Annotated in this window: 85 protein-coding genes, 1 other RNA gene and 3 pseudogenes (1 of these 89 cut by a window edge); 34 read left to right on the forward strand and 55 right to left on the reverse strand. The window is 59.0% G+C overall.

Annotated elements, in window-relative coordinates; genetic code table 11:
- The 6 genes and pseudogenes from ccoP (KGB21_RS01370) to KGB21_RS01395 form a co-directional block, all read left to right on the forward strand.
- A protein-coding gene (gene ccoP, locus KGB21_RS01370; protein WP_034147917.1) for a cytochrome-c oxidase, cbb3-type subunit III crosses the window boundary here: on the forward strand, window positions 1-763 show its 3' portion. 191 nt of this gene lie to the left of the window's left edge; only the last 763 of its 954 coding nucleotides appear in the window; its start codon lies beyond the left edge, outside the window; the stop codon is at window positions 761-763.
- 482 nt (window positions 764-1,245) lie between these two features.
- On the forward strand, window positions 1,246-2,688 hold the full coding sequence (ccoN, locus tag KGB21_RS01375; RefSeq protein WP_034147918.1) for a cytochrome-c oxidase, cbb3-type subunit I: 1,443 nt from the start codon (window positions 1,246-1,248) through the stop codon (window positions 2,686-2,688).
- Window positions 2,688-3,296: a cytochrome-c oxidase, cbb3-type subunit II gene (gene ccoO / locus KGB21_RS01380; RefSeq protein WP_034147919.1), complete on the forward strand. Its 609-nt coding sequence runs from the start codon at window positions 2,688-2,690 to the stop codon at window positions 3,294-3,296. The genes ccoN and ccoO overlap by 1 nt, the downstream gene beginning before the upstream one ends.
- Before the next feature lie 5 nt (window positions 3,297-3,301).
- The gene (locus KGB21_RS01385) at window positions 3,302-3,487 is read left to right on the forward strand and encodes a CcoQ/FixQ family Cbb3-type cytochrome c oxidase assembly chaperone (RefSeq protein ID WP_003175465.1); all 186 of its coding nucleotides are present in this window, start codon (window positions 3,302-3,304) and stop codon (window positions 3,485-3,487) included.
- Entirely contained in the window at window positions 3,484-4,467 is a 984-nt protein-coding gene (ccoP, locus tag KGB21_RS01390; RefSeq protein ID WP_223503211.1) for a cytochrome-c oxidase, cbb3-type subunit III, read from the forward strand. The genes KGB21_RS01385 and ccoP (KGB21_RS01390) overlap by 4 nt, the downstream gene beginning before the upstream one ends.
- Window positions 4,468-4,814: 347 nt before the next feature.
- Window positions 4,815-6,329, forward strand: a pseudogene (locus tag KGB21_RS01395) (inositol phosphate phosphatase SopB).
- A gap of 95 nt (window positions 6,330-6,424) precedes the next feature.
- Here KGB21_RS01395 and KGB21_RS01400 read toward each other — a convergent pair.
- Window positions 6,425-7,429 carry a metallophosphoesterase family protein gene (locus tag KGB21_RS01400; protein WP_223503213.1) on the reverse strand — a complete coding sequence of 335 codons (1,005 nt, stop codon included), beginning with the start codon at window positions 7,427-7,429 and terminating at the stop codon, window positions 6,425-6,427.
- A gap of 199 nt (window positions 7,430-7,628) precedes the next feature.
- Here KGB21_RS01400 and KGB21_RS01405 point away from each other — a divergent pair, with 199 nt between their 5' ends.
- The 11 genes from KGB21_RS01405 (at window position 7,629) to KGB21_RS01455 (ending at window position 18,249) form a co-directional block, all read left to right on the forward strand.
- On the forward strand, window positions 7,629-8,630 hold the full coding sequence (locus KGB21_RS01405) for a metallophosphoesterase family protein (RefSeq protein WP_223503215.1): 1,002 nt from the start codon (window positions 7,629-7,631) through the stop codon (window positions 8,628-8,630).
- A 188-nt stretch (window positions 8,631-8,818) separates the two neighbouring features.
- Window positions 8,819-9,073 (forward strand): type II toxin-antitoxin system Phd/YefM family antitoxin, encoded by a 255-nt coding sequence (locus KGB21_RS01410; RefSeq protein WP_034148014.1) that lies wholly within the window; start codon window positions 8,819-8,821, stop codon window positions 9,071-9,073.
- A complete protein-coding gene (locus KGB21_RS01415; protein WP_034147921.1) occupies window positions 9,073-9,483 on the forward strand; it encodes a type II toxin-antitoxin system VapC family toxin in 411 nt (136 codons plus the stop codon). Before KGB21_RS01410 ends, KGB21_RS01415 begins: the two co-directional genes overlap by 1 nt.
- A gap of 205 nt (window positions 9,484-9,688) precedes the next feature.
- A complete protein-coding gene (gene ccoG, locus KGB21_RS01420) occupies window positions 9,689-11,104 on the forward strand; it encodes a cytochrome c oxidase accessory protein CcoG (protein WP_223503217.1) in 1,416 nt (471 codons plus the stop codon).
- An 11-nt stretch (window positions 11,105-11,115) separates the two neighbouring features.
- Window positions 11,116-11,655 carry a FixH family protein gene (locus KGB21_RS01425; protein WP_034147923.1) on the forward strand — a complete coding sequence of 180 codons (540 nt, stop codon included), beginning with the start codon at window positions 11,116-11,118 and terminating at the stop codon, window positions 11,653-11,655.
- A 174-nt stretch (window positions 11,656-11,829) separates the two neighbouring features.
- On the forward strand, window positions 11,830-14,280 hold the full coding sequence (locus tag KGB21_RS01430; RefSeq protein WP_223503219.1) for a heavy metal translocating P-type ATPase: 2,451 nt from the start codon (window positions 11,830-11,832) through the stop codon (window positions 14,278-14,280).
- 22 nt (window positions 14,281-14,302) lie between these two features.
- Window positions 14,303-14,521 (forward strand): cbb3-type cytochrome oxidase assembly protein CcoS, encoded by a 219-nt coding sequence (ccoS, locus tag KGB21_RS01435; protein WP_223503221.1) that lies wholly within the window; start codon window positions 14,303-14,305, stop codon window positions 14,519-14,521.
- Window positions 14,514-15,197 (forward strand): sulfite exporter TauE/SafE family protein, encoded by a 684-nt coding sequence (locus KGB21_RS01440; protein WP_034147926.1) that lies wholly within the window; start codon window positions 14,514-14,516, stop codon window positions 15,195-15,197. Before ccoS ends, KGB21_RS01440 begins: the two co-directional genes overlap by 8 nt.
- Window positions 15,198-15,412: 215 nt before the next feature.
- On the forward strand, window positions 15,413-16,795 hold the full coding sequence (gene hemN, locus KGB21_RS01445) for an oxygen-independent coproporphyrinogen III oxidase (protein ID WP_223503286.1): 1,383 nt from the start codon (window positions 15,413-15,415) through the stop codon (window positions 16,793-16,795).
- Between the two features lie 91 nt (window positions 16,796-16,886).
- On the forward strand, window positions 16,887-17,621 hold the full coding sequence (gene fnr / locus KGB21_RS01450; protein WP_034147927.1) for a fumarate/nitrate reduction transcriptional regulator Fnr: 735 nt from the start codon (window positions 16,887-16,889) through the stop codon (window positions 17,619-17,621).
- A 79-nt stretch (window positions 17,622-17,700) separates the two neighbouring features.
- Complete coding sequence (locus KGB21_RS01455) at window positions 17,701-18,249, forward strand: adenine phosphoribosyltransferase (protein ID WP_027921719.1); 549 nt, start codon at window positions 17,701-17,703, stop codon at window positions 18,247-18,249.
- A gap of 134 nt (window positions 18,250-18,383) precedes the next feature.
- Here KGB21_RS01455 and KGB21_RS01460 read toward each other — a convergent pair whose 3' ends face one another.
- The 5 genes from KGB21_RS01460 to dnaX all read right to left on the reverse strand — a co-directional run bounded on the left by KGB21_RS01460 (window position 18,384) and on the right by dnaX (window position 24,270).
- Complete coding sequence (locus KGB21_RS01460; protein ID WP_034147928.1) at window positions 18,384-19,532, reverse strand: acyl-CoA dehydrogenase family protein; 1,149 nt, start codon at window positions 19,530-19,532, stop codon at window positions 18,384-18,386.
- A gap of 273 nt (window positions 19,533-19,805) precedes the next feature.
- The gene (gene recR / locus KGB21_RS01465; RefSeq protein ID WP_034147929.1) at window positions 19,806-20,408 is read right to left on the reverse strand and encodes a recombination mediator RecR; all 603 of its coding nucleotides are present in this window, start codon (window positions 20,406-20,408) and stop codon (window positions 19,806-19,808) included.
- Window positions 20,409-20,487: 79 nt separating this feature from the next.
- Window positions 20,488-21,522, reverse strand: a complete 1,035-nt coding sequence (locus tag KGB21_RS01470; RefSeq protein WP_223503223.1) for an NADP-dependent oxidoreductase — start codon at window positions 21,520-21,522, stop codon at window positions 20,488-20,490.
- Window positions 21,523-21,779: 257 nt separating this feature from the next.
- Window positions 21,780-22,118 carry a YbaB/EbfC family nucleoid-associated protein gene (locus KGB21_RS01475; RefSeq protein WP_008028561.1) on the reverse strand — a complete coding sequence of 113 codons (339 nt, stop codon included), beginning with the start codon at window positions 22,116-22,118 and terminating at the stop codon, window positions 21,780-21,782.
- A gap of 67 nt (window positions 22,119-22,185) precedes the next feature.
- Window positions 22,186-24,270, reverse strand: coding sequence for a DNA polymerase III subunit gamma/tau (gene dnaX, locus KGB21_RS01480; RefSeq protein ID WP_223503225.1), 2,085 nt, complete (start codon window positions 24,268-24,270; stop codon window positions 22,186-22,188).
- A 134-nt stretch (window positions 24,271-24,404) separates the two neighbouring features.
- Between dnaX and KGB21_RS01485 the strand changes: the two genes are divergently transcribed.
- Entirely contained in the window at window positions 24,405-25,145 is a 741-nt protein-coding gene (locus tag KGB21_RS01485) for a substrate-binding periplasmic protein (protein ID WP_223503227.1), read from the forward strand.
- A 197-nt stretch (window positions 25,146-25,342) separates the two neighbouring features.
- Here KGB21_RS01485 and ffs read toward each other — a convergent pair.
- From ffs to KGB21_RS01515, 6 genes are all read right to left on the reverse strand, one after another.
- Window positions 25,343-25,439: signal recognition particle sRNA small type (ffs, locus tag KGB21_RS01490), an RNA gene on the reverse strand.
- Window positions 25,440-25,586: 147 nt separating this feature from the next.
- Window positions 25,587-26,753: a putative zinc-binding metallopeptidase gene (locus KGB21_RS01495; RefSeq protein ID WP_223503229.1), complete on the reverse strand. Its 1,167-nt coding sequence runs from the start codon at window positions 26,751-26,753 to the stop codon at window positions 25,587-25,589.
- Between the two features lie 231 nt (window positions 26,754-26,984).
- Complete coding sequence (ligA, locus tag KGB21_RS01500) at window positions 26,985-29,342, reverse strand: NAD-dependent DNA ligase LigA (RefSeq protein ID WP_223503231.1); 2,358 nt, start codon at window positions 29,340-29,342, stop codon at window positions 26,985-26,987.
- Window positions 29,343-29,562: 220 nt separating this feature from the next.
- Window positions 29,563-30,417: a cell division protein ZipA gene (gene zipA, locus KGB21_RS01505; protein WP_034147943.1), complete on the reverse strand. Its 855-nt coding sequence runs from the start codon at window positions 30,415-30,417 to the stop codon at window positions 29,563-29,565.
- Between the two features lie 258 nt (window positions 30,418-30,675).
- Window positions 30,676-34,164, reverse strand: a complete 3,489-nt coding sequence (smc, locus tag KGB21_RS01510) for a chromosome segregation protein SMC (protein ID WP_223503233.1) — start codon at window positions 34,162-34,164, stop codon at window positions 30,676-30,678.
- 2 nt (window positions 34,165-34,166) lie between these two features.
- A complete protein-coding gene (locus tag KGB21_RS01515) occupies window positions 34,167-34,826 on the reverse strand; it encodes a GntR family transcriptional regulator (protein ID WP_034147945.1) in 660 nt (219 codons plus the stop codon).
- Between the two features lie 266 nt (window positions 34,827-35,092).
- Here KGB21_RS01515 and xdhA point away from each other — a divergent pair, with 266 nt between their 5' ends.
- The 4 genes from xdhA to guaD all read left to right on the forward strand — a co-directional run bounded on the left by xdhA (window position 35,093) and on the right by guaD (window position 41,240).
- The gene (gene xdhA, locus KGB21_RS01520) at window positions 35,093-36,547 is read left to right on the forward strand and encodes a xanthine dehydrogenase small subunit (protein ID WP_034147946.1); all 1,455 of its coding nucleotides are present in this window, start codon (window positions 35,093-35,095) and stop codon (window positions 36,545-36,547) included.
- The gene (gene xdhB / locus KGB21_RS01525) at window positions 36,540-38,939 is read left to right on the forward strand and encodes a xanthine dehydrogenase molybdopterin binding subunit (RefSeq protein ID WP_223503235.1); all 2,400 of its coding nucleotides are present in this window, start codon (window positions 36,540-36,542) and stop codon (window positions 38,937-38,939) included. The genes xdhA and xdhB overlap by 8 nt, the downstream gene beginning before the upstream one ends.
- Before the next feature lie 142 nt (window positions 38,940-39,081).
- Window positions 39,082-39,927 (forward strand): xanthine dehydrogenase accessory protein XdhC, encoded by an 846-nt coding sequence (gene xdhC, locus KGB21_RS01530; RefSeq protein WP_223503237.1) that lies wholly within the window; start codon window positions 39,082-39,084, stop codon window positions 39,925-39,927.
- An 8-nt stretch (window positions 39,928-39,935) separates the two neighbouring features.
- Window positions 39,936-41,240, forward strand: a complete 1,305-nt coding sequence (gene guaD / locus KGB21_RS01535) for a guanine deaminase (protein ID WP_034148018.1) — start codon at window positions 39,936-39,938, stop codon at window positions 41,238-41,240.
- 108 nt (window positions 41,241-41,348) lie between these two features.
- Here the strand turns inward: guaD and KGB21_RS01540 are convergent, their stop codons facing one another.
- Window positions 41,349-42,113: a GntR family transcriptional regulator gene (locus KGB21_RS01540; RefSeq protein WP_034147949.1), complete on the reverse strand. Its 765-nt coding sequence runs from the start codon at window positions 42,111-42,113 to the stop codon at window positions 41,349-41,351.
- A 344-nt stretch (window positions 42,114-42,457) separates the two neighbouring features.
- Between KGB21_RS01540 and KGB21_RS01545 the strand changes: the two genes are divergently transcribed.
- On the forward strand, window positions 42,458-43,648 hold the full coding sequence (locus tag KGB21_RS01545) for a benzoate/H(+) symporter BenE family transporter (protein WP_034147950.1): 1,191 nt from the start codon (window positions 42,458-42,460) through the stop codon (window positions 43,646-43,648).
- Window positions 43,649-43,785: 137 nt separating this feature from the next.
- On the opposite strand, the gene KGB21_RS01550 is transcribed toward KGB21_RS01545, so the two are convergent.
- Entirely contained in the window at window positions 43,786-44,130 is a 345-nt protein-coding gene (locus KGB21_RS01550; protein ID WP_007896965.1) for a YggL family protein, read from the reverse strand.
- A 233-nt stretch (window positions 44,131-44,363) separates the two neighbouring features.
- Between KGB21_RS01550 and dacB the strand changes: the two genes are divergently transcribed.
- A complete protein-coding gene (dacB, locus tag KGB21_RS01555; RefSeq protein WP_034147951.1) occupies window positions 44,364-45,824 on the forward strand; it encodes a D-alanyl-D-alanine carboxypeptidase/D-alanyl-D-alanine-endopeptidase in 1,461 nt (486 codons plus the stop codon).
- Window positions 45,825-46,004: 180 nt separating this feature from the next.
- Here dacB and KGB21_RS01560 read toward each other — a convergent pair whose 3' ends face one another.
- Together KGB21_RS01560 and rlmKL are read right to left on the reverse strand one after the other, a co-directional pair.
- The gene (locus KGB21_RS01560) at window positions 46,005-48,404 is read right to left on the reverse strand and encodes a diguanylate cyclase (RefSeq protein ID WP_223503239.1); all 2,400 of its coding nucleotides are present in this window, start codon (window positions 48,402-48,404) and stop codon (window positions 46,005-46,007) included.
- A 142-nt stretch (window positions 48,405-48,546) separates the two neighbouring features.
- The gene (gene rlmKL, locus KGB21_RS01565) at window positions 48,547-50,817 is read right to left on the reverse strand and encodes a bifunctional 23S rRNA (guanine(2069)-N(7))-methyltransferase RlmK/23S rRNA (guanine(2445)-N(2))-methyltransferase RlmL (RefSeq protein ID WP_223503241.1); all 2,271 of its coding nucleotides are present in this window, start codon (window positions 50,815-50,817) and stop codon (window positions 48,547-48,549) included.
- Between the two features lie 531 nt (window positions 50,818-51,348).
- Here rlmKL and rmf point away from each other — a divergent pair.
- Window positions 51,349-51,564, forward strand: coding sequence for a ribosome modulation factor (rmf, locus tag KGB21_RS01570; RefSeq protein ID WP_003223300.1), 216 nt, complete (start codon window positions 51,349-51,351; stop codon window positions 51,562-51,564).
- Between the two features lie 294 nt (window positions 51,565-51,858).
- On the opposite strand, the gene KGB21_RS01575 is transcribed toward rmf, so the two are convergent.
- Window positions 51,859-52,878: a quinone-dependent dihydroorotate dehydrogenase gene (locus KGB21_RS01575; RefSeq protein ID WP_223503243.1), complete on the reverse strand. Its 1,020-nt coding sequence runs from the start codon at window positions 52,876-52,878 to the stop codon at window positions 51,859-51,861.
- A 319-nt stretch (window positions 52,879-53,197) separates the two neighbouring features.
- On the opposite strand from KGB21_RS01575, the gene KGB21_RS01580 reads away from it, so the two are divergent.
- Complete coding sequence (locus KGB21_RS01580; RefSeq protein ID WP_223503244.1) at window positions 53,198-54,652, forward strand: hypothetical protein; 1,455 nt, start codon at window positions 53,198-53,200, stop codon at window positions 54,650-54,652.
- A gap of 15 nt (window positions 54,653-54,667) precedes the next feature.
- Here the strand turns inward: KGB21_RS01580 and KGB21_RS01585 are convergent, their stop codons facing one another.
- From KGB21_RS01585 to KGB21_RS01725, 29 genes and pseudogenes are all read right to left on the reverse strand, one after another.
- A complete protein-coding gene (locus KGB21_RS01585; protein ID WP_223503246.1) occupies window positions 54,668-55,099 on the reverse strand; it encodes a hypothetical protein in 432 nt (143 codons plus the stop codon).
- Window positions 55,089-55,787, reverse strand: coding sequence for an oxygen-regulated invasion protein OrgB (locus KGB21_RS01590; RefSeq protein ID WP_223503248.1), 699 nt, complete (start codon window positions 55,785-55,787; stop codon window positions 55,089-55,091). The genes KGB21_RS01585 and KGB21_RS01590 overlap by 11 nt, the downstream gene beginning before the upstream one ends.
- Window positions 55,759-56,325, reverse strand: coding sequence for a secretion system protein (locus KGB21_RS01595; protein WP_223503249.1), 567 nt, complete (start codon window positions 56,323-56,325; stop codon window positions 55,759-55,761). The genes KGB21_RS01590 and KGB21_RS01595 overlap by 29 nt, the downstream gene beginning before the upstream one ends.
- Window positions 56,312-57,034 (reverse strand): EscJ/YscJ/HrcJ family type III secretion inner membrane ring protein, encoded by a 723-nt coding sequence (locus KGB21_RS01600; protein ID WP_034147958.1) that lies wholly within the window; start codon window positions 57,032-57,034, stop codon window positions 56,312-56,314. Before KGB21_RS01600 ends, KGB21_RS01595 begins: the two co-directional genes overlap by 14 nt.
- Entirely contained in the window at window positions 57,031-57,339 is a 309-nt protein-coding gene (gene sctI / locus KGB21_RS01605; RefSeq protein ID WP_034147959.1) for a type III secretion system inner rod subunit SctI, read from the reverse strand. Before sctI ends, KGB21_RS01600 begins: the two co-directional genes overlap by 4 nt.
- Window positions 57,340-57,395: 56 nt before the next feature.
- Window positions 57,396-57,656 (reverse strand): type III secretion system needle filament subunit SctF, encoded by a 261-nt coding sequence (gene sctF, locus KGB21_RS01610; protein ID WP_034147960.1) that lies wholly within the window; start codon window positions 57,654-57,656, stop codon window positions 57,396-57,398.
- Between the two features lie 10 nt (window positions 57,657-57,666).
- Window positions 57,667-58,839 (reverse strand): PrgH/EprH family type III secretion apparatus protein, encoded by a 1,173-nt coding sequence (locus KGB21_RS01615; RefSeq protein ID WP_223503251.1) that lies wholly within the window; start codon window positions 58,837-58,839, stop codon window positions 57,667-57,669.
- 129 nt (window positions 58,840-58,968) lie between these two features.
- A complete protein-coding gene (locus KGB21_RS01620) occupies window positions 58,969-59,421 on the reverse strand; it encodes a transglycosylase SLT domain-containing protein (RefSeq protein ID WP_223503253.1) in 453 nt (150 codons plus the stop codon).
- 64 nt (window positions 59,422-59,485) lie between these two features.
- Entirely contained in the window at window positions 59,486-59,647 is a 162-nt protein-coding gene (locus KGB21_RS29490; RefSeq protein ID WP_223503288.1) for a PTPA-CTERM sorting domain-containing protein, read from the reverse strand.
- Between the two features lie 844 nt (window positions 59,648-60,491).
- A pseudogene (locus tag KGB21_RS29495) lies at window positions 60,492-60,737 on the reverse strand (winged helix-turn-helix domain-containing protein); the annotation flags it as partial.
- Window positions 60,738-61,026: 289 nt separating this feature from the next.
- Window positions 61,027-62,253 (reverse strand): methyltransferase domain-containing protein, encoded by a 1,227-nt coding sequence (locus KGB21_RS01635; protein ID WP_223503255.1) that lies wholly within the window; start codon window positions 62,251-62,253, stop codon window positions 61,027-61,029.
- Window positions 62,254-62,329: 76 nt separating this feature from the next.
- Complete coding sequence (locus KGB21_RS01640; RefSeq protein ID WP_317846698.1) at window positions 62,330-62,572, reverse strand: acyl carrier protein; 243 nt, start codon at window positions 62,570-62,572, stop codon at window positions 62,330-62,332.
- A gap of 104 nt (window positions 62,573-62,676) precedes the next feature.
- On the reverse strand, window positions 62,677-63,762 hold the full coding sequence (locus KGB21_RS01645; protein ID WP_223503257.1) for an IpaD/SipD/SspD family type III secretion system needle tip protein: 1,086 nt from the start codon (window positions 63,760-63,762) through the stop codon (window positions 62,677-62,679).
- Between the two features lie 13 nt (window positions 63,763-63,775).
- Entirely contained in the window at window positions 63,776-64,870 is a 1,095-nt protein-coding gene (locus KGB21_RS01650) for a cell invasion protein (RefSeq protein WP_223503259.1), read from the reverse strand.
- Between the two features lie 26 nt (window positions 64,871-64,896).
- Window positions 64,897-66,666 carry a type III secretion system translocon subunit SctE gene (sctE, locus tag KGB21_RS01655; RefSeq protein WP_223503260.1) on the reverse strand — a complete coding sequence of 590 codons (1,770 nt, stop codon included), beginning with the start codon at window positions 66,664-66,666 and terminating at the stop codon, window positions 64,897-64,899.
- Window positions 66,659-67,150 (reverse strand): type III secretion system translocator chaperone SicA, encoded by a 492-nt coding sequence (gene sicA / locus KGB21_RS01660; protein WP_223503262.1) that lies wholly within the window; start codon window positions 67,148-67,150, stop codon window positions 66,659-66,661. The genes sctE and sicA overlap by 8 nt, the downstream gene beginning before the upstream one ends.
- A 120-nt stretch (window positions 67,151-67,270) precedes the next feature.
- Entirely contained in the window at window positions 67,271-68,305 is a 1,035-nt protein-coding gene (locus KGB21_RS01665; RefSeq protein WP_034147966.1) for an EscU/YscU/HrcU family type III secretion system export apparatus switch protein, read from the reverse strand.
- Complete coding sequence (gene sctT, locus KGB21_RS01670) at window positions 68,280-69,086, reverse strand: type III secretion system export apparatus subunit SctT (protein WP_223503292.1); 807 nt, start codon at window positions 69,084-69,086, stop codon at window positions 68,280-68,282. Before sctT ends, KGB21_RS01665 begins: the two co-directional genes overlap by 26 nt.
- A gap of 4 nt (window positions 69,087-69,090) precedes the next feature.
- Window positions 69,091-69,345, reverse strand: coding sequence for an EscS/YscS/HrcS family type III secretion system export apparatus protein (locus KGB21_RS01675; RefSeq protein ID WP_020795892.1), 255 nt, complete (start codon window positions 69,343-69,345; stop codon window positions 69,091-69,093).
- 9 nt (window positions 69,346-69,354) lie between these two features.
- A complete protein-coding gene (locus KGB21_RS01680) occupies window positions 69,355-70,023 on the reverse strand; it encodes an EscR/YscR/HrcR family type III secretion system export apparatus protein (RefSeq protein WP_223503264.1) in 669 nt (222 codons plus the stop codon).
- Window positions 70,020-70,952 (reverse strand): FliM/FliN family flagellar motor switch protein, encoded by a 933-nt coding sequence (locus KGB21_RS01685; RefSeq protein WP_223503266.1) that lies wholly within the window; start codon window positions 70,950-70,952, stop codon window positions 70,020-70,022. Before KGB21_RS01685 ends, KGB21_RS01680 begins: the two co-directional genes overlap by 4 nt.
- On the reverse strand, window positions 70,949-71,908 hold the full coding sequence (locus KGB21_RS01690) for an invasion protein (RefSeq protein ID WP_223503268.1): 960 nt from the start codon (window positions 71,906-71,908) through the stop codon (window positions 70,949-70,951). The genes KGB21_RS01685 and KGB21_RS01690 overlap by 4 nt, the downstream gene beginning before the upstream one ends.
- Window positions 71,905-72,360 (reverse strand): type III secretion protein, encoded by a 456-nt coding sequence (locus KGB21_RS01695; protein ID WP_223503270.1) that lies wholly within the window; start codon window positions 72,358-72,360, stop codon window positions 71,905-71,907. The genes KGB21_RS01690 and KGB21_RS01695 overlap by 4 nt, the downstream gene beginning before the upstream one ends.
- The gene (gene sctN / locus KGB21_RS01700; protein WP_223503294.1) at window positions 72,344-73,630 is read right to left on the reverse strand and encodes a type III secretion system ATPase SctN; all 1,287 of its coding nucleotides are present in this window, start codon (window positions 73,628-73,630) and stop codon (window positions 72,344-72,346) included. Before sctN ends, KGB21_RS01695 begins: the two co-directional genes overlap by 17 nt.
- Window positions 73,627-74,034, reverse strand: a complete 408-nt coding sequence (locus KGB21_RS01705; protein WP_034147973.1) for an invasion protein B family — start codon at window positions 74,032-74,034, stop codon at window positions 73,627-73,629. Before KGB21_RS01705 ends, sctN begins: the two co-directional genes overlap by 4 nt.
- A gap of 13 nt (window positions 74,035-74,047) precedes the next feature.
- Entirely contained in the window at window positions 74,048-76,099 is a 2,052-nt protein-coding gene (locus KGB21_RS01710; protein ID WP_034147974.1) for an EscV/YscV/HrcV family type III secretion system export apparatus protein, read from the reverse strand.
- Between the two features lie 6 nt (window positions 76,100-76,105).
- Entirely contained in the window at window positions 76,106-77,227 is a 1,122-nt protein-coding gene (gene sctW / locus KGB21_RS01715; RefSeq protein WP_223503272.1) for a type III secretion system gatekeeper subunit SctW, read from the reverse strand.
- Window positions 77,224-78,876, reverse strand: coding sequence for a type III secretion system outer membrane ring subunit SctC (gene sctC, locus KGB21_RS01720; protein ID WP_223503274.1), 1,653 nt, complete (start codon window positions 78,874-78,876; stop codon window positions 77,224-77,226). The genes sctW and sctC overlap by 4 nt, the downstream gene beginning before the upstream one ends.
- 4 nt (window positions 78,877-78,880) lie before the next feature.
- Window positions 78,881-79,615 carry a helix-turn-helix domain-containing protein gene (locus KGB21_RS01725; protein ID WP_034147977.1) on the reverse strand — a complete coding sequence of 245 codons (735 nt, stop codon included), beginning with the start codon at window positions 79,613-79,615 and terminating at the stop codon, window positions 78,881-78,883.
- Between the two features lie 223 nt (window positions 79,616-79,838).
- Here KGB21_RS01725 and KGB21_RS01730 point away from each other — a divergent pair, with 223 nt between their 5' ends.
- The 7 genes and pseudogenes from KGB21_RS01730 (at window position 79,839) to cobA (ending at window position 90,087) form a co-directional block, all read left to right on the forward strand.
- Window positions 79,839-81,050, forward strand: a complete 1,212-nt coding sequence (locus KGB21_RS01730) for a CmpA/NrtA family ABC transporter substrate-binding protein (protein WP_034147978.1) — start codon at window positions 79,839-79,841, stop codon at window positions 81,048-81,050.
- Between the two features lie 15 nt (window positions 81,051-81,065).
- On the forward strand, window positions 81,066-81,641 hold the full coding sequence (locus KGB21_RS01735; RefSeq protein ID WP_008056396.1) for an ANTAR domain-containing response regulator: 576 nt from the start codon (window positions 81,066-81,068) through the stop codon (window positions 81,639-81,641).
- A gap of 378 nt (window positions 81,642-82,019) precedes the next feature.
- A complete protein-coding gene (locus tag KGB21_RS01740) occupies window positions 82,020-83,231 on the forward strand; it encodes a nitrate/nitrite transporter (RefSeq protein WP_034147979.1) in 1,212 nt (403 codons plus the stop codon).
- A 7-nt stretch (window positions 83,232-83,238) separates the two neighbouring features.
- The gene (locus KGB21_RS01745) at window positions 83,239-84,906 is read left to right on the forward strand and encodes a bifunctional protein-serine/threonine kinase/phosphatase (protein ID WP_223503276.1); all 1,668 of its coding nucleotides are present in this window, start codon (window positions 83,239-83,241) and stop codon (window positions 84,904-84,906) included.
- 426 nt (window positions 84,907-85,332) lie between these two features.
- Window positions 85,333-86,568 (forward strand): annotated as a pseudogene (locus KGB21_RS01750) (NAD(P)/FAD-dependent oxidoreductase); the annotation flags it as partial.
- Window positions 86,569-86,588: 20 nt separating this feature from the next.
- The gene (locus KGB21_RS01755; RefSeq protein WP_223503278.1) at window positions 86,589-89,306 is read left to right on the forward strand and encodes a nitrate reductase; all 2,718 of its coding nucleotides are present in this window, start codon (window positions 86,589-86,591) and stop codon (window positions 89,304-89,306) included.
- A 10-nt stretch (window positions 89,307-89,316) separates the two neighbouring features.
- Window positions 89,317-90,087 carry a uroporphyrinogen-III C-methyltransferase gene (cobA, locus tag KGB21_RS01760; RefSeq protein WP_034147982.1) on the forward strand — a complete coding sequence of 257 codons (771 nt, stop codon included), beginning with the start codon at window positions 89,317-89,319 and terminating at the stop codon, window positions 90,085-90,087.
- A 115-nt stretch (window positions 90,088-90,202) separates the two neighbouring features.
- Here the strand turns inward: cobA and KGB21_RS01765 are convergent, their stop codons facing one another.
- The 8 genes from KGB21_RS01765 to ppsA form a co-directional block, all read right to left on the reverse strand.
- On the reverse strand, window positions 90,203-91,234 hold the full coding sequence (locus KGB21_RS01765; RefSeq protein ID WP_034147983.1) for an OmpA family protein: 1,032 nt from the start codon (window positions 91,232-91,234) through the stop codon (window positions 90,203-90,205).
- 107 nt (window positions 91,235-91,341) lie between these two features.
- Entirely contained in the window at window positions 91,342-91,932 is a 591-nt protein-coding gene (gene sigX / locus KGB21_RS01770; protein ID WP_075949123.1) for an RNA polymerase sigma factor SigX, read from the reverse strand.
- 91 nt (window positions 91,933-92,023) lie between these two features.
- Window positions 92,024-92,848, reverse strand: a complete 825-nt coding sequence (locus KGB21_RS01775) for a mechanosensitive ion channel family protein (RefSeq protein ID WP_034147984.1) — start codon at window positions 92,846-92,848, stop codon at window positions 92,024-92,026.
- A 2-nt stretch (window positions 92,849-92,850) separates the two neighbouring features.
- Window positions 92,851-93,099, reverse strand: coding sequence for a hypothetical protein (locus KGB21_RS01780; protein ID WP_034147985.1), 249 nt, complete (start codon window positions 93,097-93,099; stop codon window positions 92,851-92,853).
- Between the two features lie 63 nt (window positions 93,100-93,162).
- Entirely contained in the window at window positions 93,163-94,158 is a 996-nt protein-coding gene (locus tag KGB21_RS01785; protein ID WP_034147986.1) for a zinc transporter ZntB, read from the reverse strand.
- A 20-nt stretch (window positions 94,159-94,178) separates the two neighbouring features.
- Complete coding sequence (gene rraA / locus KGB21_RS01790) at window positions 94,179-94,670, reverse strand: ribonuclease E activity regulator RraA (protein WP_008061717.1); 492 nt, start codon at window positions 94,668-94,670, stop codon at window positions 94,179-94,181.
- A gap of 137 nt (window positions 94,671-94,807) precedes the next feature.
- Window positions 94,808-95,797 carry an alpha/beta fold hydrolase gene (locus KGB21_RS01795; RefSeq protein ID WP_223503279.1) on the reverse strand — a complete coding sequence of 330 codons (990 nt, stop codon included), beginning with the start codon at window positions 95,795-95,797 and terminating at the stop codon, window positions 94,808-94,810.
- 194 nt (window positions 95,798-95,991) lie between these two features.
- A complete protein-coding gene (ppsA, locus tag KGB21_RS01800; RefSeq protein ID WP_034147988.1) occupies window positions 95,992-98,367 on the reverse strand; it encodes a phosphoenolpyruvate synthase in 2,376 nt (791 codons plus the stop codon).
- A gap of 174 nt (window positions 98,368-98,541) precedes the next feature.
- On the opposite strand from ppsA, the gene KGB21_RS01805 reads away from it, so the two are divergent.
- Window positions 98,542-99,360: a pyruvate, water dikinase regulatory protein gene (locus tag KGB21_RS01805; protein ID WP_008048584.1), complete on the forward strand. Its 819-nt coding sequence runs from the start codon at window positions 98,542-98,544 to the stop codon at window positions 99,358-99,360.
- A 107-nt stretch (window positions 99,361-99,467) separates the two neighbouring features.
- Here the strand turns inward: KGB21_RS01805 and prpD are convergent, their stop codons facing one another.
- Window positions 99,468-100,952 carry a 2-methylcitrate dehydratase gene (gene prpD, locus KGB21_RS01810; protein WP_223503281.1) on the reverse strand — a complete coding sequence of 495 codons (1,485 nt, stop codon included), beginning with the start codon at window positions 100,950-100,952 and terminating at the stop codon, window positions 99,468-99,470.
- Window positions 100,953-101,077 lie beyond the last annotated feature (125 nt).

Here is a 101,077-nt window from a genome sequence, read left to right on the forward strand (position 1 = left end):
CACCCTGGTGTTTGCCGTCGGCTACTTGATCCTTTATCCGGGCCTGGGCAACTGGAAAGGCATCCTGCCCGGTTACACCAACGGTTGGACCGGCGTGCACGAATGGGAAAAGGAGATGGACAAGGCTGATGCCAAGTTCGGACCGATTTTCGCCAAATTCGCTGCAATGCCGGTGGAAGAAGTGGCCAAGGACCCGCAAGCGTTGAAAATGGGCGGTCGCCTGTTTGCCTCCAATTGCTCGGTGTGCCACGGCTCGGATGCCAAGGGCGCGTTCGGCTTCCCCAACCTGGCGGACAGCGACTGGCGCTGGGGCGGCCATGCCGAAACCATCAAGACCACCATCATGGGCGGGCGTATGGCGGCGATGCCGGCCTGGGGCGAAATCCTCGGCGACGCCGGCGTGAAGAACGTCGCGGCCTATGTGCGCCATGAACTGGCCGGCCTGCCACTGCCTGCCGACAGCGATGCCGACCTGCAAGCCGGCCAACAAGCGTTCAGCACGACCTGCACTGCTTGTCACGGGGCAAACGGCCAGGGCACTGAAGCCATGGGCGCGCCGAACCTGACGCACCCGGCCGGTTTTATCTACGGTACAAGCCTGGCGCAACTGCAACAAACCATCCGCCATGGTCGCCAGGGGCATATGCCGGCGCAGAACGAACTGCTCGGCAACGATAAGGTTCAGCTGCTGGCCGCTTATGTGTACAGTCTGTCGCACTCTGCCGGCGCCGAGCGTTTGCAGGCCGAAAGCAAAGGCAAATAAATCTTGAGCGCTCTACTGCCGCACTCTCCGGAATGCGGCAGTTCCCTGCCCCTTTGCGACCCATTGTCGCACCCTCCTTCAGTCTTCCTTTCGGATCGCCAGATTCGGGTCTAAGCTTCCCCCGATGCGGACTGGCCAGTGCTGGTTCCAGGTCGACCCTGAACGATGTGTTCGACGAATCTGCCCGATGACAAGCCGCAAAGGCTGGTAGATACCGGCTGTCGCGCCAATTGCCTTCGGTCACTCATTCGTTGCGTTTGAACACACCCTGTTACACCCGACCTGACCCCCTCGCTTGATCTCTCCGCCGGGACGATTTGTCCATGGGTAATTTTACCCTTACGCGGCGCATGGAAAGGCCGCAGAATCAGCATTTGAAAGCATTGACCCAGGTCATGGCGCGTTGCAATGACCCCCCGCTTTCTACATACTTGCGGCCGATTTTTAATCCTAATAAAACACCCAAACCGTGGAACCTTAGAATGAGCACAGCAATCAGTCCGACTGCTTATAACTATAAGGTAGTCCGCCAGTTCGCCATCATGACGGTGGTCTGGGGGATCCTTGGCATGGGGCTCGGTGTCTTCATCGCCTCGCAACTGGTCTGGCCGGAATTGAATTTCGGTCTGCCCTGGACGAGCTTTGGACGCTTGCGCCCGTTGCACACCAACCTGGTGATTTTCGCCTTCGGTGGATGTGCACTGTTTGCCACTTCTTATTACGTCGTGCAGCGAACCTGCCAAACGCGACTGATTTCCGACAGCCTTGCGGCCTTCACCTTCTGGGGTTGGCAAGCGGTGATTGTCGGCGCCATCGTTACCTTGCCGCTGGGTTACACCACCACCAAGGAATACGCTGAGCTCGAATGGCCGATCGCTATTCTGCTGGCCATTGTCTGGGTCACCTACGGCCTGGTGTTCTTCGGCACCATCGTCAAGCGCAAAACCAAGCACATCTATGTGGGCAACTGGTTCTACGGTGCCTTCATCGTCGTGACCGCGATGCTGCACATCGTCAACCACGCTTCCCTGCCGGTGAACTTATTCAAGTCCTACTCGGCCTACTCGGGTGCGACGGACGCGATGATCCAGTGGTGGTACGGCCACAACGCCGTAGGTTTCTTCCTGACCACCGGCTTCCTGGGCATGATGTACTACTTCGTGCCGAAACAGGCCGAGCGTCCGATCTACTCCTATCGTCTGTCGATCGTGCACTTCTGGGCGCTGATCACCCTGTACATCTGGGCCGGTCCGCACCACTTGCACTACACCGCACTGCCGGACTGGGCCCAGTCCCTGGGCATGGCGATGTCGATCATCCTGCTGGCTCCGAGCTGGGGCGGCATGATCAACGGCATGATGACCCTGTCGGGCGCCTGGCATAAGCTGCGCACCGACCCGATCCTGCGCTTCCTGGTCGTGTCCCTGGCGTTCTACGGCATGTCCACCTTCGAAGGCCCGATGATGGCCATCAAGACCGTGAACTCGCTGTCTCACTACACCGACTGGACCATCGGCCACGTACACGCCGGCGCGCTTGGCTGGGTGGCGATGATCTCGATCGGCGCGATCTACCACATGATCCCGAAACTGTTCGGTCGTGCGCAGATGCACAGCATCGGCCTGATCAACGCGCACTTCTGGCTCGCGACCATCGGTACCGTTCTGTACATCGCTTCGATGTGGGTCAACGGCATCACCCAGGGTCTGATGTGGCGTGCCATCAACGATGACGGCACCCTCACCTACTCGTTCGTCGAAGCGCTGCAAGCCAGCCACCCGGGCTTTATCGTTCGCGCCCTGGGCGGTGCATTCTTCGCCGCCGGCATGCTGTTCATGGCCTACAACGTATTCCGTACCGTACGCGCCTCGAACCCGGTAGAAGCCAAAGCCGCCGAACAGATCGCTGTAGTTGGAGCTCACTGATGAAGCATGAAGCAGTCGAGAAGAACATTGGCCTGCTGGCCTTCTTCATGGTTATCGCCGTCAGCGTCGGCGGCCTGACCCAGATCGTTCCGCTGTTTTTCCAGGACGTTACCAACAAGCCGGTCGAAGGCATGAAGCCTCGCTCCGCCCTTGAACTGGAAGGCCGCGACATCTACATCGCCAACGGATGCGTCAGCTGCCACTCGCAGATGATCCGCCCGTTCCGTGCTGAAACCGAACGCTACGGCCACTACTCGGTCGCCGGTGAAAGCGTCTGGGACCACCCGTTCCTGTGGGGTTCCAAGCGTACCGGTCCGGACCTGGCCCGTGTCGGCGGTCGTTACTCCGATGACTGGCAGCGTGCGCACTTGTACAACCCGCGCAACGTAGTGCCCGAGTCGAAAATGCCGGCCTACCCGTTCCTCGTGGAAAACAAGCTCGACGGCAAAGACACCGCCAAGAAAATGGAAGTCTTGCGCACGCTCGGCGTCCCTTACACCGACGAAGACATCGCCGGCGCCAAGGATGCTGTGAAGGGCAAAACAGAAATGGACGCGCTGGTGGCCTATCTGCAAGGCCTGGGCACCATCATCAAAAGCAAACGGTGATCTAGATGGATATCGGGATGATTCGTGGCCTGGGCACTGTTGTCGTGATGGTGGCCTTCATCGGTTTGGCGTTGTGGGTATTCAGCCCCAAGCGCAAGTCGGAGTTTGAAGACGCAACCTTGCTGCCTTTCGCGGATGATCCCGAAGCCATCAAGCACGTCGAGCAAGCTTCTAGGAGTAACAAAGAATGACTACATTCTGGAGTCTGTACGTCACAGTCCTCAGTCTCGGTACGATCTTTTCCCTGACCTGGCTGTTGCTGTCGACCCGCAAGGGCCAGCGCAGCGAAGCCACCGAAGAGACGGTTGGGCACTCCTTCGACGGGATCGAGGAGTACGACAACCCGCTGCCGAAATGGTGGTTCATGCTGTTCGTGGGCACCATCATTTTCGCCCTGGGTTACCTGGTGCTGTACCCGGGCCTGGGCAACTGGAAAGGCCTGCTGCCAGGTTACAACTACCTGGATAACGAAAAGCAGACCGCGTTCGCCAACGGCCAGACCGGCTGGACCGGCGTTCACGAGTGGGAAAAGGAAATGGCCCGTTCGGACGCCAAGTTCGGCCCGATCTTCGCCAAGTTCGCTTCCATGCCGATCGAAGAAGTCGCCAAGGACCCGCAAGCCCTGAAGATGGGTGGACGCCTGTTCGCCTCCAACTGCTCGGTTTGCCACGGTTCCGACGCCAAAGGCGCTTATGGCTTCCCTAACCTGACCGACGCCGACTGGCGCTGGGGCGGCGAAGCGGAAACCATCAAGACCACCATCATGGGCGGCCGTCACGCGGTCATGCCGGCGTGGGCTGAAGTGATCGGCGAGCAAGGCGTGGCGGACGTTGCTGCATTCGTCCTGACCAACCTCGATGGCCGCAAGCTGCCGGAAGGCACCAAGGCTGACCCGGTTGCCGGGCAAAAACTGTTCGCCGCCAACTGCGTGGCTTGCCACGGCCCGGATGGTAAAGGCACACCAGCGATGGGCGCCCCTAACCTGACTCACCCGGCCGCGTTCATCTACGGTTCAAGCTTCGCGCAACTGCAGCAGACCATCCGTTACGGCCGTCAGGGCCAGATGCCTGCGCAAGAAGCCATGCAGGGCAACGACAAGGTTCACCTGCTGGCCGCTTACGTATACAGCTTGTCTCACGGTGAGAAAGCTCCGGCGGCGGACGCCCAGTAAGGCAAACGCTTGATGCAATAAAAAACGGCTCCGTCATTCGACGGGGCCGTTTTTGTTTAGCCCTACGGGACATCGATTGTTACGACCTCATTGCCGCCGGGATCAGTTGCAATGATAGGTTTCTACAAGCTGTCCAGATAAAAAGCTCATACCCTGCTCGTCATTCACTCATATTCAAACAAGAGGCAAGGATGCCCTTCTCGATTACGACAACGCATCACGTGACCACCCCGCGCCCTGGGGAAGTATCTTGTGGCCGCGTTGCAACCGCAATCAAGCATTGCGGTAATGTGCCACTGACGCTGGCTAAGGCTCCGATCAACGTCAAGAGTTTGCCTGGCGATGAAATGACGTTGCAGTCCAGGTTGGCAAAGCCTTCTTCGACGTCCCCGCTTTCTATTCAAACCTTGTTCGTACTTCAAAAATACAATGTGGAAGCGGCAGCGCTCGCACTCAGCCAACAGGGCAAAGACACAACGGTACTCAAACATATTTCTGACCAGCTGGAAGCCTCTTCCTTCAAAGACAACAGAGCGGCAACCAAGGCTGAACTGAAGGCGACCGAGCGTCTGGACAAGGACATGATTGCGTTCATCGCAAGCCACTTGCAGCGGCCGGGGATAACTTCCAAAACGGTGATGCGGGAGGCAAAGACGGCGTTTATCAGCGCCAGGCAAGCGGTGCTAAACGGCAAAGCATGGAACAAGGTGGAAACCGGTTTCCAACACAATACCCAACACTATGCCTGCACGATGACGCCTGCGGCGCAGATGAAGCTGGGTGACAAGGATATTTTTCCGGTTTCCTACCGTGGCTGTGGCGTTACTTCGAAATCCACCCGCGAGATTACACACGCCACCAATTTGTGGACGTCGGAAATCCGGGCGCAGGGGCACGACGGTCAGGAACAAACACTTTTCAAGGGCGTCCGTCACGGCACTCTATCGCCCTTTGGGCTGGAGGAAAGAAGTGAGCAGCGGCGCTTAGGCGCGCAGTCGCGGGCGCTCGAGGTGGTGACTGCATCGCTGTTTGCGCGTCCCGACTTACTACAGTTGGCGCTAGCGGGGGATGTGATCCCGCTGCAGCTGGTATCAACATCGCTGTTGACCGGCGGGCTATGTGGGGAAGGTGAAATGCTGAACGATCAAATAAGGGCGTGGCGGGAGCTTTGTCAGACGCGGCCGTTGGTCTTGCCCCTGATTACGGGTGATGACAAGCAATGCGATGTCCGCGTCAACCTGGAGGTCGCGGCATTTAATTTTGGAGTCAATGAATTTGCGCTTAAGTTTCCCGTCGGCAGCACACAATCTGATGGTTACAACGTCACTGCATTTCGAAAACTACTTGGGTGTGATCTGAGGCGTTCTGCCGCGCCGGGGGGCTGGGTGGGAGAGTATTTGCAACGCGATCCGAGTCCCATGAACGCCAATCGAGTGGAGTTGCTGAGCCGCCAGTTGAAGGATATCTGGGCTGCCAAGACATATAACCGTGACGGTGGCGAACCTTACAAAGCAGCGCAGCGTGTAGCGATGCTGGCGTTCGAAATTGGCGCAGTGCCTTGCTGGAACTGCAAGAGCGGCAAGGATAGAACCGGCATGCTGGATGTTGAGTTGAAACGCGAGGCGGTAGCTTTGCATCAAAACAGCGAGCTTGCTCCCGGAAGTCCGCTGACAGATGACCACCAGCGACTGCTGCAGCAAGCACTGCTCTATGGCGGTAACTTCGAGGTGCAAACTTAAAATACCGGGGCGCCGGGTAACAAAGTGATGATAGACGTGCCAGTCTTTGGTCTGTCGTACCGATCACGCATAGGCGATGACGAGGTCTGGAAACAGGTGAAAGGCCTTTCTCGACTGGTCTGAATTCCTGGGAGCAGAATCCTGTGCTTAGCGGCATGCGGATGACAACGAAAAAGGCTCTGTCACCTGACAGGGCCTTTTTACGCATTGAAAAAAGGTCATCGAACAGCGAGGCTGGCGATTTCCCGACGATTCGGCCAATTATTGCCATTAACCTGGTGCACCTTCAGCGTCTTGCGATCCAGAGCAATGTCAGCAATCAGGTAAGTCTGATTGGAAGCACCGCCACTGAGAAACACCGGCACGTCACCGAAGTAGTCGCGGCGGTTCCAACCCTGGTAAAGACCCGGCTCCGTGTGAAAATGACCGGCAAATATCGCACTGACCTTGTATCGCTCGATCATTGCCCTGAAGCGGGCTATCTGCTCGTCACTACCCTTCCATCGCTCGGGCTTGTGCATGTTCAAAATGATGATTTTGCCCTGGCTATGCGCACGCCGCAGATCGCGTTCCAGCCAGTCCAGCGCGTCGGCAATTTCGAATGCGATCCTGTTCAACGGGAAACCTGAAGAAAAATTTACCGAGTAAGTCGGTTCATTATTCAATTGAATGAGATGAACATCGCCCACCGTTTTAGAGTAAGCAAGACTGCCATAAAAGATCTTCACCCCACCCTCGATGCGCGCGAACAGATCCATGTCAACTTCCCCCCAATACCGTTCCTTCAACTCCATGATGCTGCCGGCCGCACAATTGTTTTCCGGAAACTTGCAATCATCTATATTATTTTCGTAATCATGATTACCCAATCCGTAGTCATAAACCCCTTCCAGTTTTTCCTCAAAGACCGACCTCATGTAAGAGCGCTCAGCACCGTGACCAAAAGCGGTAATATCTCCGTTAATCATGACCGGTACTTGTATCGCACCACCGTTGAGCTTTCTGAAACTGGCAATATCCGAGTACTGGGCCTCAATTAGCTCTTCAGCACGCTTATCGCCCGGATCAGGCAGGCCGGCGTCAGTCAGATCACTCCAGGGGTATTGGGGGTCTGACACGAACACCAGATAGCGTGGCGCGTCTACAGAAGCTGCAGCATAGAGCGGATTGAAAAACACGAACAATACGATGACGGCAAGTTTACTTCCTTCAAATAACTTCATAGACATCCATTTCCTTTTGATAATCTTCAACCAAACCAATACACCACCCCAAGAAAACACACAATCAACAAAAAATCACGACACACATTTAATTAAAATTACAAATAAGCATTTGCACACAAAGACCGGAAAACATAACTTCACCACGCAGAAGCTTTTCACAACACCACATTGAAACAAACCATTGGAATGGATTCCCATGAAACTATTAAGTCATCTCAAACTGTGTGCCGGCATGATATTCGCCGGCAGTCTACCCGCCATGTATGCCGTCGCGGTTGAACCATCACCCACTCACCTTGTATTTGCCTCAGACCCGAAATTCCCCTCAAGTGAAAAATCCGATAGTCGCGAAGATGAGTCCGCCGCCGACACAGAAACGCGTTCACGGTGGTTGATCGATGCGCAGTACTCCAGCATTGCTGATTTCAGGACGCAGTCGGGTGGAGCCGCTGCGGTTCCCGTCATGATCAATGGCAACCTGACCGCCTTCGGCCGAGACAGCGAACGCTCTTACATCAAGGCCGTCCTGCAAAACAAACTCGGCAATGTCTATGACTATGGCCTGGGCAATCATGACTACGACTTCAACGTCGCGACCTGCTCCGATTGCGCGGCGGGAAGCGTCGATGACCTCAAGAACCGATACTGGGGAAAAGTGCCGAACATGGACCTCGCTGCCAGGGCGTCAGGCTTCACGAAAACCTGGTACGGAAGCCTGGCGTACTCCAGGGATTTTGGCGATGTCCACCTGATCCAGCTGAATAATGAACCGACGTATGAGGCCAACTTTTCCACCCAATCCGTTTTCAGTACCACTGCGTACGAGATCACCTCATCTCTGGACTGGCTGGAACGCGACCTGAAACAAGCGCGTACCCAGGGGAAAATTATCTTGCTGAACCTGCATCAGCCGTTCAAATGGTCGGTCAACGAAAGTGAAATCATGCGTTTCAAAACGATGATTGAAGACTACGGTGTGACCGCCGTCTTTTCCGCCAATGCGCATAAACAAAGCGGAATGTACCCTTCCAGCAACTACATCTATGGCGACACTCCATTATTCATGAGCGGTTCGGCAGCATTGCAGAGCTGGTTGTACGCCAGCTTTTCTGCCGATAGAAAGCAGCTGACCGTCAATGTCATTGACGGTAACGATTGGCGCAATCCTGTTGCTTTACACACGATCCCGGTCAAATAGGCCTCCAACGACGCCAGCGGGATAATCGCGGGCGTCGTCGATTTCAGATATCAGCTTCGCCAACGAATGTTTCCCAAGCCGGGTCAGTCCGCAGCGACCGATGGTCGAATGTTCCGGTTACGAGGTTGCGAGACTTAAAATCAGGTAGTAACGTTGCTACATACGTGTATTCAGGAGGGTCACACATGATGGCCATCACCACCATTTCCAGCCGTGAATTCAACCAGGACACAAGTGGTGCCAAAAAAGCCACGCGTCAGGGGCCGGTTTTTATCACCGACCGAGGTAAACCGGCCCATGTGCTGCTAAGCATTGAGGAGTACCAAAAACTCACGGGCACCAACGCCGACATCGTCGAACTACTGGTCATGCCAGAAGCGGCAGATATCGAGTTCGAAACCGAGCGTGCCGTGATCACTCATCGCCCTGTGGATTTGTCTTGATGTACCTACTCGACACCAACGTGATTTCCGAACTCCGCAAACCCCAGGCTGACGCAAACGTCGTCGCCTGGGCCAAAAGCATCATCGCTCCACGCATGTTCATTTCAGCCATTACCTTGAAGGAACTGGAGACAGGGGTGCTACGCATGGAGCGCCGCGACCCCGTTCAGGGCAAAGTGTTGCGCACCTGGCTCAAGCGTCATGTCCTTCCGGCGTTCGATGCCCGTATCCTGCCGATCGATGCTGCCGTGGCCCTTCGCTGTGCCGGCTTGCACGTTCCAGATCGCGCAAACGAAGCCGATGCGTTGATTGCAGCGACAGCGCTGGTTCATGGTTTGACGGTGGTCACCCGTAACGTCGACGATTTTCAATCCAGTGGCGTGCCGCTGATTAACCCATGGGCCGATTGAGCGTCACCCCTCAGAAAAGCGTCCATAATTCACAAGTCAATTGATACAAGTCATTACACCATCGGTTAATTTCTCCCAACGTGACCAAAGGTCGCACCCTTGGGCTAGAGCGACAGGCGTATCATTGCGCCACTGCTACGCCCCTTTTTGACCGCGGTCGGCACGTACTGACCGAGGCATTTTTCCACTGCCGTGGGATGCAATGATGAGCAACCAGATTCCGGTACACGACGTCACTCCACCCAGCAAGAACGCGAACAACAGCGTCGACCTCTACGCCTCACGAGAAAAGATCTACACCCGCGCCTTCACCGGAATCTTCCGCAATCTACGGATGATGGGTGGCGCCTTTTTGTTTCTGTTGTATTTCGGCACGGTGTGGTTGAACTGGGCAGGCCATCAGGCCGTCTGGTGGAACCTGCCGGAGCGTAAGTTCTTTATTTTCGGTGCGACCTTCTGGCCGCAGGATTTCATTCTGCTCTCAGGCATCCTGATCATCAGCGCCTTCGGCCTGTTCTTCATTACCGTGTACGCCGGTCGGGTGTGGTGCGGTTACACCTGCCCGCAGAGTGTGTGGACCTGGATCTTCATGTGGTGCGAAAAGGTCACCGAAGGCGACCGCAACCAGCGCATCAAGCTCGACAAGGCGCCGATGAGCGCCAACAAGTTCCTGCGTAAATTCAGCAAGCACCTGATGTGGCTGTTGATCGGTTTCGTGACCGGCATGACCTTTGTCGGCTACTTCTCGCCAATTCGTGAACTCACCATCGACTTCTTCACCGGTGAAGCAGATGGCTGGTCGTATTTCTGGGTCGGCTTCTTCACCCTCGCCACCTACGGCAACGCCGGTTGGCTGCGCGAGCAAGTGTGCATTTACATGTGTCCGTATGCGCGCTTCCAGAGCGTGATGTTCGACAAGGACACGCTGATCGTTTCCTACGACCCACGCCGCGGCGAAAGCCGAGGCCCGCGTAAAAAAGGCATCGACTACAAGGCCGAGGGCCTGGGCGATTGCATCGACTGCACGATGTGCGTCCAGGTTTGCCCGACCGGTATCGACATCCGCGACGGCCTGCAAATCGAATGCATCGGTTGCGCCGCCTGCATCGATGCCTGCGACGCCATCATGGACAAGATGGAATACCCGCGCGGCTTGATCAGCTACACCACCGAGCACAACCTGTCCGGGCAGAAAACCCATAAACTGCGACCGCGCCTGATCGGCTATGCCGTGGTGCTGCTGGCGATGATCAGTTTGCTGGTGGCCGCGTTTTTCATGCGTTCGCTGGTCGGGTTCGATGTCAGCAAGGACCGCGTGCTGTACCGCGAGAACGCCGAGGGCCGGATCGAAAACGTCTACAGCCTGAAGATCATGAACAAGGACCAGCGCGACCACACTTACCTGCTGGAAGCCGCCGGCCTGCCGGACCTCAAGCTGCAAGGCCGACGGGAAATCAAGGTCGCGGCCGGCGACATCGTCAGCCAGCCGGTCGAACTGTCCGTGGCCCCGGAACAATTGCCATCGAGCACCAACGAGGTGAAATTCATCCTCAAGGATGCCGACGACGCCAGCATTCACGTTGAAGCCAAGAGCCGGTTCATCGGCCCACAAAATCGTTGAGAGAAGTGAACATGCCCGCAGCAAACGCCGCAAGTCCCTGGTACAAGCACCTATGGCCGTGGATCATTATCGGGATCCTGGCCTGCTCGGTGACTTTGACCTTGTCCATGGTGACCATCGCGGTGAAAAACCCGGACAACCTGGTCAACGACAACTACTACGAGGCTGGCAAAGGCATCAACCGCTCCCTCGACCGTGAACTGCTGGCGCAAACCCTGTTGATGCGCGCCAGTGTCCATCTGGACGACATGACCGGCGAAGTCGACCTGCGCCTGAGCGGCAACAGCCAACCGCAAACCCTGGAACTGAACCTGATCTCGCCGACCCAGCCGGAGAAGGATCGCAAAATCACTCTCGCCCGTAGCGAAACCGAACAGGGGCGCTACATCGGCCAGTTGAGCGACAAAATCGAAGGTCGGCGCTTTATCGAATTGCTCGGGACTCAGGACGAGCATATCTGGCGCATGTTCGAAGAAGAAATGGTCAGCCATGACAAAGACCTGCTGCTCGGCGATGAACCGCTGCAGGGCGCGGAAGATCTGAAGAAGTAATAACCTGCGAATGCGATCAAATGTGGCGAGGGAGCTTGCTCCCGCTGGGTCGCGAAGCGCGCCCAAAACCTGCAAACCGGTCCTTTCAGTCTCAGCGAGTTCGCCGACTTGCGACTGCTGCGCAGTCGAGCGGGAGCAAGCTCCCTCGCCACAATGGTTTTCATGGCAACACACATGACCACTCCACTCTCCTGCTACCACTGCGCCCTGCCCGTCCCGGCCGGCAGCCGCTTCACCGCTGCCGTCCTCGGGGCCACCCGCGAGTTCTGCTGCCCGGGTTGCCAGGCCGTGGCCGAAGCGATAGTCGCCGGCGGTTTGGAAAGTTACTACCAGCATCGCAGCGAATCGTCAGCCAACCCCGAAGCGTTGCCGGTGCAGTTGGTCGATGAAATGGCGCTGTACGACCGCGCCGACGTGCAACAACCCTTCGTCCGCCACGACGGCGAACTCGCCGAAACCACACTGTTGATGGAGGGCATCAGTTGCGCCGCGTGCGGCTGGCTGATCGAGAAACACCTGCGTGCCTTGCCGGCAGTGGCCGAAGCACGGCTGAACCTGTCCAATCATCGCCTGCACGTGCGTTGGGCCGATGCGCAACTGCCGCTGAGCCGCGTCCTCAGCGAACTGCGCCACATCGGCTATGCCGCCCACCCCTATCAAACCGACCGCGCCAGCGAACAACTGGCCAGCGAAAACCGCCTGGCCCTACGCCAGCTCGGCGTGGCCGGGTTGCTGTGGTTCCAGGCAATGATGGCGACCATGGCCACCTGGCCGGAATTCAACATCGACCTCAGCCCCGAACTGCACACGATCCTGCGCTGGGTCGCGCTGTTCCTCACCACGCCGATCGTGTTCTACAGCTGCGCGCCGTTCTTCAAGGGCGCCATGCGCGATCTGCGCACCCGCCACCTGACCATGGACGTCTCGGTGTCGCTGGCCATTGGCAGTGCCTACATTGCCGGGATCTGGACCTCGATCACCGGGGTCGGTGAGCTGTATTTCGACGCCGTTGGCATGTTCGCGCTGTTCCTGCTGGCCGGGCGTTACTTGGAGCGCCGCGCCCGCGAACGCACCGCCGCCGCCACCGCACAACTGGTCAATCTGTTACCCGCTTCGTGCCTGCGCCTGAGTGCTGATGGTCAGAGCGAACGAATCCTGCTCAGCGAATTGCACGTCGGCGATCAAGTGCTCGTGCATCCGGGCGCCATCCTCCCGGCGGACGGAAAAATCCTCGACGGCCAATCGAGCATCGACGAGTCGCTGCTGACCGGCGAGTATCTGCCGCAACCACGCACCCCGGGCGACCCCGTCACCGCCGGCACCCTGAACGTTGAAGGCGCGCTGACCGTCGAGGTCATGGCCCTCGGTCAGGACACCCGGCTTTCAGCCATCGTCCGTTTGCTGGATCGCGCCCAGGCCGAAAAACCACGACTGGCAGAAATCGCCGACCGCGCCGCGCAATGGTTCCTGCTGCTGTCGCTGGTCGCCGCCGCCGCCATCGGTCTGCTCTGGTGGGAACTGGATTCGTCGCGAGCCTTCTGGATTGTGCTGGCAATGCTCGTCGCGACCTGTCCGTGCGCTTTGTCCCTGGCCACACCGACCGCCCTTACCGCCGCCACCGGCACCCTGCACAAACTCGGCCTGCTGCTGACTCGCGGCCATGTGCTGGAAGGCCTGAACCAGATCGACACGGTGATTTTCGACAAGACCGGCACGCTCACCGAAGGCCGCCTCGCTCTGCGCTCGATCCGCCCCCTCGGCGCCCTGAACAGCGATCAATGCCTGAGCCTCGCCGCCGCCCTGGAGAATCGCTCCGAACACCCAATTGCTCGCGCTTTTGGCCGCGCACCATTGGCCGCTGAAGAAGTGCACAGCACGCCGGGGCTTGGCCTCGAAGGGTTGGTTGGCGAACAGCGCTTGCGCATCGGGCAACCGGGTTTTGTCTGCGAACTCAGTGGCGCCGCCATGCCATCAATGCCGGATGAAGCCGGGCAATGGCTGCTGCTCGGCGATCGCCAAGGGCCACTGGCGTGGTTCGTTCTCGACGACCGCCTGCGCGCCGACGCCCCTGCCCTGCTGGCGGCCTGCAAGGCGCGCGGCTGGCGCACGTTGTTACTGTCCGGCGACAGCTCGCCGATGGTTGCCAGTGTTGCGGCCGAACTCGGCATTGACGAAGCCCGTGGCGGTTTACGCCCGGACGACAAGTTGCAAGTGCTGCAACAGCTGCACAAGGAAGGTCGCAAGGTGCTGATGCTCGGTGACGGGGTCAACGATGTGCCGGTGCTGGCCGCCGCCGACATCAGCGTGGCCATGGGTTCGGCCACCGACCTGGCGAAAACCAGCGCCGATGCGGTGCTGCTGTCCAATCGCCTCGACGCCCTGGTGCAAGCCTTCAGCCTGGCCCGGCGCACGCGCCGCGTAATCATCGAGAACCTGCTATGGGCCGGGCTGTACAATGGCCTCATGTTGCCGTTCGCCGCTCTCGGCTGGATCACCCCGGTATGGGCCGCGGTCGGCATGTCCATCAGTTCGTTGACCGTGGTGCTGAACGCGCTGCGCCTGACTCGCCTGCCGAGCGCGCCTATCGCCAGCACCACGCCAGAAACCCGCCCGCTGCCGGCCTGAGCCGCGCGGGCATGGAGTCCAGATGCCAGCTCTCTACGTGATGATCCCGGCCGCGCTGCTGATCGTGGCCATCGCCATCTTCATCTTCTTCTGGGCCGTCGACAGCGGTCAGTACGATGACCTCGACGGCCCGGCCCACAGCATCCTGTTCGACGACCAGGACCCGAACCACACCGCGGCAGTCGACGAAGCCAGCGGCCATCCGCCCAAACCCGACGACAAGGCGCCGCCCGATGTTTGAATTGGCGCCACTGTTGGTGTCTGCGGTGATTCTCGGTCTGCTCGGTGGCGGCCATTGCCTGGGCATGTGCGGCGGCTTGATGGGCGCGCTGACCCTGGCGATTCCCAAGGAACAACGTAGCCGGCGCTTTCGCCTTTTGCTGGCCTACAACCTCGGGCGAATTCTCAGCTATGCCACCGCTGGACTGTTGATCGGCCTGGCGGGCTGGGCGGTCGCCAACAGCCCGGCGGCGATGTTCATGCGAGTCCTCGCCGGATTGCTGCTGATCGCCATGGGCCTGTACCTGGCCGGTTGGTGGAGCGGTTTGACGCGCATCGAAAGCCTCGGTCGCGGGCTGTGGCGGCATATCCAGCCGATCGCCAACAAACTGCTGCCCGTGTCGAGTGTTCCGCGTGCGCTGTTGTTGGGTGGGCTTTGGGGCTGGTTGCCGTGTGGTCTGGTTTACAGCACGTTGTTGTGGTCGGCCAGTCAGGGCAATGCACTGGACAGTGCGTTGTTGATGTTGGCGTTTGGGTTGGGCACGTGGCCGGTGTTACTCGCAACGGGTCTTGCGGCTGAGCGGGTGACGGCAGTTTTGCGTAGGCGTAGCGTGCGCATGGCGGGTGGATTGCTGGTGATGTTGTTTGGAATCTGGACTTTGCCGGGGCCGCATCAGCATTGGTTGATGGGCCACTGAACTGTGGCGAGGGAGCTTGCTCCCGCTGGGGCGCGAAGCGGCCCCCTGCCCTTCAAAAAAGCAGGGGCCTGCTACGCAGTCCAGCGGGAGCAAGCTCCCTCGCCACAAAATCCGATCACGACCACCTTTTACCCTTGACGCAAATCAAGATGCCCCAACAGCGCGCCCCCTAGACTGGCCGACACTGCCAGCCTATCCGGGGGAACGCCCGCATGATGCTCGACGCCATTCGTTGGGACACCGATCTGATCCGCCGTTATGACCTGGCGGGACCGCGCTACACCTCCTATCCGACCGCCGTGCAATTCAACAGCCAGGTCGGCACCTTCGACCTGTTCCACGCCCTGCGCGACAGCCGCAAGGCCCTGCGCCCATTGTCGCTGTATGTGCACGTGCCGTTCTGCGCGAACATTTGCTACTACTGCGCCTGCAACAAAGTCATCACCAAGGATCGCGGCCGCGCCCAGCCTTATTTGCAGCGCCTGGAACAGGAAATCCAGTTGATCGCCTGCCATCTCGACCCGACGCAGAAAGTCGAGCAACTGCACTTTGGCGGCGGCACGCCAACATTTCTCAGCCACGACGAACTGCGTCAGTTGATGGCGCACCTGCGCAAACACTTCAACTTGCTGGACGACGATTCTGGCGACTACGGCATCGAAATCGACCCACGCGAAGCCGACTGGTCGACCATGGGCCTACTGCGCGAACTGGGTTTCAATCGGGTCAGCATCGGCCTGCAAGACCTCGATCCAGCGGTGCAGCGCGCGGTCAACCGCCTGCAAAGCCTGGAAGAAACCCGCGCGGTGATCGACGCCGCGCGCACCCTGCAATTTCGCTCGATCAACATCGACCTGATCTACGGCTTACCGAAACAGACCCCGGAGAATTTCGCCCGCACCGTCGATGAAGTCATCCGCCTGCAACCGGACCGGCTCTCGGTGTTCAACTACGCGCACCTGCCAGAACGCTTCATGCCGCAGCGGCGGATCAACAGCGACGAACTGCCGACACCGGCGCAAAAACTGGAAATGCTGCAGCGCACCATCGAACAACTGACCGCCGCCGGTTACCGCTACATCGGCATGGACCACTTCGCCTTGCCGGACGATGAACTGGCGATTGCCCAGGAAGAATCGACCCTGCAACGTAATTTCCAGGGCTACACCACTCACGGGCATTGCGATTTGATCGGCCTGGGCGTGTCGGCGATCAGTCAGATCGGTGACTTGTACTGCCAGAACAGCAGCGACCTCAATCAATACCAGAGCACGCTGGCCACGGCGCAACTGGCCACCAGCCGTGGCCTGCTGTGCAACGCGGATGATCGTCTGCGGCGTGCGGTGATTCAGCAGCTGATCTGCAATTTCAGCCTGGAATTCGCCCTGATCGAACACGCGTTCAATATCGATTTCCAAGGCTATTTCGGCGAACTTTGGCCGCAATTGCAGGGCATGGCCAAGGATGGCCTGATCGAACTGGATGGCGAAAAAATCACTGTGCTGCCAGCGGGACGCTTGTTGGTGCGATCGGTATGCATGGTGTTTGATGCGTACCTGGAGCAACACAGTCGCCAACGGTTCTCCCGAGTGATCTAGACTTGCGGCAAATCCGCCGTGCGCTGGCCTCAATGTCCTCTGGTGGGTTACCCTTACGTCTTATGTGTGTTTTCCCACAAGGATTGAAGAAATGTCCGAGCCAGTAAAATTGCGCGCTCATACTCAGGCCCATTGCAAGGATTGCAGCCTGGCCCCACTGTGTTTGCCACTTTCGCTGAACCTGGAAGACATGGATGCGCTGGACGACATCGTCAAACGTGGACGCCCGCTGAAAAAAGGCGAATTCCTGTTCCGCCAGGGCGACACGTTCGATTCCGTTTACGCAGTACGCTCCGGCGCCCTGAAAACATTCAACCTGAGCGATGCTGGCGAAGAGCAATTGACCGGTTTCCACCTGCCGAGTGAACTGGTCGGCCTGTCGGGCATGGACACTGAAAAACATCCAGTGTCGGCGCAAGCGCTGGAAACCACGTCGGTCTGCGAAATTCCTTTCGAACGCCTCGACGAACTGGCCCTGCAATTACCGCAGTTGCGCCGTCAATTGATGCGGGTGATGAGCCGTGAGATTCGTGATGATCAACAGATGATGTTGCTGCTGTCGAAAAAAACCGCCGACGAGCGCATTGCCACCTTCCTGGTCAACCTGTCGGCACGCTTCCGCGCCCGAGGCTTCTCGGCCAATCAGTTTCGCCTGAGCATGTCGCGCAACGAAATCGGCAACTACCTGGGCCTGGCGGTGGAAACCGTATCGCGGGTGTTCACGCGCTTCCAACAGAACGAACTGATCGCTGCCGAGGGCAAGGAAATCCGTATCCTCGACCCGATTCAGCTCTGCGCCCTGGCCGGTGGCTCGCTAGAAGTCTGATTCGGACGAGCGCGGCTGAGCGAAACGGTTCAGCCGCCGTTATACTGTGTCGTTTGCAGCCTGCCAGGACACCTCGACGATGGTCTTCGATTCCTTCGACATCAAATCCCTCATTCGCCCCGTGATCGACTTCCCGAAACCGGGCGTGATTTTTCGCGACATCACCCCGCTCTTCCAGTCGCCCACGGCCCTGCGCCTGGTGATGGACAGCTTTGCCCATCGTTACGTCGAAGCTGACTTCACCCACATCGGCGCCATGGATGCCCGTGGCTTCCTGATTGGCTCGGTGCTCGCCTATCAGTTGAACAAGCCACTGGTGTTGTTCCGCAAGCAAGGCAAGCTGCCGGCCGACGTCCTGGCCGAGGGCTATGCGACTGAATACGGCGAAGCCTTTCTCGAAGTCCACGCCGACAGCCTGTGCGAAGGCGACTCGGTGGTGATGTTTGATGACCTGATCGCTACAGGTGGCACCTTGATTGCGGCAGCGAACCTGATTCGGCGCATGGGCGCGCGGGTTCATGAAGCGGCGGCGATTATTGATTTGCCGGAGCTGGGTGGTTCGCAGCGTCTGGAAGATATGGGGATTCCGACTTTTTGCCTGACGCAGTTTGCCCTTACCGATAAGTAAGAGGCGGCTGTACTGACGCCATCGCTGGCAAGCCAGCTCCCACAGGGTTCTTTGCCATGCTCAGGATTTTTGCACGGCTCAGATACCTGTGGGAGCTGGCTTGCCAGCGATGGCGTCATTCGCCGCACCACCAACTACAGCCCCATCTGCTTGCTGATGATCTCGTTCATCACTTCCCGAGTCCCGCCACCGATCGAAAGAATCCGGTTATCCCGATACAACCGCTCCACCAGACTCTCACGCATGTAACCCATCCCGCCCAATATCTGCACCGCATCGTTAGTAATCCGGTCAGCCGTGTCAGTGGCAAAATTCTTGGCCATGGAAATCTCCTTGATCACACTCTGCCCCACCGCCATTTTCGCCGCTTGCCGATAGGTAAATTCCCTTGAGACTTCCAGCTCGGTAGCCATCTCGGCGAGGCGATGCTTGATCACCTGGAACTTGCCGATGGGTTTGCCGAAGGCTTCACGCTCCCGCGCCCATTTCAGGCTTTCCTCCAGCGCCAGCTGTGCGGTCATGTTGGCCATCAGCGCCAAAGCCAGGCGTTCGCTCTGGAAGTTACCCATGATGCAGGCGAACCCCATGTTTTCGCTGCCAATCAGATTGCCTACAGGCACACGGCAATTATCGAAGAACAATTCGGCGGTGTCCGACGCCCACCAACCCATTTTCTTCAGTTGCCGTCCCACGGTGAAACCGGGCGTGCCCTTCTCGATCATTAACAGGCTGATGCCGGCGAAACCCGGCTCGCCGGTACGCACCGCGACGGTGTAGAAATCCGCGCGTACGCCACTGGTGATAAAGGTTTTACTGCCGCTGACCCGGTAAACATCACCGTCACGCACGGCGCGGGTTTGCAGGTTGGCGACGTCGGAACCACCGCCGGGTTCGGTAACGGCCAAGGCACTGATTTTCTCACCGGACAACACCTGTGGCACAACCCGATCTCGGACGTCCGGCCTGGCCCATTTGAGAATCGGCGGCAAGCCGATATCCAGCGACCCCAGCCCCGCCACCAGGCCTCCAGAGCCACAGCGCATCAACTCTTCGCTGGCAGCGACCTTGGCGAACAGATCGCCTTCGTGGCTGCCACCGTATTGCTCCGGGTAGCCGATGCCGAGGATTCCCGCCGCACCGGCCTTGAGGTAGAGCTCGCGGGGAAAGCTTTCAGCTTCTTCCCACTGATCAATGTCCGGAAGAATCTCGCGCTCGACGAAACGTCTGACGCTGTCGCGGACCAATTGGTGGCTGGGATCGAAGTATTCCTGAAAGGCAGGCATCGGCGAACTCCACTGAAGGGTTCAGCGACGTTAACCGAGCGCTTGCTTGGTTTTCAACAGGATTGTTTGAATCAGGGGGATCGAGGTGTCTGCATCGCCAGCAAGCCGGCTCCTACAGATCGCAGGCTTGGTGGCGATGGCGTCTGTGCAGACGCCACGATTACTTGGTTTTACAAGAGAGAGATTGAATATCAAAAGATCGCAGCCTTCGGCAGCTCCTACAGAAAAACACCTATCCCTGTAGGAGCTGCCGAAGGCTGCGATCTTTTGCTGTTACAGCGAAATCGGCTTACGCCCCGCAAACGAATGCGCCAACGTCCCGCCATCGACCAACTCCAGCTCGCCGCCCAACGGCACGCCATGGGCGATGCGCGAAGCGATCAGGCCTTTGCTGCTGAGCAATTGGGCGATGTAGTGCGCGGTGGCTTCGCCTTCCACGGTCGGGTTGGTGGCGAGAATGACTTCAGCAAAGGTGCCCGCCTCTTCGATCCGCGCCATCAATTGCGGGATGCCGATCGCTTCCGGCCCCAGCCCGTCGAGCGGCGACAAGTGGCCTTTGAGCACGAAGTACCGCCCGCGGAACCCGGTCTGCTCCACGGCGTAGACATCCATCGGCCCTTCCACCACACACAGCAACGTGTCGTCGCGCCGGGTATCGGCGCATTGCGGGCAGAGGTCATCTTCGGTCAGCGTGCGGCACAAACGGCAGTGACCGACCCCATCCATGGCCTGGCTTAGGGCCTGCGCCAGTCGCGAGCCGCCGCTGCGATCACGCTCGAGCAACTGCAACGCCATGCGCTGGGCGGTTTTCTGACCCACGCCTGGCAAAACGCGCAGGGCATCGATCAGTTGGCGAATCAAAGGGCTGAAGCTCATGGGGAAAAAGTCCGACAAAACAACGAGACGCGGTTTATACCCGCGCCTCTGATTAGCGTCAAATAGCAGCGTCGATTAGTCAGTCCCGGGCGACCCGAATCACCAGTTTGCCGAAGTTGCGTCCTTCCAGCAGACCAATGAATGCTTCGGGCGCGTTCTCCAGGCCATCGACCACGTCTTCGCGGAACTTAACCTTGCCATCACGCACCCACGGCGCCATGGCGCTGACGAATTCCGGCTGACGGTCACCATAGTCGTCAAACACGATGAAGCCCTGAATCCGCACACGTTTGGTCAGCAGAGTGCGTTGCAATTGCGGCAGGCGATCCGGCCCACTCGGCGCTTCGGTTGCGTTGTAGGACGCAATCAGGCCACACAGCGGAATACGTGCCTTGGGATTGAGCAACGGCAGCACGCCATCGAATACCTTGCCGCCGACGTTTTCGAAATAGATGTCGATGCCTTTGGGGCACGCCTTGGCCAGTTCATCGGCGAAGTCCGGGCTCTTGTGGTCGACGCAGGCATCGAAGCCCAGCTCTTCGATCACATAACGGCACTTGTCCGCACCACCGGCCACGCCTACCACGCGCAGGCCCTTGATCTTCGCCACTTGCCCGACCACCGAACCCACTGCGCCGGATGCTGCGGCGACCACCAGGGTCTCGCCGGACTTCGGCTGGCCGATGTCCATCAAGCCCATGTACGCGGTCATGCCCGGCATGCCGAGCACGCCCAAGGCCATTGACGGGCTCGGCAGGCCCGACGGCACCGGGATGATGCTGCGACCGTCATTGATGCTGTGGCTCTGCCAGCCAGTCGAGCCGACCACCAGGTCACCTTCCTGAAACTTGGGATGCAACGAGCGTTCGACCCGGCTGACAGCGCCACCGGTCATCACCCCGCCGATTTCCACTGGGGCCGCGTAGGACGGCGCGTCACTCATGCGCCCGCGCATGTAGGGGTCCAGCGACAGAAAAAGGGTCTTGAGCAACACCTGACCGTCGGCCAGTTCGGGCAGCGCCACGCGTTCCAGGCGGAAATTCTCCGGCGTCGGTGCGCCTACCGGACGGGAGGCCAGGACGATGCGTTGGTTGAGGGTCATGGGGTCGGACATGTCAGCGTCTCCTTGAATGGGTGAATTCGGGGATATAGGGAGCAGACCTTTGTGGCGATTTCGCGTTCGATGTTTCTACCATACGACCGAGTGGACTTCATCGCGAGCAGGCTCGCTCCGCACTGGAATGCGTTCAACTGTGCGAGCCTGCTCGCGAAGGCGGCCTGACAGTCATCACATTACCGATAGCCAGAAACAAAAATGCCAGGCGCGATGCCTGGCATTTTTTTGTAGCTCATCTGCCGCCTGAAGGCGAATCAGAATGGCAGTTTCATACCCGGTGGCAGTTGCATGCCAGCGGTCATGCCGGACATTTTGTCCTGGCTGTTGGCTTCGATCTTGCGAACGGCATCGTTCACCGCTGCCGCGAACACCGCTTCGAGCATTTCCTTGTCGTCTTCGCTCAGGCCTTCGACCAGGCTTGGGTCGATGGTCACGCGCTTGACGTCATGACGACCGGTCATCACCACGGTGACCATGTCGCCACCGGCCTTACCGGTGACTTCGGCGTTGGCCAGCTCTTCCTGCATCTTGGCCATTTTTTCCTGCATCTGCTGTGCCTGCTTCATCAGGCCGGCCATGCCACCTTTCATCATGGGAATCACCTCAAAAGTACTTGGATAAAAACAGCGCACGGCCCTTACGACCGAACGCCTTCAGTTATTAGCCCTGACTGGCCAGGGCTTCGACAGGTTCAATAGTATCGTTACGGATCACCGCACCGAACTGCTGCATCATTTGCTGGATGAACGGATCACCGTGGATCGATTCCTCAGCCTCGCGCTGACGGTCGGCACGACGACGGGACGCCGCCTGCGCCGGGGTTTCCTGCTCGGGCTTGATCAGCTCCATGCTCAGGGTCAGCGTGCGCCCGTGAAACTGGTTCAACGCATCGTTGAGACGACGTTGCTGGGTCGCGTTGAACAAGGCGCTGTGGGCCGGGTCCAGGTGCAACAGCCAGTTGTCGCCATCCACGGCGATCAGCGTGCAGTTGGCGGCGATGCTGCCGGTCATGCCGGAAATCGGCAGTTTCGGGAACAGCTCCAGCCATTGCAGGGCCAGACCGGTTGCCGGCGCTGCTGCGGGCTCAGGCTCGGGTTCTGGCGCCGGCTCAGCGGCGTGCTCGCTGGCCAGTTCGTCGAGGTAACTGTAGGCCGAATCGATGTCCGGCTCGATGTAGTCTTCGTCCAGCGGCGGCTCGTCGTCCAGGTCCATGCCTGGCGTGGCGGCATCGACCTCGGCCACGGACGGTTCCGGGATTGGTGCAGCGGCCCATTCCGGCGCGTCCGGCACCACGCTGTCCGGCGTCGGCAACGGCATCGGCGGTAATTCGGGTTGTTCGCTGGTGGTTTCCAGTACCGGCTCGACCGCCGGCTGTTGAACAGGCGCAGGCTCGACCGGGTCATTCCACGGCAGGTCGACAACCTCCTCGACCACGACCGCCTCGACCACAGGCTCAGGCTCAGGCTCAGGTACGACGACCGGCGCAACAGGCTCAGGCTCGGCAACCACTGCCTCCGCAACCGGCGCAGGAACCACGGGTGTAACTGCCGCAGCGACTACCGGCGCAACAACTCGCACGGCAGCCACTGAATTTGCGGAATCAACTGTGGCCTGGCTGATCCCCACTGGCTTTAGCGGTTGCCTCGGGGCATCCGCAGTATCGGCGGGCCGGAAGGCGAGCATCCGCAGCAGGACCATTTCGAAGCCACCGCGCGGGTCCGGTGCCAGTGGCAAATCGCGGCGACCGATCAGGCCCATCTGGTAATAGAACTGCACGTCTTCAGCCGGCAAGGCCTGGGCCAGTGCCAGCACCCGGTCACGATCGCCGTGGCCGTTGTCGACGCCTTCAGGCAAGGCCTGGGCGATGGCGACACGATGCAGCACGTTGAGAATTTCCGAGAGCACGCCGTTCCAGTCCGGGCCTTGTTCGGCCAGATGACGAACGGCTTCGAGCAACCCCTTGGCATCGCCTTCGATCAGCGCATGCAGAACGTCATAGACCTGTCCGTGATCGAGGGTGCCAAGCATCGCCCGCACGTCGGCGGCCATGACTTTGCCTTCACCGAAGGCAATTGCCTGGTCGGTCAGGCTCATAGCGTCGCGCATCGATCCGTCGGCGGCGCGGCCCAGCAACCACAGTGCATCGTCTTCGAACGGCACGTTCTCGACGCCCAGCACGTGGGTCAAATGCTCGACCACCCGCTCCGGGGTCATGTTCTTCAGGGAGAACTGCAGGCACCGCGAGAGAATCGTTGCAGGAAGTTTCTGCGGGTCGGTGGTGGCCAGGATGAACTTGACGTAGGGTGGCGGCTCTTCAAGGGTTTTCAGCAGCGCATTGAAGGAATGGCTGGAGAGCATGTGCACTTCGTCGATCAGGTAGACCTTGAAGCGGCCACGGCTTGGCGCGTATTGCACGTTATCGAGCAGCTCGCGGGTGTCTTCAACCTTGGTGCGGCTGGCGGCGTCAATCTCGATCAGGTCGACGAAGCGGCCCTCATCGATCTCACGGCACACCGAGCACTCGCCACAGGGCGTCGAAGTGATACCTGTTTCACAGTTCAGGCATTTGGCGATGATCCGCGCGATGGTGGTCTTGCCGACCCCGCGGGTACCGGTGAACAGGTACGCGTGGTGCAGCCGCTGGCTGTCCAAGGCATTGATCAGAGCCTTGAGCACATGGGTCTGGCCGACCATTTCGCGGAACGAGCGCGGACGCCATTTACGTGCAAGAACCTGATAACTCATCGAAAACCATCACCACTGGAAAGCAGAAGCGGCTAATGCTAGCGGAGCAAGGCCAAAATTGCATCCGGTGGACTCGTCTAATCTGGCTAAGCTGCGTTTTGGGGGCTTTTTGTTTCATCGATAACGGAGCGTTTATGCGGCTGGCCTTGGGGGCATTGCTGTTGATCAGCCTGGATGGCGTGGCCGCTGACGCGCCGTTGCGCTTCGTGGTGCCCGACAGTTGGGCGATGCCGATGGTGCAACTTGAGCGTGGCCGACCGACTCAAGGCATCCTCTACGACGTAATGCTCAGCCTCGCGACCCAGGTCGGCGTGCCCGCTGAATTTCACGTATTGCCTCGCGGACGCGTGCAAAACGCCATGGAGCACGGCGAGGTCGATGTGCGCTGTTATGCCGCGCAGTCATGGATGCCGAACCAGTCTGGCGACTACATCTGGAGCATCCCGCTCTGGACGCAACCCGATTTGCTGATCAGCCGCCCTGCCGCGCCCGCCACGGTGATACCGGCGAAACTGTCACACCAGTCCATCGGCACCGTGCTCGGCTATAGCTACCCGACCCTTCAACCGCTGTTCGATGCCAACGAGCTCCATCGCGACGACGCCCGCAATCAGGAACAGGTCCTGGAAAAACTCCACGCCGGGCGCAATCGCTATGCCGTCAGCAATCAATGGACCCTGGACTGGTTCAATCAGCGCCTGTTGCCGGAGCAGCAATTGCAACGTGTGGCAGTGTTGCAGGAGCAGCGCGTCGGTTGCTATGTGCGCAATGACCCCAAGGTGCCGGTGCAACGGATTCTGCGGACCTTGCTGCGGATGAAGATGTCCGGGGAGATCGACGACATCATTCAGCTCTATATTGGCGGCAAGTCTTAGCCCAGCGCCGGGCATAAGACTGGTTTGGGGGCCGCTTCGCGACCCTGCGGGAGCAAGCTCCCTCGCCACGGGGTGGCCTTCTCCGCTTTTTTGGAGACGACAAAAAACCGCCCAGGACGATTAATCCATGGCAGTGCAATAAAAGTATTTTTAATCAGATAACGCGACAGAGGAATCGCGGTGCGTTATGGAGGCAACCCCACCAGCCACACCCCGGCACACAATGTTCCCGCTGTGGCTGCTGCCTTCCGGCTCTGACCAGGTTCACGGGTAATCGTTGCGGGGGGACCGATGGGGTCACCATAACGACGCTCACCTTACGGCGAGCCGCGCCATTGTACCTATCTGAGACGAACTTACAACCGTTCGGGCGGATTAAAAAATATGAGGCGCGTCAAGGACATGCGGGATACCGAAAAAGATCGCAGCCTTCGGCAGCTCCTACAGGTCTTTTACCACCTCATCCGCCCTGCCGCCCTCGCGCTGAATCACCAGGTGAATGAAATGCAGCTTGGCGATCACCGCTGGCGGCAACACGAAGGGATAGAAATCCGGCTGCCCCATGCTGCGTGACAGCTCATTGAGCATGCCAGCCAATTCGATCCACGCGTTGACGAATGACAGAAACGCCGCGCCGCCCGGATGCTGCGGATCGTAAAGCGTGCTCGACGGGAACGGTTGATAGTCGAAATCCATTTCCCGGGCACTCATGCCAAATCCGAGCGCGGTGTCCACCGCGTCCATCATGTGCAGGTAGTGAGCCCAGGTTTCCGCCCAGTCTTCCCAAGGGTGCATGGTCGCGTAGGCGCTGACGTAATGCTGCTGCCAGTCAAGCGGTGCGCCTTGCTGATAATGCCGCTCAAGAGCCTCGGCGTAGCTCTCACGCTCATCGCCGAACAAGCCGCGAAACGGTTCCAGCCAATCACTGTTGGCGATCAACCGGTCCCAGTAGTAATGCCCTACCTCATGACGAAAATGCCCAAGCAGCGTGCGATAGGGTTCGCGCATCTGCACTCGCACTTGTTCGCGATGGGCGTCGTCGGCCTCTTTGATGTCGAGGGTGATCAAGCCGTTGGCGTGGCCGGTAGTGGGTGCCTTGCCTTCGAGATCGACGCCGATGACATCGAAGGCCAGGCCCGCGTCTTCATCGACGGTTTTCGGGATGACCTGCAATCCGAGGCTGACCAACTGCGCGACCAGACGCCGCTTGGCGGTTTCCACCTTGCGCCAGCGATCGTGGTTTTGCGCAATCGACAAATCGGGAATGGTGCGATTCAGGCTACAGGCGATGCACAGCGCATCATGATCGTTGGCGGGCAGCAGCCAATTGCAGGCGGCCGGGGAATCGAGGTTGGCGCAGCGGCGCAATTCACCATATTCAGGATCGACGTCGAGCAGCCAGGTATCGGGTTGCGCGCCCGGTTGCAGCGAGGACAAGCGACTCTGCTCCGGTTGATAACCCAACGCTGCCGAACAGGCCAGGCACTGACTGTTGCTGAAGAACAGCGACTGCCCGCAACGGCAGGACCAGACTTTGCTGTTGCGCGAAATTTCGCCCATGAAAGGGGCGGCGATGCGCGAGCTGAGCTGCTCAAAGAAACGGTACATGGCGATCTCTCCCTGGGGCTTGCCAAGACTAGATCATCGCTTCGCCGTGATCGTTCCGTTTTGTAGATGACACTCGTGACGCAGAACCCTTTGTGGCGAGGGAGCTTGCTCCCGCTCGGCGGCGCAGCGGTCGCAAAACCAGAACATGCGGCGTGCCTGGTAAATGCGGTGATTGGATGGGGCTGCTTCGCAGCCCAGCGGGAGCAAGCTCCTTCGCCACAGGGAATTGCGTCAGGCTTCGATGCCGTGCTCTTTCAGGAACAGCACAAACGCCTCTTCATCCAGCACCTTCAGCCCCAGCTCATTGGCCTTGGTCAACTTCGAACCCGCACCCGGGCCTGCCACCACGCAATGGGTCTTGGCCGAAACCGAGCCCGCTACCTTGGCGCCAAGACTCTCGAGTTTGTCCTTGGCCACATCGCGACTCATCAACTCCAGCGAACCGGTCAGCACCCAAGTCTGACCAGCCAACGGCAAGCCTTCGACGACTTTCTTCTCGCTCTGCCAGTGCATCCCGAAATCAGCCAGTTGCTTTTCCGCCGCTTCAGCAAGCAGCCGGTTTTCCTCGACCGCGAAAAACTCGCGAACCGCATTGGCCTGTTTCTCCGGCAGCGCCTGGCGCATGTCCAGCCAATCGGCGCCAATCACGCCTTGCAACGTACCGAACCTGTCCGCGAGTTTCTGCGCCCCGCCCGGCCCGACCGAAGGAATGTGCAGCTTGTCGAGGAAACCGCCCAGCGTGGTACTGGCGGCGAACTCGGCACCCAACTCACCCTGATCCTGAATCTGCAAGCCGTGCTTGAGCAGATCGGCGATCACCTGTTGGTTATGCGCATCTTCAAAGAAGCTGTGAATCTCGTGCGCCACTTCCAGCCCGACATCCGGCAAGTACGTCAGCACTTGCGGCAAAGCCTGCTGCACCCGCTCCAGCGAACCCAGGGAGCGTGCGAGGACCTTGGCCGTCTCTTCGCCGACGTCCGGAATCCCGAGGGCGTAAATGAAGCGCGCCAACCCCGGCTTCTTGCTGTCTTCGATGGCGCTGAGCAATTTCTTGCTCGACAGCTCGGCAAAGCCTTCGAGATCGACGATGTCCTCGAACTTCAAGGCATACAGATCGGCAGGCGAATTGACCAACCCTTCATCCACCAGTTGCTCGACACTTTTGTCGCCGAGTCCTTCGATGTCCATGGCCCGGCGGGAAACGAAGTGAATAATCGCTTGCTTGAGCTGCGCACCGCAGGCCAGTCGACCGACACAGCGATACACCGCACCTTCGCTGACTGTCTCGCGACCTTTGCTGCGCTTGACCAGTTGCGTGCGCTCGACGTGAGAGCCACAGACCGGGCACTGCTCCGGGATCTGCACCGGACGTGCATTGTCCGGGCGACGTTCAAGCACCACTTGCACCACTTGCGGAATCACGTCGCCGGCGCGGCGGATGATCACCGTGTCGCCAATCATCAGCCCCAGACGTGCCACTTCGTCCATGTTGTGCAACGTCGCGTTGGCCACGGTGACACCCGCCACCTTGACCGGTTTCAGACGCGCCACTGGCGTGACAGCACCGGTGCGGCCGACCTGGAACTCCACGTCGAGCAACTCGGTAAGTTCTTCCATGGCCGGGAATTTATGGGCGATGGCCCAGCGCGGTTCGCGGGCGCGGAAACCCAGTTCACGCTGGGAGGCAATGCTGTTGACCTTGAACACCACGCCGTCGATTTCATAGGCCAGCCCGTTACGGCGTTCACCGATGTCGCGGTAGTAATCCAGGCACTCGTCGATGCCGTGAGCCAGTTTCAATTCGTGGCTGATTGGCATGCCCCAGGCCTGGAGCTGCTTGAGGTTGCCGATATGGGTATCAGCGATATCCGCAGAAATCTGGCCGATGCCGTAGCAGCAGAACTCCAGCGGCCGATTGGCGGTGATCTTCGAATCCAGCTGCCGCAAGCTGCCCGCCGCCGCGTTGCGCGGGTTGGCGAACGTCTTGCCGCCGACTTCCAGTTGCGAGGCGTTGAGCCGCTCGAAACCGGCCTTGGACATGAACACTTCGCCGCGTACTTCCAGGGTTGCCGGCCAGCCCGTGCCGTGCAGCTTGAGTGGAATGTTGCGCACGGTGCGCACGTTGACGCTGATGTCCTCGCCGGTGGTGCCGTCGCCGCGCGTGGCGCCGCGCACCAGTACACCGTCCTGATACAGCAGGCTCACGGCCAGGCCGTCGAGTTTGGGTTCGCAGCTGTATTCCACGGCCGCGCCGCCACCGAACAGATCGCCGGCGGGCAGATCCAGCCCTTCGGTTACGCGACGGTCGAATTCACGCATGTCGGTTTCTTCAAAGGCGTTACCGAGGCTGAGCATCGGCACTTCGTGGCGCACCTGCGTGAACGCCGACAGCGCCGCGCTGCCCACTCGCTGGGTTGGCGAGTCGCTGGTGATCAGCTCGGGATTGGCGGCTTCGAGCGCCTTGAGCTCGTTGAACAACCGATCGTATTCAGCGTCGGGAATACTCGGCTCGTCCATCACGTGATAGCGATAGTTGTGCTGATCGATCTCGGCACGCAGCTCTAGAATGCGGTTTTTGGCGGCAGTCATGGGTGTTCTCTCATAAAGCAAAAGAGCAGCCGAGGCTGCTCAATTTTTTAAATCACAGTAGCTCAAGGCTATGGACATTGTGGCGAGGGAGCTTGCTCCCGCTCGGCGGCGTAGCCGTCGTAAATCCTGCAACCTCGTCGTACCTGGCACAACGAGGCGGATGGCCTTGGGGCCGCTTCGCGACCCAGCGGGAGCAAGCTCCCTCGCCACAAAAGCGACTTTAGCGCTTCTGGGTCAACGCGCGGCGTTCGAACTCGACGATGCGCTGGCGGTAATGCTCGATCGTTTGCGCGGTCAGCACGCTGCGCTGGTCGTCCTTCAGTTCGCCGTTCAGCTCCTGTGACAGCTTGCGCGCCGCAGCGACCATCACGTCGAACGCTTGCTTCGGATGACGCGGACCTGGCAGACCGAGGAAGAAACTCACCGCCGGGGTGCTGAAGTGGTCGATGTCGTCCAGGTCGAAAACGCCAGGTTTGACCGCGTTAGCCATCGAGAACAGCACTTCGCCGTTACCCGCCATGCTTTCGTGACGGTGGAAGATGTCCATTTCGCCAAAACGCAGACCGCTTTCCAGAATATTCTGCAACAGCGCCGGGCCTTTGAAGCCGGCGGCGTCACGACAGATCACGCTGATGACCAGCACTTCTTCCGCTTGGGGCTGCTCTTTGTCACTAACCGACGGCGAAGCCTTGGTGTCTTCCGGGAAATCCTCGTCACGGCTGCTGAAGCTCGGGCCGCCATCCAGGTCCAGGCTGAGGTTCATGTCGCCCTGCGAAGGTTCGCCATGACCGCGCTTGCCGCGCTTGGAACCCGACTCACGGGCTTCACGGGCAGGCATGCTCACAGACGGCAGATCATGCTCGTCCAGTTGCGGTTCCTTGTGGTTATCCAGCACGCGGGGCGGGCCCAACAGCTCGGCGCTGGTGTCCTCGTCCGGCAGGTTGGACAGATTTCTATCAAGACGGAACTTCAGTTTTCCCTTGCCGCCGCGCATACGGCGCCAGCCATCGAAAAGAATACCGGCAATGACAATAATGCCGATGACGATCAGCCACTCGCGCAGACCGATTTCCATGTAATCCCGTGCCTCTATAAAAAATGCTGAAAAATAAGGGGTTTACAACCTGTAAACCGCTTTAAAACGTGGCGCCAACTCTATGTTCTGACAGGCGTTTTGCCCACGTATACGAAAAATTGACATTAAACTAGCACGACCAAAGGCAACTTTACACCGTCTGTCACAAAGGCTTGAGCGATTATGTCGATTTGCCAGCAAGTCAGGGCAGGTTAAAAAGTCTTACAACTAAAAAATACCCGCCTTACAAGCGCCGACTCAGGCATCCACCATCGCCATCGCCTCCTCGACATCCACCGCCACCAGACGCGAACATCCCGGTTCGTGCATCGTCACCCCCATCAGTTGATCGGCCATTTCCATGGCGATCTTGTTGTGGGTGATATAGATGAACTGCACCGACTGCGACATCTCCTTGACCAGCCTCGCGTAGCGTCCAACGTTAGCGTCATCCAGTGGCGCGTCAACCTCATCGAGCATGCAGAACGGTGCCGGATTCAGCTTGAAGATCGCAAAAACCAGAGCCAACGCAGTCAGGGCTTTTTCGCCACCGGAGAGCAAATGGATGGTGCTGTTCTTCTTGCCGGGCGGCTGCGCCATGATTGTCACCCCTGTATCGAGTAGATCTTCGCCCGTCAGTTCCAAATACGCGCGTCCTCCACCGAAAACTTTTGGGAAAAGCGCCTGTAAACCGCCATTGATCTGATCAAAGGTATCTTTGAAACGGTTGCGGGTTTCCTTGTCGATCTTGCGAATCACGTTCTCCAGCGTGTCGAGTGCTTCCACCAGATCGTCGTTCTGCGCATCCAGATAACGTTTACGCTCGGATTGTTGCTGGTATTCGTCGATGGCCGCGAGGTTGATCGCACCGAGGCGCTGAATCCGCGCGGCAATGCGTTCAAGTTCTTCCTCAGCAGCCTTCTCGCTGGCCTCGGCGGTCAGCGTGGCGAGCACGCCGTGCAGGTCGTAACCGTCCTCGAGCAACTGATCCTGCAACGCCTTGCGCCGCACGGTCAGGGCTTGCCATTCCATGCGTTGCTGTTCGAGTTGGCTGCGGATCAACTGGGATTGCTGTTCGGCCTGGGTGCGACGTTTCTCGGCCTCGCGCAGTTCGCGGTCGGCGTCTTCGAGGGCGATCTGCGCGGTCTTGAGTTCTTCGTCGACGGTCATGCGCTTGTCGAGCAACTCTTCAAGTTTCAGGCGCAGCTCTTCCAGCGGTGCCTCGCCCTCCTCCAGATTAAGGCTCAACTGCTCGCGCTTTTCGGTCAGGCGTTCGGACTGCATTTCCAGACGTTCCAGCGCCTGTCGCGTCGAATCGTGCTGAGCCTTGAGCGAACCCAGTCGCACCGCCAATTGATGCGCGTGATCCTTGTGTTGCCGGGCCTCCTGCCGCACCCGGTCCAAGCGCTCGCGCAAGCTGTCACGCTGGGCCAGCAGCAGCTCGCGCTGCTCGGTGTCCAGCGCCATGCTGTCGAGGGCTTCCTGCAATTGCAGGCGCGCCTCGCCGATGTTTTCGTGCTCCAGCGCGCGTTGCTCGCCCAGTTCTTCAATCTCTTCATCAAGACGCGTGCGGCGCAAGGTCAACTGCTCGGCTTTGGCTTTGCCGGCCGAAAGTTGAGCTTTCAATTCACCTTGTTGGCGCGCTTCGTCTTGCAGCAAACGACGCAAATGTTCGCGGCCGTTTTCCTGCTGACGCTGTTGCGCCCGCAGGTTTTGCAATTCGGTTTCCAGGGTTTCGACGGTCGCTTCGCGCTCTTCACGCTCAAGGCCCAGTTTCTGGATTTCCTGACCACGGGCGAGCATGCCGCTTTCCGCTTCGCTGGCGCGACGCACGCGCAGGAAGTGCCGGCCGACCCAATAGCCGTCGCGACTGATCAGGCTCTGGCCGACAGTCAATTGACCGCGCAAAGCCAAGGCCTGTTCGAGGCTGTCGACCGGTTTGACTTGCCCCAGCCATGGGGACAGATCGATCTGCGCCTCGACTTTGTCCAGCAAGCTGCCGGGCACACGTACGCCATCGGTAGCCGGGCTGAGCAAGCGCAGATCGCCTTGGGTAAACCCGGACAAATCGAAATCGTTGAAATCATCCACCAGCACCGCTTGCAGGTCGGCGCCAAGCACGGTTTCCACCGCCAGCTCCCAACCGGCTTCAACCTTCAGGCCTTCAGCCAGACGCGGGCGATCCGCCAGATGCTGGTCGCGCAGCCATTCGGCGGTGCCAGTGCCCGGATCGAGCGCAGCTTGTTGCAGGGCTTCCAGCGAAGCCAGGCGACCATTGAGACGCTGCAAATCACCCTGAGCCTGCTGTTGCGCCGACAGCGCGTGTTGCAGTTGCTGGCGCAGTTGCTCGAGTTTTTCGACCTGAGCTTGTTCGCTGGTCTGCAAATCCTCGAGGGTTGCCTCGGATTCAGCGAGTTGCTCGCTGAGCTCCATGATCGCTGCGTCTTCCGGGTCCGCCGAAAGCAAGGCGCGCTCTTCGCCAAGACGTTTCTGCCGGTCAGCCAGACGCTCCAGGCTGGTTTCCAGTTGCTGGATCCGCGATTGCTGGACTTCAGCCTGACGCCGCGGTTCGGCGGCGGTCAGGTTGAACGTGTCCCACTGCTCCTGCCAGCCGTGCATGGTGGTTTCGGATTCTTCCAGCGCGGCGGCGGCTTCTTCGGCGGCGGCGCTGGTGACTTCCTGCTCTGGCGTGAGCATGTCCAGCTCTTCGCCGAGGGTCAGCAATAGCGTGCGGTCATGGCCCAGGTGCGATTCGGTTTCCAGGCGCGCACGCTCGGCTTCTTTCAGGTCGTCCTGCAACTGACGCAAACGCTGCTGGCCGTGCTGGATGCTCTGCTCGACCCGAGCGATGTCGCCGCCGACCGAATAGAAGCGCCCTTGCACCAGATTGAAGCGTTCGGAGAGGTCGTGGTGCCCGTCACGCAAGCGTTCGATGCTCGCATCGGCGTTACGCTGCTCGGCGACCAGCGCTTCGAAACTGATTTCCTGGGTGCCGATGATCGCTTCGCGCTGGCCGACCTGTTCGTTCAGATCCTGCCAGCGCAGTGCCGAAAGTTGCGCCTTGAGCTGACGTTCTTCGCCTTTGTATTCCTGATACTTCTTCGCGGCCTCGGCCTGGCGGTGCAAGCGTTCGAGCTGGCGTTCCAGCTCTTCACGCAGGTCAGTCAGGCGGGCGAGGTTTTCGTGGGTGCGGCGAATACGGTTTTCGGTCTCGCGCCGGCGCTCCTTGTACTTGGAAATCCCCGCCGCTTCTTCGATGAAATTGCGCAGATCCTCAGGCTTGGACTCGATCAGCTTGGAGATCATGCCCTGCTCGATGATCGAGTAGCTGCGCGGGCCGAGGCCGGTGCCGAGGAAGATATCGGTGATGTCGCGACGACGGCATTTGGTGCCGTTGAGGTAGTAAGTGGTCTGGCTGTCGCGGGTCACTTTGCGGCGAATGGAGATTTCCGCGTAGGCGGCATATTCGCCGAGCAGTGTTCCGTCGGAGTTATCGAACACCAGTTCGATGCTCGCCTGGCTCACCGGTTTGCGGCTGGTCGAGCCGTTGAAGATGACGTCGGTCATCGACTCGCCACGCAGGTTCTTGGCGGAGCTTTCGCCCATTACCCAACGCACGGCGTCGATGATGTTCGACTTGCCGCAACCATTGGGCCCGACCACCGCCGCCATGTTACTGGGGAAGTTCACCGTGGTCGGATCGACGAAGGACTTGAACCCCGCCAGCTTGATGCACTTAAGCCGCAAGATCAGGCGTCCGTCAGGGCGGAGATCACCAGATCGCAGCTGCGCTGGCCGTAAGCGGTCAGCACTTCGCGGATCTGTGCAAAGTCACGGGCAATCACGGCGGCGAGCAAGCGCTCGAACAGTTCCAGATACTCGCTCATCGAGGCCTTGCGCTGATCCAGGGCAAGGAAATACGCGCGGCTCATGGCCGGCTGCAGATTTTCGACGGTTTCCTGCAAGTACGGGTTGTTGGCGAACGGATACGTGGCGCGCATCACATTGAAGCTGTCGTCGACGAAGGTATGAATGTCCTGGCGCTCGAAACTGGCTGTCAGGCGCTGCTGAATCTGCACGAACGGCGCCAGGTCGGCCTGGACTTTCCAGCCATTGGCCACGGCATTGGCGAGCAGGATGTACATCTCGCTCATCAGCGTGCACAGGCTCTGCACCTTGTGCGCGGTGAGCTCGGTCACATGGGCGCCACGTCGCGGCAGGATCGCGATCAGGTGGCGACGTTCAAGAATGAGCAACGCCTCGCGGACCGAGCCGCGACTGACATTGAGGGCCAGCGTGACCTTCTGTTCCTGGATGCGCTCCCCGGGCTTCATTTCGCCGCGAATGATGCGTTCGGCGAGGTGGTGAGCGATTTGCTCGGCGAGGCTGTCCGGCGCCTTGAACGTCATGGTTGTCCTTCAAACTCTTCGATTTGCACAAGCGGCGCAGTGTAGCGCAATTGATACGTCATGGCGGAGTGCCCGCCGGGTGGTTTTTGGCACGATTCAAGCAAAAAGCAGGCTAGCCCACGAGGGTCAATACTGAAGAAACCAGTGGTTAATCGACAAAATGGGCTTTCCTGACCTTTAAGTCAGAAAATCATTGACCGAAAAGTCAGACCTGCTAAATTCGGTTCATATCGGTTAACAACAATAATGAGTCTGCGAGGCCTTCCGTGATCCAGTTTTTACTAAACCAGGAACTCCGTAGCGAGCACGCCCTGGACCCGAACCTGACCGTGCTCAACTATTTGCGCGACCATGTGGGCAAACCCGGTACCAAAGAAGGCTGCGCCAGCGGTGACTGCGGCGCGTGCACCGTGGTGGTCGGCGAATTGCAGACCGATGAGGATGGCCGCGAACACATTCGCTATCGCAGCCTCAACTCGTGCCTGACGTTCGTTTCGTCCTTGCACGGCAAACAGCTCATCAGCGTTGAAGACCTCAAGCACAAAGGTGAGCTGCACAGCGTGCAGAAAGCCATGGTCGAGTGCCACGGTTCGCAATGCGGCTTTTGCACCCCCGGTTTCGTGATGTCGCTGTTCGCGCTGCAAAAGAACAGTGACGAGCCCGATTCCCATAAAGCCCACGAAGCGCTCGCCGGCAACCTCTGCCGTTGCACTGGCTATCGGCCAATTCTGGAAGCGGCCCAACAATCTTGCTGCGGCAAGCAGCCCGATCAGTTCGACGCCCGAGAAGCCGAGACCATCGCCCGCCTGAAAGCCATCGCACCCACCGACATCGGCGAACTCAACAGCGGCGACAAACGCTGTCTGGTGCCGCTGACCGTGGCCGATCTGGCCGATCTCTACGACGCTTACCCACAAGCCCGCCTGCTCGCCGGTGGCACCGACCTGGCGCTGGAAGTCACGCAGTTCCACCGCACCCTGCCGGTGATGATCTACGTCGGCAACGTCGCCGAAATGAAACGTATCGAACGCTTCGACGACCGCCTGGAAATCGGTGCCGCCACCGCCCTCTCCGATTGCTACGAAGCGCTGAAGGCCGAGTACCCGGACTTCGGCGAATTGCTGCAGCGCTTCGCTTCCTTGCAAATCCGCAACCAGGGCACCCTGGGCGGCAACATCGGCAACGCTTCGCCGATCGGTGACTCGCCACCGCTGCTGATTGCCTTGGGCGCGCAGATCGTCCTGTGCAAGGGCGAAACCCGCCGGACGATGGCGCTGGAAGATTACTTCATCGATTACCGCGTCACCGCACGTCAGGAAAGCGAGTTCATCGAGAAGATCATCGTGCCCCGCGCCAGCGCCGAACAGCTGTTCCGCGCCTACAAGGTTTCCAAGCGTCTGGACGATGACATCTCTGCTGTCTGCGCCGCCTTCAACATCCGTCTGGAAAACGGTGTGATCGCCGACGCCCGCGTTGCCTTCGGCGGTATGGCGGCCATTCCGAAACGTGCCAACGCCTGCGAAACCGTATTGCGCAATGCGCCGTTCAACAGCGCCACGCTCGAACGCGCCTGCGCCGCACTGGCCGAAGATTTCACGCCGCTGTCGGACTTCCGCGCCAGCAAGGAATATCGCCTGCTCAGCGCGCAGAACCTGCTGCGCAAATACTTCATCGAACTGCAAACACCGCACATCGAGACCCGGGTGACCGCTTATGTCTAATCATCACGCCGCAGAGAAGACCCAGGCCGAACTGGCGGAACTGTTCGCCAAGGACCTGACCACCGGTGTCGGCCGCAGCGTCAAGCACGACAGCGCCGCCAAGCATGTGTCCGGTGAAGCGCAGTACATCGACGATCGCCTGGAATTTCCGAATCAGCTGCACGTCTATGCACGCCTGTCTGACCGCGCCCACGCGAAAATCATCAGCATCGACACCCAGCCCTGCTACGCCTTCGAAGGCGTACGCATCGCCATTACCCACGAAGACGTACCGGGCCTGAAAGACATCGGCCCGTTGCTGCCGGGCGATCCGTTGCTGGCGATCGACACCGTGGAATTCGTCGGCCAACCGGTGATCGCCGTCGCCGCGAAAGACCTGGAAACCGCGCGCAAAGCAGCGATGGCCGCGATCATCGAATACGAAGATCTGGAGCCAGTGCTGGACGTGGTCGAAGCCCTGCGCAAACGCCATTTCGTGCTCGATAGCCACACCCATCAGCGCGGCGATTCGGCGACTGCCCTGGCCACTGCTGAACATCGCATCCAGGGCACGCTGCACATCGGCGGTCAGGAACACTTCTATCTGGAAACCCAGATCTCGTCGGTGATGCCCACCGAAGACGGCGGCATGATCGTCTATTGCTCGACCCAGAACCCAACCGAAGTGCAGAAGCTGGTGGCGGAAGTGCTGGACGTGTCGATGAACAAGATCGTCGTCGACATGCGTCGCATGGGCGGTGGTTTCGGCGGCAAGGAAACTCAAGCCGCGAGCCCGGCATGTTTGTGCGCGGTGATCGCGCACCTGACCGGCCAGCCGACCAAGATGCGTCTGCCGCGCGTCGAAGACATGTTGATGACCGGCAAGCGTCACCCGTTCTATGTCGAGTATGACGTCGGCTTCGACAGCACCGGTCGCCTGCACGGGATTGCTTTGGAACTGGCCGGCAACTGCGGTTGCTCGCCGGACTTGTCGGCGTCGATTGTCGACCGCGCGATGTTCCACTCGGACAACTCGTACTACCTGGGCGACGCGACCATCAACGGTCACCGCTGCAAGACCAACACCGCGTCGAATACTGCTTACCGTGGTTTCGGCGGCCCGCAAGGTATGGTCGCCATCGAAGAAGTAATGGACGCCATCGCCCGCCATCTGGCCCTCGATCCGCTGGCGGTGCGCAAGGCCAACTATTACGGCAAGACCGAACGCAACGTCACCCATTACTACCAGACCGTCGAGCACAACATGCTCGAGGAAATGACCGCCGAACTGGAAGAAAGCAGCCAGTACGCCGAACGTCGCGAAGCGATCCGCCGCTACAACGCCAACAGCCCGATCCTGAAAAAAGGCCTGGCGCTGACCCCGGTGAAATTCGGTATTTCCTTCACCGCCAGCTTCCTCAACCAGGCCGGTGCGCTGGTGCATGTCTACACCGACGGCAGCATCCACCTGAACCACGGCGGCACCGAAATGGGCCAGGGCCTGAACACCAAAGTCGCGCAGGTCGTGGCCGAAGTGTTCCAGGTGGAAATGGACCGCGTACAGATCACCGCGACCAACACCGACAAGGTGCCGAACACCTCGCCAACCGCTGCTTCCAGTGGTGCCGACCTCAACGGCAAAGCCGCGCAGAACGCCGCTGAAATCATCAAGCAACGCCTGGTGGAATTCGCCGCGCGGCAATACAGGGTCAGCGAAGAAGACGTGGAATTCCACAACGGCCACGTGCGGGTTCGCGACCACATCCTGACCTTCGAAGCGCTGATCCAGCAGGCGTACTTCGCCCAGGTTTCGCTATCGAGCACCGGGTTCTACAAGACCCCGAAAATCTACTACGACCGCAGTCAGGCTCGCGGCCGTCCGTTCTACTACTTCGCTTTCGGCGCGGCGTGCTGTGAAGTGCTGGTCGACACCCTGACGGGCGAATACAAAATGCTGCGCACCGACATCCTCCATGACGTCGGCGCTTCGCTGAACCCGGCCATCGACATCGGTCAGGTCGAGGGCGGCTTCATCCAGGGCATGGGTTGGCTGACCATGGAAGAACTGGTGTGGAACAACAAAGGCAAGTTGATGACCAATGGCCCGGCCAGCTACAAGATCCCGGCCGTGGCGGACATGCCCCTGGACCTGCGGGTGAAGCTGGTGGAAAACCGCAAGAATCCGGAAGACACGGTGTTCCACTCCAAGGCTGTGGGCGAGCCGCCGTTCATGCTCGGCATCGCCGCGTGGTGCGCGATCAAGGACGCCGTGGCGAGTTTGGGCGACTACAAGCATCAACCGAAAATCGACGCACCGGCGACCCCGGAGCGGGTGTTGTGGGGTTGTGAGCAGATGCGCCAGTTGACGGTGGCGAAGGCTGTCGAGGCTGAAACCGAGTTGGCTCCGCTCTAAGGACCGAGGTGCGGCCATCGCTGGCAAGCCAGCTCCCACAGGATTTGTGTGAATCCAAATTCTGTGGGCACCACAAAGCACTGTGGGAGCTGGCTTGCCAGCGATGAGGCCCGAACTGACAACAGAGATGTTGAGGTGAAACATGTACAACTGGATCGACGCCCTCGCCGACCTGCAGAACCGGGGTGAACCCTGCGTGTTGGTGACCATCATCGAAGAGCTCGGCTCGACGCCGCGCAATGCCGGTTCGAAGATGGTCATCAGCGCCCGCCAGGCCTTCGACACCATCGGTGGCGGGCACCTGGAATACAAAGCCATGCAGATCGCCCGCGACATGCTCGCCAGCGGCAAGCAGGATACGCATCTGGAACGCTTCAGCCTCGGCGCCAGCCTGGGCCAGTGCTGCGGCGGCGCGACCGTTTTGCTGTTCGAACCGATGGGCCAGGTGCAAGCGCAAATCGCCGTGTTCGGCGCCGGTCACGTCGGCCGCGCACTGGTACCGCTGCTCGCCAGCCTGCCGTGCCGGGTGCGCTGGATCGACTCGCGGGATGACGAATTCCCTGAGCAGATCCCCCACGGCGTGCGCAAGATCGTCAGCGAAGAACCGGTCGATGAAATCGACGACCTGCCCGCCGGCAGCTACTGCATCGTCATGACCCACAACCACCAGCTCGACCTCGAACTCACTGCCGCGCTCCTCAAACGCAACGACTTCGCCTACTTCGGCCTGATCGGTTCGAAGACCAAACGGGTGAAGTTCGAACATCGCCTGCGTGATCGCGGTTTCGACAGCAGCGTGGTGCAGCGCATGCGCTGCCCGATGGGCATCGGCGAAGTCAAAGGCAAGTTGCCTGTGGAAATCGCCATCTCCATCGCCGGCGAGATCATCGCCACCTATAACGCGAATTTCGGCCAGCAGACTGTCAGCGCCGGATCATCGATTGCCAAACTGCTGCCTGCTTCACGCCGCAGCCAAGCCTCTAATTGAGAATGACCATGCCTTTGACTCGCAAAGCCTACCGCGCCGCCATTCTGCACAGCATCGCCGACCCCGCCGAAGTCGGGATCGAAGCCTCCTTCGAGTATTTCGAGGACGGCCTGCTGGTGATCGATAACGGCAAGATCAGCGCCCTCGGTCACGCCTCTGAATTGCTGCCAACCCTGCCGGCCGACATCGAAATCACCCATTACCAGGATGCGCTGATCACTCCTGGTTTCATCGACACCCACATCCACCTGCCGCAAACCGGCATGGTCGGTGCGTACGGCGAACAACTGCTGGATTGGCTCAACACCTACACCTTCCCGTGCGAAAGCCAATTCGCCGACAAGGCCCACGCCGATGAAGTCGCGGACATTTTCATCAAGGAACTGCTGCGCAACGGCACCACCACCGCGCTGGTATTCGGCAGCGTGCATCCGCAATCGGTGAACTCGTTCTTCGAAGCCGCTGAACAGCTCGACCTGCGGATGATCGCCGGCAAGGTGATGATGGACCGTAACGCCCCCGACTACCTGACCGACACCGCGGAATCGAGCTACGTCGAAAGCAAGGCGCTGATCGAGCGCTGGCACGGCAAGGGTCGCCTGCACTACGCCGTCACCCCGCGCTTCGCACCGACCAGCACCCCGGAACAGCTGACCCTCGCCGGCCAGTTGCTCAGCGAATTCCCTGACCTTTACATGCAGACCCACATCAGCGAAAACCTCAAGGAAATCGAGTGGGTCAAGGAGCTGTTCCCGGAGCGCAAAGGCTACCTGGACGTTTACGATCACTATCAGCTGCTGGGCGAGCGCTCGGTGTTTGCCCACGGCGTGCACCTGTGCGACGACGAGTGCGCACGCCTAGCGGAAACCGGCTCGGCGATCGCCTTCTGCCCGACGTCGAACTTCTTCCTCGGCAGCGGCCTGTTCAACCTGCCGATGGCCGAGAAGCACAAACTGAATGTCGGTATTGGCACCGACGTCGGTGGCGGCACCAGTTTCTCACTGCTGCAAACGTTGAACGAAGCGTACAAGGTCATGCAGCTGCAAGGTGCGCGCCTGAGCCCGTTCAAGTCGCTGTACCTGGCAACCCTCGGCGGCGCTCGTGCGCTGCGTCTGGAAGACAAGATCGGCAACCTGCAACCGGGCAGCGATGCGGACTTCCTGGTGCTGGACTACAACGCCACGCCGTTGCTGGGTTATCGCTTGAAGCAGGCGAATAACATTGCCGAGACGTTGTTTGTGTTGATGACGCTGGGGGATGACCGGACTGTGCAGCAGACCTATGCGGCGGGAAATCTGGTGCATCAGCGCTGAGTTTTTTCCGGGCATAAAAAATCCCCCATCGCTTTTCAGCCTGGGGGATTTTTATTGCCTGTCAGTCCGCCATCGCTGGCAAGCCAGCGATAAACACACCTCGGTCTGTCAGAGTTTCGCGGCCGACCGCCCTGGCTTCTTGGTCTGCAACAGATGCGAAAACACCGCATGCAAATCATCCGACGCACTTTCTTCGTCGAGGTTGAGTTTGCTGTCGATGTGATCCATGTGGTGCATCATCAGGTTCACCGCCAGTTCAGCGTCGCGCTTTTCAATGGCGTCGATCAACTGGGTATGCTCGTCGTACGAGCAATGGGAACGGTTGCCGCTTTCGTACTGGGCGATGATCAGCGAAGTCTGCGACACCAGGCTGCGCTGGAAGCTGATCAACGGCGCGTTTTTCGCCGCTTCGGCCAGTTTCAGGTGGAATTCACCCGACAGACGGATACCCGCACCGCGATCGCCACGGGAAAAGCTGTCGCGTTCGTCGTTGACCATCTGCCGCAATTCGGCGATTTGCTCGGCGGTGGCGTGCTGAACCGCCAATTCAGTGATTGCGCGTTCTACCAGACGCCGGGCCATGAACACCTGGCGCGCCTCTTCGACGCTCGGGCTGGCCACGACTGCACCACGGTTCGGACGCAGCAGAACCACGCTTTCATGGGCCAGGCGCGACAGCGCGCGGCGAATGATGGTGCGGCTGACCCCGAAAATTTCCCCCAGCGCTTCTTCGCTCAACTTGGTGCCGGGCGCCAGACGCTGTTCGAGGATCGCCTCGAAGATATGCGCGTAGACAATATCGTCCTGAGTACCGCTGCGGCCGGCTTTGCCTGCTCGCGGTTGTTTCTTGAGGGGCTGCAACTGTTCGTTCATGGGCACTCGAGTCGGGAGAACTGCGGCGAATTGACCGTGACTGTAATACGGCACAGTGGGTCGCTGGCAAGTATCGCGTAAAAAACATGGCGATTGTACACAATGCTTAGTGGCAACACGACTGTACGGCTGTTTGTCACTTCCGCTGTATCGCAACGATCCATTACGTTTGAGTTTAGGCTTGATCGCAGAATCCGCCGCGCTTGAAACCCTATAGGAGCCGGCTTGCTGGCGATTCAGCCTTGAGGCTTGCGCAGACTTAAGGGCGCTATCGCCAGCAAGCCGGCTCCTACAGAGGGTTGCGGCGTTGCGAACATCTTCACCCGTATAAGGAACGCCCCGTCATGAACGACGCCACGCACACCCAGTTGCGCCCATTGGCCGACACTTCGCCTTCGGCCATCGTCGCCGGCTTCATCGCGATGATGACCGGCTACACCAGTTCCCTGGTGCTGATGTTCCAGGCCGGGCAAGCAGCGGGGCTGACCAGCGGGCAGATTTCGTCGTGGATCTGGGCGATTTCCATCGGCATGGCGGTGTGTTCCATTGGCCTGTCGCTGCGCTATCGCACGCCGATCACCATTGCCTGGTCGACCCCCGGTGCCGCGCTGCTGATCACCAGCCTCGGTGGGGTGAGTTATGGCGAAGCCATTGGTGCATATATTACTTGCGCGGTGCTGGTGACCATTTGCGGGCTGACCGGCAGCTTCGAACGCCTGGTGAAAAAGATCCCGGCATCGTTGGCAGCCGCATTGCTGGCGGGGATTCTGTTCAAGATCGGCAGCGAGATCTTCGTTGCCGCCCAGCACCGCACCGCGCTGGTGCTGGGCATGTTCTTCACCTATCTGGTAGTCAAACGCCTCTCCCCCCGCTATGCGGTGCTAGGCGCGTTATTGATTGGCACGGCGCTGTCCGGATTCATGGGCCTGCTGGACTTCAGCGGTTTTCATCTGGAAGTGGCAACGCCCGTCTGGACCACCCCGCACTTCTCCCTGGCGGCGACCATCAGCATCGGCATTCCGCTGTTCGTGGTGGCGATGACCTCGCAAAACATGCCCGGTATCGCCGTGCTGCGCGCCGACGGTTACAACGTGCCGGCCTCGCCGCTGATCACCACCACCGGCATCGCCTCGCTGTTGCTGGCGCCGTTTGGCTCCCACGGGATCAACCTGGCGGCCATCAGCGCAGCCATCTGCACCGGGCCGCATGCCCACGAGGATCGCAACAAGCGCTACACGGCGGCTGTCTGGTGCGGGATTTTCTACGGGATCGCCGGGGTGTTCGGCGCGACGTTGGCGGCATTGTTTGCGGCGTTGCCTAAAGAGTTGGTGCTGTCGATTGCCGCGCTGGCGTTGTTCGGCTCGATCATCAATGGCTTGAGCATTGCCATGAGCGAAGCGAAAGAGCGGGAAGCGGCGCTGATCACCTTCATGGTCACGGCGTCGGGGCTGACGCTGTTTTCCATCGGTTCGGCGTTCTGGGGGATTGTGGCGGGGGTTTTGACGCTGGTGATTTTGAATTGGCGTAAGGTCTGAAAAGCATCGCCAGCAAGCCGGCTCCTACGAGGTTCACGCAGGCCCTGTAGGGGCTGCCGAAGGCTCGGGCCGCGTTCGGACGATCTTTTGATCTTCCAAAAAAAACGGCGACCTTAAGGTCGCCGTTTTTCATGACATCAAGCTACCGGATTGATCGGCTTTTCCGGGTACCAGACGTCGATCAGCGGGCTGACAGTCGCTTCGGTCAGTTCGCTGCGGCCTTTGAGCCAGGCTTCAACCGCTGCACGCTGCTCTTCGGACACCGAGCCACGCTTCTGCAGGCAAACCAGACCGAAGTCGTCGCCGCCAACATAGCCCAGACCGTTGGCTTCCATGGCTTCTTTGAGGAACGCGTCGAGGAAAGCATCAATGGCTTCATCAGCCAAATCTTCTTTGAAATCCAGGTTCAGCTCGAAACCCAGCTCTTGAAATTCATCGACGCACAGTTTTTTGCGCAGACGCTGGGAACGGTTAGTCGCCATTGGAACAATCCTCATAAGTAATAACGGGCGGCACTTTAGCAGTTTAAGCCGCCGATTGCCCGTCTCTGAACGGCGCCACGCCTACCGTCGGTAAAAAAATAGCGGATTAGTGGGCCAAGGCAAGGCACAAGCCGCGACACCTTGGGGCATAATGCCGACACTTTCATGACCACTGAGGGAATTTATCTTCATGCCCTCGTTTTTTTCCCCTCGGCTGTAGGGTTTTATTTCAGATGATCAAATCGTTGCGTCCATTGCTGCTGGCCGGCCTTCTTCTTCCCCTGGCCCTCCCCGTTTCCGCTGAACCGATCAACACCGCGTTATCGCCCAACGTTGAAAAAGCCCTCAAAGCCAGCAAGTTGCAGGACAACGCCCTGTCGCTGGTGATGATCCCGCTGAACGGCCCCGGCACCCCGACCATTTTCAACGCCGACGTGTCGGTCAACCCGGCGTCGACCATGAAACTGGTCACCACCTACGCGGCCCTGGAAATGCTCGGCCCGAACCACCAGTGGAAAACCGAGTTCTATACCGACGGCACCCTCAGCGGCGGCATCCTCAACGGTAACCTTTACCTCAAGGGCGGCGGCGATCCGAAGCTGAACATGGAAAAACTCTGGCTGTTGATGCGCGACCTGCGCGCCAATGGCGTGACCCAGGTCACCGGCGATCTGGTGCTGGACAAGAACTTCTTCGTGCAGCCGCAACTGCCCGAATTCAACGACGACGGCAACGACGAGAACAAACCGTTCCTGGTCAAACCCGATGCCCTGCTGGTCAACCTCAAGGCCCTGCGCTTTGTTGCGCGCAATGACTCGGGCAAAGTCCTGGTCTCGGTAGAGCCGCCGATCGCCAGCATTCGCATCGACAATCAGGTCAAGGCGCTCAATTCCAAGCAATGCACCGGCGGCGTGCGCTACAACCCGGTGCCGCAGGCCGATGGCAGCGTGACCGTCACGGTCGGCGGTCAGTTGGGTGAAGGTTGCAGCTCGCAGACTTACCTGTCGCTGCTCGACCACGCGACCTACACCGCTGGCGCCGTGCGCGCGATCTGGAAGGAACTGGGTGGCAGCATCCAGGGCAAGGACGTCCTGGCGCCAACGCCTAAAGACGCCAAGGTGCTGGCGCGGGCATTCTCGCCGGACCTTGCGGAAATCATCCGCGACATCAACAAATACAGTAACAACACCATGGCCCAGCAGTTGTTCCTGAGCCTGGGCCAGAAATACCGCACCGATGCCGACGGCGACGACGCCAAGGCCGCCCAGCGCGTAGTGCGTCAGTGGCTGGCGAAGAAAGGCATCACCGCACCGCACCTGGTGATGGAGAACGGCTCCGGCCTGTCCCGCGCCGAACGCGTCAGCGCCCGGGAGATGGCGTCGATGCTGCAAGCCGCGTGGCGCAGCCCTTACGCCGCCGAGTACATCAGTTCCATGCCGATTGCCGGCACCGACGGCACCATGCGCAAACGCCTGAAGACCACGGCCATGCGCGGTGAAGCCCACGTCAAGACCGGCACCCTGAACACCGTGCGCGCGATTGCCGGGTTCAGCCGCGATATCAATGGCAACACCTGGGCGGTGGTGGCGATCCTCAACGACAAGGCACCGTTTGGCGCGTCGTCGGTACTGGATCAGGTGCTGCTGGATCTGTATCGCCAGCCGAAACTGCCGCAGACCGCTTCGGTTCTTTAACGCCAGAAAATCAAAAGATCGCAGCCTCGTTGCACTCGACAGCTCCTACAGGCGTACACGATGCGTCCTCTGTAGGAGCCGGCTTGCTGGCGATGACGGTGTGTCAGGCACCATCAATGTTGAATGATGTGCCGCCATCGCCAGCAAGCCGGCTCCTACGGATTTCGTGTGTGGGCCGGATCAAATCGCTTCACCCTGAACCCGATCCCTGCCGCCCTGCTTCGCCGCGTAAACCCCCGAATCTGCCCGCAGCAGCAATGCATCCACGCCCTCGTCGACGCGCCAACTGGCAATCCCGAAACTCGCCGTCACCACCCCGACTTCATCAATCGGTGCGCTGCGCAGGCTTTGCCACAATTCCACGGCCAACCCATGGGCCTGTTCGCCGCCGATGTCCGGGCAAAGCACCATGAACTCTTCGCCGCCCAAACGGCAGAACACATCCGTGCGGCGCAACCGCTGGCCGATTCGTTCACAGACCGCCTGCAACACCCGGTCGCCGACCGCGTGGCCGTACTGGTCATTGATGCGCTTGAAATGGTCGATGTCGAGCATGATCACCGACAGCTCGCCACCACCGCGCTCGACCCGAGCCATCTCGACGGTCAGACGCTCCTGGAAATAACGGCGGTTGTGGATGCCCGTCAGGGCGTCGGTAATCGAAAGCGCCCGCAGTTCCTCTTCCACCCGCTTCATATCGGAAATGTCCGAGATGTAGCCATGCCAGAGCACACCGCCGCCGGGCAATTCCTCCGGGGTCGCTTCGCCGCGCACCCAACGCAAACCACGCTGGGGCAGTTGCACGCGGTATTCCTCGCGCCATGGGCTGATGGTGTCCGCCGAGGCGCGGATCGAAGCTCGGACGCGGGTGGTGTCCTGGGGATGAATCCGCGTGAAGATCGCTTCGGCATCGAGTAAAAGCACGTCCGGTTCGAGCTCGTAGATCTCACGGATACCGTCACTGGCGTAAATCACGCTGAAGCGACCGTCGAATTCCATCTTGAACTGATAGATGCCGCCGGGCACGTGGGCGCTGAGTTTCTTCAACAACAAGTCCCGCGCGGCCAACGCCTCGTGCACGCGCTTGCGTTCGGTGATGTCGATGCAAATTGCCAGATGCCCGACCCACAGGCCTTGCTCGTCAAGGACCGGGGTTGCAAGCATGTTGACCGTCAAATGGCTGCCATCACCCCGCACCAGCGTCCACTCCCGAGCCTCATGACCATTCTCCTCGCCGCCTTCGACCAGCATCGCGTGGCACGCTGGAATCGGTTTGCCGTAACGCGCACTCAATTCCGCCGAACGAGCCATGAGCTCCCGGGGCAGGTGCAGGTTTTCCAGGGTCATGTGGCCCACCACCTCGGTCGCCTTGTAACCGAGCATCTGCTCGGCGCCGGCATTGAAGGTGCTGATCACTCCGCGCAAGTCCGTGGCAATGATCGCCACCTGAGTCGCGGCATTCAGAACGCCGCGCAGCTGGCCGTGGGTGCCACGCAATTCTTGTTCGCGGGCGCGCAGTTCCTCGGTGCGCTGATCGACCATCCTCAGCGCCCGTTGCCGCTGACTGACCAGCACGTAGAGCAAGGCACTGAGCAACAGGCTGAGCAAACCACCGAGCACCACCATCGTGGTCACTGATGAATGATTGGCCTTCAGGAAAGCCTCGCTAGGCTGGATATCGACTTGGTAATCATGATCGGCCAGGCGTAGCAGCCGGGTTGCGGACAAGTCACTGAGGGCCGGTGTGTTCGGCGATTCAAACAGAACCTCGTGCTGGTCGCCTGTGGATAAGTCGAGGATGCGTACCGTGAGGTAGTCACGGCCCGCCTCCGGCAAACCATCCGCCAGCAACTGGCGCATGCTGATCACCGCCATGACATAGCCAAACGGTTTACGGCTCGGGTCCTCCGGGCTATCGCGCAGCATGACCGGCGCGACAAGCAGCACCCCCCGCGCATACGCCGGCTCGATGCTGACCAGGTGCATCGGTTGTGACACCGCCATGCCGCGCAGCTCATCGGCGCGTTCCAGGGTCGTTCGTCGCAGCGGCTGCGCCAGCAAGTCGTAACCGAGCGGTGCGCCAAGTTTGCTTTGGGTCTGGCTGTACAGCACCGCCACGTATTCATCCCGTTCAGCGGCCAATTGCAGTTGGCCGTCGGCATTGAGTTCACGCAGGGTGAAACCGTTCAGCCCCTCCTCACGCGCACGCTGCTCGAACGCCGCGCGATCGCCATGACTTACCCGTTCAGCAAAGGAATAGGCCTGGGTCCGGTGCAATAGAGGTTGGGTGTAGCCGTCGAATTCGTCGCGTGAAACCGAATCGGAATTGGCAAAGAACCGGCGCAGGCCATCAAGGCGCTGTTCCTGATCTTCGAAACGTTCTGCGATACGGCTGTAACGTTCACTGGCCAGCAGTTGGAAACGTTGCCGCAATTGATGGTGGAAAAGGTTCAGCGTCGACCAGGCCAGCAATCCGGTGAGAATTCCGCCGATGAGCAAAACCAACATCGCGACCAGCCAGGCCGAGACATCTTCGCTGATAAACCCCAGGATTTTTGGGCGCACGGCGTGCAACGACATAGACGCAACTCAAAACGCCAGGTGCGGGAAAGCCCTTTGGCCCTGAGTTGAGTTATAGCTATTAGCCACTAATTTGACCAGTCCCGGAAGAATCCAAGAGCCTTTTAAAATCAAGGCTCTGTGGATCCAATCTTTTCAGGTGTCAACGAGCCGTGATTTTCCAGGCGCGGTGGATCTTGGCGTTACGGGCAAAATCCGGATCGATGGTCTGGGCGGTAATCTCTTCGATCGCGTAACGCTCGGAGAGATTGGCCTCCAGCTCGAACTTGCGGAAGTTGTTGGAGAAGTACAACACCCCGCCCGGGGCCAGTCGCGCCATGGCCAGATCGATCAACTGCACCTGGTCACGCTGCACGTCGAAGATGCCTTCCATGCGCTTGGAGTTGGAGAAGGTCGGCGGGTCGATGAAGATCAGGTCGTACTCGTCACGACTGGCTTCCAGCCAAACCATCACATCGCTCTGCTCCAGACGGTTCTTGTCGGAGAAACCGTTCAACGACAGGTTGCGCCGCGCCCAGTCCAGATAGGTTTTCGACAAGTCGACACTGGTGGTGCTGCGCGCGCCGCCCTTGGCCGCATGAACACTGGCGGTGGCGGTGTAGCAATACAGATTGAGGAAGCGCTTGCCGGCAGCCTCTTTCTGAATGCGCATGCGCATTGGCCGGTGGTCGAGGAACAGGCCGGTGTCGAGGTAATCGGTGAGGTTGACCAGCAGCTTCACGCCGCCTTCATTGACCTCGACAAACTTGCCCTGCGCAGCCTGACGCTCGTATTGCTTGGTGCCGCTCTGACGTTCGCGGCGCTTGACCACCACGCGGCTCTTGTCGATGTTCAACGCCTGCGGAATGGCCGCCAACGCATCGAACATGCGCGCCGAGGCTTTTTCCGGGTCGATGGATTTCGGTGCGGCGTATTCCTGGACGTGGACCCAATCGTGATACAGGTCGATGGCCATGGAATATTCCGGCATGTCGGCATCGTAGACGCGGTAGCAATCGATGCCTTCACGCTTGACCCACTTGCCCAGCGCCTTGAGGTTTTTTTGCAGGCGATTGGCAAACATCTGCCCGCCTTCGCTCAGGCGCGGCTGCTCGACCACCGGCGCCGGTGCTGGCGTTGGTTTGATCGGGTTGCCGTTTTTGTTGTACTTGCGCTCTTGCGGCTCGTTCGGCGCCTGATCGTAGTCAGCCTGCTCGCGCTCGGCCTGACGCTGTTCAGGCGTGCGACGCTCGCCGGTGACGAATTGATCCGGCAGCACTTTGATCAGCAGCAGCTTGCACGGCAAGGCGCCGTTCCAGAACGAATACTGTTTGTGGCTGCGAATGCCCATGCGCTTGCCCAGGTCCGGCGCGCCGGTGAACACCGCCGCTTCCCAGTTCAGGCACGCCTGACGCAGACGTTCGCCGAGGTTCTGATAGAGGTAGAGCAAGCTCGCCTCGTCGCCCAGACGCTCGCCGTACGGTGGGTTGCAGATCACCAGGCCTTTCTGGTTCTGGTCCGGACGCGGCTCGAAGGTCGCGACCTCGCCCTGATAGATCTTGATCCACTCGCTCAGGCCGGCGCGTTCGACGTTGTTGCGGCCCGGTTGAATCAGGCGCGGGTCCGCTTCGTAACCGCGAATCCACAGCGGCGGCTTGGCCAGACCGGCAGCGGCCCGCTCGACAGCTTCTTCATGCAGTTTTTTCCACAACGCCGGCACGTGGCCGAGCCAGGCGGTGAAGCCCCACTGCTCACGGCGCAGGTTCGGCGCCATATCGGCGGCGATCATCGCTGCTTCCACGAGGAAGGTACCAACACCGCACATCGGGTCAGCCAGTGCGCCGCCTTCAGCAGCGATGCGCGGCCAGCCGGAACGGATCAGGATCGCGGCCGCGAGGTTTTCCTTCAGCGGCGCTGCGCCTTGCTGCAAGCGATAGCCGCGCTGATGCAGGCTGTGGCCGGACAGATCGAGGGAAAGAATCGCTTCGCCACGGTCCAGGCGCAGGTGAATACGCAGGTCCGGGTTGAGTTTGTCGATCGACGGACGGTCGCCCTGCGGGGTGCGCAGTTTGTCGACGATGGCGTCCTTGACCTTCAAGGCACCGAAGTGGGTGTTGTCGATACCCGAGCCGTGACCGCTGAACTCGACGGCCAGGGTGCCGTCGTTGAGCATGTGGTCTTGCCACTCGATATCGAGCACGCCGTGGTAGAGGTCTTCGGCGTCCTTCATCGGGAAGCGCTTGAGCACCAGCAGCACGCGGTTCGCCAGACGCGACCACAGGCACAGGCGATAAGCGGTTTCCATGGTAGCCATGCCGCGCACGGCAGAGGTGTGCTCACGTGCGTCCTCAAGGCCAAGCCCGACGGCTTCCTCGATGAGCAGGCCTTCAAGGCCTTTTGGGCAAGTGAGGAAGAGTTCGAAACGATCGGACATGGGAGTATCAGAGCCTTTAGCTGAGTGGACCGGCAACGCATTGCCGGCCCGGTTTTCAATCAGGCGCTTTTCTCGAAGAGCGCCCGCGTGGCACGAAGGTGTGCCGTTCCACCCCTGCTGCTCGGGTTAAATGAGCTTAGATGCAAGGACAGATAAAAAAGTTGATGCAACAAAATGTCATAAGTCGACCCTTCGTCGAATAATGCCCCAGTGCAACGCGAGACATTCTCAGCAAAGGATGAACCCCGTCATCCTGCGGGGCGCCGATCATACAGGGCTTTGACCAATAAATACGCGACGAACATCGTGTTACTTATGGCCTTAGCATCTTTATGGTTACGTTCTTATGACAAATCGATCATTCCCTCGATGTGACGCATTGGTTAGAACTCAACACAGGTTGGCGCCGCAACGACGCCAACACCCTTGGCTCGCCACGCCGGCAGCGAGCCCCCAACGGCAGAGTTTTTCTGCCTGACCTCGATTGAGGTCGACGCGATGAAAACAGTCAACAAGTGAGGGCTACACCCTATGAGAAGACTTAAGCGTGATCCGTTGGAAAGAGCATTTTTGCGCGGATATCAATATGGCGTTGGTGGTAAATCCCGTGAGCTTTGCCCATTTACTCTACCGTCGGTACGTCAAGCCTGGATTAACGGCTGGCGAGAAGGACGCGGCGACAACTGGGACGGTATGACCGGCACTGCGGGAATCCACAGACTCAACGAACTTCACGCCGTCGGCTAACACAGGGCACAACACTCCGACACACGACAATCTGATTACGTAACGAATTAACCACGCACGTCCCATCCGGACGGCGGGCTACGGCCCAAGGGCTCCTTTAAAGGGGCCCTTTTTATGCCCGTAAATTCACCGCAAATCCCATCGTGGCGAGGGAGCTTGCTCCCGCTGGGCTGCGAAGCGGCCCCAACACTGGACACGCGGTGAACCCGTTAAAACGCATTGGCCGGAATACGACTGCTGCGCAGCCGAGCGGGAGCAAGCTCCCTCGCCACAAAAGCCCAATCCCCATAGGGTTTATCTCAGGGCGGCGATGGCGTCGACGGATTCGCGGATAAGCGCTGGGCCTTTGTAGATGAAGCCGGAGTAGATCTGCACCAGGCTTGCACCCGCGGTGATTTTTTCGGCGGCGTGTTTGCCTTCGGTGATGCCACCCGCGGCAATGATCGGCAAACGACCGCCCAATTCTGCGGCCAGCACTTTCACGGTGTGAGTGCTCTTGTCGCGAACCGGTGCACCGGACAGACCGCCCGCCTCGTCGCCATGCTCCATGCCTTCGACGCCCACGCGGCTCAGGGTGGTGTTGGTGGCGATGACCGCGTCCATACCGGTTTCGATCAATGCCTGTGCGACCTGCGCGGTTTCTTCGTCGGTCATGTCCGGGGCGATCTTGATTGCCAGCGGCACATGTTTGCCGTGACGCAGCGCCAGCTCCGCCCGGCGCTCGGCCAGGTCGGCCAGCAACTGCTTGAGCGAGTCACCGAATTGCAGGCTGCGCAGGCCCGGCGTGTTCGGCGAGCTGACGTTGACCGTCACATAGCTGGCGTGGGCGTAGACCTTGTCCAGGCAGATCAGGTAATCATCGACCGCGCGCTCGACCGGGGTATCGAAGTTCTTGCCGATGTTGATGCCCAGAACGCCCTTGTATTTGGCCGCCGCCACACGGGCCAGCAAGTGATCGACGCCAAGGTTGTTGAAACCCATGCGATTGATGATCGCCTCGGCTTCCGGCAGACGGAACAGGCGTGGCTTCGGGTTGCCCGGCTGTGGACGCGGGGTGATGGTACCGATTTCGACGAAACCGAATCCCAGTTGCGCGAAGCCGTCGATGGCTGCGCCGTTCTTGTCCAGGCCGGCCGCCAGACCCACCGGGTTCGGGAAATCCAGGCCCATGACCGTCACCGGTTTCTTCGCCGGCGCCTTGCACAGCAAGCCGTTGAGGCCCAAACGGCCACCCGCGCCGATCAAGTCCAGGGACAGATCGTGGGAGGTTTCCGGGGAAAGTTTGAACAACAGCTGACGGGCCAGGGTGTACATGGGCGGGTTTGACTCTGGGCTAATAAAAAGTGGCGGTGATTATAGCCGGCCCGGGAGGTAACGGGCGAGAAACCCGGTTAATTCGAGACTTGTTGTTGCGGCGGTAGCTGCAGGCATCACCCGGGAGCGTTTTTTGGTAGTCCCGCCAGCGCAGAGCTCCCAATGATCGATGCGACTGCAATGACGCAGCCTCTTTCCCTTTCACTGGATGAAAAAAATGCCTCTATCGCCTGCAGGTTTACCGGTATCAAGACTCCCGACTCAGCCCCACACACACCAATCGATCCGAACCACGAGCAAAGAACACACGACTATCGATATGGGCGACTACGCGTCGTCTGATCAGATTGGGACTGCCTTGATGATGCAGGCTCCATATCCGGACGGACCGGCCAATAGTTCTGTAGTGGTTGAAATAGAGCCTGTTCTAAAGAGCATTGAGCAGAACCTGATTGAGATCATCGCAACAGAGTCCACCGGTCACGCTGTTGATTCAGCCAACCTTGCGCAAACCATTGATCAGCTCCTCGCAGGTGAAGTAGAGGGAGCAAAGAGCAATGCTCTTGACGGCTCAATCGGCAGATACATTGCTCACAAGTTCGACGTCTTGGACTTTTTGGAACAAACAGATCAATCACCCGCAGCAACAATCCAACGCGCCCAAACCATCACCGACTCCCTCGGCGAACTGCTGGGCAAACTGGGCCGTAACGAATTCGAAGGCGCTCTCGGTCGCTTGGCCAGCAACCTGACAATTTCCGGTCTGCGTACAGGCCTGGTCGTGGGCACCCTGACAACGATTCGCCAGCTGGTCGGGTTCGCCCTGGAAAAAACCCTGCAATCCAGCGCCGCATCGCCGCTGACACGCAATGTGATCGGTGCGATCTCACTGATGATTGGTCCAGCGCTGAACATCATTGGCGCGGTCAGGGATGAATGCAACGGCACCGCAAATACACAAACGCGTCTGGCCCGACTCGCCACCCTCACGTTATCGATGGCCGCACTGGCAACGGCAGCGGCGGCGCCCCAAGCACTGCCGGCGCTGGCCTCATACGGTTCGCAAATGGCTTTTTACAGCTTCGCCTCCGACCTGGTGAACCTGTTCCTGCCGATCAGTGACAATTCGAAACCCAATCTGGCCGGAACGGCAGCCACTGGAGGTCTTAATGGCGCATTGCAGTTTCTGGCCTTTACGGCCATGAGCAATACGGCACCAAAATCCGGCCCCGGCTATGCGATGTCGGCGGGCAGTTCGCCTTCAACCGCCGATGAAGTGTTCGCAACCCAACTTTCGGATTGGCTTGCGCGCAACACCGAGACGGCGGTCAGTGCCAACCTGTCTGCGGAAAATCGGGCCACCGAGATTCTCGAATCCTTGAACTCGGTCATTGGGCATGATGTTTTACGCGGCACCTACAATGCTGGAGCCGACATCGCCAGCCAGGTCCTCGGTGGCGAAATCATGCATGCCCTTCAACCGGAGAAAAACCCTGAAGGCTTCCGGGTCAAGCTCATGCCGCCACGCATTCCCACCGCAGAACAAGTGGCCGATCAATTCCTGACCACCAATGCGATCCGTACCTCAATGAGCGAAACCATCACCACCGTCGTGGTTTCAGCCAGTCGCTACTTCTCCACACTGCCGATCTCCAAAGCTGAAGTCGATCACATCGTCAATGCATTGGTCGCCGCAGTGGTGTTCGCGAGTCGCCCGGGTTTCGTATACGCCAACCAGGGAACGAAGCCTGCCGCGAATATCAAACAGGTTTGAGCGCAGCGTATTGGCTCACCATTCACTCTTTTCCCACGACTCATCCCCCATAGGCTCAAACACCTCACGCATGAACCCCTTGACGAAGACATCCATGCTGAACGCCAGGCCGTTGGCTCCGCGCATTTCCTTGAAGAGCTGCGAGTCTTCGAGCTTCTCTTCTTTCAGTCGAACCAGTACCTGGAGGGTGACGGCCATCAGTTTTTGTGCCGTTGGATAGGCAGCAGATGTGCCGTCGGCGCTGCGCAACGAGCGGATAAAATCGTAGACGGCCTTTTCTCCCCGTCCCTCCATGGTTAACAGCGTTTGGTAGAGGTGCTCGAACTCCGGGTCCGGACGCCTGTTCTCAGGTAAGTCCTGCCCGGCAGCAAGAACACGTGATTCAAGCGTCTGAACCGCACTTTCCTGCTCGAGCGCGCCATGATTCATCAGGTTATCAATTTTCATGGCTAAACCCTTCGGCCGCGCGCACGCCGAATGTCGAACAAAGCGTGGTCAGCGCCTGCACTGCCTGCTGGTCCAAAGCCCGAACCGAATCCGGCAGATTCTCGACACACGCCAGCAACCTGGGCTCCAGCCGCTTGCGGGTCGTTTCCACATCGAATTCGAGTAGTTGGTCCGCGAGACGCACCACATAACGCTCTTGTGGGTGATAGTCGAGGATCAGCTCGCCGGACCACACTCTGCACAGTCGCGCGCGCAGTTCATCGCCCCGGGTGCGGCAATGCACCGGCAGCAGCACTTGCAGGACTGCACCGGAATCGTCCGTTTGCGTCGCCAGCCAGCGCTCAAGCATTTCGTCCAGCCATTCGGGGCGACTCAAGGCCTCTGCCAGCAATCCGCGAGCGGATTGGGTGAGGTCTTTGCGCAATGTTTGGCCCAGCGATTGCGACTCCAGTAGACCATCAGCCAGATGCTCGATCGCACGCAAAATACCCTCGGCGTAGCCTTCCCGAAAAGCCTCGGCATGAACCGCTTCGGCATCACGCCGAGCCTGGTCCACGCAATCACCGGCCCAACGCTGGGCCTGGCGCTGCAACGTGCTACGTCGACGCGCGGCGGCAATGTCCTCGCGAGGCAAATGTGCATCGCTCGACTCGGGGAGTTCAGTCAGGGTTCGGATAGCGTCGAGCATGTTGCACCGCCAAGAAGAAAAGAGCTGGATCGGGATCGGTGATCGGCCATTGCCTGTGCAAGTGAACAACCGGTTCGGAGAATTGCAGGATCAGGCGCTCGAGCAACATGGGCGGCACGTGCTCGCGCCAGCTCCACAACGCATTGAGGCCAACGGCTTCGACCTGCTCCATGGGAACGGCTGAAGACTTGATCGGCGAGACTTTGCGAATACCCAGGCTGTAACCGGCAAACCGGCGCAACGACAATGGCAGGCGCAGCAGCGCAGCGCCTTTCGCCAGACCCGGCATCAAGCGATTAGCGCCCATCAGCCTTGCGATGTAGGGCAGCTCCTGCCAATGGCGTATCCATAGACTCCCCACCGCTGTCAGCGATGTCGAAGGCCAGGGACCTTGCAACTCGAGTCCTTCGAGCAGCAACCGGTCGAGCGCGCTGATTGCCTGAGCCCCATCGAAACCCGCCGGTCGAGACAGGCGCTGCGGGTGCAGGTAACCCAGAGGTTCGGCGAGGATTCGCTGCAAACATTCAGCGTGCGACATCACGCTGCCCTGTGCTCAGCTGGCGATAGGCCCAGCCTGCACCAATGGCCAACAGCAATCCGCTTGCCACGGCCAACCACCACACCCACTGCGAATTTCCCTGCGTCGCAATCACGGACGGCGGGACGTGCTGTGTCGGCGAACGCTTCGACAGCACCACCGAGATATTCTCGTATTCGACCGCCGCAAAACTGTTCTTGAGAAAACGCTTGATGTCGGTGATCAGTAACTGCGGCTCGACATCTCGCTCATGGATGGCCACCGCCGAGAGGTGAATGGGCGGTGACTTGCGTCCGCCTTCACCGGCATCCAGGTCGTAACTGACATGCACCCGCGCTGAAACCACACCTTCGAGCACACCCAGCGACTGTTCTATCCGCTGCTCCAGCGCCGAATACAGTCGGGCTTTTTCAGCGCGGGGGGAAGCTACCAGCGAATCGGCAGGAAACATCTCTGCCACTTGCAAGCGCGGCCGGGAAGGTAACGAATAGAGGTTGAGCAAATCGACGGCCGCGGAAAAATCGACCTGATCGATTTTCACCGCATAACCGGTTTTGCCGGCGTCGACTTTCACCGCCGCGATGTTGTTGCGTTGCAGGACCGAAAGCACTTCATTGGCCTGTTGCTGGTCCAGCCCTTCGAGCAGACTCGGTTGACGGCACCCCAGCAACGCCACACAGATGAATACCAGTAAAGCTCCCGCCTTCATGACGCACGCAACAGGGTTTCGGCCGTACCTACCGCTTTGCGAACCAGCACGTTAAGCAAGTTGATATCGACGTTGTACTGCCCGACCTGCTCCTGCAGCTGAGTCAGTAATTCAGGGCTGGTGATATCCGGGCGCTGCATCAGTTGATTGATCGCCGAAACATCCTGCTCGCTGTTGACGGCAGAACCGGCAAACGCTTCGATCAATCGGGACTCGAGGGAGACGATCGGACCTTCCTGCGGCCCCCGCAACTCAACAAACGATGTGCGCTCAATAAAAGACTGCGATATGTTCTGAATGGACATGGGTTGCACTCAAAATGGCCATCGACACACACCGATGGCCGACCGAAAAGAAGGAATCAGCGCGCCGCCTGGATGATCGCCATGTCGATATCCTTGAAGCCCTTGATCGTGTTGGTCTGGGCGTTACGGAAAACGGTGTAGGACGAAAAGGCTGCCTGGTAGGCGGCCAGCTTCGCGGGGTCGGAAGCGTCGCCCTTGAGATCCTCCAGGGCTTTATCCATCGCTATCTTGAGATTTGCTGCACCGAGTTCGAAATCTGCGGCCTGACGCCCGAGAAAGTCGTCGGAAAAGTCGATCGGAATACCAATACCAGACATGAATCACCTTTTAGTGTTGTGTTGGAAAATGCCAGGATGACGACGTCATCTTGATATAGCCCTGCGGGCCGGTTTGAAACGACTTGTCTTTGAGCGAATCGTCCTTGAGCTCGACCGTGAAGCTCACGTAGCGATCACCCCACTGGCGGTAAAAACTGTCGATGTAACGGCGAGTGGCGGCGAGTTCGGAATCCTGCAGGTTGCCGGTCACGGCAAACGTGACACTGTCTGCATGCTCCGAGCGGTTGAATCCCAGTGAAAGACGTTGCAGCCCCTCCTGCGCGAGATCGGCCAGCAGGTTGTCATCCTGCATCTGCACCGTTATGTCCCGGGCATAGGGCGCGGCCGCCAGCAGCGCATCAAGCAGCTTCGCTTGCTTCTGGGGCGTCAGTAGATTTCGCTGGGCGCTGAGCAGCAGTCGCGGTACCGAGGGCTCCTTGAGGTCAAGGGTGTGCCAGGCCAGTTGCGGATCGAAGTCGACCAGCAACTGCTCCAGTCGACGGCGCTCCTGGTCCGTCACCAGCACTTTGCCGCTCCGTGCGTTGTGGCGCATCAGCACCTGCCGACTCCAGCCAGCATCACGCTCGGAATCAACGAACACATAGATTGCATGGTCACGGCCGCTCAACACCTGGGCCTCGGCACTGGCTCCGGCAATCAGCACACGGACATCGGTTTCAGGCACCGGCACCGGCATCGACCAGAGACTGACTGCGGCGACCAGCACTGCCATGGCCGTGCCACCAGCGATCCATCCAGTCAAAGGGCTACGCCACCACTGAACTCTGTTTGCATCTGATGGAGCGCAAGGTGGTTGGCCGAGCACCTCAGGTGTCCAGTATTGGTCTTCATGGCGCAAAGCGATTTGCAGGCCGCCGATCTGCACCCTGGCCTGGAAGGGGCAGTGGCGTGTTTCTAATGACTCGTCGAGGAGACGTAACGGCAAGCCATCGGGCGTCATTTCAGCAGCCAGCACTTCGAAATTGCAACCACCTTCCTCCAGGGGCACGAAGATGGCATCGGCGGGAACACTGGCGGTCAGCGTCCCCTGTCCTAACAGATCCAGCGGCCCTACCACGAACAAGGTTGTGGTTTCGCCTAAGGGAAACTCACATCCTTGCAGCGGACCATTGAGTATCCGCAAAACGCAGGGCTGTTGGGCGGGGGCCGTCAGGACTGTCACCGTTCAAGCTCCAAAGCAGTGAAATTGAGCGGTCATGTTAAAAAGGCTGACCGCTGGATTCCTGATCGAATTCTGCCGATTGCGCCCGGCAGAGGATCAGAATCCGCTGCCTGACTTCACTTCGTCCCGTCACTGTCGAGCCTGGGTAAACACTTCATAGCGTTGCCAGACCTTGCGCGCATAGCGCAGACGCGCGGCTTGTCGGTGGGGAGAATTGCCGGCGTTGTAGGCCCCCACCGCCGTCCAGTTGTAGCCGTAACGGGCGATAAAATCGGCCAGTACCGATGCACCGACTTCGACCGACAGGCAGGGCTCATCCAGCAAGCGCTGCTCGGTAATGCCCTGAGCGCTCAAACGAGGAAGATGATGGCTGTTGATTTGCATCAAGCCGATGTCATGACTCCCGTCCTTGTTGTAATTCATCGCTTGCGCCGACTGTCCCGACTCCACATCGGCGATCGCCTGGAGCAGTTCCGGCTCAATGGCATGTTTCTCGCCTGCCGAATCCCAGCAAAAGGCGTTCGCGGTTCCAGAGCCAAGACACATCAGCATAAGAATCGGTTTGAATGCGCACCGACTCATGTCAGGCATCGCCAGCGATCAAGCACAGGCGACTTCGCCGCGCCGCACAAGGATTGTCGGCCGATCAGCACGATATCCCCGCCTTTGCCTTCCAGTGCAATACGGTCCTTGAATATCTTCGCCCGCACACAATCGGGGTCATGCCGTAAACACTTTTCGAGACTTTGCGCCGCCTGCTCGCTGCGCCGCCAAAACCAGTGATGCCAGGCGTGGAAGAAATGACCATCGGCCTGTTCGGCGTCCAGGAGACAACGCCGAAAAAGCACGTTTGCAGCGTCCTCGCATCCACGAAGGCTGGTCAGCAAGGCAAGCCGCACAAGCGCTTGCGGGCTGGCCGGGTCAACCGATAACGCTCTGGAAATCGCCGAATGCGCCTCATCAACAGCGCGCTCCTGCACACACAGGCCGAGCATGGCTTTACCCAGCCAGGCATCCGCCAAACCGCACCAGGCCGCTGCGTAATTTGCTGCCAACTGCAAACAGTGTCGAAACTGCACAAGGGCATCACGCAGACTTTGCGGGGTGTGCTGCTGCACGCGGCACAAACCACGCAGATAGGCCACGGCGGCCGGGTAGGAAGCGCAGGATTCACTGACAGGACGCAAACCGGGAATGCGCTGCGCAACCAGACACGTCAACGCACCAAGCGCCTCTGCCAGATCACCGGCGTCCAGTGTCTGTCCGTACAGCAATGCATGATCGCGGCCACGGATCAGTTCGACCGACCATTGTTGTCTCTCACTCGAGCCGGTAAACCGCCCGCTCAAGCAGTAGTCAGCAGACAATTGCCCAACCAGCGCCCGCACATCGACCGGCTGCCCGTAAGTGGCCATCAACCCCGAGGGTATGACATGCAACCCCTCGCCGAACGCCGTGGACAGCTGACGAATCATCGCATCCTGCAAATCCAGTGCAGTGTCTTCGCCGAGATTGCGAAAAGGCAAAACAGCCAGCGTTGTTGCCTCCATCCTCGAGGGACCCGGCGTATCGATTTCGACCACCGCACAGGTGAATCGATAACCCTGCCCGTACACCGTCGCAATGAAATTCTTGTTCTCTCTGAGCAGCTTGCGCAGCGCGTATATACAGCGGGTCAACGACTCTTCAGCTGCATCGATTTCGGGCCAGACACTATCCAGCAAGTGGTCCTTGCTGATCACCGTGCCCGCCGAACCAAGCAGCAGACGTAAAACACTCAACTCTTTCGGGGGGACGTGAACTCCTTGTCCATCTCGCATCAGCGTTCCGTCGCTTTGCAGTTGCCAGTGGTCAAAAACGTATGACGGGACCGGCGATTGATCAGTGGCACTGTCCATACTTTGAGACTTCTCTATAGAAAGGTACTGAAACGCAATCGAGCCTGAGACGGGGGTCAGGCTCGAGATGACAAGCTGCGTGACTATAGGAAGTTGTGTGGGGGGTTTCCGTAGGACTAATGATTCTTTAGGTGTAGGAATTTACGACCATAAATGTAAGGCCTCGGGAGTCAACATTAAGAGATTAAACTAAAACAACTCCGCCCGGACAAAAAACCTGCAAGACCTTAGCCTTGCAAGGTAAACAACAAATATCAAATCATAAATAAATGACGCAGAAAAATTTAGATCAGAAGACGCCGTCCAGTGACCGCACCCCTGCGTAGATGGATTTTGTCTCAAATTTAGTAACATCAGCTTTTAATGCATCCGAATCTAACAAAGCATTAAGATCCCGATGCCGCTCCAGAATAGATTCTGCATTCTTTACAAAAGTCATTGAATAAGTCCTTTCCGTCCTCTCACTAATGCCAGTGACACTGACCGGAGTAAAACCCGCTTTCCGAGCCATGTCGCGCAGGCTTTCTTGGGAAAAGTAGTTTGCTGGCGTCTCTCTTTCAACATAAGCGTTATACCTTTCCTCCAACTCGTTGACGGACATCTGAGGATCCCTGTGCAAATCAGAGTAGACCTCAGTCATCATATGCATTAAATCCAACTCTGAGCTCCCTAGCGCACTGCCATGCTCTGAAATAGTTAATACACCGCCATCATTCAACAATCCAAATATTTGCTTAAGGCTCTCCTGCTGTATTTCTGGACTTGGAAAGTGATGCAAAGAGTGTTGATACATTGCACAATCAAATCCTCGACCATCTGCCAGCGGGTTATTATCCTCAGGCCCAAACACCCTACCGGAAGACATATCCCGCCCATCATAATATATCGTCTTAACAGGCTCATTTTTATTATTATCCGCCGCAGACACTGTATTGCTATTGTGGTCCCAGCTTACACCAGTCTCGATCTCCAACACATACGGCTGCACGGGCACATTCAAGCTTTGACCGAGATGATATGCCACATTCGAAGTTAGTATTCCGTCATTCCCACCCACATCCAACACACGAACAGAACTTCCTCCCAGATCATAGTTCGCTTCCAATATCATTCTTGCAATATTATGACCTTTACGATCCAAGTGGTCCTTTGCCGCCACCGCATTGTCAATTTTACTTCCACTGTCCAATCCACAGTACCAGTCGCGAACCGCTTCAAGAAAAACTCGATTATGAATTTTCGCACCTTCAGCAGGCAAAAGACCCAACAAAGAAGTAATCAGTGCATCCTTGCTCTCAGACGTTATAGACCAGTCATTATTATCAGAGTGATAAGTCATAATTTGTTTAACATCATCCCGCCTGCCGATCTTAGCGCCATGCAAGCTTAAAAAATCCCCTATAAAATATTCACTTTGAACATTTAGCTCCCCCTTAATTGATGAAACGTCGCCTACCGGGTCTTTTGCGCCCGAGCAGACCCCACTCATAGAAGAAACAGACAAAGCACCAATCATAGAAACCCTCAAATAATAAGCAACACAATTAAAAAATCCGAACAACCCTTAAAAACTTAACACTAACTAAAACCCATTAAGACATTACAGCCGTTTTCAGCCAAGAGCAAATATCCTCTACCGTCCTCCACTCTGCCACTACTTTCGCCGGCACATCCATCTCAAACTCCTCATTTAACACCATTACAAATTCAACAACCGCAATGGAATCCATGTACAAGTCCTCAACCAACCTTGATCCAACTTCTATACCGTGGCGAGCATTTGGCAAGCACTCAGACAACAATCTCATCATTCGACCATCGATCGCCCCCGACATAACGTTCCTTAATAAATCGAAAAAACATATCGTTAAATCCACAAACCAACTAAAGCACCTCACATCACTCAGAATGAAGAACTCTAATAAATCTTGTTACATCATCAAAAATTCAACATCGCCTTCAACATGTCTGAAAACTGGCTCAAATGTGAAGACAGCGTTTTATTAAAGTTGTCGTGGTAAGAGTTGGCGTTCGAATACTTCTGCGTGAACGACTGCAAGGTGTTCTTCATGCGTTCTTCCTGGGCGTTGAAGCCGGTTTGCCAGGCCTGGAACCTTGCAGTGTCCCATTCGGCCGTTTCGCCGGTTGCCACGCTGTGTCTCATGGTATGCAACGGCCCCAAGTCCATGACAACGCAATACGTGCCGTCTGCATTTTGCTTGAGGCAATCGGCAGGCAACCCCAGCGCTTTTCGCCAATTCTCCGCTTCTTCCCTTGTCGCGCCGCCCTTGCCGGGCTCAGGAAACAGCACGGATGCAGGATTGGGGTGGGAGTATTTGGCAATCAAGCTGTCGAGTGCCCTTCTCAACTCGCCCAGATTGATCCTGACTTTTTTGCCATCGTCGACGCCCACGATCCAGTCTTTCAACCTCGCCGTTATTTCCGTATTGAAGTCGGAAAAGAAGCTCGAATAGGCCGAAATAATGTGTTCATAACCGGCCAGATAGCCGTTCTTGATCAGGTCGATGAGTTCGAGCAGCTTGTCGAAAAACTCGCTCGATGAATTGACTGCTGCATCGAAGGAGTTCGCGATTTCCGGCGGAACCGGCATTTGTTCGAACTCACCGATAATACGATTCTGCTCATCGTAGAGTCGTTGGCGCTGTTCCATCGGCAGTGTTTCACAGCAATGGGTAAACACCTGCCCATACTGTCGCAGCTGTTGTGACCACATTTGCCATCGAATGCGTTTAGTCTCGACCTGCTCAACGAACTCGGCTGAAGTGAAGTATTGCGCCAGGCTTTCGGCTGACCCGCCCTCAAGCCCTTTGGCAATTCCCGAAGGGCATTTGAGCAAATTTTCATGACTGCGATTCAGTGCTTTTATCGAGCGTTCGAGTATCTGCGTCAGGGAAAACGCCGCGTGGAACTCGATAAGCGTCTCGGGCGATTGCGGTGTTTCAGCAACAAGGTTGTAGTCTGCTGACAGGCTACGCCCTGAAGGTGTGAAATCTGGAATTCTCATAGTGTTTCCTCACTCAAGGCAATGGTTGATGACGCGACTGGAATAACTGCAGCACCATGTCCATGAGTTTTTGCAACAATGCCCCGTCGGCCGAGTCTTTCTGACCGATCTCATCACTCAAGCTTTTCGAAGTATTCTGATCACTTTGCTTCAGGACTTCTTTCTCCCGCGCAACATGCTCGCTCGTGCGAACCATGCTCGCCATGACCTGACTCAGGCTCATCGACATGGCACTGAGCGTACGGCCGATTTCGAGCTTTTTCTCAATGCCCTTGGCGCCCATTTGGCTCAGCCAGTCGGAGGTTTGCCCGACCTTTTGCGCCTTGAGGATCTCTCCGTCGAACCACGCCTGCTCCTGAGGTGTCAGCGTGGAACCCTTGGGTTTGAAATCGACTGAGGTCGAGCGGCCAAAGTCATCGAAGGTCTTTATTTTGTAGGTGGTTTGCGGATCCCAGTCATCGCGGGAGCGATGTTGCTTCAGGTCGCGTTCGATGTTACCGGCATCCAGAGCGTTGCGTTTATGCAGACTGATATCGGCATGCTTTAGCCCCAGGCCTTCCAACGCCTTGAACATGGCAAAACCGGCGATTGCACCGGACACCACCGCTGCAGTGACGGCGCTGTTAAAGGCGGCCTTACCTGATTCAATGATGGCAGAGCCCTGAGCCTTGGCTGCTTCCGCCGCCATGACACCGAAATGCCCGCGCAACTGCGCGTTGACGACCCGTGCAACGTTCAACGCGATGATCGCCGCGATCAATACGTTTGCGTGTTTTTCCCAGGCACCCGGATCAAACGCCAGCTCATTACGTTCTTCTTCGCTGAGTTTCGTCAATGCAACAGTAAAGTCTTGCCAGTCCGACTCAGTGGGTTGGTAGGCGTTGATTGCATCATTGAGATCCGCAGCCGTAGGCGCAATGAAGCTCTCTTTCTGAAGCACTTGCTTTGCCGTGACCTGGTTGAGAAACGACGTATCCGAGAGACCCGTGCGTTTGCGATCCTTTGAGAATTGCTCTTGGGCAATCGACTTGCTCAACCCTGCGTCGTTCACCGGATCGTGAGTCAATATCGCCGGAGCTGGCCTGATCGTGGTCTGAATGGTAGCCATGAAAAATCACCTTATTATTCGTGAGTTCAAACGTGCCGCGCCATTTGCAGGCTTACGGAATGACTGCGTTGCATGTCGGCAAAGACTTGATCGATCTGTCGGGTGCGGACCTGCATCGCCTGGCCGTAGTCCTCGACCAATCGAGAGAGGTAGGAAGTGATCTCTTCACTGATTGCCATGCGCACGCGCACGTCTGCCAGGTGCTCGGCTGCCCGGGCCTGGTGTGCGCCGCTCTGGATCTGCAAACCACCCTGCACTGCCACACTGCCAAACTCGGTGACCGCCTGAGCCATCTGCAAATTGGCGGCATAGCGAGCCAGGGAGACAGCATCGGCGCCGTTGGTGATGAAGCCGCGCAATTGGGTCAGCATCTGCGTCAACGTGTTACTGACCGATGTACCCAGTTGCTTGAATGCCTGCATGGCGGCAGGCGCAGCGTTGGCGACCATCGAGGACAGTTTCGAGGCGATGGCGCCGACCATTGGCCCGATCACCTGCGCACCGACTACCGCCACCAATGCCACGGCCGCCAGCGTTGCGGCGATGCCCTGGATCATGCCGGCAATTTGCGCGATGTCTTTCGCGGTCTCCGGGTCGACACCGAACGCCACCAGCAATTTTGTATAGAGTTCGGTGAACAGCTTGATGGCTTCCTGCATCACGGTTGTCAGCGGCTTCATGGCTTCGGCCATGAACGACACGCCGGTCGCCTGCTGGATGGCTGCGTCGGAAATCATCACCGCCGCGCCAATTACACCTACCGCAATCAACACCGGGTTGGCGGTCAACACGCCGGCGGCAATGGTCGCAACGGTCAATATCGCACCGACGATTTTGCCAATGCAGCCCATGGTCTTCTGCAACGCCTCGGCCTTGCGCACTTCTTCCAGGTACTTCTCCGACTCGAGCTTCATGTGTTCCTGAAGCCTGGCTTGCAGCTCCTGGAACAACTCCTGATTGAGCTCCTCCTTGGTCTGCGCCGACTCGCCGAGCAACTCGATAATCTTTAAGCGGTTCAGGAGCGCCAGAGCGGCGCTGCTAAGCGCTTTCTCGTTGGACTCCTTCACCGAAGGTCCCGTAAGTCCGGCCTCTTGCACCTTTACAGTCACCGCAGCCAGCGTTTTGGCGCAGGCATTGGCGATCTCGATCAGTTTCAAGTGAGCATCGGTTGCTTTTTGCAGCGTTTGGGTATGGCCTGCCAGTTCACCTTTTAGCTTGTCGCGCAGTGCCAGTTCGCGAGCGTATTCCGGTGACTCAGGATCCAGATCCGCCAACCGTGCCTCACTCTCATCCAGCAGGCCCTGGACCTGGCGAACCCGCTCCTGCAACTGTTCGAGATGTTCCTGGCTGCTGCCGATTTCGCCCTCGGCCGCCTCCAGCGCCTCGACGGCGGCGGCGTATTCAGCCGCCAGTTTTTCATGCCCCTGCTGCCTGGCACCGGCCATGCTTTGCAACATCGCCAGACGATTTTTCAGTTTGTTGACGTCAACTTCGCCAAGCAGCTCACTGATCATCGCCATCAACAGCGTGAACAGATCACCGTTGGTTTCCTGTTTGTTGCCGTCGGCGCGCGGTGATGGCGCATGCAGCAAGGGTCTGCCGGCACTGGCCGCCGATGGACCGGGTTGGCCTTCGTAGCTCACCGACATCAGCCGAGCTAACGCCTCCTGCCCGGCCTTCTGATAATCGGCGGTCCTGGCGGCTTGGCTGGCAGCCTTGCCATATTTTTCAAAGGCCTCGCTTCGACCTGTGGAGCCCGAAAATGCCGGGCTCAAGGTGCTTCTGATTTCACTCATGTTCAGTCTCCGAACAATCCTTTTCAATGTGACTCAAGGTGTCGAGATACACCTGAGCCTGTTCGTGCAAATCGTTTTCCGTGGCTTGTTCAAGCACATACTCGAAACACAACCGGGCCTTGCCGATCTTGCCCAGCGCCAACTGACACTGGCCGGTGTACAGCATCGGTCGGTAGTCGTTCTTGCCCTGGGCGAAGGCGATCGCATACAGATCGATGGCTTTCTGGTGGTCCTGCTTGAGTTGGTGCACAGCGGCCAACCCCATCCAGTAATGGCTGTTGTTCAAGTCGTAGATGCACAGGAAGTGGAAGAACTTTTGCGCATCGTCCAGCCGCCCCTGTTCGTAGAACTGGAACGCGAAGGCATAGAGACTGTTCATGTGCTCATCACTGATGCCTTGCACGTCTTTCAATGCCGCGCCGCCGAGCACTGCTTCCACGACTTCGAGGGCCACTTGTTCATCTTGTTGTTTGTCGCGACTCATCAGCCACACTCCTGAAAAACGTCAGCGTTGCTGACGACTGCATTGAGCCAAAGCGCCGGTGAGCACGCTGCCAAATTGCGCTCATGCCGACGTTCGGAAGAAAAAGGGAAAGGTGAGAAATCAGGCGTTCTCGACTTGCTCGAGCCAGATCAACAGACGCAGGACTTCTTCGACTTCCTGCACCTGGAGAAAGCTGTAGCGCTGGTGGGTCTTGAAGATCCGGCGGGCCAGGGCGATGTCGTTGATCACCGGCACACCGACCTCCTTGGCATAGGCTCGAACGGCCAGGGCGCGCTGGTTGGTTTCCATCAGTGAGATGAACGGCAGCACGGTGATTTCCGGACGGAAGTACACCCCGATGGCGATGTGGGTCGGGTTGGCGATGATCATCCGCGAGCTGCGCACATCGGATTTGATCTGCTCCGACAGCAGCTCCCGGTGCAGATCACGACGGCGCCCCTTGATTTCCGGGTTGCCGTCCTGCTCCTTGTGTTCACGCTTGACCGCATCCTTGTCCATCATCTGATCTTTCATGAACAGCCAGTATTCGCTCAGCGCATCCAGCACGACGATCAGCAGCACGCATCCGAGGAACGCCAGCACCAGCACCAGCAGCAAGTGACCCCAGATGGCGAACAGGTCCGGCGCCTGGGCAAACAACTGGGCAAACACCAATTGACGCTGGGTGATCCAGACAATCCACAGCGCCAGGGCAAAACTGCCCAGGTACAACAGCGCTTTCACTGTGTCCTTGACGGTGCGCATGCTGAACAGCTTTTTGAAACCATTGATCGGGTTCAACGCGCCCAGGTTGAGCTTCAAGGCTTCGCTGGCCAAGGCGAAACCGCTTTGCAACAGCGCAGGCAGTGCGCTGGTCAACACGCACACCAGCAGCAACGGCAACAACGCCTTGAGCCCGACCAGCACCAGCATCGCCGAGTACGCTTGCAGGTCCATCTCAAAGTCACTGGCGATGATCCGCCGATAGACTTCCATGACCTCGAACAGTGAGCTGTTGAACACCATGTAGGTGATGCCGCAGAGGGTCAGGCAGGTGACCACCAGATCCTTGGCCTTGAACGTTTGCCCTTTGCGCGAAGCATCGCGCAGACGCTTGGCGGTAGGTTTCTCAGTCTTCGAGGCGCTGGATGACATTGGCAGCCTCCCCTTCGCGGCCCAGATAATGTTCGAGCCCCTGGGATTTCATGCCCATGCGCAAGACTTCGTCGGGCAGATGCACGCCGAAATACAGCATCAACACCACCAGTGCCACCAGGCTCTTGACCGTCAGCGACACCGAGAACGCGTTCATTTGCGGTGCATACCGCGACAACAAACCCAACAGCGCTTCGCTGACCAATAGCGTGGCCACCACTGGCGCGCTGATCACCAGCGTCTTGCTGACCAGTGCATCCAACAGGCTCAAAATGGCTGACAGGTGTATCTCGCAACCGTTGGCCGGCGCGCAAATACGGTAGCTGTGACCAACGGTTTCAAGCATCAGCAACATGCCGCCACCTTCGAGATAAACCACCGCGGCGAACAACTGGAGAAAATTTGCCAGCTCCGACGTGTCGACCCCGTTGGCCGGGTCCACGGTGCTGCTGAGCATGGCCCCGCGCTGGTTGTCGATCAGGTTGCCCATGGCGTGCAACACCCAGAACGGCCAGCACAACAGACATCCGAGCAGCACGCCGATGCCGGCCTCACGCAACACCAGACCAAAGAATGCCAAGGCGTCGAGCGCCGGCAAAGGCACGCCCACATAAGCCCAGAACCCCGTCGCCACCAGCACGATGACCGCCTGGCGTGGCGCCCCCGTGAGCACGCCGCTGTTGAGAAACGGCAACATGAAAAAAATCGGCGCCAGCCGCGCCACCCCCAGAATGGCGGCGGCGAACCAGGCGTACAGGTCGAAAAACAACGTGACCGACATCGCGCTAACCCAGCGCCAGGCGGATGACTTCACGGCTGAAATCGAGCAGGGTTTCGCCGTACCAGCCCGACAGCAGGAACAGGCACGCGGCGACGGCCAACAGCTTGAAACCGAACGGCAGGGTCTGTTCCTGCAACTGGGTCACGGTCTGGATCAAGCCGACCACCAGGCCGACCACCGTGGCGACGATGATCGGCCAGGCCACCATCAACAGAATCAGGTACAGGGTTTTGTTGCCGGCATAGACCAGATCGTTCATGGAATGCTCCTACGCCAGCAAGGTCAGGTATTGCTTGACCAGCCCGGTGGACAGCAACGCCCAGCCATCCAGCGCCACAAACAGCACCAGTTTGATCGGCACCGAAATGATCACCGGGCTCATCATCATCATCATCATCATGCCCAGCGCCAGCAGAATGCTGGAGATCACCAGATCCACGATGACGAACGGCAGGTACAGATAGAAGCCGATCTTGAAGGCGCTTTTGATTTCACTCAGCGCGTAGGCCGGCAACAGGGAAAACAGCGACGGCGTGAGTTCTTCATCGGCGGGCAGCCCGGCATCGGTTTCACTCTGAACCGCCTGAGCACGCTCGAAGAACAGCGCCAGTTCCGGGTCGGTGTACTTGCGCAGGTATTCCTTGTAACCGCCCAGCCCGTTCTCGGCGAAATACACCACCGACTCGATATCGGTAAAGGCCACCTGTTCTTCCTTGTAATAGCCATAGCCTTGTTTCATCACCGGCGTCATCACGAAAATCGCCAGCATCAGGGCAATTGCGTTGAGGGCCATGTTCGAGGGCACCTGCTGCAGGCCCAAGGCGTTACGCACGATGACAAACACAATGGAAAACTTGATGTAGCAGGTGCCGGCCGCCACCAGGAATGGCAATAACGAAGCAAACGCCAACAGAGCGATCAGCGAAACGTCATTCATCGCGGCGGTTCCGATGAAGTGCCGCGATAGACCTCGATCAACTCGACCCCCAACTGCTCGTCCAACTGCACCAGCTCCCCGCGAGCCACGCGCTTGCCATTGGCGCGAACTTCGATGTGTCGCGCGGCATCGTCGGCCAGTGGAATCAGTTGCCCATCGACAATCTGCGAGAGCGTGGCGAGGTCGATGTCATGGGTCGCGAGAATGAACTCCAGACGCACCGATAAAGCGCCGAGCCCGGCATCCGCACCGGGTTCTATCGCGGTCGGTGGATGGGCATCGGTATCAGTCGATTGCATGAGTAATCCTTCTTCAGTAAACGTGAAAACGCCGATGCAGCGCTGCGCCACAAAGCCGTGTTGAGCGCGCTGAGTGATGCGCAGGACATCGCCTTCGCTCAGTCGAATCCGGCTCGCAGGGTCGAGGTGACTGGCACCCAGCGTCAGCGTCAGGCGCAGCGGCATATCGCTCAGCCAGGCGCCGGGATTCAAGGGTTCAATGGCGGCGCGAGCCAATGGCAACTGCGTCACCCACACGCGCCCCCGAGGCGTTTCCAGCCATGGCAAACTGTGGGTCGGCAATATCTGTGGATCGACCAGCGCTACCTCGGTCAGCGTCTGGTAAAGCAACTCGTCAAGCTCCAGCAGTAACGGTTGTGGCACTGCCCGGAATAGGTCGGCGATGCTCGTCAACGGGGGCTCGATCGCGAGCAACGCCTGCAACTGTGGAAGCGAGTGATGCAGCCAGTCGCGGGCCATGATCAGACCGTGCCACCTCCCTCCTTCGCTGCCCGCGCAAAATCGTAAGTAGCCGGGCACCCGTTGCAGACAATCGAAACCGGCGCCATGGCCGGCACTGCGCCAACGCTCGACCGACCGCCAACGGGCATGAGTCGCTGGATCGATACGGCGCAACTTCAGGGTGCTCATGCGGGAAGCTCGGATTGCTCGGGTTGCTCGTCTTCCGGCGATTGCTGTGAGCCCTGCCGCTGTTGCTCGCCGCCACTGTCAGTCAGTCGCCAGACCGGTTCACGAATCTGCTCGAAAGGCACCTTGAGCTGATCAAAGACCAGGGCATTGCTTGGGCTCAGTTGCAGGCTACGGGTTGGTTCGTCCGGTACTCGACTGATCGTTACTTGTCCGTTGGCCGCGCCTTTGTTGAACGGCACCTGCAGCAGGCCACGGTCCGTGCCCGGCAAGGTTTCGAGCATCACAGCGGGAGGCGGAATGGCTCGCAGTGTAGGGGCGGCCGGGGCCGTTGGCGGTGGAACCGATACTGCGTGACGGGTGGTGGCGGGCGGCGGTTGCAGTGCTTGCGGCAAATGCGGTTCGGTGGCAACCGGATTGGTGACCCGATCGGTTGCCGGCGATTCCTTGGTACTCGACGTATGTTCGAACAACGGCAGTACCGCCGCGCTCGATACGCGTTCGAACGCTGGCAGTCCTGCCTCAATCGACACGCGTTCGATTGATGGACGTGGTGGCTGAGTCGATAGGCGCGGGGTCACATCCGATTCCCCGATAGTCCCTTGAACAGGGATTTCCAGTATCTCGACGGAAGCAGCCATAAGGTGCGCTAGCGAATGCTGGATCAGTCGGTTGGTTTGCGGATAGCTCATCACCAGCGGCACCGACGACAGTGCCTTATCGTGCCCAACATCCGCCGCCATCGGGGCGGTAGTCATCGGCTGCAATACCGCTGCGCGGACCGTTGGCATTGTCGATCGATGACGCTGAATCAGCGCCGCCAGAAGATCCAGCACACCTTGTGGCAGGTCCTCCTCCTGCACCGGTACAAGCGTGTCCCGCAGTTCATCCATCGAGCCGTCGGTGACGGGATCCAGGACCTGAACCGGCCGAGGTGAAATTACTGTTACATCGCTCATCGCCGCACTCCGCTCATCTCTTCTATCTCCCTTTCTTCTCTGCGCACCTGTTCCAGACGTTGCACGCGCAACAGTTGCTGGACAGACCGTTGGTACTTGTCGTGTTTGCCCTGCAACGAACGCAATTGCTCGCGTTGCTCCTGCAACAGTTGCTCTACCTGCTGGCACTGCTGATCCACGCGATCACGCTCGACCCGCAACAGATCGATCTGTCGGCGGATCACGGCTTGCCTGCGCAACAGCGCCAACAGTTGCCCGTGATCCAGCACGCAGTCGTTCGCCCGATGGCTGGCCAACAGACTTTGCAACGAAGTCTCCTGCCCCTCGAAACCGGCCCGTTCCTGCAGCAGTGGTTGCAATTGCTGCTGAGTGCGCAGCACCGCTTGTTCGCCCCGTTGCCGACGGTACTGACTGAACGCCAACAGGCGCCGTCGATCAGCCAATGAGTTCATGCAAACTCCGCAGGGTTTCATCGGGCTCGCAACATTCGCCCGTCGGCTGACGCAACCATTGAGTGAGGGCTTCACGGTGCTGCATCGCGTGGTCGTTGGCGGCGTCTGCGCCGTGGGTGTACTCGCCCATGTCGATGAAAATCTGCAACTGCTCAAGACGCGCCAGTGTTTCGCGAGTCTTCGCCGCCAGTTGCTGTAACTCTGGCGTGGTGACTTGGGTTGCCACGCGACTGACGCTGTTCAGGACATCGATTGCCGGGTAGTGCCCTTTCGCCGCCAGGGCACGGCTGAGGTAAATATGGCCATCAAGAATGGAGCGGATCTCTTCGGCAATCGGGTCCGGCTCATCATCGCTTTCCAGCAAAACCGTGTACCAGGCAGTGATGCTGCCGGAGGCGGTCACACCCGGGCGCTCCAGCAAGCGCGGCAAGGCATCGAACACCGAGGCCGGATAGCCGCGCCGCGCCGGTGCTTCACCGGCCGCCAGCGCCAGGTCGCGACGAGCCCGGGCATAACGCGTCAACGAGTCCAGCAACAACACCACGCGCTGGCCCTGGTCGCGGAAATACTCGGCAATGGCCGTGGCCTGGAGGGCCGAGTTGCAGCGATCGACCGAGGAAAAATCCGATGTGGCATACACCACCACACAACGGGAGCGCTTTTCAGATTGGCGCAGATGTTCGATGAACTCGGTGACCTCGCGCCCACGTTCGCCGATCAGGCCGATGACAAAAACATCGGCATCGGTGTGGTTGATCAGCATGTTGATCAAGGTGGTTTTGCCGGAGCCGGCAGCGGCAAAAATGCCGATGCGCTGGCCGACACCGCAGGTCAGCAAACCGTCGATGACGCGAATACCTGTGCGCAACGGTTGCGCCACCGGGCGCCGCTGCTGGTAGGACGGCGGGTCGGCATCCACCGGATAGTCTTGCTGCGCAACCGCTGTCGACGGCGCCAGGCGCTCGACGATGTTGCCCTGGGGATCGACCACGCTACCGAGCAAGGCGTCACTGCAGGTCAGTCGCAATGTCGCGCCCGTGGGCACGATCATCGACTCCCTGGACAAGCCTTTCGCGTCACCGAGCAAACTGAGCAGCACCGAGCCAGGTTTGAAGCCGATGACCTGCGCTCTCGCCGCGATGTCGGGCAAGCGCCAATGACGGCGAACTTCGCATACTTCGCCAATCACAACGTCGCCCAGCGCCGATTCGATCAAGGGACCATTCAACCGCAGGGGATGGGCCGCATGCCTTTCCAGGCGGATGATCATCGACGCAAGAGTTCGCACAGGGTTTCAGTGGCCTGCACAAAACCATCAAGGGCTTGCGCGAAGTGTTCAGCGTCACCGGTGGCGTGAGCGTTGGCCATCAAACGCAGTTCGAGCCGCTCCTGGACCACGCAAAGATGCAATTGCCCGGTGCGGGAATAAGCATTGCCTTCGAGCAGGAACTGCATCAACTCGAAGGCGCAATGGTTCATGACATTCGGGCTCGCCTCTGCAACCGCCGCCCAGACCCACACATCGCCTTCGACCATCGCCACGCTGATATCGGGCAGGTTTTTCATCTGCATTTCAATGGTGCTGTGACTGTCGAAGTGCCCTATCTGACTGTCTACGCAGCCACTGTGACGCAGCGCTTCGCGCAAGAGATCAGCGATATCCATCGGAATCATTTACAGGTTTTCCTTACAGCGTTTTGATGACATTGACGGAAACGGTCTCGGAGACTTCGCCGAACGACATCACGTCCAGCTCCCGAAACCGCCCCTCGATCAGTTTCTTGATGTAGCGCCGCACATCGATCGAACACAGCAGCACCATGTCTTTTTGCGCGATGTGCAGGGTGTCCAGGCCGACACTCAGCCGGTCCATCAGCTCTTCCGATTCGGCGGGCTCCAGGTTGATAAAGCTGCCGCCCGAGGTTTGCCGAATCCCGCGCCGCACCACCTCTTCGAACTCCGGTGAGAGCAGCAGCACACGCAAGTCATTGCCCTGGGCAAACTTGTTGCTGATGTAGCGGGCCATCGTGCCGCGAACGTGCTCGACCAGCGCCAGCACATCCTTTTCCCGCGATGCCCAATGGGCCAGCGATTCGAGAATGAGCTTCATGTTGCGCACGGAAATGCGCTCGGCGATCAGACGCTGCAGCACTTCGGCGATCTTCTGCACGGTGACGTGGCGATAGACTTCCTTGAGCAGGTCGGGGTAGCGCGCTTCCATTTCGTCGAGCAGTTGTTTGGTTTCCTGCACGCCGAAGAACTCTTGAATGTTGCGCGCCAGCAGCGTGACCAGGCAGCGATAGCATTCTTCGTCAGCCGGGCGCAGGTGATAGCCCAACTGCTGCACCCGCTCGCGGTCGGTGGCGTTGACCCAGACACCGCCCAGGCGATTGCTGTCGCTGCCGCGCACCAAGGCAAACCCCAAGGGTTCGAGCTCCGGCGAATAGTCGAGCAGTCGCCAGTGATCGAAATGGATATCGAACTGCTCGGCGCGTACTTCGTTGATCAGCACTGCGACTTGATGCGCCGGCAATGCCTCACTGGCACGAAGCTGCGGTTCGGGAATGCGCAAGCCGTAGTCGACGAAAAACTGGCTGCGAAAGCGCGCCGCCCAACGGGCCTTATTCAATTCTTCCAGGCGCGTCGTCGGCACCAGCAGCATCAGGGCAACGGTTTCGGTGGCGATGTTGTCGACGTCATCGAGCAATCCCGACTCGGGTTGCAGCGCATCCTGGCTGGCAGGCGCCGCATGACCTTCGCCCTTGCCTGATTGTCGGGAAGACTTTCGATGGCGCATGAACACCACCAGGCCCAGCACGCTGGCGATCGACAAAAACGTCAGCAGCGGAAAACCGGGCAGCAGGCCGACGCCCACCGCGAGCAAGGCGGTCACGCCCAGAACGAATGGATTACCCAGCATTTGCGCAAGCATGTTGCGCCCCAGATTGCTGTCATCGCCGTTGACACGGGTGACGATGAAACCGGCACCGATGGCAATCAGCAACGCTGGAATCTGCGCCACCAGGCCGTCGCCGATGGTCAGCAAGGTGTAGGTCGACAGCGCGGTGGACATGTCCATGCCCATTTGCCCGACACCAATGGCCATGCCTGCGATGAAGTTGACGAAAATAATGATGATGCCAGCGATCGCGTCACCCTTGATGAACTTCATCGCCCCGTCGAAGGAGCCGTACAACTGGCTTTCGCGCTCCAGCACACTGCGCTTTTCCTTGGCTTCTTCGGCCGTGATGGCGCCCGCCTTCAGGTCACCGTCGATGCTCATCTGTTTGCCCGGCATACCGTCCAGCGAGAAGCGCGCCGCCACTTCGGCAACCCGCTCCGAACCTTTGGTGATCACGATGAACTGGACAATGGTGACGATGGAGAAGATCACGAAACCCACCACCAGACTTTCGCCGATCACAAACTCGCCGAACGACTCGATGATCTCGCCCGCATCGGCCTGACTGAGGATCAAGCGGCTGGTACTGATCGACAGCGCCAGGCGAAACAACGTGGTCAACAGCAGCAAGGCCGGGAACGTCGAGTAATTGAGGATGCGCTCGATGTAGAAAGAACCCATGAACACCAGCAGCGAAATGATGATGTTCAAGCCGATCAGAAAATCCACCAGCACCGTCGGCAAGGGAATGATCAGCATGGCGATGATCATCACCATCAACGACAGAATCAGCAGCTCCGGGCGAGCGCTGACATTGCGTAAAAACACATTGAGCATGGCAGGTCAGTTCCGGGGAGAAGTTGGGCGACCACCGAGACGTCGCCGCTCGATACATTCGTGGGCATAAGCGATGTCTGCCAGGCGCGTGAATTGTTGTGCCAGGCGCTGTGGCGCCTCTTCATCGGCATACAGTGGCAATGGCAATAGCAGGCTGAGTCGGCGCAGCGTTTGCAGCACCGTCCCGCGCTCACGGTGAGCGCTCAACAGCAAGCGTTCACCCAGGGCGCCGAGCAACAGCTGGTCGAGCTCATCGGGATAGGTCAACAGTCCCATGAGAAACACCAGCCAGTCGGATTCATCGGGGTTGTGACGGCAGATGAGCTCATCGCCGAGCAGGCCGCCGATGAACAAGCCATCGGCTGAACGCAGGCGCTTGAGGTCGGCCAGCCTGGCCAGCAGATCACCAAATTCCGCACGCGAGCAACTCGGGTCCTGTGCGCTGATGTCGGTGAGCAATGCATCTTCGATAAACACCAGCACACTCATGCGCCTGGGCGCGCCATACAACGCAATCCAGTCTTGATAGCAGCTGACAGGGCCTTCGTCCGACTCAAGAAAATCCCGATAGGTTTCGCGCAGCAGTCCCGCACGTACCGCCATGCTCGCGCCGAACATTCGGGCTTTGAGGGCCGTATTGATGCCCGCGTTCATACGCTTGGGCGAGACCTCGGCGAGCGCCGCCTGCAATGCCCGTTCGAGCCGTCGACGCGAGCCGGCATCGAGCCGTTTGCGGCGCAACAATTCCCGCAGCACCAACACCAGGTCACTGTCGTCGGGGAACAACCCGCGCAGCTGCTGCAGCAGCCAGGTAACAGGCTTGTCCGCCAGCCGCGCCAGACTCAGAACTCTCTGCACCTTGGGCAAGGTGTCGTCGTCGAGCACTCTTTCGAAGTTGTCTGTCACGGTGTCGGACTTGAGCTCGAGATTGCGCCGGCTGCGAAACTGCGCCAACGCCGCCGACATTTCGTCGCTGATCTGGACAAAGCGCTGTGCGACAGCCGCCGTACCGCTTTCATCCAGATCAACGTTCGCCTCCACTTGCGGTTGTGGATGCTCCGCGGCTTTCTCGGCATTCAGCCGCGCCTGGGCCGCTCGCCCCCCGCTGGAAATCGGTGGCAGGATCATTTTTCAGCAGCCCGGAAATAGGAGCGGCGTACACGTTCTTGCTGCTGCGGGGTCAGCACCCGCGGGACCAGTTCCGCGACGGGCTCAAGGGCGTCGAGGATTTCCTTGGGTTGAATCAGGAACACCCGCACCGTGTTGGCCGAGCGGTTCTGGCGATAGCTGAACAGGCGCCCGATCCACGGTATGGAACCCAATACCGGTATCCGTCCGATTTGCTCACTGTGGTCATCGCGGGTGAAACCGCCTACCAACAGACTCTTGCCCTGGGGCACCCGCGCCACCGTACTGATTCGCGTGCGACCAACCGTCGGCAGCGAGTTCGGACGTTCGCCCTGGCCGGGGTTTTCGACTTCGTTGCCGTCCTCGATATTGAGCGACATTTCAACCTCATCCGCCTGGGCGAAACGCGGCAGGACACTGACCAGCGTGCCGTAGGTCACGTGCTGCAAATCGACACTGCGCTCGCCCACCAGCGGGGCATAAAACGTACGGTTGTTGTCGAAGATCGCCGGCACGTTTTCCTGGGTCAGGATCACCGGTCGCGAGACTACGTTTGCGCGGTTGGTTCGCTCCAGCGCCATGACCTGAGTCACGAAGGAAACGCCATCGAGGGTGGTCGCCGAACCGGCATTGAGCGAGGCGGAAAACTTCCCGCCCGAATTCACCGTACCCTGCCAATTGATGCCCAGTTGATTGAGTTCGTCCTTGTGCAAATCAATGATCCACAACGATAGCTCCACGTGGCGCTTGGGCGTGTCCAGCGCACTCACCAGGTTCTCGATGAAACGCACTTGTTCCGGCAAACCCTTGACCAACAGGCTGTTGGTATCGGGATAAGCCACCACCCGGATATTTCCGGCGGCGACATCCCGCGCAATGATCCGCGGTGCGGCCGGGTCTTGATCCGAAGGTGAACTGGCCAGGCCTTCCAGGGGAAACGCCGGCATCAACCCCTGTGGTCGCTGTACCGGGGCTTGCGCCACCGAGGGCTCGACCTCGCGTTTCTCGCCCCGCAACAAGTCCTCGATCACGGTGGCCAGCCCGGGGATAGTCACCTTGTCATCGCGCAACTCATATTTGCGGTCACTGACAAAGGTGTTGCGCACCTGGATCACGCCGATCTGCTGCTTGCCCAGCAACAATTCCGAGCGCTGGTTATCCATCATCCCGGCTGCCTGCACCACCAGGTCGACATACATCGGCGGGCCAGACACATGGAAAGTCCGCAGACCGTCGTGGCGCAACGGATAACGGGGATCGTGCAGGCCGGAACGCTCGAGAAAGGCCTGGAGCTTGGCCACGGTGAGGGTCTGCAGGGACATCATCGAGCTTTTGAATTCCGAGGCGTCGTACAGGTAAATCGCCTGCCCATCGCTGTACCAGATCAAGCCCATTTGCGCGGCGATCCGCTCAAAGGTTCGCTGGGGTGTAAGCAAATCGAACGTACCGGAAACCCGCTTGGCCGAAGCAGCCTTGCTGACGATCACCGGCTTGCCGAGAGCCCCGGACAGCTCACTGAAAAAAGTGCGCGCACTCTGCTCACGCGCCTCGAAACTATAGACATTGGCCTGCGCAGCACCGGGTGCAAGCAGCAGCACAGCGTTAAGGCAGACGGAAAAAAGGGATAAAGAGAACAATCGGCAGTTCATCGGCTCACTTGCCTGGAAGGAAGGTAATATCGGCCAGGCTGCTGGGCGAGAACCCTACAAGCTCGCGGATTTCCTTGGAAAAATGCGAAGAAGAGGCGAAACCGAACTCCAGCGCGACATCCGTCAGCGAGCCGTCCTGCAGACTCATGTTCAACAGCGCCTGCGCCGTCCGCCAGCCACGCAAGACGGGCTTGGCCGCCGTACCCAGCGCCTGTCGACACAAACGACGGAAATGCGATACAGAAACGCCGTAGCGTTGCGCCAGGATGCTCAACTTTTCACTGTGCGTGCCTTGTTCCAGCAGAAAGCGCACAAGCCCGTAGCTCTCGGAATGACGCAGCACGCTGGCAAAGGCCTGATAGGCAGAACCACCGGACATGGCCTGCTCGATGTACCAGCGCTCAAGCGCCCTTTCCGGCTGGACAGACGCACGAGCCGCCGGCAATACCGCCCAGGAAGCCTGGCTGGATCGCTGGGCAGCCAGCGCTTCACCCAGATCGATGAATACCTGCAACTTCACCAGCGGTGCTTCTGCAATCGGCAGGGTCTGCACACTGCCTCTCACTTCAAACGTACCGTTCATCACGATCAGCCCTTCCCACCCGACAGGCAGGAAACAGACCGTCGCACACTGAGGCGAGACCAGATACGCGGGGGATTCGCTGACACGCAAATGCAGCAGCCGCTCGCTGAAACGGGCATGAGGGCAACTTGCGGCGCGTATTGATTCGATGTGCACGCCAACCTCCTTTGCGGCCTGACGATGTAGGTCGGCAGGATGAAAGACATGGCGCGTTGAATCCTGATGTAAAGCTGATGAACCCGCGATGGCATATGCCTTGCACCCGTTCACGCATCAGCACGCAGGCCAACGACGGAATGAGTGCAAGGACAATGGCGTCGTCATCCGCCTGGCTTGTAGAAGGGTCTGGGACGACGTTTTTTTTGAAGGTGCGAAATCGATGAACGAACCATCAGCCGGGCCTCTGGCCTGGGTCAATGGCAGCGATGCCCCGGAAAAGACCGAAATCAACCTCGGCTTCATGGCCCTCAGCGACTGCGCCTCAGTGGTTGTCGCCGCGACCCAGGGCTTCGCCCAGCCCTACGGCCTGACCCTGAACCTCAAGCGCCAGTCGTCCTGGGCCAATCTGCGGGACAAACTGGTCAGCGGTGAACTCGATGCCGCCCATAGTCTGTACGGCTTGATCTATGCCGTGCACCTGGGCATCGGCGGCGTGGCCCCGACCGATATGGCGGTACTGATGGGCCTGAACCAGAACGGCCAGAGCATCAATCTCTCCCATGGCTTGCAAGGTCTCGGCGTGACCGGTCCTGAAGCGCTTTTTCGGCATGTGCACCAAAGTCGCCCAAAACTGACGTTCGCCCAGACCTTTCCCACCGGCACCCACGCCATGTGGTTGTATTACTGGCTCGCCAGCCAGGGCATTCATCCGTTGCTGGACGTCGACAGCGTGGTGGTGCCGCCGCCGCAAATGGTCGCGCACCTGCAAGCGGGGCGCATCGATGGTTTCTGTGTCGGCGAGCCCTGGTCGGCCAGCGCGGTGCAGCAGGATCTTGGGTTCACCATGGCGACCACGCAAACCATCTGGCCCGATCACCCGGAAAAGGTCCTGGGCTGCACGCGCGAATTCGTCGAGCAATACCCCAACACTGCCCGCGCTTTGGTGATGGCGATTCTGGAGGCCAGCCGTTTCATCGAAGAAAGCAGCGAGAACCGCCGCAGCACTGCGCAATTACTCAGCGCGCCGCAGTACCTCGATGCACCGCTGGACTGCATAGAACCTCGTTTGCTGGGCGACTACGCCGACGGCCTGGGTAATCGCTGGCAGGACCCGCATGCCTTGCGTTTCCATGGCGATGGCGAGGTCAATCTGCCGTACCTGTCCGATGGCATGTGGTTCATGACCCAGTTCCGTCGCTGGGGTTTGTTGCGCGACGACCCGGATTACCTCGCCGTGGCCCGCCAGGTCCAGCAACTAGACTTGTATCGTGAAGCGGCCAGCGCGGTTGGCGTCGCGGCACTGGGTAAAGAGATGCGCAGCAGCCAGTTGATCGACGGCAAGATCTGGGACGGTTCGGACCCGGCCGGCTATGCCAGCAGTTTCAAGCTGCACGCCATGAGCGATCGCTCAGCCCTTCTCGCCAGCCGCTGACAGGAGATTGCGAATATGTTGCGTATCCTGCTGATCAACGACACCGCGAAAAAAGTCGGACGCCTGAAAGCGGCCTTGACCGAAGCCGGGTTCGAGGTGATCGACGAGTCCGGCCTGACCATCGATCTGCCGGAACGCGTCGAAACGGTGCGCCCGGATGTGATTCTGATCGATACCGAGTCACCGAGCCGCGATGTGATGGAGCAAGTGGTGCTGGTCAGCCGCGATCAGCCACGACCAATCGTCATGTTTACTGACGAACACGACCCCGACGTAATGCGCCAGGCGATCAAGTCCGGGGTCAGCGCCTACATCGTCGAAGGCATTCACGCACAACGCTTGCAGCCGATTCTCGACGTGGCCATGGCGCGCTTCGAAAGCGACCAGGCCCTGCGCGCGCAACTGCATGCTCGTGACCAGCAACTGGCCGAGCGCAAGCGCATCGAGCTGGCTAAAGGGCTGCTGATGAAAATGAAGGATTGCAACGAGGAAGAGGCCTACACCCTGATGCGCCGCCAGGCCATGAGCCGCCAGCAGAAGCTGATTCAGGTGGCGGAGCAGATTATTGCCATGAGTGAATTGTTGGGCTGACTCGATCATCGTGGCGAGGGAGCTTGCTCCCGCTGGGCTGCGAAGCGGCCCCAAAACCTGCCAACTCGATAAACCTGTCACAACGCAACAGCAGGGTTTACGACGGCTCCGCCGCCGAGCGGGACGGTGCGGCGATCCGACAAGCTCCCTCGCCACAAAAGCGAACTATTGGCACAGATCTCGCTAAGTAATCAACACAGGTAACCAACGGCGGTTGCCCCACCTACGACAAAGACGTCGCTCATCTCATTTGCCCCACGGCGAATCAGGTGGCGGCGTTTTTTAGTTTTGGCCCCATTGCCCGGGGCCGGTGGTGCAGCCCTTTCGGCGCCCACCAGCATGACTCCCGTTCGAGACTCCTATCAGCTGAGGTGCGCGATGAATTCAAGCTTCTGGAAATCCGGCCATACCCCGACCCTGTTCGCGGCCTTCCTCTACTTCGACCTGAGTTTCATGGTTTGGTACTTGCTCGGCCCCCTGGCCGTACAAATCGCCGGCGACCTGCACTTGACCACCCAGCAACGCGGCATGGTCGTGGCCACGCCGATTCTGGCCGGAGCGATACTGCGCTTTGCGATGGGCATGCTGGCTGATCGTCTGTCGCCAAAAACCGCCGGTCTGATCGGTCAGGTGATCGTGATCTGCGCCTTGTTCGGCGCCTGGAAACTCGGCATCCACAGCTACGAGCAAGCGCTGCTACTGGGGCTGTTCCTCGGCATGGCCGGCGCGTCCTTCGCCGTGGCCCTGCCCTTGGCGTCGCAATGGTATCCGCCACAGCATCAAGGCAAGGCGATGGGCATCGCCGGGGCCGGGAACTCGGGCACGGTACTGGCCGCATTGATTGCACCGGTGCTGGCCGCCGCGTTTGGCTGGAGCAACGTGTTCGGCTTCGCGCTGATCCCGCTGATCCTGACGCTGATCGTCTTCGCCTGGCTGGCCAAAAACGCGCCTGAGCGGCCGAAAGCCAAATCAATGGCTGACTACTTCAAGGCCTTGGGCGACCGCGACAGCTGGTGGTTCATGTTTTTCTACAGTGTCACCTTCGGTGGCTTCATCGGCCTGGCCAGCGCCCTGCCCGGCTATTTCAACGACCAATATGGCCTGAGCCCGGTGACCGCCGGCTACTACACCGCGGCGTGCGTGTTCGGTGGCAGCCTGATGCGGCCATTGGGTGGCGCACTGGCTGACCGTTTCGGCGGGATTCGCACCTTGCTGGCGATGTACACCGTGGCCGCGATCTGCATCGCCGCCGTCGGTTTCAACCTGCCGAATTCCTACGCGGCACTGGCGCTGTTCGTCTGCACCATGCTCGGTTTGGGTGCGGGTAATGGCGCGGTGTTCCAATTGGTCCCACAACGTTTCCGTCGCGAGATCGGCGTCATGACCGGCCTGATCGGCATGGCTGGCGGCATCGGCGGTTTCGCCCTGGCGGCGGGCATGGGCGCGATCAAGCAAAGCACCGGCAGCTATCAGATGGCGTTGTGGTTGTTCGCCAGTCTCGGTGTTCTCGCCTGGTTCGGTCTGCACGGCGTCAAACGTCGCTGGAGAACCACTTGGGGCTCGGCCGCTGTGACCGCTGCCCGGGTGTGAGGGCTGAATGAGCCTGCAACTGAGTTTCGCGGAAGCCAGCGCCACCGGCCCTCGCGAAGAAAACCAGGACGCCCTGCGCCTGGTCACGCCCGCCCCGGCGCTGGCGGCGAGCAAGGGTTACCTGTTCGCCATCGCCGACGGCGTCAGCCAGTGCGCCGATGGCGGCCTGGCTGCGCGCTCGACTTTGCAGGCGCTGGCACTGGACTACTACGCCACCCCGGAAACCTGGGGTGTCGCCCAGGCGCTGGATCGTTTGCTGCTGGCACAAAACCGTTGGCTGCAATCCAACGGCGGTGGGCAACCGCTGCTGACCACGGTCAGCGCATTGGTCATGCGGGGACGACGCTTTACCCTGGCCCACGTCGGCGATTGCCGGGTCTATCGCTGGCACGCCGGGCAGTTGCAGCGAATCAGCGAAGATCACGTCTGGGACCAACCGGGCATGCAGCATGTGCTCAAACGGGCACTGGGCCTCGATCAGCATCTGGTACTGGATTTCCTCGACGGCGAATTGCGCGTCGATGAAAGCTTCGTGCTGCTCAGCGACGGGATCTGGGCCGTACTCGGTGACACGGCGATTGCCGCGATTCTGCGTGACCAACCGGATCTGCACAGCGCCGCGCAGACGCTGGTGAACGCCGCGCATCTGGCCGGCAGCCAGGACAACGCCAGCGCCTTGCTGGTGCGGGTCGATGCCCTCGGCGAAACCAGCATCGGCGATGCGTTGATTCATTTGCAGCAATGGCCGCTGCCGCCAGCATTGAAACCGGGTCAGGACTTCGAGGGCTGGCAGGTCGAAGGGATTCTCGGTCAGAGCCAGCAATCGCTGCTCTATCGGGTGCGCGACAGTCAGCAACTACCCTGGTTGTTGAAAACCCTGCCCGGCCACCTGCGCGACGACCATCAGGCCGGGCAAGCGCTGCTCTCGGAAGAATGGTTTCTCAAGCGTGTGGCCGGGCGGCACTTTCCTGAAGTACATGCCGCCAGTCAGCGTCAGCATCTGTATTACGTGATGCGCGAATATTCCGGGACGACCCTCGCGCAGTTGCACGAGCGAAGCGGACCTCTGCCGCTGGCGCAATGGCAAGACTTGGCCGAACGGCTGCTGCGCGCGGTCGGCATGCTGCATCGACGGCAGATCCTGCACCGCGACATCAAGCCTGAAAACCTGTTGCTGGGGGATGACGGTGAGTTGCGCCTGCTGGATTTTGGTCTCGCCTATTGCCCGGGGCTGTCTGAAGATCAGGTCTCCACGCTGCCGGGAACCCCCTCCTACATCGCTCCGGAAGCTTTTCTCGGTGAAGTGCCGACACCACAACAGGATCTGTATGCGGTGGGTGTGACCTTGTATTTTTTGCTGACCGGACATTATCCCTACGGAGAAGTCGAAGCTTTCCAGCGTCCACGGTTCGGGATTCCGGTCAGCGCCAGTCGCTATCGTCCGGACCTGCCGGAATGGATCGCGCAAAGTCTTGAACGCGCGGTGGCGGCGGATCCGGATCAGCGCTTTGAAACGGCGGAAGAGTGGTTGTTGCTGATGGAGCAGGGAGAACGACGCAGTTTGAGCGTACGGCCCAAGCCGCTGCTGGAGCGTGAGCCGCTGAAGGTATGGCGGACATTGGCGTTGGTGTCGTTGGTGGTGAATCTGCTGCTGTTGTTTTGTTTGCTTCACTAAGTATGTGTCGAACCCAATCCACTGTGGCGAGGGAGCTTGCTCCCGCTGGGCTGCGAAGCAGACCCTGACATTTTGCGACCGCTTCGCGGTCGAGCGGGAGCAAGCTCCCTCGCCACAGCTTTCTTCTGCGCCAACACCGGGCGCCCCGCCTCGAATCGGTGCAGGAACATTGAATCTGCTCCTGAGCACCAGCCAAAAACTCACTAAATCCGCTTCCTTAACGACTTGGCACAACCACTGCATTACCTTTCCCACTACACATAAAGTGCAGCCCTCAACGATGACGGCTGCACTTCCCGAGAGAACGGGACCGGACAAAGGCGTCCTCGCTAGGCAACTAGCGGGACGCCTTTTTTTGTTTGCGCAAAATCGTCGAGCAAGACCTGAACGCCTGATGAGGCAGGTCTGAGTTCCCCGGAGAACCTGATGAAAAAACTAAAACTGGTGATGATCGGCAACGGCATGGCCGGGGTACGGACCCTGGAAGAACTGCTGAAACTGAGCAACGAGCTGTACGACATCACGGTCTTCGGCGCAGAACCCCACGCCAACTACAACCGCATCCTGCTGTCGCCGGTGTTGGCGGGCGAACAGACTTTCGATGAGATCGTGCTAAACGATCTGAACTGGTACCTGGAAAACAACGTCAAGCTGCTGCTTAACCGCAAAGTCGTCGAGATTGACCGAATCAAACGCCAGGTCATCGCCGAAGACGGCACCGTGGCCGACTATGATCGCCTGCTGATCGCCACCGGTTCGAGCCCGTTCATCCTGCCGATTCCCGGCAATGCCTTGCGGGGCGTGATTGGCTACCGCGACATCGCCGACACCCAGGTCATGATCGACAGCGCAAAAACCCACAAGCATGCGGTGGTGATCGGCGGTGGACTGCTCGGCCTGGAAGCCGCCAATGGCCTGATGCTGCGCGGCATGCACGTCACCGTGGTGCACAACGGTGAATGGCTGCTGGAGCGGCAACTGGACAACACCAGCGGCCAACTGCTGCAAACTGCCCTGGAGACTCGCGGCCTGCACTTTCGCCTTTGCGAACAAACCCAGGCCCTGCACGATGCCGGCAATGGCCGGGTGGGTTCGATCGAATTCAAGAACGGCGACACCATCCCCGCCGACCTGGTGGTGATGGCCGCCGGCATTCGCCCCAACATCGAACTCGCGGAAAAGTCCGGCATCCCTTGCGCCCGCGGCATCCTGGTCAACGACACGATGCAAACCTATGACCCACGGGTCTACGCCATCGGCGAATGCGCCAGCCATCGCGGGATCGCCTATGGCCTGGTGGCGCCCTTGTTCGAACAGGCCAAGGTCTGCGCCAATCACTTGGCCCAGCTGGGATTCGCCACCTACAAGGGTTCGGTGACCTCGACCAAATTGAAAGTTACCGGCATCGACCTGTTTTCCGCTGGCGACTTCATGGGTGGCGAAGGCACCGAAACCATCACCCTTTCCGACCCCATCGGCAGGATCTACAAGAAACTGGTGATCAAGGATGACGTGCTGGTCGGCGCCTGCCTGTACGGCGATACGACGGATGGTGGCTGGTACTTCAACCAGATCCGTGAGCACCAGAGCATTGACGAAATTCGTGATCACCTGATGTTCGGCCAGTCCTTTGCCATTGAACAAGCCGTGGGTGATAGCGGACTTGCACGGGAAGTCGCCTGATGGACCGCCAGATTACCGCTTCCACCTGCTGCTACTGCGGGGTCGGCTGCGGCGTGCTGATCGAGCATGACGGCGAGCGCATCCTCGGCGTCAGCGGCGATCCGGCCCACCCGGCCAACTTTGGCAGACTGTGCAGCAAAGGCTCGACATTGCACCTGACCGGCGACTTGACAGCCCGCGCCTTGTACCCCGAATTGCGCCTGGGCAAAGGCCTGGCACGGACCCGCACCGATTGGGACACGGCCCTCGATCACGCCACCCAGGTTTTCGCGCAAACCATCGCCGAACATGGTCCGGACAGCGTCGCCTTCTACATCTCCGGGCAACTGCTGACCGAGGATTACTACGCTTTCAACAAACTGGCCCGTGCGCTGGTGGGCACTAACAACATCGACAGCAATTCACGGCTGTGCATGTCGTCGGCGGTGGTGGGCTACAAGCGCAGCCTCGGCGCCGATGCACCGCCCTGCAACTACGAAGACCTGGAGTTGAGCGATTGCGTGATGATCGTCGGCAGCAACATGGCCTACGCCCACCCAGTGCTTTTTCGTCGCCTTGAAGAAGCCAAATCCCGTCGCCCACAGATGAAAATCATCGTGATCGACCCGCGTCGTACCGACACCTGCGATTTGGCTGACTTGCACCTGGCGATTCTTCCGGGCACCGATGTCGCCTTATTCCATGGGATTTTGCACCTATTGCTGTGGGAAGACTGGGTCGATCGCAAGTTCATCGAGGCGCACACCCAGGGCCTGATCGAGCTGAAACAACTGGTGCACGATTACACCCCGCAAATGGTTGCGCAGTTGTGCGGGATCAGTGTCGAACAGTTGCGCCAATGCGCGGAATGGGTCGGCACGTCACCCAGTTTCCTGTCGCTGTGGTGCATGGGCCTGAATCAGTCAACGGCCGGCAGCGCCAAAAACAGCGCCCTGATTAACCTGCACTTGGCGACCGGGCAAATCGGCCGCCCCGGTGCAGGACCTTTCTCGCTCACCGGTCAGCCGAATGCCATGGGCGGGCGGGAAACCGGGAGTCTGTCGAACTTGCTGCCCGGCCATCGCGAGGCCGCCAACGCCGAACACCGCGCTGAAGTGGCGTCCTACTGGGGGGTTGAACAACTCCCGGCCAGCACCGGGCTCACCGCCATTGAGCTGTTCGAGCAGGTGCGCAACGGCACAATCAAGGCGCTGTGGATCGCTTGCACCAACCCGGCGCAATCGATGCCGGATCAAACCGCCGTGCGCGCAGCCCTGGAAGCCTGCCCGTTCGTGGTGTTGCAGGAAGCCTTTCGCACCACCGAAACCGCAACTTTTGCCGACCTGCTTCTGCCCGCTGCCAGCTGGGGCGAAAAGGACGGCATGGTGACCAACTCCGAACGGCGCATTTCCCACGTCCGCAAGGCCGTCGTCGCACCAGGTGAAGCACGACCCGACTGGGCGATCACCGTCGATTTCGCACAACGCCTGGAAAAACATCTGCGTCCCGGGCAAACCAGTCTGTTTGCCTTTGAAACCCCGTCGCAGGTTTTCGATGAATACAAGCAACTGACGCGCGGACGGGACCTGGACTTGTCCGGCATCAGCCATGGCTTGATCGACCGTCTCGGCCCGCAACAGTGGCCCTTCCCAATGGATGCCAGCGCAGGCACCGCGCGTTTGTATGGCGACGGTATTTTCCCGACCGCCAGCGGCCGGGCGCAGTTCGTCGCCGATCCGTTTCGCGCCGCCAAGGAACAGCGGGATGCGCATTTCCCCCTGACCCTGATCACCGGCCGCCTGCGCGATCAATGGCACGGCATGAGTCGCACCGGCACCGCCGCGCAGCTATTCGGCCACGTCAGCGAAGCGTTGTTGTGCCTTCACCCGGATGATCTGCGCCAGTACCACTTGCAACCGGGCGATCTGGTCAGCTTGGAAAGTCGACGCGGCGCGCTGATCGTTCCGGTCAGCAGCGACGATAACGTGCGCCCCGGCCAGGCGTTTTTGCCCATGCATTGGGGTGACCGCTTTCTCAAGGGCGGGGTGAACAGCCTTACGCTTCCCGCCTTCGATCCGCTGTCGAAGCAACCGGAACTCAAGCACAGCGGCGTGCGTCTGGAACCCGTTAATTTGCCGTGGAAGCTGTTTGCGCTGATCGAAGGCGATGTTCAACGGCATTTTGAGACGCTACGACCGCTGTGTGAGGCATTTTCCTACGTCAGCCTGAGCCTGACAGGTCGAGAACGCCCTGCGCTGCTTATACGCGCTGCCAGCACCACAGCGCCGCAACCGCAATGGCTACGGGAACTCGATCAATGCTTGGGACTGCACGAAGGTCCGGTGCTGGCCTATGACGACCCCAAGCGCTCCATCGGCAAACGGGTTCGCATCGAAAACGGGCGAATCACCGCCATTCGCCTGGCCGGTGAGACCCTCGCCCAGCACTGGCTGCAAAACCTCTGGCTCGAGGGTCGCGCCGACGAGCAACTGCGGCGCTGGCTACTGGCGCCGCTAAGCGCACCGCCGGGTAATGCCGGCACAACTGCTATCGGCAACAAGACCCTGTGCAACTGCAAGAACGTCAGCCAAAGCGCGGTCTGTGCCGGTATCGCTCGGGGTCTGGACTTGCAGGGGCTGAAATCAGAATTGGGCTGCGGCACGCAATGCGGCTCGTGCGTCCCGGAAATCAAGCGTTTGCTGGTCGCCACTGCGCGGCCGGTCGCCGTCGTCTCGTGAGGAAAACACTATGAACGCAAAAGTCTGGCTGGTGGGTGCGGGACCTGGTGATCCGGAATTGTTGACGCTCAAAGCCGTGCGAGCGCTGAGAGAAGCGGACGTCGTGCTGATCGATGATCTGGTGAATGACGCGGTACTTGAACACTGCAGCAACGCTCGGATCATTCCGGTGGGTAAACGCGGCGGTTGCCGCTCCACGCCGCAGGCGTTCATCCATCGGCTGATGCTGCGGTATGCGCGCCACGGCAAATGTGTGGTGCGGCTCAAGGGTGGCGATCCGTGCATTTTCGGGCGCGGCGGTGAAGAAGCGCAGTGGTTGCGCGAACGCGGGGTTGAGGTGGAGTTGGTCAACGGCATCACGGCCGGCCTCGCTGGCGCAACACAGTGCGATATCCCGTTGACCTTGCGCGGTGTTGCGCGTGGCGTGACGCTGGTCACCGCCCACACTCAGGACGGTAGCAGCCTGAACTGGCAGGCACTGGCCCAGGGCGGTACGACCTTGGTGATCTACATGGGCGTGGCCAAGCTCAGCGAAATTCGCGAACAACTGCTGGCGGGGGGAATGGCGGCGGACACGCCGGTGGCGATGATTGAAAACGCTTCCCTGCCCCATCAGCGGGAATGTCGGAGTGATCTGACGGCGATGGAGGAAGATGCCTGCGCCTTCCAGCTCAAAAGCCCTGCCATTCTGGTAATCGGCGCGGTTGCGGCAGTTTGCGAGGAGATCAAAAGATCGCAGCCTTCGGCAGCGCCTACAGGAATCTACGCGCACTCCCTGTAGGAGCTGCCGCAGGCTGCGATCCTTTCGCGGCAACGCCTGATTCACGCTGAAACACCAAATCGCAGACAAAGAAAAGCCCGGCCTAAGCCGGGCTTTTCTCAGAGCTGCGAGCTAATTACTTAGCTTGAGCTTCAACCTGCGCTTCTACGCGACGGTTTACAGCGCGGCCAGCGTCAGTTTTGTTGTCAGCAACTGGGCGGGATTCGCCGTAGCCAACAGACTGAACGCGGGACGATTCAACACCGTACTGGTTGGTCAGAACTTGCTTAACGGCGTTTGCACGACGCTCAGACAGTTTCTGGTTGTAAGCGTCAGGACCGACGGAGTCAGTGTGACCTTCAACAGTAGTGGTGGTGGATGGGTACTGCTTCATGAAGTCAGCCAGGTTTTTGATGTCGCCGTAGCTGTTAGGCTTGACTACCGACTTGTCGAAGTCGAACTTCACGTCCAGCTCAACACGAACAACTTCAGCAACTGCTGGGCAGCCGTCAGCGTCAACAGTTACGTTGGCTGGGGTGTCCGGGCACTTGTCAACGTTGTCGCAAACGCCATCGTTGTCGCTGTCGGAGCAGACTTCTGGAGCTGGAACTGGAGCAGGAGCTGGTTTGGAGCCGCCGCCGAAGTTCACACCGATACCAACGCTAGGAGCCCACTCGGTGTTGCCCTGGTCGATGTTGTATTGAGCTTCAACGCCAGCACGGGCGTAGAAGTTCTCGGTGAAGTACAGCTTGGCACCGCCACCAACGTTGGCGAAGGTGGAACGGTTACGGCCGTTCGAACCATTCTGGTCGATGCTCTGGTCGGAGAAACCGCCAGAGAGGTACGGACGCACCATGTCGCCTGGGTTGTTGAAGTGGTACAGAGCGTCCAGAGCGGTGTTAGCGCCTTTAACGTTCTGGCCATCATCGGTAACGGCGTTGTGGACTTCGTCGTAGGACAGACGCAGCTCAACGTCGTCAGTCAGGAAGTAACCGATCGAACCACCCGGCAGAATGCCGTCGTTCTTGAAGTTACGGTCGCTATCGAAATATTGCTTCTTTGCGTAGCCTTCGATTTCAACTGCGCCTTGGCCCTGTGCCAGAGCGCCGAACGAAGTGGCGGCAATAAGAGAACCAATGGCCAAGCCCAAGGTGTTTTTCAGTTTCATCCGTTAAATCCCCATCTGGTGATTGTGAAGCAGTCCCGCAAACCGGGGGACAACTCGGCGGCAAGTCTATCAGAACTTGCCTACACGTAAGAGATATTTGCGCCGAACTAAGTTTCAGCAATGCCTGCAAATTTCTCACGCAATTTATCTAGAGCGCGTTTGTACCGCATTTTTGTTGCACTCAAACCCATGTGCATTATGTCTGCGATTTCCTGAAATTCCAGTTCTGCGACAAATCGTAGCACCAAAATTTCACGGTCAATCGGGTTCACATACACCAACCAGCGATCAAGTCCACCTTTCTCCTCGGGTTTCGGCGCCTTTTCTTCGGACGCTTCTTCGAGGGGGTCCAGACTTAAAGCATCCATCAAGCGACGCTTTCGCCGTTCCTTTCGATACTGTGTGATGCACTCGTTGTACGTGATGCTATATAGCCATGTCTTGAACTTCGATTTGCCCTCGAAGTTCTTCAGGCCATACAGCACCTTCAACATGACCTCCTGACAGACATCGTCTGCGTCGCGATCGTTCCCAAGATATCGTGCACAGACGTTAAATAATGTTCGCTGGTAACGCCGCATCAGTTCTTCATAGGCGCGCGTTACGTGAAACAGCTCGGTATGCGAGCGCGCGACCAACTCCTCATCAGAGAGCTCGCGGGGGTCGTAGCGCATGGATAGCGATTGGGCTTTATTCAAAACAAGTCGGGCCGACAGTCAGGTCAATGTCCGCCGCAGCCAGCATCAGCGGCATTTTTTGCGGCGGCATACATTAGCAGGGTTTGCCGGGTTAGCGGCTACTCACATGCTGCTCGAGAAGGATCCGATTGGAGAGAGAGACTAGCTCACCCTCATCGGTCAGCAATGTGGTTTTAACCGTGCCGATCTCTTCGATCTGACCTTCGACCTCGCCAACACGTACTTGTTGCCCAACCTGATACAACTCACGCACATAGATTCCCGCAAGAATCTGACCAGCAATTTCACGGCTTCCCAGCCCCATGGCCAAGGCTACTGCCAGACCAACGGTGATCAATACGATGACAATGACATGGTTAAGCAGATCAGTCTTGACTTCCAGCTGACTGATCGCCACCGAGATACTGATGATGATCACCAGGCCCTGGGCAATTCGCCCCAACCCTGAAGCATAGTCCAGGCCTACGCCCTCTGCCGCACCGCGCACCAGCCCGTTGGCCAGTTGCGCCAGCAAAACACCCACCAGTAGCACCAGCGCGGCACCGAATACCTTCGGTAAATACAACGCAAGCATATCCAGCGTAGCTGAAACTCTTTCAAGTCCAAGGGATTCTGCGGCAGAAACGAGAAAAATAAGCAGAACGAACCAATAAACGATTTTTCCGATCAGCGTCGAGATCGGAACCTGGAGTCCGGCACGCGACAATAGCTTTGTCAGACCGGTGCCGCCCATCAGGCGATCGAGGCCCAATTTGGCGAGCAATTTGGAAAGCAGTGTGTCCAGCAACTTGGCCACGACGAAACCAAGAAGCAGCACAACCAGTGCGCCGAACAGGTTCGGAATGAAGTTCGCAATCTTGGTCCATAACGCAGTCATTGCAGTGACGAGGCTCTGTGTCCAGAGATCAAGTTCCATATTCAATCAGCCTTATCAGCAGTGCGAACAGTAGGTTTACGAAGACGGGATACCGGCGCGACATGGGCCGATCCATTATTCAGGGCGATCATCAGCGCGGGCAGCCAGCGGCCCAGCAGGCTGAACAAATCGCCGGCGCCGACCTGGCGGTTGGCGGTTTTCAGTACACGATCAAGGCACGCATCGTCGTCCCGCGTGGACGGTGATGACTTGAGCATGTCACGCAAAGACTGTTCAAACGGATCGTGCATACGCACCTCTCGTGATGTCTGTGAAAGACGCGGTCAATTTTGCCCGGGTCACATGCTTTACTTTCAAACCCAGCGCAAACGGCGGAACAACCACCACTGCCCGATGGCCACCGAGACCATCAGCAGGCACGCTACGAGGAAGCCATACGGGCTCGCAGAAAATGGTATTCCCCCGACATTGATCCCCAAAAGACCGGTCAGAAAACTCATCGGCAAAAAGATCCCGGTGATGATGCCGAAGCGATACATCGTGCGGTTCATACGCACGCTCAAGCGTCGGTCTTCAGCCTCCAGCACCAGCCCCACCCGCTCGCGGGTCAATTCCAGCTCCTCAAGATAGCGGGTCAGGCTGTTGTTCAATTCGTTCCAGTAATCACCATCGTCGTCGACGAACCAGGGCAATTTGATCCGCGTCAGCTGACCGAAAATGTCCCGCTGCGGAGCGAGAAACCGCTTCAACGCAGCCGCGCGCCGCCGTATCTGCAAAATGGACCCGTGCTCCGGCGTATACCGTTCGTCGGAGTCCAGCTTTTCTTCTTCCTCGTCGACCACTTCCGAGAGGCAACTGACCAGATCCTGCACCTTGTTGGTGAGGTACTGCGCCATATAAAGGATGAGTTCGGAAGCGGTTTTCGGCCCCTTGCCTTCCGCCAATTGCACCAGCAACTCTTCAGTGGCGCGCAATGGACGTAAACGCAGGGAAATCACCCGTTGGGCGGAACCGAAGATCCGCACCGAGACCATGTCCTCTGGCTCGGCACCCGGATTCAGGTTGACCCCACGCAAAAATAGCAGCAGTTCGCTGTCGGGAAGCTGTAGTAAACGCGGACGGGTGTTCTCTTCAAGTAACAGGTCGCAGCTGAATTCACTCAGGCCACTGGATTTGCGCAGCCAGGTCTGGGTTTGCGGGTGACTGCGATCCCAGTGCAGCCACAGGCTTTCATGGGCCTGCAGCTGCAAGTCATCGAGTTCTGTCCGGGCAATCGAACGCGCACCACCTTTACCGTTCAGCACCAGGGCATGCACCAGCCCCCATTGCGCGTTTTCTTCCTCGAACATCCGCATTCCTTTGGTCGGTCTTACTCAGGCATTTTCAGGGGACTCGGCGAGACGATCACGCCGTTGTTATCCGCGTAGATGTAGTGGCCTGGATGGAAGGTCACGCCGGCGAAGGTCACGGCGACGTTGAGATCGCCGATGCCGCGCTTGTCGGTTTTCATCGGGTGACTGGCCAGGGCCTGAACCCCCAGGTCGGTTTGCGCGATGACGTCGACGTCACGGATGCAACCGTAGATTACCAGCCCTTCCCAACCGTTTTTCGCGGCTTTCTCGGCGATCATGTCGCCGAGCAGCGCACGACGCAGGGAGCCACCGCCATCGACCACCAACACCTTGCCGTTGCCCTTGAGTTCGGCTTGCTCTTTGACCAGCGAGTTGTCTTCGAAGCACTTGATGGTCACGATCTCGCCGCCGAAAGAATCACGGCCGCCGAAGTTGCTGAACATCGGTTCCAGCACCTGCACCAGCTCCGGATAGGCGTCGCACAGGTCAGGCGTGAGGTAATGGTTCATCGAGAAACTCCTGTAAAGAGGAAGAAAGCACGAACATCACTACTGCTTCGGTCATCGAAAATGACCGGAACAGCTCAATGCGTCATATCTTAGCCGCAAGCCGATCAGAGCGAAATGCCCTTGATAGAGCGTCCAGCTTAGATCGCCGCAGCCAAATCCGCTTTATCGCCGAGCAACGGCGCCTGCTGATCCACCAGCCACTTGGCAACTAATGGCCAGACTTCTGTCTGGGCGGCTTTGCTGACCAACATTTCCACATGACCGAAATTATCGGTAAAACCCTGTTCGCGACCCAGGTTGATAAATTGCTTGTGCTCGGAACCCAACTGATCAAACAACTTGCGACAAGCCCAGGCCGGATCTTGATGGTCGTTCACTGCGCTAACGGCCAAAACCGGCACTTGAACGTTAGCCAATCCTGCCCACCAGTCCTTGTCGGCATCGCCAAAGCGCCCGAACAGGCCATACCAGCGCATGCTTTCCAGGGCCAGGCCAATCGGCTCGTCCTCCGGGCCGCGCTTAAGTCGAGAACCGGACAACTGGGCAAAACGCTTGAGAATGAACCGCCCGCTCCACTCGACCGGGGGAATCTTCAATGGCCAGTAGGTGCGGCTCATTTGCGTGCCAAAGAACGCGGCGGACGCGACTACAGGTTCGCCGATGTATTCACCGCCGAGCGCCGCCGCCAGGGTAATCCCACCCAGCGAGTGGCCGATCCAGTGCGGGACCTGGCCGCTTTGCTCGCGAACGAACGCGCCAATGGCCGGCAGATCGTAACGCGCGTAGTCGGCGACGCGGTTCTTGCGGTAGTTCTGGTTGCGCTGGGACAAGCCGTGACCGCGCATTTCCGGAATCCACACATCGAATCCCAGGCGCGTCAGATGGGCACCAAGCCCCAGCCCTTTTGGCGAAAACCAGAACCGGCGATTGGAAAAACTGCCGTGCAACAGGATCACCGGCACCCCGCGCACCGACGATTCGTCGGCCATGCCAAGGCGCGTCACAGCCAGTTCGACGGTGAAGTCGGGGCTGTTACCGGGTTTTAAACGATAGACATCTTCGCTCAGATCGCCGCGCCGCTCGGCGCTGATCAGGGCGACAGGAAATAGGTTGCTGCTGCTTTGCATAATCTCTTGCACAAAAAAGGGCGGCATCCAGATGGAGCCCGCCCTGCTTGAATCTCAAAAGGCCGCTCCCTGTAGGAGCGAGCCCTGCTCGCGAAGAACTTCCGGACACCGCGTTTATTCAGGATAAACGCGTAATCGTTGACGTCCATCGCGAGCAGGCTCGCTCCTACAGAGAGCGGCCCGTTTACACCGGATCAGGCCGAAGCTTGACCTTCCGCCAGGAAGAACCAGGTTTCCAGTACGGAATCGGGGTTCAACGAAACGCTTTCGATGCCCTGCTCCATCAGCCACTTGGCCAGGTCCGGGTGGTCTGAAGGACCCTGACCGCAGATGCCGATGTACTTGCCGGCCTTGTTGCACGCGGCAATGGCGTTGGCCAGCAGCTTCTTGACCGCCGGATTACGCTCGTCGAACAAGTGAGCGATGATCCCGGAGTCACGGTCCAGGCCCAGGGTCAGCTGAGTCAGGTCGTTGGAGCCGATGGAGAAGCCGTCGAAGAATTCGAGGAACTCTTCAGCCAGGATCGCGTTGGACGGCAGCTCGCACATCATGATGATGCGCAGGCCGTTTTCGCCACGGGCCAGGCCGTTTTCCGCCAGCAGATCGATTACCTGGCTGGCTTCGCCCAGGGTACGGACGAACGGCACCATGATTTCAACGTTGGTCAGGCCCATCTCGTTGCGCACGCGCTTGAGGGCGCGGCACTCGAGTTCGAAGCAGTCACGGAACGATTCGCTGATGTAACGCGACGCACCACGGAAGCCCAGCATCGGGTTTTCTTCTTCCGGCTCGTAGAGCTTGCCGCCGATCAGGTTGGCGTATTCGTTGGACTTGAAGTCCGACAGGCGCACGATGACCTTTTTCGGCGTGAACGCTGCAGCCAGAGTGCTGATGCCTTCGACCAGCTTGTCGACGTAGAAGTCGACCGGATCGTTGTAACCGGCGATGCGCTTGTCGACGCTTTCCTTGATGTCCTGCGGCAGACCGTCGTAGTTCAACAGCGCTTTCGGGTGCACCCCGATCATGCGGTTGATGATGAACTCCAGACGGGCCAGGCCCACACCGGCGTTCGGCAGCTGTGCGAAGTCGAACGCGCGGTCCGGGTTGCCGACGTTCATCATGATCTTGAACGGCAGATCCGGCATGGCGTCTACGGAGTTCTTCTTGATGTCGAAGCCCAGTTCGCCTTCGAAGATGAAACCGGTGTCGCCTTCAGCGCAGGAAACGGTCACACCCTGGCCGTCTTTCAACAGCTGCGTGGCGTTACCGCAGCCCACTACGGCCGGGATGCCCAGTTCACGAGCGATGATCGCCGCGTGGCAGGTACGGCCGCCACGGTTGGTGACGATGGCGCTGGCGCGCTTCATGACCGGTTCCCAGTCCGGGTCGGTCATGTCGGACACCAGTACGTCGCCGGGCTGGACTTTGTCCATCTCGGACACGTCCTTGATGATACGGACCTTGCCGGCGCCGATGCGCTGGCCGATGGCACGGCCTTCCACCAGCACGGTGCCGGTTTCTTTCAGCAGGTAACGTTCCATGACGTTGGCCTGGGTGCGGCTCTTCACAGTTTCCGGACGGGCCTGCACGATGTACAGCTTGCCGTCGTCACCGTCCTTGGCCCATTCGATGTCCATCGGGCACTCGTAGTGCTTCTCGATGATCATCGCCTGCTTGGCCAGCTCGCTGACTTCGGCGTCGGTCAGACAGAAACGCGCGCGCTCGGCCTTGTCGACATCGATGGTCTTGACCGAACGGCCGGCCTTGGCCTCGTCGCCGTAGATCATCTTGATGGCTTTGCTGCCCAGGTTGCGGCGCAGGATCGCAGGGCGACCGGCGGCCAGCGTGCCTTTGTGGACGTAGAACTCATCCGGGTTCACCGCGCCTTGTACGACGGTTTCACCCAGGCCGTAGGCGCCGGTGATGAACACCACGTCACGGAAGCCCGACTCGGTGTCGAGGGTGAACATCACGCCGGCGGTGCCGGTTTCGGAGCGGACCATGCGCTGTACGCCGGCCGACAGGGCAACCAACTTGTGGTCGAAGCCCTGGTGCACGCGATAGGAAATCGCGCGGTCGTTGAAAAGGGATGCGAACACCTCTTTGGCGGCGCGAATGACGTTTTCGACACCACGGATGTTCAGGAAGGTTTCCTGCTGACCGGCGAAGGAAGCGTCCGGCAAGTCTTCGGCGGTAGCGGAAGAGCGCACGGCCACGGCCATGTCAGGGTTGCCGGCGGACAGCGTGGCGAACGCGGTGCGGATTTCGGCATTGAGTTTTTCAGGGAACTCGGCTTCCATGATCCATTGACGGATCTGGGCACCGGTTTTCGCCAGGGCATTGACATCGTCGACGTCCAGGGCGTCGAGGGCGGCATGGATCTGATCGTTCAAGCCGCTCAGTTCCAGGAAATCACGATAAGCCTGAGCGGTCGTGGCGAAGCCACCGGGCACCGATACACCGGCACCTGCAAGGTTGCTGATCATCTCGCCCAGGGATGCGTTCTTGCCCCCCACATGCTCAACATCGTGTTTGCCGAGCTTATCGAGGGAAACTACGTACTCTACCAAGGTGATCTCTCCACTAACTGTGTTGGAAAAGCTCAGAAGCCGGCTGCTCGACAGAGCATTTTCCGGCTGTATGGCCTGGACCTGGAAAATAAGTGAGAATGCGGGCCATTGGTGGCCGACAAATCGCGCCTATCATATCCAAGATTCGTCACTAGCTTAAGGCCCAAGGTGCAAATGAAACGATCTGCTTTCTTTATCTCCGATGGCACCGGCATTACTGCCGAAACCCTGGGTCAAAGCCTCCTGGCGCAGTTCGAAAACATTACCTTCAGCAAAGTCACGCGGCCGTACATCGACAACGTGGACAAAGCGCGGGCCATGGTACAACAAATCAACAAAGCCGCCGAAACCGACGGCTTCCGTCCGATTATCTTCGATACCATCGTCAATCAGGACATCCGTGAGATCCTCGCGACTTCCAATGGTTTCATGATCGACATTTTCTCGACCTTCCTCGCGCCCCTTGAGCAGGAACTGACCGAGCATTCTTCCTACACCGTCGGCAAGTCCCACTCCATCGGCGCCAACACCAATTACATGGAGCGTATCGAGGCGGTGAACTTCGCCCTCGACAACGACGACGGCGCCCGTACGCACTATTACGACAAGGCCGACCTGATTCTGGTTGGCGTGTCGCGTTGCGGCAAAACCCCGACCTGCCTGTACATGGCCATGCAATTCGGCATCCGCGCGGCCAACTACCCGCTGACCGAAGACGACATGGAACGCCTGCAACTGCCAAGTGCCCTGCGCGCCCACCAGCACAAGCTGTTCGGCCTGACCATCGACCCGGACCGCCTTACCGCGATCCGCAACGAGCGCAAGCCCAACAGCCGCTATTCGAGCTACGCGCAATGCGAGTTCGAAGTGCGCGAGGTGGAAAACCTGTTTCGCCGCGAGAACATTCCGAACATCAATTCCACGCATTTCTCCGTGGAAGAAATCTCCGCGAAGATTCTCGTGGAGAAAGGTGTCGAGCGGCGTTTCAAGTAATTACACACATCCCTGCAGGAGCTGCCGCTGGCTGCGATTTTTTGACTTTTTCTTTTAAAAACAAGATCAAAAGATCGCAGCCTGCGGCAGCTCCTACAGGGGTTTATCTAGATCACAAATAAATCCACAAACCGGTTCACCGGTGTCGCGTCAAGCTTCTGCTGATCTTTGCACAACGCAAAAATCTCCTCGCTACGTTGACGGGTGAATCGTGTCAGCAAGTTCGTCTTGAACTTGTCCTCCAGCAATGGAATGCCCTCGGCACGCCGCCGACGATGCCCAATCGGGTATTCCACCACCACGTTTTCGGTGCTGGAGCCATCCTTGAAAAACACCTGGATCGCATTGGCGATCGAGCGCTTGTCGGCTTCCAGGTATTCACGGGTGTAAACCGGGTTTTCGACGATGACCATTTTCTCGCGCAGCACGTCGATGATCGGATGCGCCTTGTGGAAATCATCCTCGTAGTGCTCGGCCACCAGATTGCCGAAGGCCAATGGCACAGCGGTCATGTACTGGATGCAGTGATCGCGATCAGCAGCATTGGCCAGCGGGCCGACCTTGGAAATGATGCGAATCGCCGATTCGTGCGTGGTGATGACGATTCTGTCGATTTCGTGCAGACGGTTTCGAACCTGCGGATGCAAGGTGACGGCCGCTTCGCAAGCCGTTTGCGCATGGAACTCGGCAGGGAAACTGATCTTGAACAGTACGTTTTCCATCACATAACTGCCGTACGGCCGTGAGAAACTGAAAGCCCGTTTGTCCTCAGGCTTGAGCGCCAGATCCTTGTTGGTATGGCTGAACAGTACGTCGTAGAAACCCCACTGCTGGGCACTCAATACACCGGGAATGCCCATCTCGCCACGCATGGCGATATCTGCCAGGCGCACACCCCGACTGGACGCGTCCCCCGCCGCCCACGACTTGCGCGAGCCGGCATTTGGCGCATGACGATAAGTGCGCAATGCCTGACCATCGGCGAACGCGTGGGACAACGCCGAGAGCAACTGCTCGCGGTTGGCGCCCATCAGTTTGGCGGTGACGGCGGTCGAAGCGACTTTCACCAGGATGACGTGATCGAGGCCGACGCGGTTGAACGAGTTTTCCAGGGCGATTACGCCTTGAATTTCGTGGGCCATGATCATTGCTTCGAGGACCACGCGAACCGTCAACGGCGCATCGCCATTGGCCAGACGTTTTTGCGACAAGTGATCCGCCACCGCGAGAATGCCGCCGAGGTTATCCGACGGATGGCCCCACTCGGCTGCGAGCCAGGTGTCGTTGTAGTCGAGCCAGCGCACGATGCAGCCGATGTCCCACGCCGCCTTGACCGGGTCGAGTCGAAACGAGGTTCCCGGTACACGGGCGCCGCACGGGACAACAGTGCCTTCTACAATCGGGCCCAAATGCTTGGTGCACTCGGGAAAACGCAGAGCCAGCAGACCGCAGCCGAGGGTGTCCATCAGGCAGTTGCGGGCGGTATCAAGGGCTTCCCGGGACTCGATTTTGTAATTCAGTACGTAATCGGCAATGTCCTGCAGGACCGGGTCGTAGTCCGGGCGATTGTTGAGGTCAACGTTGGCGCTCATTTGTTCTATCCCCCTGTGGGAGCTGGCTTGCCAGCGATAGCGGTGTCTCACATGACAATGATGTTGAATTTGACGGCCTCTTCGCTGGCAAGCCAGCTCCCACAGGATGGTGGTGTCGTCTGTAG

This window comes from Pseudomonas sp. GL-RE-29, from assembly GCF_019947275.1.
Lineage (GTDB): Bacteria > Pseudomonadota > Gammaproteobacteria > Pseudomonadales > Pseudomonadaceae > Aquipseudomonas > Aquipseudomonas fluorescens_A.

Excerpts from the sequence above, each read along its gene's own strand:
- ccoN (WP_034147918.1), top strand. The coding sequence starts at position 1,246 with ATGAGCACAGCAATCAGTCCGACTGCTTATAACTATAAGGTAGTCCGC.
- ccoO (WP_034147919.1), top strand. The coding sequence starts at position 2,688 with ATGAAGCATGAAGCAGTCGAGAAGAACATTGGCCTGCTGGCCTTCTTC.
- KGB21_RS01385 (WP_003175465.1), top strand. The coding sequence starts at position 3,302 with ATGGATATCGGGATGATTCGTGGCCTGGGCACTGTTGTCGTGATGGTG.
- ccoP (WP_223503211.1), top strand. The coding sequence starts at position 3,484 with ATGACTACATTCTGGAGTCTGTACGTCACAGTCCTCAGTCTCGGTACG.
- KGB21_RS01400 (WP_223503213.1), bottom strand. The coding sequence starts at position 7,429 with ATGAAGTTATTTGAAGGAAGTAAACTTGCCGTCATCGTATTGTTCGTG.
- KGB21_RS01405 (WP_223503215.1), top strand. The coding sequence starts at position 7,629 with ATGAAACTATTAAGTCATCTCAAACTGTGTGCCGGCATGATATTCGCC.
- KGB21_RS01410 (WP_034148014.1), top strand. The coding sequence starts at position 8,819 with ATGGCCATCACCACCATTTCCAGCCGTGAATTCAACCAGGACACAAGT.
- KGB21_RS01415 (WP_034147921.1), top strand. The coding sequence starts at position 9,073 with ATGTACCTACTCGACACCAACGTGATTTCCGAACTCCGCAAACCCCAG.
- ccoG (WP_223503217.1), top strand. The coding sequence starts at position 9,689 with ATGAGCAACCAGATTCCGGTACACGACGTCACTCCACCCAGCAAGAAC.
- KGB21_RS01425 (WP_034147923.1), top strand. The coding sequence starts at position 11,116 with ATGCCCGCAGCAAACGCCGCAAGTCCCTGGTACAAGCACCTATGGCCG.
- KGB21_RS01430 (WP_223503219.1), top strand. The coding sequence starts at position 11,830 with ATGACCACTCCACTCTCCTGCTACCACTGCGCCCTGCCCGTCCCGGCC.
- ccoS (WP_223503221.1), top strand. The coding sequence starts at position 14,303 with ATGCCAGCTCTCTACGTGATGATCCCGGCCGCGCTGCTGATCGTGGCC.
- KGB21_RS01440 (WP_034147926.1), top strand. The coding sequence starts at position 14,514 with ATGTTTGAATTGGCGCCACTGTTGGTGTCTGCGGTGATTCTCGGTCTG.
- hemN (WP_223503286.1), top strand. The coding sequence starts at position 15,413 with ATGCTCGACGCCATTCGTTGGGACACCGATCTGATCCGCCGTTATGAC.
- fnr (WP_034147927.1), top strand. The coding sequence starts at position 16,887 with ATGTCCGAGCCAGTAAAATTGCGCGCTCATACTCAGGCCCATTGCAAG.
- KGB21_RS01455 (WP_027921719.1), top strand. The coding sequence starts at position 17,701 with ATGGTCTTCGATTCCTTCGACATCAAATCCCTCATTCGCCCCGTGATC.
- KGB21_RS01460 (WP_034147928.1), bottom strand. The coding sequence starts at position 19,532 with ATGCCTGCCTTTCAGGAATACTTCGATCCCAGCCACCAATTGGTCCGC.
- recR (WP_034147929.1), bottom strand. The coding sequence starts at position 20,408 with ATGAGCTTCAGCCCTTTGATTCGCCAACTGATCGATGCCCTGCGCGTT.
- KGB21_RS01470 (WP_223503223.1), bottom strand. The coding sequence starts at position 21,522 with ATGTCCGACCCCATGACCCTCAACCAACGCATCGTCCTGGCCTCCCGT.
- KGB21_RS01475 (WP_008028561.1), bottom strand. The coding sequence starts at position 22,118 with ATGATGAAAGGTGGCATGGCCGGCCTGATGAAGCAGGCACAGCAGATG.
- dnaX (WP_223503225.1), bottom strand. The coding sequence starts at position 24,270 with ATGAGTTATCAGGTTCTTGCACGTAAATGGCGTCCGCGCTCGTTCCGC.
- KGB21_RS01485 (WP_223503227.1), top strand. The coding sequence starts at position 24,405 with ATGCGGCTGGCCTTGGGGGCATTGCTGTTGATCAGCCTGGATGGCGTG.
- KGB21_RS01495 (WP_223503229.1), bottom strand. The coding sequence starts at position 26,753 with ATGTACCGTTTCTTTGAGCAGCTCAGCTCGCGCATCGCCGCCCCTTTC.
- ligA (WP_223503231.1), bottom strand. The coding sequence starts at position 29,342 with ATGACTGCCGCCAAAAACCGCATTCTAGAGCTGCGTGCCGAGATCGAT.
- zipA (WP_034147943.1), bottom strand. The coding sequence starts at position 30,417 with ATGGAAATCGGTCTGCGCGAGTGGCTGATCGTCATCGGCATTATTGTC.
- KGB21_RS01515 (WP_034147945.1), bottom strand. The coding sequence starts at position 34,826 with ATGACGTTCAAGGCGCCGGACAGCCTCGCCGAGCAAATCGCTCACCAC.
- xdhB (WP_223503235.1), top strand. The coding sequence starts at position 36,540 with ATGTCTAATCATCACGCCGCAGAGAAGACCCAGGCCGAACTGGCGGAA.
- xdhC (WP_223503237.1), top strand. The coding sequence starts at position 39,082 with ATGTACAACTGGATCGACGCCCTCGCCGACCTGCAGAACCGGGGTGAA.
- guaD (WP_034148018.1), top strand. The coding sequence starts at position 39,936 with ATGCCTTTGACTCGCAAAGCCTACCGCGCCGCCATTCTGCACAGCATC.
- KGB21_RS01540 (WP_034147949.1), bottom strand. The coding sequence starts at position 42,113 with ATGAACGAACAGTTGCAGCCCCTCAAGAAACAACCGCGAGCAGGCAAA.
- KGB21_RS01545 (WP_034147950.1), top strand. The coding sequence starts at position 42,458 with ATGAACGACGCCACGCACACCCAGTTGCGCCCATTGGCCGACACTTCG.
- KGB21_RS01550 (WP_007896965.1), bottom strand. The coding sequence starts at position 44,130 with ATGGCGACTAACCGTTCCCAGCGTCTGCGCAAAAAACTGTGCGTCGAT.
- dacB (WP_034147951.1), top strand. The coding sequence starts at position 44,364 with ATGATCAAATCGTTGCGTCCATTGCTGCTGGCCGGCCTTCTTCTTCCC.
- KGB21_RS01560 (WP_223503239.1), bottom strand. The coding sequence starts at position 48,404 with ATGTCGTTGCACGCCGTGCGCCCAAAAATCCTGGGGTTTATCAGCGAA.
- rlmKL (WP_223503241.1), bottom strand. The coding sequence starts at position 50,817 with ATGTCCGATCGTTTCGAACTCTTCCTCACTTGCCCAAAAGGCCTTGAA.
- rmf (WP_003223300.1), top strand. The coding sequence starts at position 51,349 with ATGAGAAGACTTAAGCGTGATCCGTTGGAAAGAGCATTTTTGCGCGGA.
- KGB21_RS01575 (WP_223503243.1), bottom strand. The coding sequence starts at position 52,878 with ATGTACACCCTGGCCCGTCAGCTGTTGTTCAAACTTTCCCCGGAAACC.
- KGB21_RS01580 (WP_223503244.1), top strand. The coding sequence starts at position 53,198 with ATGGGCGACTACGCGTCGTCTGATCAGATTGGGACTGCCTTGATGATG.
- KGB21_RS01585 (WP_223503246.1), bottom strand. The coding sequence starts at position 55,099 with ATGAAAATTGATAACCTGATGAATCATGGCGCGCTCGAGCAGGAAAGT.
- KGB21_RS01590 (WP_223503248.1), bottom strand. The coding sequence starts at position 55,787 with ATGCTCGACGCTATCCGAACCCTGACTGAACTCCCCGAGTCGAGCGAT.
- KGB21_RS01595 (WP_223503249.1), bottom strand. The coding sequence starts at position 56,325 with ATGTCGCACGCTGAATGTTTGCAGCGAATCCTCGCCGAACCTCTGGGT.
- KGB21_RS01600 (WP_034147958.1), bottom strand. The coding sequence starts at position 57,034 with ATGAAGGCGGGAGCTTTACTGGTATTCATCTGTGTGGCGTTGCTGGGG.
- sctI (WP_034147959.1), bottom strand. The coding sequence starts at position 57,339 with ATGTCCATTCAGAACATATCGCAGTCTTTTATTGAGCGCACATCGTTT.
- sctF (WP_034147960.1), bottom strand. The coding sequence starts at position 57,656 with ATGTCTGGTATTGGTATTCCGATCGACTTTTCCGACGACTTTCTCGGG.
- KGB21_RS01620 (WP_223503253.1), bottom strand. The coding sequence starts at position 59,421 with ATGAGTCGGTGCGCATTCAAACCGATTCTTATGCTGATGTGTCTTGGC.
- KGB21_RS29490 (WP_223503288.1), bottom strand. The coding sequence starts at position 59,647 with ATGGTCATTTCTTCCACGCCTGGCATCACTGGTTTTGGCGGCGCAGCG.
- KGB21_RS01635 (WP_223503255.1), bottom strand. The coding sequence starts at position 62,253 with ATGATTGGTGCTTTGTCTGTTTCTTCTATGAGTGGGGTCTGCTCGGGC.
- KGB21_RS01640 (WP_317846698.1), bottom strand. The coding sequence starts at position 62,572 with ATGTCGGGGGCGATCGATGGTCGAATGATGAGATTGTTGTCTGAGTGC.
- KGB21_RS01645 (WP_223503257.1), bottom strand. The coding sequence starts at position 63,762 with ATGAGAATTCCAGATTTCACACCTTCAGGGCGTAGCCTGTCAGCAGAC.
- KGB21_RS01650 (WP_223503259.1), bottom strand. The coding sequence starts at position 64,870 with ATGGCTACCATTCAGACCACGATCAGGCCAGCTCCGGCGATATTGACT.
- sctE (WP_223503260.1), bottom strand. The coding sequence starts at position 66,666 with ATGAGTGAAATCAGAAGCACCTTGAGCCCGGCATTTTCGGGCTCCACA.
- sicA (WP_223503262.1), bottom strand. The coding sequence starts at position 67,150 with ATGAGTCGCGACAAACAACAAGATGAACAAGTGGCCCTCGAAGTCGTG.
- KGB21_RS01665 (WP_034147966.1), bottom strand. The coding sequence starts at position 68,305 with ATGTCATCCAGCGCCTCGAAGACTGAGAAACCTACCGCCAAGCGTCTG.
- sctT (WP_223503292.1), bottom strand. The coding sequence starts at position 69,086 with ATGTCGGTCACGTTGTTTTTCGACCTGTACGCCTGGTTCGCCGCCGCC.
- KGB21_RS01675 (WP_020795892.1), bottom strand. The coding sequence starts at position 69,345 with ATGAACGATCTGGTCTATGCCGGCAACAAAACCCTGTACCTGATTCTG.
- KGB21_RS01680 (WP_223503264.1), bottom strand. The coding sequence starts at position 70,023 with ATGAATGACGTTTCGCTGATCGCTCTGTTGGCGTTTGCTTCGTTATTG.
- KGB21_RS01685 (WP_223503266.1), bottom strand. The coding sequence starts at position 70,952 with ATGAGCACCCTGAAGTTGCGCCGTATCGATCCAGCGACTCATGCCCGT.
- KGB21_RS01690 (WP_223503268.1), bottom strand. The coding sequence starts at position 71,908 with ATGAGCGATGTAACAGTAATTTCACCTCGGCCGGTTCAGGTCCTGGAT.
- KGB21_RS01695 (WP_223503270.1), bottom strand. The coding sequence starts at position 72,360 with ATGAACTCATTGGCTGATCGACGGCGCCTGTTGGCGTTCAGTCAGTAC.
- sctN (WP_223503294.1), bottom strand. The coding sequence starts at position 73,630 with ATGATCATCCGCCTGGAAAGGCATGCGGCCCATCCCCTGCGGTTGAAT.
- KGB21_RS01705 (WP_034147973.1), bottom strand. The coding sequence starts at position 74,034 with ATGATTCCGATGGATATCGCTGATCTCTTGCGCGAAGCGCTGCGTCAC.
- KGB21_RS01710 (WP_034147974.1), bottom strand. The coding sequence starts at position 76,099 with ATGCTCAATGTGTTTTTACGCAATGTCAGCGCTCGCCCGGAGCTGCTG.
- sctW (WP_223503272.1), bottom strand. The coding sequence starts at position 77,227 with ATGATCCTGCCACCGATTTCCAGCGGGGGGCGAGCGGCCCAGGCGCGG.
- sctC (WP_223503274.1), bottom strand. The coding sequence starts at position 78,876 with ATGAACTGCCGATTGTTCTCTTTATCCCTTTTTTCCGTCTGCCTTAAC.
- KGB21_RS01730 (WP_034147978.1), top strand. The coding sequence starts at position 79,839 with ATGAACGAACCATCAGCCGGGCCTCTGGCCTGGGTCAATGGCAGCGAT.
- KGB21_RS01735 (WP_008056396.1), top strand. The coding sequence starts at position 81,066 with ATGTTGCGTATCCTGCTGATCAACGACACCGCGAAAAAAGTCGGACGC.
- KGB21_RS01740 (WP_034147979.1), top strand. The coding sequence starts at position 82,020 with ATGAATTCAAGCTTCTGGAAATCCGGCCATACCCCGACCCTGTTCGCG.
- KGB21_RS01745 (WP_223503276.1), top strand. The coding sequence starts at position 83,239 with ATGAGCCTGCAACTGAGTTTCGCGGAAGCCAGCGCCACCGGCCCTCGC.
- KGB21_RS01755 (WP_223503278.1), top strand. The coding sequence starts at position 86,589 with ATGGACCGCCAGATTACCGCTTCCACCTGCTGCTACTGCGGGGTCGGC.
- cobA (WP_034147982.1), top strand. The coding sequence starts at position 89,317 with ATGAACGCAAAAGTCTGGCTGGTGGGTGCGGGACCTGGTGATCCGGAA.
- KGB21_RS01765 (WP_034147983.1), bottom strand. The coding sequence starts at position 91,234 with ATGAAACTGAAAAACACCTTGGGCTTGGCCATTGGTTCTCTTATTGCC.
- KGB21_RS01775 (WP_034147984.1), bottom strand. The coding sequence starts at position 92,848 with ATGGAACTTGATCTCTGGACACAGAGCCTCGTCACTGCAATGACTGCG.
- KGB21_RS01780 (WP_034147985.1), bottom strand. The coding sequence starts at position 93,099 with ATGCACGATCCGTTTGAACAGTCTTTGCGTGACATGCTCAAGTCATCA.
- KGB21_RS01785 (WP_034147986.1), bottom strand. The coding sequence starts at position 94,158 with ATGTTCGAGGAAGAAAACGCGCAATGGGGGCTGGTGCATGCCCTGGTG.
- rraA (WP_008061717.1), bottom strand. The coding sequence starts at position 94,670 with ATGAACCATTACCTCACGCCTGACCTGTGCGACGCCTATCCGGAGCTG.
- KGB21_RS01795 (WP_223503279.1), bottom strand. The coding sequence starts at position 95,797 with ATGCAAAGCAGCAGCAACCTATTTCCTGTCGCCCTGATCAGCGCCGAG.
- KGB21_RS01805 (WP_008048584.1), top strand. The coding sequence starts at position 98,542 with ATGAAACGATCTGCTTTCTTTATCTCCGATGGCACCGGCATTACTGCC.
- prpD (WP_223503281.1), bottom strand. The coding sequence starts at position 100,952 with ATGAGCGCCAACGTTGACCTCAACAATCGCCCGGACTACGACCCGGTC.